This window comes from Streptomyces sp. NPDC054872 (genome assembly GCF_053610705.1).
Genome location: NZ_JBSGYY010000026.1, coordinates 1 through 114,856, shown reverse-complemented (window position 1 = coordinate 114,856; position 114,856 = coordinate 1). Strand labels below are relative to the sequence as shown.

Here is a 114,856-nt window from a genome sequence, read left to right as displayed (position 1 = left end):
CTCAAGATCACTGGAAGTAGCTGGCGCCCTTCAGGTCGCCGCCGCGGTAGTCGCCGCCGGCCTGGCCGACCTTCTGGCCGATCTCGACCAGAGCCCGGTGAATGGCCTCGGCGTTGTTGTCCCACTCCTTCTGCTTCAGGACGTACGCCTCGTGGGCCATGCCCTCCCAGCCTTCGGCCACCTTCGTTACCGCCCGCTTGATGTCCGCGAGGTCGGCCTCCAACTGCTTGGCCTGAATGCCGAGTTCGGTCGTGATGGCGTCGAGACCGCCGTATTTGACCGCGAGCTCGTCCAAGTGAACGTTTGCCATGCCTGCCCCGTTTCTCAGTAGTTGTGGGGAACGTCTTCCCCGCTGGGATCAGTGCTTCAGTAGCTGCTGATGGCTGAGTGCTTGCCGCCGTGTTGCACGTCAATACTGTTCATCGTCGACCGGACCTGGTCCTCAAGCCCATCGGCGATTTTCTCGTTGTCGTTGATGCCTTCCAGGAAATCCACCAAGATCCTCCCGATGGCCTGCATGCGATCGTTGAGCTCAGTCTGCTTCTTGTCGAATGCGTGAGCTCCGACGCCTCGCCAGTTGACCTCCATCGTGTCGAGGGTGCCCTGGAGACGCTTGAGCTGCTGCTGAACCGATTCGTACTTGCCCACGATCTCTTTCTTCAGCAGCGCCACTTGCTGGTTGTTCAACTTCTGGCCTTCAGCCACGGCTGGGCTCCCTTCCTGAACATTTGTTGGTATGCGTCGAGTGATGCCGCGCCGCGCTCAGGTTCTGCGGCGGGCACGCATCGTCATGAATGCGATGCCACCGATCATCACGACGGCAGCAGAACCAAGGATCAACCACAGCCGACTATTGCCTTCAGCGGACTGCGATCTTGAAGCCGCCGCTGCGGCTTCACCACCCGTGGATCCCTTCGAGGGCTTCGACGAGGCTTTCTCGGAAGGAGAGGGCGAAGCCTCCTTGCCTGACCCGACACCGGGAGTCTTCTGGTTGGTGAGAGGGTCAACATCCGCAGGGCCAGGGTCCCCCTTCCCCTCCAGCAGGTTGGGAGCCGGCCGAATCAGGCCATAACCGAGGTACATGCTCGGGTCGCTCTTCGGCCAGTCGCGGCCTGCGGTGTCGATGAGGACGCGGAGGACTTGGTTTGCCGTCCAGTTGGGGTGCTTGGACCAGATCAGGGCGGCGGAGGCGGAGGCGATGGCTGTGGCCGCGCTGGTGCCGCCTTCGCCATCGCAGTACGAACGAAATGTCTCATCGCACCACTGAGGGAGGCCCCGACCTGGCGCCGCCAGGTCCACGTAGTCACCACGTTCAGAGAATCTGGCGACCTTTCCTGACTCATCAGCGGCGGAGACTCCGGTGACAGATGGAAACGCGGCGGGGTACCCGATGAAGTCCTTCTTCTCTCCATCGTTGCCGACGGCCGCGAACAGCAACTTGCCCTTCGAGGCGGCATACTTCACCGCCTCCTTCTCATCTGGGTACGCAAAGTCAGAACCGAAGGACATGCTGATGATCCGGGCATCGCTGTCGGCAGCGGCCCGAATTGCTTCGGCGCTACGGCTTCCCTTCTTCTCGAACTTGCCACCCAGGCCGGTTCGAAAAGACACGACCTCGGCACCGGGGGCCAAACCCTTGATCCCCCCGCCTCGTCCGGATCCCACGATGAGCTCCGCCATCGTGGTGCCATGTCCGTCGTAGTCATCTGTCGAGCCACCAGGCATTCCTGCCACGTCCTTGCCCGGATGAACGCGGCCCTTGAGCGAAGGTGTCTCCGTGACGCCCGTGTCGACAACTGCGACCTTGATGCCCTCGCCGGTGCTGACATCCCAAAGTTCATCAGCGCCCATGGCCTCCAAGTGCCACAGCTTCGACTGGGTATCGTCCGCCGTCGCACTCGGAGCAAGCCCCACGGGCATGAGAGCAAGCACAACAAATGCGGAGGCCCCGGTGGCGAAGCGTCTCCCTGCACCGCCCGGAAACGGCGCAACCCACCCGCCGCGCCGACTGGCTTCTGACCTCATTCCCTGCACGTCCTTGCTCGCGATCAGTCGATCACCGGCGGCACGTGCCGCCGGTCGCCTGGCAAATGTGCTTGCTCGTCCTCGACCAGATAGTCGGGCCGCTGCACGCCCTCGTCCTCGTCGCCATCCGGGCGTCGTGATGTGCCCACCGGACCACGTACCAGCCCTGAGCCCCCTGCGGTGAATCCGTTCCTGCGGGCTGCGGCGGTAGACGTGCGTTCCTTGGGAGCACCGACCACACCATCGGGACTACGGATGGCCCGGCGAGCCGTCTGCCCGTTACCAGCCGTGCCATGAGGCGCCGCTCCAATGACTCCGCGTTGGCCTCCGGCTCCATTCGTTGGCCTGGAACCACCGGAGCCCTCAGCTCCGATGACCGGGCCGCGCGGCAGCCTGGAACCCGACGGACCCTGGACCGGGCCAGGAGCGGGCCGCCCACCGACGACGCCGTTGCCGCGCCCACCACCGGTGCCCGGGAGGGTAGGGCGCGCGCCCGGCGTGGTGGGACGCGGTGTTCCTCCAGTGACCGCACGTCCCACTGGCGGTTGACCGGTGGCCGTTGGACCACTGGCGGTTCTCCCCGGTGCCGTCGGACCTGTTCGCCCCATCGGGTTCGAGAGACCAGGGCCCGCAGTTGGTCGCGCTGGGCCTGTCGTGCTTGTTCGACCTTGGGCCGGTAGCGAGGTTTTCGAGCCTGCTCCAGGAACTGGCGTGCGGCCAACAGGGCCACTGGTCGCAGGGATGCGGGGGCCAATTCCAAGGGGAGGGACAGGCTCTCCAACACCGCCCGTTGGACTTGGTGCCGGAGGTGATGGAGAGGGTGCTGGGCTCGCGGTCTGCGGCGGCAGAGTACCGATACCGTCAATCTCCGTACCAACAGGCCGATTCGCCGAAGCGACAGACTCCGGCGGGGCGATCGGGCCGGACTCGTCAACGCGGGGCAGCGTGGATTCGACCGGACGGGGGTCACCCCCCGTCGCGGCGTCGGTAGAGCGGTCAGGCGTCGCCTGAGCGCCACCGGCGGTCATGGAGGATGTGGCCGCACCCCGCTCCACGCCGGGGAGGGATGCCGCCTTCCCCTTCGGCACCCCCACGTCCGGCATAGCCGAAAACGTAGGCGGCTCCTGCCCTGCCATCGAGTGCTGCGACACCTGGTAGAACGACGACAACCGATTCATCTGGTTGATCGCCTCTTGGCGGTCATTCTCCGCCTTGGCCGCGGCGTCGTACTCCGCATTGCCGTCCACCCGCTTGGGGGTGGGGATGTCCTCGACCATCTTCGGGTCGGCCCGCTGGTCCCGGGGCGGCATGGAGCTTCGGACGGATGCCAGCCCGGCACCCGCGGAAGCGATTTGAACGCTGGCAGTGTCAGCGAACTCGGAGAGCCTATGCGTGTCCTTGACGAGGTTCTTGCCCCACTTGCGGAACGCCTCCCCCGACTCGCCTTCCCAGTCGACGCGATCGATGTGCTCGCCGAGCTCTTTGGCGGCCGCGGCGATCGCGTTGCGGGCCTTCTTGAGGGCCTCGCCCGCGCTCTCCAGGTCTGCGGGGTTCGCTTGTTCGACCAAGTCGATCATGTCGTTGAGGCGGTGGCCTTCGAAGCTCATCAGCGCCACCCGGAGTCAGAGCCGGCGTCGCCATTGCTACGGGGCGAATCAGGCATGCCGTCCTTTTCGCGCTGAGCGGCAGCCTCGTCACGGTCAACCCTGGTCTGGATCGCCCAGAAACGCTGCCTCAGGTCCTCGTCAAGGTTGTCGAAGCCGACGTCCGCGCCATGCACCGCAATACCCATGGCGTCGATCTGGTCACCAAGCATCTTGGAGAGCGAGGTCAACCGCTCGTGAACCTGGTCGTACTGCGAGTACAGCCCATCGGCCGCGGGAAACGCGCTCCCCCCACCGCTAAAGGACCCCCGGGAGAGCTTGTACCCTCCAACCTTGCTCGAACCGCCCGCCGAACCCTCGAACTCCGTGAGCAGCGTGTTGACGCGCCGACGAAAGGTCTTCAGCGCCTCCAGCCCGCGCTTGAGGTCGGCGCCGGATGACGGCGCGGCGCCCCCGCGCCCATCTGTAGCAAGCACGATGCCTACCCTCCCCGTTACCTGCCTGCCCCGACCGTCACGATCGCGGTGGCTAGGTGGTCACTTATCGCGCCCGCGTCACTCTAGTCACACTAATCGTGACTGCCAACTGAACTGTGCGTTAGGGAAGCTGGAAATCAGCCAACCAGAGCGCCCACCGCGCCGGCCAAACTCTGCCACGAGCCCCACCTCGTCTCAGCGAGGGCCATCTACCAGCCAACAGGGGTGCCCGCCTCCGCTCCAGCATCATCGGGCCAGCCATCTGACCACCGCTGCGCCAACAAGATGGATCCCGACGCAGGCACACGTGCAAACCCTTCTCATCCCGCAAACCTGGCAGTAGGACTCGGCACCGGGGATCTGGACTCCGTCGCCCTACCAACCAACGGGAGGAACCTCATGCCTGGGGGCGAGTGGCAACGGTGCGGGCCGAGGCAAACGATCAACACCCCACGAGAACTCAGCTGAATGAACGCCTTCCATCAGGAACACAGATGGGGCGAAGAATGCGATCTGGCAGTACGCAACGATGAGTTGGGGAAGGTCGGCCCCAAGGCATTCATGCTCACGACCTGAGTCGTGGGGTGCGCGACGGACGAGGCTGTCTTGTCATTGGGGGAGGTATGCGACGTCTCAATACGTCGACACAGCGGCCTCAACCTACCCTTGCGTCAACGCGCGATGGTCCGCCCTGGTGTAATTGCGCAGGCACGACAACCCCACCCAGATCTCCGCCCAATTCAACGCTTCGGTCGCCACAGCCCACGCCGACACCTTGAAGGCAGTGTTGCTGCTCGCCTCCCCGGACCGCAGCGGGGCCGAGAACGGCTCCCCACTCCAGCCGCTGCTGTGGTCGACGAAGCCCATCAACGTCCCGACCTCCTGGCGGCCTTGGGACCGTGCGAAGCGGATCGCCGTCAGGGCCTTCGGCCCGGCTGACGAGGGACAGGGCCGCCGATGTTGCGTGATCCAGCCCGGTCTTGCGGACGATCTCCACTAGCAGGACACCACCTGCTTACAAGACCACCGACCGACCGTCACCCCCGACGCAGATACTGGTCAGAGGCACTATTCGTCTCACCGAACGCCTTTTGGACACCGGGTTTCACGAAAGCGCGAGGCTCAAGAGCCCGACCAGGACGCGATTCCCAATCTGAATGAACCCACAACAAGCGAACACATTACAGCCAATGGGAGCGATATCGCGCAAATGCCCCAAGACTTGACGAGATGCATGTCATCCAGTCCGGGAGAGACTAAAAGCGCAGCGCCTGATAATCTTGCTCGTCGAACTACATCAGGGAGACGCATGTACGCCATTACTAGGATCGCGGCACTCGCAGCAATCGGCGCCCTAACACTTACGGCCTGTAGCGTCACAACCAAGTCATCTTCCGACTCGGTGGGAACCGAAGAACTGGAAAAGCAGGTCGCGAATTCTCTGACAGAGCAGGTTGGACAGGCGCCGAAAACCGTCGACTGTCCCAACAAGCTGGAGGCGAAAGAGGGGGCAAATACCAGGTGTACGCTTACGGCCCCCGATGGTACCAAGTACGGGCTCACGGTCACTGCCGACCGCAAGTCCAGTGAAGAGGCAGTTCAAATCGATATCAAGGTTGACCAGAAGCCAAAGTAGTTGAGCCCTCCAACAAAGGCCGGCTCGAGCTGTTAACGAATGACACGCGTTACGAGTCGATTCCTTCGCGGGACCTTCACAGAGAACCAGTCACGAACGCTATCGTGATTCCGACCACCATGGTGAGCGCAATGGCTGCACCCAAGATGAGAGACGCTCGGGCCGAGTACACGGAAGAAGGCATCAATTCCTCCCAGCCCGATTCCTCTGCGACATCCCTGATCAGACGGTGGCCATCGGCCGAGAAGAAGGAGTAGTGAGCCGAGCCATCCAGAGCTCGGTGAGAGATACGGGTCACTTTTCGGCCCGCAACTGTCTCACTCATCAGCAGCCGCCCGTCGAGCGATCGGCGCTCAGTACGAACGACATCGTTGATCGTAAATGTCATGGTTTCCGAATTCAACGCGACATCGTACGTCCATAGCTGCGTAGAGTGACTCCCTCGCCGACGTGGCACGCGAACTTCGACACTCAGCTCAAACCCCTGCTCCGTCCGGATCAACTGGTACTCCGTACCTGCGATGACGGCCTCGACCCGGGCGTACAACTCTGCTGCTTCTCCTGTGTCGTTACCGCTGTTCACGATGTAGCCCTCCCTTACTTCGATCCGCTGTCAGGACGGACGGTACTCACAAAGTCTTGGAAGTCACCCAAGACACTGTCGATCTGGTTCGCGGTGGCGGTCAGGGCCAGCCGGATCACCGCCCGCTTGCCGGCGTCATGGACGTCGAGCATAACCAGGTAGACCTGAATCTGTATAAGATCGCGGCGTACGCCGCCTGTGACGGTCGAGAAACGAATGGTTTGTGTCAGAGCGGGAGCTTCGCCGGAGCCGACTTCCTTGCGATGAAGGACGACCAGCGACCCATCAAGTTCGCGCATCCGGAGTACCGACTCCTCAGCGATCTCGGTCAGAGTCGCCTCATCCGGCCGATACTCACCGTCGATGGTGATGTTGGCCGCGAACCCGTTCTCCGGCTCCGGGTGCACCGCGGCGAAGGCCACTCCGGGAGTATCGACCTGGTCCAGATTTGCTGGACTCCAGGCCTCCGGTAGCCGGAATTCGAGGGGCACCGGCAGCGTCGCAGGTATCACTGGTCTCTCCATAGTCACGTCACAGAACGGCTTTTCAGAAGATGCTGGCTACGCCATCCTTGATGGCGCCGCCAGCATCGCCCAGTGCGCCTCCCACCTCACCCAATGCGTCTCCAGCATCCTTCACGGTGTCGACCACCTTGGCCGGATCAACAGTGATCTCAACGCCTGCACCCCCGCCAAGGGCGGCAGCGAGGCCCGCGTTAGCGCCAATATGCAGCTTGCCGTCGTCACCCTTCTCCCAGCCAGCAAAAGCCTCCGCGCCCACGCCCTCCCATGTCTCGAGCGTACCGCCAATACCAATACCGCCAATTTCCACACCAGCAGCGCCAGACTGTTTCGTTCCTGCAAATGCCTCCGCGCCAAGGCCGGTCTTCTCCAGACCAAGTGCCACCTTGGCCTTTGCCTCAGCGCCAGCGAAATAGTTTCCTCTTGCGTATGCGCCCGAGTGATTTCCCTCGACACGCCCCTCGACCATTCCCCGTACACCTGCGGAAGCTCCCCCGTCCGCGGATATTCCCGTCTCGGTGATCCCGTAAGTACCCATGGCTCTGGCATCTGCAGTAAGGTCAGCGACTCCAGATAGTTTGAAATTTCCATTGGTCACCTCGCCCTGCCCGTTCAGGTGGGCGAGCTGGACCCACGCTTTGGCCATTCCCTCCTTTCCGTACCCGACACCAGTGGCAGTGGCATCGGCATCCGGGCCAGTTACCTCACCCTTGCGATCCGCCCTCCAGCCGTTGCTCTGAGTGGCAGTTTCCTCGCGACCTCCCGCCTTCCTCAAATCACCGACGGCACTTGCGTTGAATCCATTTCGACCACCGCCGTCAGGTGAAGTATCCGTCACTGCACGGTCAAGCGCCCGCCGGATGCTTTGGTCGGACTCGTCAACGGCCTTCACCGCTTTGGCTATCTCATCGGTCCACCCCTGGGCACGCTCCCGGGCCTGGGCCTCCAACCGGGCGCGATCTGGATCATGTATGAAGGATTCCCACTGCTCAGAGGTGAGTTTGTCGAAGCCGACGTAGGTGGCCTTGCCAGATCCATCGACTTTGTAGTCCTTCGCCTCAGCATCCGCGACGAGATCCTTGAGCACCTTCTGCAGCCGGGTCAGCTCCGTGTGCGCGTCCTTCAGCAGGCTGGCAATGGCCTGCGCCTCCTTCTTGGCGGCCGCGTATTCGAAGGACGTGACCTTGGCGGCATCTTGCTGCACACCGAAGGCTTCCCCCTGCCATTTGCCGTTCGCCAAGGCACGCGGCACATGCTTCTTGTACTCACCCTTCAACTCGCCGAAGCGGTCGCCCATCTTGTGCCAAGCTCCGGCAACGACCGAGAGGGGTGAGAGGTCAGCCTCGATCACGTCCTCGTACTTCAGTGGCACGATCAGTCCCCCGGTTACATGCTGTCGAGCGGGCTAGGAGGCCGCTGCGGGTCCACGTCAATTGAGTTCAACTGCCCCCAGGTGGCTGAGTCCTGGCTATGGAGTACTGAGGAGGTGCCTCGCAACGCCTTCAGTTCCTTGTTCAGTCGATCCGTCAGCCGACTCACCTGTCCTTGCCAGGCCACTATCGCCTCTGACAAGCCGGCCTCGACAGCCCAGTTCGACAGCCCCTTCAGGCCGGTGTCTGGTTTCATCACGCTCACCCCCGGCTGCGGCAGCGGCATCAACAGGGGCGGACTCACTTGGCCGCCGCCCTCCGCCATACGCCCAGCTGCCTGGGTTTGCCCCAAGAGGTAGTCGTTCAGGAGCGTCACGGCCCGTTGCTTGTCGCTCGCGGAGCTGGCCAGGATGCCGGGGCCTCCTGCACCATCTTCCCCGGCCAGGTCCATTTGTGGATTCATGTCTTGAGAACTCACGCTCAGTCCCCCGTTCCCATACGGCACCCAGGGTGTACTCGGGTATCTGACATATACACTAGCCTCGATCTTTCGTGACGGCTCGCTCGTTCAACGGGGAGGCCGTTTCCACTTGTTGGGGGCTTCTGGTCGTGGGCCCGGCTGTCCGTCGCCTGGGCGCCGGATTCCACGTCTCCGGCGGTGCGGTTCGGGTTCGTCGGGGTGACTGAATTGGCTGACCAGCCGGGTTCGTGAGGGCATCGAGCCGACGGAACGCACCGGTGACGCCATCGCTCCAGGACGAGTGACGGGCGGATCCCAGGTGCCCGCTGCGGTGGAGAACCGGCGAAGTCGCAGCCTCTGTGGTTTTCAGGGCCGGACCGTCGCGGTCAGCGCGAACATCGGCATTAAGGCAAGCAGGCATGTCCTCCTGCCAGCCTTTGAGCAGTCGCCACTGATCTCGGCGGCTCAGGGCACCGTCGCAGATCTGCCTGCTCGGCTCGACGGCAGCCGCCCAGACCGAGTTGGGCTCCTTCAGATGTGGTCGGCGGCAATGTTGCCGCCCGCGGTGGACGCCGCACTTCTCATAGCCGGGGATAGTAAATCGGCACCCACCATGTCCATAGCGGCCGGGCTCCGTGACCACATCCGCCTCTCCCACGAACCAGCGTCGCGGCTTACCTGGCTCCCACATCCCTCCGCCTCCGCCCATCCCGCACAGCCACCCCCGCCCCACCAAGCCCCGCCACCACAACCCCCGCCCCCACAGCCACGTACGTGGCGATGCGGGCCGTTCGTTCTTCCGTTGTTTCGCCGAGGTGGAGGTCAGCGGGAGTTGGGGCCTTCGCGCGAGTGATGCCCTCCTCGGCGCTCGGGGTCTCGATCGGGTGGTCGTCCTCCGTCAGGGCTCGGACCGGGTCCACCACTCCCCAGCCGACCAGGCGGTCGTGACCTGCCACCGAGCGTTCTGCTGTTTGCTTGATCTGGGCCGTGATCTGGCGGGGTGTCCAGTCCTTGTGCTTGGACTTGATCAGGGCCGCCACTCCAGCGACGTACGGAGCCGAGAAGCTTGTGCCGTTGTCCGAGCAGTGGCCGCCGCCCGGGACCGTCGAGATCATGTCCACGCCGGGGGCCGCAACGCCCACGGCCTCGCTCGACTGGGAGAACGCGGCCCGTTCGTTGTTGCGGTCCGATGCCGCTACCGCCAATACGCCCTCGTAGGAGGCCGGGTAGGTCGGTTTGACGTTGCCGCCCAGGCCGTCGTTGCCGGCCGACGCCACGATCACCTTCCCGCTCGCGAGTGCCCTGTCCACGGCCTGCTTCAGGATCGGGGCCGGCTCCACGGCGTTGGCCGTGTCCTGGGAGATGTTGATGACGTCCGCCCTCGCGGCGACCGCGTAGTCGATCGCCTGGGCGAGAGTCTCTGTGTCGCCGTGGCCCTCCGCGTCGTTCTGCTGGAAGGGGATCACCGTGGCGTCGGGGGCCAGGCCCACGAAACCGGTGCCCTTGGCCGGGCGGGCCGCGATGATGCCCGCCACGCGCGTGCCGTGACCGACGGTGTCCGTAGTGCCCTTCTCGTTGCCGCGCTCGATCTTGTCGCCGTTCTCGTCCTTGAGGTTCCTGGGGAGCAGGTTGCGGCCCTTTGAGACGTCCACCGCGTTCTTGAGCTGCGGGTTCTTGACGTCCACCCCCGTGTCGATCACCGCCACCCGTACGCCCTTTCCGGTGGACTGACGCCACAACTCGTCCAGGAGAACCCGCTGCAGCGCCCAGGGGCGGCCCGCGTACTTCTTGCCCCCGAAAGTGCACTGGTCGCCGGCCGCGGCCGCAGCGGGTGCCGCGAGCACCGTTGTCGTCGCGAGCATCGTCAGAGTCGCCGCCGTGGCCGCGGCGACGTGCGGCCAGCGCTGTGCGTACGTCATCGTCAGATCCCCTGCCGCCTAGGAGCCCTGCGGCTGGCGTGCCGCCGAGGTCGAGAGGCGCGGGCCCGTCGGGAGGAACGTGGACCAGGTGGCCGGCACCGGGGTCGCGTCCACGTTCGCGTAGCCGAGCCGGGTCTGGGCCTGCTGCGCCTCTTGTTGCTGTTGCTTGCGCTGCTTGGCCGACGTGCCGATGCCCGCGTCGTCCGTGGCGCTGTCGCTGTTGGACTGCATCGCGTAGCGCAGGCCCGTGTCCGTGGCCAGGAAGACACCGCCCGCCTTGGTCTCCGAGCCGGTGAACTGCCGGTAGAGGAGCCCCGATCCGGCCGATACGTAGGCGCTGGACGAGCCCGTGGGCAGCGTGGCCGGGAAGTCCGTCCCCGCCCATGTGCTGAGCGTGGTGTCTCCGTCGCCGTCCACCTTGCGAAGGACGTTGCAGACGGTGTTGCGGCTCCCTGCGTTTTCGGAGGCTTCATTGGCGGTCACCGGAGCCCGGCTCGGCCATGTGAACTCCGAACCGAACGTCTTGAGGTCCGGGGAGAAGGCGCCGGTGCTCAGGTTGCGGGCCTGCCCGGCCTGACCTACGTCGACCAGGTCAGGGCTGCCGAGGAGTAGTTGCGCGGTGAAGTCGGAGACCGGGGCGATGCGTCCGGGCTCCACCACGTAGTGCTGCGTCCCCGCGCCCTCGGATGCCTTGAGGACCATGCCGACCCGGTTCGCCCGCTGGTCCTGGAGGCCCTTCACGTTGGCAGCGGCCCCAGGAACGCCCTCCACCTTCGGGAACGCGATCGGGTCTCCGTAGTGCAGCGTCTTGAGCCACTCGCTGGAGACCCGCTGTGGTTCACGGCCCTTGTCCACAATGACGCGCAGCAGGGCATTCAGTTCGCCCTTCTCCGCGATCCGGTACGCCCTGCCCCGGGCGTCCACCACGTAGCGGACCTTGTCGGGCCCGACGACGTACAGCAGCTCACCACCGCGCAGCCGTTCGCTGCCCTCGGTTTTGTTCTGCTCGCGCTCCGCCAGGATGAACGCGGCCTTCTGGATGGCTCTGCCACCCTCGCCCGGGCGCTCGCACACCGCCCAGCGCTTGGCGGAGCCGGCCTCGGATTCCGAGGGCAGGCGGTCGGGGGCGTACGGGATGCCGATGGTGGCGCCGTGGGGGATGTTGCCCTTGTCGAGGACCGACTCGTCGACGTTGATGACGTCACCCTTGTCGGCGTCGAGGAGGAGCTTCGCCGACGCCATGTTCAGCACCGGGTGCAGTTGGCGCTTGCCGTCCGTCTCCAGGACCACGTATCGCGTCGTGGACTTGCTCGCGATGATCACGTGTTCCTTGGGCTTGTCCCAGCCTGGCTTGGCCGCCGGTTTGAACATGCCCCAGGCACCGAAGACGGCCAGGACGATCACTCCGACGATGATGCCGGGGACCACGCCACGCAGCGGGCGAGGTGCGCCTTCCTCCGAACCCGATGGTGACGGCTGGATGAAGGACGCCAGCGTGCGGCGCTTCGCGAACGTGTAGGCGTTGAGTTCGTCCCGCCGTGATGCCATGAGTGCCTGCTTCTCCCCCGTGCGGCGCCGGGGGCATGCCACCCCCACCCTCCGTTGTCAGACCCGGCCCCTACTATGCCTGTTGAGTAATCACACGTGTGAGGTGGGTAAGGTTCGCGAGCACTCCCGAGGGTTCGTGTCCCGCGATCACCAGGGTGACTCGGGAGAATTCACGGGGGGTTGGACTGATGGCTGCCGCAGCGCGGACCGGGGCTCGGGGACCGTCGAGGTCCGGAAGTCAACGGCAGGCAGCGCCCGATGATGGCGGCGCGTCGTCGCCCCGGGGGCCCGTCACCTTTCATCTCCGGGCGCGCTCGGCACAGTTCGGCTCGTTTCGCCTGCAACGGCTGGTGCTTATCGAGGTGGCCGCAGCCCTCCTGCTGGCCGCCTGGGTGATCGACCCGCTGGTCGTCGTGCCGACCGCTGTCGTCGCGGCCGTCCTGGTGCTGCTCGCGGTCGTACGCCGTCGTGGCCGGGCGTGGCACGAATGGTTCGGCACCGCGCGGGCCTTGCGCGCACGGAAGCGCCGGGCGGCGCATGCCCCGATACCGCCGGGCACGGAACCGGCGTTCGCCCCTGCCGTCGAGTGTGATCCCGCCCTGCGTACGTATGTGTACGGAGACCGGGACAGGCGGCAGGTCGGGATGGTCGGGGACGGGACGTTCGTGACCGCCGTGCTTCAAGTCGAGTCGGAAGCCACCGCGTTGCGGGCCGAGCGTGGACGCCACCCGCTGCCTGTGGGGCTCGTCCGCGACGCCCTGGAGGTGGACGGAATCCGGCTCGAGTCGGCGCAGATCGTGCAGCACACCCAGCCGGCTCCCGCGTTGCATCTTCCCCAGCAGTCTGTGGCCGTCAGCAACTACGCCCCGCTGCAGGCCCAGACCGGAGCACCGGCCGTACGGATCACATGGATCGCCCTGAAGCTCGATCCTGAGCTCTGCCCCGAGGCGGTGGCGGCGCGCGGGGGCGGTTTCGTGGGGGCCCAGAAGTGCGTGATGCGTTCCGTGGATCAGCTGGCCAGTCGACTCACGGGAGCCGGATTCCGTGCGACGGCGCTCACCGAGGAGCAGTTGGCCGCCGCCATAGCCACCTCGGCGGGCGCCAATCCGCTGGTCACCGCGGAGGCCGGGCGGACCGAGCTGCCGGAGCGCAGGACGGAGGAGTCCGCACGCGCCTGGCGCTGCGACAACCGCCGTCACACGACCTACTGGGTGCGGCGCTGGCCGCAGTTGGGGAGCGCGGGCGGTCCGTCCCTGCCTCAGCTCGTCGCGCTGCTCACCGCCGTCCCGACGCTCGCCACGACGTTCAGCCTCACGCTGCGCCGCGGTGAACGGCAGGAAGTGTCGCTGTGCGGGCATGTGCGGGTGACCGGTCGCAGTGACGCCGAGCTGGACACCGCTCGGCGCGCGCTGGAGCAGGGAGCCCGGCAGGCCGGCGCAGGGCTGGTCCGGCTCGATCGCGAGCAGCTGCCCGGGATGCTCGCCACACTGCCGCTCGGGGGGACCCGCTGATGACCGTCACCGATCCGACCACTCCGGCCGCGCCGCCCGTTGGGGGCGAGGGATTCCGCACGGCATTGCGCAGCGGGTTCGGGTTGCTCGGGCCGCGGCACCGTCGCCACACCCTCTCCGCCGAGCAAGTGGACGCGCTGGCGTTGCCCATCGGCGACGACGGCGTCGTGATCGGCGTGGACGCACAGGGCCAGCCCTCGGTGCTCGGCGTCAACCGGCCCACTCCGTACGACGTGCTGCTCATCGGAGGGTTGTGGACAGCTCAGGTCATCGCGTTGCGGGCAGCCGCGACGGGGGCGCGGGTGGCCGTGGAAACCGGCCGGCCAGCAGCTTGGGCGCAGCTCGTGGAGGCCCTCGGTGTCGGGCCGAGCGGTATGTCGGTGCATGAAGTGGGGCGCGTTCCCCCGCAGGGTGCGTCGGCGGGAAGTCCGGTTCTCGTGGTGCGCGACTGCGGGATGCGGCCGCCGCGGGGGCGGGTGGTCTCCGGGCCATGGCAGTCGGTGTTGACGCTGCTGCCCTATCTGAGCCCGGTCGCGCCTCGACTGATCCGACAGGCTCGGCTCGTGGGTGTGCAGCGGGTTTCGCCGGATGAGGCGGTTCAGATAGGCCGGTCCGTGGGGCTGCCGCGCGGTGAGGTGGAGGCGTTGCCGACGCTTGCTGATGGGGTGACGTTGTGGTGTGCCGATCGTGACCGGCAGTACGTGATGACGCAGGCTACGGACGCCGAGACCGGATTGTTGGGTACCGCGCGGAGGATGGATTGAGCGGGCGGTGGGTGTCCGTTGACCGAGCGAATTAGCCAACATTTGGCGCTTGTTGGTTGATTTGTCCTTCGGTGTTTCGGATACGGGGATCGCTCCTGTGGGGAGCGTGAGGGGGAGGACAGGATTCGTGGGGTGGGCTGCCCTGCCGTGCTGGTGCTTTTGGTGATTAGGCTGGTACTGGACGCGTCGCCAGAACCCGGGAGTGGGTCGTGCGCGTCCACCACGGGGAGAGCCATGGCGGATCGGACGACAGAAACGGTCGCCCTCCCACCACGGCACGAGGGTGTTCGACCACATCAGGAGGCATTGTGAACAGCGATCGGGACGAGATCCGCGGGGGCTGGGACACACCCGTCGATGATCAGTCCGACGCGGAGTCCGCTGCCGAGACGACGGGCGAGTTCACCATCGACTACGCCCCTCCTGCCTGGTATACGCAGAATGCGTCCGGCAGTGCGGGGGAGACTCCTTCGGCTTCGCCCGCGTCGCCCGCGTCGGCTTCGGCCTCCTCGGCTGCCGCCGAGCCCGTGTCTCCGCCTTCCGTTGAGCCGGCGACTCCTCCCGTGACTCCTGAGCCTCCCGCTCCGCAGGCTCCTCCCCTCGGGCCGCCTGCCGGTGTGCCGAAGCTGCCGGTGGGTGGGGGCTTCCAGCCTCGGGCCGACTGGGTTGCGCCTGTTGCTCCTCCGGCTCCCGCTCCGGCCCCTGTTCCGGCTCCGGATTCCTCTGCGGATTCCGAGGGCGGGGTGCCTTCGGGGGGTGCCGCTGACTGGAGTGGTGCTGTTGCTGGTGTTGCCTCCTCCGTCCACGTGACCGGTGTCGTCCCCAAGCCTGAGGTGACGCCGGAGCCTGAGGCTGCGCCTGAATCTGAGCCCGAGGCTGAGGCTGCGCCTGAATCTGAGGCTGAGACTGGGGATGCGTCTGCTTCTGGGACGCCGTCCGAAGTGAAGGCTGCTTTCTCGCCTCCCTCCGTGGTGGAGCCTCTTGCCGACAGCAGTGGCGATCTTGAGAGTGGCGCCACCATGCGGTTCTCCTCTGCCGCCCTGAAGCGGGAAATGCGGGAGATCGAGGAGCGCGCCGCCGCCTCGGAGGCTCCCCGGGATGATGTCGGCGCCGAGGGTGATGGCGAGGACGTTGACCTTGACGTTGCCGTTGAGCCTTCCGATTCTGAGGCCGAGCCCAGCGAGGACGAGTCTTCTCTGCTGGCTTCGGCTGGGCTTTCTCCCGAGGGCGTAGACGGGGGCGTGGACGCTTCGGACGCGGGTGTTTTTGGCTCGGATGATGACGTTGACGGCTCCGACGATGTTGACGGCGCCGGTATCGGTGGCGGTGTCGGTGCCTCTGGTGAGGTCCGTGACGCCGTTCCGCAGGATGCCGTTCCTGAGGACTCCGTCGCTGCCGCGCCCGCCGATGAAGTGCAGGACTCTCCGCCGCCCTCCTGGACTCCGCCGCCCGCGCCGAACGGTGGGCTTCCGCCGCTGCCGCCCGCCTTCCAGCCGGCCGCGCCTACCTCTGCGCCGCAATGGCCCGAGCCTTCCCAGGCAGTGACGCCTCCCGCAGAGCCGGAGCCGGCCGCCGAGGCCGTGCAGCCTCAGCCTCAACCGCCGGTGCCGCAGCAGGTCGCGCCCGCTCCCGCGCCTGCTCCCGAGCAGCCGCAGGCTCCGCAGCCTTCGCCCCCGGCGTGGCCCTCGCCCACCGGGCCCGTGGCTCCCTCGCCGGTCGCCGATGCGCCGGCTCCGCCGCACAGTGGGTACGGGTTCCCGCAGGCCGGTGCGCCTGCTCCTACCCCCGCCCCGGCTCCTGCCCCGGCTCCCGCGCCCGCTCCCGTGACGCCTGCTCCGGCTCCCGAAGCGGCTGCTCCGCCCGCCGGATACGGGTTCCCGCAAACCGGGGCTCCGGCACCCGCCCCCGTTACGCCTACACCCGCTCCCGAAGCGGCCGCTCCCCCCGCCGGATACGGCTTCCCGCACACCGTTGCCCCGGCTCCCGCCCCCGTTGCGCCCTCGCAGCAAGGCAGTTACGGGTTCCCCCAGCAGGGGGGCGCTCCCATGCCGCCGAGTGGCCATGGGTTCCCTCAGCAGGGGGCGCCCGCTCCGGGTAATCCCAACTCCCCGGCGCCGCACGGTAGTTATGGGTTCCCGCAGCCGCCCGCGCCTCAGGCCCAGCAGCAGGCCCCGCAGCCGCTTCCGCCCGCCGTTGCGCAGCAGCAGCCGCCGCAGGCCGTGCCGCAGCAGCCTGCTCCCGTACAGCCGCAGCCTCACCAGCAGCAGCCTCCGCAAGCGCTTCCGCCCCAGCAGCAGCCCCCGGCTCAGCCGCAGCCGCACCCGCAGGCCCAGCCCCCGGTCCAGCAGCAGCCGCAGCCCCCCGTCGATCCCCGTACCGGCGCCGCCTGGCCACAGCCCGTGCAGCATGATCAGCGGGAGCGGACCAATCCCGGGGCGCCCCTCGGGTACACCGCCGCCGTCGAGCTTTCCTCCGATCGGCTGCTGCGCAACACCAAGCCCAAGGCCAAGAGCAGTCGGCCCGCTGCCGGTGGGTCCCGGTTCAAGATTGGCGGCAAGAAGGAAGAGGCCGAGCGGCAGCGGAAGTTGGAGCTGATCCGGACTCCGGTTCTCTCCTGCTATCGCATTGCCGTCATCAGCCTCAAGGGCGGGGTGGGCAAGACCACCACCACCACCGCGCTCGGCTCGACGCTTGCCACCGAGCGGCAGGACAAGATCCTTGCCATCGACGCCAACCCTGACGCCGGTACGCTCGGGCGCCGCGTGCGCCGCGAGACCGGGGCCACCATCCGTGACCTCGTGCAGGCGATCCCGTACCTCAACTCGTACATGGACATCCGGCGCTTCACCTCGCAGGCCGCCTCAGGCCTCGAGATCATCGCCAATGACGTCGACCCGGCCGTCTCGACCACGTTCAACGACGAGGACTACCGGCGCGCCATCGATGTGCTCGGGAAGCAGTACCCGATCATTCTGACCGACTCGGGTACGGGGCTGCTCTACAGCGCCATGCGAGGGGTCCTCGATCTCGCCGATCAGCTGATCATCATTTCCACGCCGTCCGTGGACGGCGCCAGCAGTGCGTCCACGACGTTGGACTGGCTGTCCGCGCACGGGTACGCCGACCTTGTCTCGCGTTCCATCACCGTCATCTCGGGTGTGCGCGAGACCGGGAAGATGATCAAGGTGGACGACATCGTGTCGCACTTCGAGACGCGGTGCCGTGGAGTTGTCGTCATTCCGTTCGACGAGCATCTCGCCGCCGGTGCCGAGGTCGACCTCGACATGATGCGGCCGAAGGTGCGGGAGGCGTACTTCAATCTCTCCGCGATGGTCGCGGAGGACTTCGTGCGGGCTCAGCAGCAGCAGGGGCTCTGGACTTCGGACGGCAACCCGCCTCCGGTCGTGGCTCCGCCCCTGCCCGGCCAGGGGGCCTATCCCGGCCAGCAGGCGCCTGCACCTGGGCAGCAGCCTTACCCCGGTCAGGCGCCGTATCCGGGCCAGGGACAGGGACCCGTCCCCGGGCAGGCCCCGCAGCAGCCGTACGTTCCCCAGCAGCCGCCGCAGCAACAACCTCCGCAGCAACAGCAGCCTCAGCCGGGTGGTCAGCCGTATCCGCAGCAGCCGGGAGCCCCGCAGGGCTGGCAGAACGCGGCCCCTCCGCAGGGTCCTGCACCCGCCGCTCCTGCCGCTCCTACCGCCCCCGCGCCTGGGCAGCCCTTCCAGGCCCCTCACGGGCAGCCGCAGGGTGAGCAGGCGCCGCCGCCCGTTCAGCCCGGGCAGCCGTTCCAGCCGGGGGCGCCCTATCAGCCGCCGCAGCCTCCGGCGCCGGAAGCGCCGCAGCAGTAGCCTCCGCCTCCGTCGATTTCAACTGGGCCCGCACCGATCCCTGGTGCGGGCCCAGTCCCGTTTCCCGGCGCCCCGCAGCCTCCCTGACGAACAGACTTTCCTGCCCATCCACCCGTTTACCCCGCAGCGTTGGCCAAGCAACGAAAGAGCACTGGAGTACCCCCCACCCCAGAACTCCCCCACCTGCCCCTCCCCCCACCGTCACCCCCCGACCAGCCACGCGTCACAGGTCTTGACCAATGCGGATGAAATCCGGGTCAACTCGTTATTTCCGCAGGCCACATGGGGTTCACCTGCCGTTGACTGACGCAGACTGGCGCTGGTAGACACACACATCAACCAGCTGGCGTTCCTTGATCAACTAGCCATCTCTGCGCGAGCGATGACGCGAGGTCACCGACCCATGGATACACAAGATCAGCACGGCAGAACACGGTCTCACCCCACCACCAAGGCGCCCCCGCAGGCACCTCCGAAGGCCCCCGCACGCCTCCGCCTCCTCCTGGCGGCCGGAGCCGGAGCCCTCGCCCTGACCGCGGGTCTTGCCTCTCCCCTCAACCCGGCGCCCCAACAGGCCGAGGCCAAGGCGGACGGCAAGGAGACCCTGACCGTCGCGGTGGCCCAGAGCGTCGACTCGCTCAGTCCCTTCCTCGCCCAGCGGCTGCTGAGCACCAGCATCCACCGCCTGACGTACGAGTACCTGACGAACTACGACGCCAAGGACAACCACGCGATCCCGGGCTTCGCCACCAAGTGGGAGCCGTCCGCGGACAAGCTGACCTGGACGTACACCATCCGGGACGACTCCAAGTGGTCGGACGGCAAGAAGGCCACCGCCGAGGACGCGGCCTGGACGTTCAACAAGCTGATGTCGAAGGAAGGCACCGCCACCGCCAACTCCGGCTTCGTCGCCAACTTCAAGAAGGTGACCGCCCCCAGCCCCACCCAGCTCGTCATCGAGCTCAAGAAGCCGCAGGCCACCATGGCGGCCCTCGACGTGCCGATCGTCCCGAAACACGTCTGGGAGAAGGTCGGTGACGTCTCCAAGTTCAACAACGACAAGTCCTTCCCCATCGTGGGCAACGGGCCTTTCGAACTCACGGACTACAAGACCGACCAGTACGTGAAGCTGAAGGCCAACAAGGACTTCTGGCGCGGCGCGCCCAAGTTCGACGAGCTGGTCTTCAAGACGTACAAGGATCAGGACGCGGCCGTCGCGGCGCTCAAGAAGGGCGAGGTCTCCTTCGTGGCCGGCCAGCCCGCGCTGACGCCCGCTCAGGCCGCCGAGCTCAAGGGCACCGAGAACGTCAAGGTGAACGAAGGCCCCGGTCGGCGCTTCTTCGCGATCGCCACCAACCCCGGCGCCAAGACCCGCGACGGCAAGAAGTTCGGTGACGGCCATCCGGCGCTCCTGGACAAGAAGGTGCGCCAGGCGCTCTTCCTCTCCGTGGACCGTGAGGCGCTGGTCGACAAGGTCTTCCAGGGGCAGGCCGTCGAGGGCGAGGGCTACATTCCGCCTCGCTTCTCCGAGTACGCCTGGGAGCCCTCGGCCGACCAGAAGCTGTCGTACGACCCCAAGAAGGCGGCCCAACTCCTCGATGACGCGGGCTACAAGAAGAACGGCGACGGCAAGCGCGTCGGCAAGGACGGCAAGCCCCTCGACTTCCGCATCCTGTGTCACGCCACCGACCCGAACGACAAGGCCGTCGGGAAGTATCTGAAGGAGTGGTGGGGAGATCTCGGGATCGGGCTCAAGGTCAATTGTCTTGATGACGTGTCCGTGCCCTGGTACGCGGGTGAGTACGATCTCGCGTTCGACGGCTGGTCGGTCAACCCGGACCCGGACTTCGTCCTCGGCATCCACTCCTGCGCCGCGCTCCCGGTGAAGGCCAAGGAGAGCGCCGCGACCGACAACTTCATCTGCGACAAGAAGTACGACGACCTCTACGACAAGCAGCTGGCGGAGTACGACCCGGCCAAGCGCGCGGAGACCGTCAAGGAGATGCAGTCCTGGCTCTACGACTCCGGGTACATGAACATCCTGGCGTACCCGAACGCCGTCGAGGCCTACCGCACCGACCAGATCAAGTCCATCACCACCATGCCGACGGCCGCGGGCAACATCTACGGTCAGGACGGTTACTGGTCCTGGTGGTCAGCGGTGCCCGCGGATGGGAAGAGTTCCTCCAAGGATGGAAGCTCGACCGGTGTCATCATCGGTATCGCCGCCGCCGCGGTGGTGCTCGTCGGCGGTGGAGTCCTGTTCGCCCTGCGCCGCCGTTCGACCGCAGAGGACCGCGAGTAACGCATGACCGCTGACAGCAATCCCGCACTGCTCGACACCGAGGGCGCCGCGGTGACCGACGATCCGGCTTTCGCCGGGCCGTCGGCCCGCGGGCCCCGGGCCCGCAACACCCGCGCCTATCTCCAGTACGTGGCGGGCAAGCTGGGCGGCGCAGCCGTCTCGCTGTTCGCCGTCCTCGTCACCAGCTTCTTCCTCTTCCGGCTCATCCCGGGCGACCCGGTGAAGCAGATGACGGGCGGAAAGCGCGTGTCGTCCGAACAGCTGGACGCGATGCGCAAGGAGTTCGGCCTCGACCAGCCGGTCATGACGCAGTTCTTCGACTACTGCGGCAACGCGCTGACCGGCGACTTCGGCACCTCCTACCAGTTCCACACCCCGGTGATGGACAAGATCACCGAAGCGCTGCCCGCGACGCTCCTGCTCACCGGCACCGCGTTCGTGCTCTACACCCTCATCGGCATCTGGCTCGGCACCCGGACGGCCTGGCGCAACGGCGGGCTCGGGGACCGGGTCCACACCGGTCTGGCGCTCACCCTCTACTCCGTGCCGTCCTTCTGGCTCGGACTTCTGCTCATCATCACGTTCTCCGTCGGCGCCGGTCCGATCCCCGGGCTCTTCCCGACCGGCGGACTCGAATCGGGCGGCGAGACGGGCATCGCGTACGTACTCGACGTCGCGCACCACATGGTGCTCCCCGTCATCACCCTGGTGGCGGTCGGGTACGCGCAGACGCTCCTCGTGATGCGGTCGTCCCTCCTCGACGAGATGGGCAGCGACTATCTGACCACCGCGCGCGCCAAGGGACTGCGGGACGATCTCGTACGCCGTCGTCATGCCGTCCCGAACGCGATGCTGCCCACCGTCACGCTGATGTTCGTGAACCTCGGCACGGTGGTGGCGGGCGCGATCCTCGTCGAGACCGTCTTCTCCTGGCCGGGGCTCGGCGGCCTCTTCTACGCCGCGCTCAGCGTGCCCGACCTGCCCCTCGTGCAGGGTCTGTTCTTCGTGTTCGCCGCCGCGGTGATCCTGATGAACACCCTGGCCGACGTGATCTATCCGCTGCTCGACCCGAGGGTGGGCCGATGACGACCGAAGCAACAGAGACCGAGAAGCCCGAGGTCCCGGTCGCGAAGAGCCCCCGGGCGCTCGCCTGGACCCGCAGGCGGCACTCCGTCGCCCGCTTCTGGCGCGAGTACCGCACGCACCGGGCCGGGCTCTTCGGCTTCGCCGCGCTCGTCGTCATCGCACTCATCGCCGTCTTCGCGCCCCTCCTGGTCGGCTCGGACGCGCAGAGCGTGACCGACGCTCCGGGCAAGCCGATGGAGTCGCCGAGCGGCGAATTCCCCCTCGGCACCGACCAGTTCGGGCGCGATCTGCTCGGCCTGCTCGTGTGGGGCGCGCGGATCTCGCTCACCGTCGGGCTGCTGGCCGCCGTGCTCTCGGTGGCCATCGGCACGGTCGTGGGGATCACCGCGGGGCACTTCAAGGGCTGGTACTCCACCGTCATCATGCGGATCACCGACTGGTTCCTGGTGATGCCGACGCTGGTGCTCGCCATCGCGCTGGCCTCGGTGATGTCCAAGTCCATCTGGACGATCATTCTGGCGATCGGCGTGACCACCTGGCCGACGACGGCGCGGCTCGTCCGCGCCCAGACCCTGGCCGTGGAGTCACGCCCGTACATCGAACGCGCGCAGGCGCTCGGCGGCGGCCACGGCCACGTCATGGGCCGGCACGTCCTGCCCAACGTCATGCCGCTGGTGCTCGCGCAGACCACCCTCGTCATCTCCAGCGCCATCCTGACCGAGGCCACGCTCGCCTTCCTGGGCCTCGGTGACCCGACCGTCGTCTCCTGGGGCGGGCTGCTCCAGGACGCGCGCGAGGCGGGTGCGGTCAGCGCGGGCGACTGGTGGTACCTGGCTCCGCCCGGACTCGCCATCGCCGTCGTGGCACTCGCGTTCACGCTCTGCGGACGCGCCGTGGAGTCCGTGCTCAACCCCAGGCTGGGGGTCTCTCGTTGAACAGCGCGAACAAGGTGACGGAGACCAAGGTGACGACGGAACAGCGCCTGCTCGACGTAAGAAATCTCGAAGTGACGTACGCGTCCGGCGCGGCCGCCGTGCGCGGCGTGAACCTCTCGGTCGACGCGGGCCAGAAGCTCGGTGTCGCGGGCGAGTCCGGGTGCGGCAAGTCGACGCTGGCGCTCGCGCTCCTTCGGCTGCTGCCCGCGGGCACGAAGGTGACCGGTGAGGTCCTGCTCGACGGCGAGGACGTCCTCACCATGAAGTGGGGCCAGGTCCGCGCGGTGCGCTGGGCGGGCGCGTCGATCGTCTTCCAGGGCGCGATGCACTCGCTCAACGCGGTGCACCGCATCGGCGACCAGATCGCCGAGCCGATCCTGCTGCACAAGAAGGCGACGCAGGCCGGGGCGAGGAAGAAGGCCGGGGAGCTGCTCGAACAGGTGGGTCTGCCGGCCGCCCGCGCGGAGGCGTATCCGCACGAACTTTCGGGCGGGCAGCGGCAGCGCGTGATGATCGCGATGGCGCTGGCCTGCGATCCGCGCCTGATCATCGCCGATGAGCCGACGACGGCCCTGGACGTGATGATCCAGGCTCAGATCCTGCGTCTGATCGAACAGTTGGTGGCGGAGCAGGACCTGGGCCTGATCATGATCAGCCATGACCTGGCGGTGCTCTCCGACACCTGCGACCGGCTGGCGGTGATGTACGCGGGCCGCGTCGTCGAGGAGGGCCCGGCCTCCGAGGTCTACGAGAACGCGCAGCACCCGTACGGCAAGGCCCTCTCGGCGGCCTTCCCACGCATCGGCGACACGGCGTCCCGCTTCGCGCCGCGCGGGCTGCCCGGCGATCCGCCGGACCCGTCCCTGCTCCCCACGGGCTGCACGTTCCACCCGCGCTGCCCCGTCGCCCTCGACACCTGCACCACGGAGGACCAGGCGCTGCGGGACGCGGGCCCCCGGCACCGCGCGGCGTGCGTGCACGCGGGCGCGCAGCTTCCGGCGCAGCCGACATCCCCGCCGGCGACGGCGGAGCGTACGCCGTGAGCCCCGACAGATCACGCACCGAGGAGCAGCGCCGCATGACCACCGACGACACCCTGCTGTCCGCTGATCCGCTGCTTTCGGCGGGCGACCTGCACATCACGTTCCCCGGCCGCCGTGGCGCGCCGCCCGCGCGCGCGGTGGACGGCGTCGACCTCGACATCAAGCCGGGCGAGATCGTGGCCCTGGTCGGCGAGTCGGGCTGCGGCAAGACGACGCTGGCCCGTTCGCTGCTCGGCCTGGTGGCGCCCACGTCCGGCAGGGTCACCTTCGGCGGCAAGCCGCTCGACTACTCGGGCCGCGCGCTGAAGGCGTACCGCAAGCGCGTCCAACTCGTGCTCCAGGACCCGAGCGGCTCCCTGAATCCCCGCCACACGGTGTACGAGGCCGTGGCGGAGGGCCTGCGCATCCACGGGTACGGCGGCGACGAGCAGGCGACGGTCGCCGACGCCCTCTCGCGGGCCGGGCTGCGGCCGCCCGAGCGGTTCTTCCTGCGCTATCCGCATGAGCTGTCTGGCGGCCAGCGGCAGCGCGTCGTCATCGCGGGCGCGCTGGTCCTGGAGCCCGAGCTGATCGTCGCGGACGAGCCGGTCGCCTCGCTCGACGCGTCCGTACGGGGCGAGATCCTCGCTCTGCTGCTGCGTCTGCGTGAGGAGCTGGGGCTCTCCGCCCTGGTGGTGACCCACGACCTGGGTCTGGCGTGGAACATCGCCGACCGTGTCGCGGTGATGTACCTGGGGCGGATCGTCGAGACGGGGACGGTGGAGGAGGTCCTGACCTCTCCTCAGCATCCGTACACCCAGGCGCTGTTGTCGGTCCTCCCGGAGGCCCCGGGTGACCCGGTGGTCCTCACCGGTGAGCCGCCGGACCCGTCGCGCATTCCGGGCGGCTGCCGTTTCCACGCGCGGTGCCAGGTGCTCGCCTCGGGCGAGGCGGAGAGGGCGGGCGTGGCGGACCGCTGCCGTACGGAGGATCTCCCGGTGCTCGCGGGCGGCGGCGAGACGCAGGTGGCGTGCCACTGGGCGGCGGTCAACGTCGGCGCGTCCGAGGTCTGAGCGAGGTGTGCGGCCGAACGGGCTGCGGAACGGGCGGTGAGAGCGAGCGCCCGTGGTGACGGAACGTTACCTCTTCCACGTACGGGTGATGCGGTGCCTACCGGGTGCGAGGGGTGGGGAGTCACAGAGAGGTCCGAGTCAGATACGGACCGTAGTCAACTCCACCGCAGTGAAGGAGCTTTCCATGCGCCGTACAGCCGCCGTCATCCTCGGGGCCGTCGCTCTGCTGGGGGCCGTCGCCGTGCCCGCCAGTGCCATCCCGGACCCCGTGGGGACCGTCGACTGCGTGACACAGGCGGCCGGTGACGTCACCTCGCTGGTCGACCCGGCCAGCCCCGGCCTGCCCTCCGAGGTGCCGGGCGCGGCGTGCCTCGCACCGTAGCCGGGCCCCATGGCCGGGGCCTGAGGGGATGGGCGACCTGGTGACCTGAACGTCCGTGCCTCGTCACGTACTTGCGCGGCCGCCCGGGACCCGCGCAAGTACGGCACGACCACGGACAGACAGATCAAAGAGTCAGTCCCACCTGCATCCGTCGGCCCCACCTGTTTCCGTCAGTCCCACCTGTATCCGTCCCCGAAGTTGAGGACGTGTTCGAGCACGTCCTCCAGCGGGTCGTCGATCTGCCCGGTGTTGATCAGCGCGACCCTGGGGGCGTTGTGCGAGTCCTTGTGCGTCTCGTCCGCGTGGGCCGCGCCGGAGCCCAGGACGGACGGCACTGCCGCCATCGCCGCGACCAGCAACCACCGGGACGTCTTCTGCACCCAACTGCTGTTCACAGCAGCCTCCTTGGCCCGTGCGTATGCGGGCCGCCGGTCGCGTCCCACTCACCGTGGCTAACCCCGGAACGGCCAGGAAGTCACCGACGATCATACGAACGGGTCGTCGGACGCCGCGGCCTGTCCTTCGCCCGAGTGGGCTAACTCGGCCTGAGCTCGGCCTGGACTCGGGCCCGGACGACCGCTCCCCGACCGCTCTCCGACCTCCGGAAAACCCCTGAAAGAAGGCAGAGATCGCATGCGTCGTCACCGCGTTTGGACCGTCACCCTGCTCGCCGCCCTCGCCTTGTCCGTCACCGTGATCGCCACCCCGGTCTCGGCGGCGGAGCACGCACCGGTGAACCCCCCACCGCTGCCGCACATCGAGTCGCTGGTCACCGAAGGGGTCACCGTGGAAGGGCCGTTGGTCAACAGCGTGGCCCTCCCCCACCTCCTGTAGGCGCGAAGGGCGGGGCGGGGCACGAGGGGCAGGGCGGAAGACCTACTCGGCGGACTCGATCAGCTCGCGCGACTTCTTCACGTCATCCGCGATGGCGACGAGCAGCGAGTCGATCGAGTCGAACTTCGCCTGCCCGCGCACGAAGGCGAGGAAGTCCACGGCCACGTGCAGCCCGTACAGATCGAGGCCGACGCGGTCGATCGCGTACGCCTCGACGGTCCGCTCCGTCCCGTCGAACTGCGGGTTCGTCCCGACGGAGATCGCCGCGGGCATCGCCTCGCCCTGGGCGTGCAGCCACCCGGCGTAGACGCCGTCGGCGGGGATGGCGGTGTGCGGCAGGGTCTCCACGTTGGCGGTGGGGAAGCCCAGTTCACGCCCGCGCTGCGCGCCCCGGACGACGACGCCCTCGACGCGGTGCGGGCGGCCGAGGATCTCCGCCGCGCCGCGCACGTCACCCTCGGCGACCAGGCGCCGGGTGAGGGTGGAGGAGAAGGGCTCGCCACCCCCGGCCTCACCGCTCACGAACAGGTCGATGACATCGACCTCGTAGTCGTACGTGGCGCCGAGCTCGGTCAGGAAGGCGACATTGCCCGCGGCCTTGTGGCCGAAGCGGAAGTTGGGGCCCTCGACGACCAGGCGCGCGTGCAACTTGTCGACCAGGACCTTCACGACGAAGTCGGCGGGCGACAGCTTCGAGAACTCCGAGGTGAACGGCAGGATCAGGAGCGCGTCCACGCCGAGCTCCGCCATGAGTTCGGCGCGCCGGTGGTGCGGGGCGAGCAGCGGCGGGTGGCTGCCGGGGCGCACGACCTCGGAGGGGTGCGGGTCGAAGGTGACGACCACGGCGGGCACGCCGAGGGCACGGGCGCGCTCCACCGCGCGGCCGATGATCAGCTGGTGCCCGCGGTGTACGCCGTCGTAGGAACCGATGGTGACGACGCTGCGCCCCCAGTCCTGGGGGATGTCCTCCAAGCCACGCCAGCGCTGCACTGTCTTTGCTCCTCGCGAACCTGTGTATGTGTGTGTACGTCCCATTGCCGATTGCGCAGGTCTAAGACTGCCATGCCCGCGCCATCCGGATCGCATCGGAGGGGGTGGTGGGGGTCACGCCGGGTCACGCCGGGACACGCACTCCGGCGAGGTTCTCGATCATGCGGCGGGAGCTGGGACCGACGAGGGCCGACCAGTCCTGCGGGGCTTCGCAGATCCACCGGGCGACCTGGGTGGAGAAGCCCGGCACGGAACGCGCCAGCTCGACCAGGCGCCGGTCGAAGCAGGTTGCTCCTTCCGGCGTGCGGACGAGTAGTCCGCCGGTGCGGTGCACCAGCTCGCGGACCTTCTCCTTGTCGTCGCCGACCGCCACCGCGCAGAGCACCGCGTCCAGGACCTCGGGCTCCCGCTCCTGGCTGAGCAGCACCTCGAGGAGTTCGGTGCGCAGGGCGTGCGATGCGTCGGTTCCGGGGGCGGCGACGGCGGTGGCGAGCGCGGCTCGTACCGCCGGCGGGCGGTTGCTCAGGAGCTCCGTCACCAGTGGGAGCAGGACGGCACGGACGCCGGTCCCCTGCTCCAGCCGCAGGTCGAGGTAGGCGGCCACGTGGCCCGCGAGGTCGGGGCGCAGCTCGAGCACGTCGCGTACGAGATCGGCCACCCGGCGGGCGAGTCCGGGCGCCGTCACGTCGGCCAGGGCCCGCAGTACGTCTCCCGGGGCCGGGCCCGGGCCGTACAGCCGGGTACGGAAGGCGGCGAGCACCTGCTCCGGGTGGGTGTCGAGGGCGGCGACGAGCGCGCTCGCGGGCAGCTGCGGGTCACCCCCGGTGAACCGCTTCAGGGCGGGCCACAGGTGGCGGGCGCGGGTCTGCGGGTCGCGTACGAGGAGGGCGAGGGCGGCGCCGTGCAGGGAGTCGTCGGCGGTGCGGGCGAGCAGGGCGAGGGCCGCGTACCGCAGGAGCCTGCGATCGGCGTCCGTGCGAGCGTGCGGGGCGGCGCGCAGGCCGTAGGCGACGGCGGCGACCTGGCGGGCGGGGCGCGTGTCGTGGACCCAGCGGTCGACGGCCCGGCAGATGGCCGACGGTTCCTCCTCCGCGAGGGCGGCGAGCAGTTCGTCGGCGCGGGGGTGGGCGCAGTCGACCAGGATCTCCGTGAGGTCGTCGATGGCGCGGTGGCGGTGGGTGTGGAGCAGGGCCTGCGCGGCAGACGCGACGGTGGCGTGCGGGGTGGCTTCGAGGGGACGCTCGTCGGTGAACCAGCGGGTCAGTCGTGGCTGCACTTCCGCGGGCGCCGTGGCCAGGAGCTCGGCCACCGCGTCGAGGCTGCGGGTCTGCGGGGTGCCGGGCGGGGGGTCGTGGATCACCGCGTCCCGCAGCAGGTCGAAGCGGTCGCCTTCGGTGAGGGGCAGGCCGAGCCAGAACTCCGCGGGGTACGTGCCCTGCCGGGCGAGGTCTTTGAGGAGCGTGAGGTAGGGCTTCGCGTCGGCCACCCGGGAGAGGGTCTCCTCCAGGAGTCGCCTGGCCCACCACAGAGCATCCTCCTCGCCCCTGGCCTCCGCCCCAGCCGCCCTGTCCCCCGACAGCCGACCCCTGGCGTCCGCCTCGACCGCCCTGTCCCCCGACAGCAGACCCTCAGCCTCCGCCCCGCCCCCACACTCGCCGGGCGCCCAACCCTTCGCCTGTGCCCCTCCTCCACACTCCCCCGACACCCGCCCCTCGGCCACCGCCCCGGCCACGCTCTCCCCCGGCGCCCAACCCTCAGCCTCCGCGCCCCCACACTCCCCCGGAGCCCAGCCCTTTGCCTCCGCCCCACCTCCACCCTCCCCCGACAGCCGACACCTGATCTCCGCCCCAGCCCTGCCCCCCGACACCCGCCCCTCAGCCACCACCCCGGCCACGCTCTCCCCCAGCGCCCGCCCCTTAACCTCCGCGCCCCCACACCCCCCGGTCGCCCGGCCCTGCGCCGCCTCGCCACATGTCTCCGGCCCACCCAGCCGATCACACCGCAGTTCCCCCGTACCCCGCGTACCCTCCTGGCCCCCCGCACCCCCCGTGCCCCGCGCACCCTCCGCGCCCACCGGACCCCCCGATGCGGCAGCCCCGGGAGCGGCAGCCCCCGAAGCGGCAACCCCCGCCAACTCCCCCAACCGCGCCGCCAGTTCCCCCGCCCCCCGCTGCCGTCCCAACAGCAGCAGCGCCTGTACCACCGGGCCGATGCGGTGTCGCGGTACCGGCAGGGACGGGGGCGTCGGGCCGTTTCTGTGGACCAGGGACCACAGTGCTCCGTCCACGTCCAGGTGCATTCCCTGGATCCAGTCCGCGAGCTCCTCGTGGGCGAAGCGGTAGCCGTCGCCGGCGGGGACGAGCAGCCCCTCCGTGAGGACTGCGGAGGCCCACCCCGTGCCCCACGGGAACACCTCCTCGAACGACGCCCGGTCCAGCTCCCCCTGCCCCGGCCCCAGGCACCGCCGTGCGGCCTCGTGCACCTGCCCGGACACCTTCGCCGCCAGGCGCCGTACCGCCGCGCCCCGCAGCCCGTTCGCCGCCGCGAGACGCACCGCGACACGCAGGCACAGCACGTCCAGATAGGCCTCGAAGATCGCGTCCCGGTCGGGGCGGCCCGGTGGCGGCTCCTCCGGCAGGGCCGCCCGCACGTCGGCGAGCAGCCGCAGGGCGAGGGGGTGGCGCGCGTCGGCCGCGGCGAGCGCTCCGTCCGGGATGCCGTACCGCGCACGGGCGATCCGCGCCTGCCGCTCCGGCAGGTCCCCCAGGTGCACGCGTCCCGGCAGGAGCTCGTCGGGAAAGTGCTCCCCCGCCTGTTCCCAGTACTCCGCGCGGCAGCCCACCACGAGCCGCGCACCCGTCTCCCGCAGCCATGCGGCCGTCCCCTCGCTCCACTGTGCGAGGCGGTGCGCGAGGGCCGGCGGCATCTCCTCGGGGCCGTCGAGCAACAGCAGCAGCGCCCGGCCCTCGTCCCGGACGAGCCGCGCGACCCGCCCCGCGGAGATGTCCCCGAGCCCGTCGTCCGCGTCGGCGGGCGAGTCCTCCGCCGCGTTCGAGGCTTCCAGGATCCGGCCCGCCCGTTGGAGCGCCCGCTCCACCGCGTCGCCCACGCCGGTGTCCGTGCCCTGCAGATCGGCGCCGCGCAGCCACAGCGTGGGAGCCGGTTCGGCGCCTCGCGCACGGCTCGCTGCGAGGGCGGCGAGTTCCGTCGTGCGGCCCGTGCCGGGGTCGCCGACCAGGCCGAGCACCTGCGCGGGACCCGCCGCGAAACGGGCCAACTCCTGTGTCGTGTCGGGGCGTTCCACCGGTTCGAGGAGGGCGGGGCGCGGCCCGTCGGAGCCCAGCGACGTCGCCGCCAGGTGCAGCGCGCCCGCGAGGTTCAGGTCGCAGCCGTACGCGGGAACGGTCGCGGCGTTGCGCGCAAGGAGTTCGGCGAGCGGACCGCCCGGGTCGGCGGCGGCCGCCTCCCGCAGCGGCACGGCGAACCCCGCGGCGCGATGCTCGCCGTGCAGCGCGGTGCCGAGGACTGCGAGCACGGCACCGGAGGATGCGTCGACGACCGGGCCACCGGCCGCCCCACCGCCGAGCCGCAGCGCGTCCGCGCCGTCCGTGCCGATCGCCAGCCCCATCGCGGCGTCGAGGAGGTGGAAGCGGTCCGTCGCCGTGTAGGTCACGGAGGCCGGCCCCAGGACCCGCGCCTCGCGCAGGCCGCGCGCGACGATACGCACATAGGCGCCCACGGGAACGGTCTCGCGGACCGTGACGGGCAGGGGCCGCAGATCGAGCCCCTCGGTGCGGACGAGGGCCAGATCGGCCTCGGGGAGTGCCACCACGGCATCGGCGGCCACCACGCAGACGCGTTCCCCCGCCGCGTGCAGCACGAGCCGCGCGAGACCGTCGACGGCCTCGTGGCTGGTGATCACCGTGCCGTGGTCGTCGGCGGCGAAGCCCATCCCCCGCGGGCGCCCGGCCAGGTCGCAGATGCGCACGAGGGCACCGTCCAGCACCGTCGGGTCGCCCTGTCCCGCCATGCCCGAACCTCCCGCGACGCCCCGTCCCTGTCGACGGTAGGTCGGCGTTGATCAGCGGGACAGAACGCGTCGCGAACGCGCCCCCTTCCGCTCCCTCGGTTCACTCCGAGCGCCTGCCCAAAGGGGTGAATCCGGGGTGCGCGGTGGATACACCTTGAGTGGGGGGATTCGTCGTGGAGCGGCGCGCGGCCATGCGCACAGCTGTCCGCCGCTCCACGAAGGAGATCCCTCGTACGGGAGACGCGGCCTTTCGAAAGGTGCGGCCGCACGGGAGACGCGGCTCAGGCGAAGACGGCCAGGCTCTTGGCCTTGCCCTTCAGCTCCTCGGCCAGGACCAGGAACCGGCCCTCCGGATCGAAGACCGCGACGGCGCCGACCCCGGCGTACTCCCCCGGCATCTCGATCCGTACGCCGTTGAGCAGCAGCTTCGCCCGCCGCTCGTCCACGTCCCAGCGGGGGAACGCGGCAGCGGCCGCTTCGGCCACCGGCATCACCGTCAGCTCCTCCTGGAGCTGGTCGATGGTCTTGGCCGCGTCCAGCTTGTACGGTCCGACGCGGGTACGCCGCAGTGCCGTCAGATGGCCGCCGACCCCGAGGTCCGCGCCCAGGTCACGGGCGAGGGCCCGGATGTAGGTCCCCGAGGAGCAGACGACGGAGACGACCAGGTCGAGGACGGGGGTGCCGTCCTCGGCGACGGCGTCCCTGACGTCGTACACGGTGAACGCGGAGATCTTCACCGGCCGGGCGGGGATCTCGAAGTCCTCGCCCTCGCGTGCTCGCGCGTACGACCGCTTACCGTCGATCTTGATGGCGCTGACCTTCGACGGCACCTGCATGATGTCGCCGGAGAGCTTGGCGATGCCCGCGTCGATGGCGTCCCGCTTGATCGTCGAGGCGTCGGCCGACGAGGTGATCTCTCCCTCGGCGTCGTCCGTGACGGTGTTCTGGCCGAGCCGGATCGTGCCGAGGTACTCCTTCTCCGTCAGCGCGAGATGGCCGAGGAGCTTGGTCGCCCGCTCGACCCCGAGGACGAGAACGCCCGTCGCCATGGGGTCGAGGGTGCCCGCGTGGCCGACGCGGCGGGTCTTGGCGATCCCGCGCATCTTGGCGACCACGTCATGCGAAGTGAAGCCGGACGGCTTGTCGACGATGACAAGGCCGTCCGGCGTCTTGTTGCTGGTGCTGCTCATGCGCGGGCGTCGCCGTCCGTTTCGTCGTCGGACTCGTCCTCGGGCTTGCGGTACGGGTCGGCCCCGCCGGCGAACTCGGCGCCCGCGGACACCTCGCGCACCTTCTCGTCCGACATCCGGGCCCGGTCGAGGAGGTCCTCGATGGCCCGTGCGTTGTCCGGCAGCGCGTCCGCCACGAAGGCGAGGCTGGGGGTGAACTTCACGCCCGCTGCCTGGCCGACCGCGGAACGGAGGACGCCCTTGGCGCTCTCCAGACCGGCGGCGGCCGCGGCGCGGTCCTCGTCGTCCCCGTAGACCGTGTAGAAGACGGTCGCCTCCCGCAGGTCACCCGTGACCCGGGTGTCCGTGATGGTCACATGCGTACCGAGCCGCGGGTCCTTGATCCCGCGCTGCAGCTTCTGGGCAACCACCTCTCGGATGAGGTCTGCCAGCCTTTTCGCCCGCGCGTTGTCGGCCACTGCTCCGTCTCCTTCTTCGCCTTGCTGTGCAATCAGTCTTCGTCGCCGTGGAGCCTGCGTCGAACGGAGAGCAGCTCCACCTCCGGACGGGCGGCGACCAGGCGCTCGCACCGGTCCAGTACGTCGGTGAGGTGCCCCGTCTCCCCGGAGACCAGCGCCAGGCCGATCTCGGCCCTGCGATGGAGGTCCTGGTTCCCCGTCTCCGCCGCGCTCACCGCGTACTTGCGGATGAGTTCGGCGACGATCGGGCGGACGACGGAGCGTTTCTCCTTCAGCGAGCGAACGTCGCCGAGGAGCAGATCGAAGGACAGTGTCCCCACATACATGTGTGTCCGGATGTCCCGCCGGTTCGGGGTCGTGCCCCGCCAACCACTTGGCAGGGACACAAGAACCGTACACGGAACGGCCGGGGCCGATCGACGGGATTTACCTCCCCTCGACCGGCCCCGGTTCGAGCTGTCGTGATCAGCCTCGCGGCTTCTCGCGCATCTCGTACGTCGCGATGACGTCGTCGATCTTGATGTCGTTGAAGTTGCCGAGGTTGATACCGCCCTCGAACCCTTCGCGGATCTCGGTGACATCGTCCTTGAAGCGGCGCAGACCGGAGATGTTGAGGCTCTCCGCGATGACCTTGCCGTCGCGGATGAGGCGCGCCTTGGTGTTGCGCTTGACCTCGCCCGACCGGACAAGAACACCGGCGATGTTGCCCAGCTTGGACGAGCGGAAGATCTCGCGGATCTCCGCCGTGCCGAGCTCGACCTCTTCGTACTCCGGCTTGAGCATGCCCTTGAGGGCCGCTTCGATCTCTTCGATCGCCTGGTAGATGACCGAGTAGTACCGGACGTCCACGCCTTCGCGATCGGCCATCTGGGCGGCACGACCGGCCGCACGGACGTTGAAGCCGATCACGATCGCGTCGGAGCCGGTCGCCAGGTCGATGTCCGACTCGGTGACCGCACCCACGCCGCGGTGCAGGACGCGGATGTCGACCTCTTCGCCGACGTCGAGCTGGAGCAGCGAGGACTCGAGAGCCTCCACCGAACCGGACGCGTCGCCCTTGATGATGAGGTTGAGTTCCTGCACCAGACCGGCCTTGAGGGCCTCGTCCAGGTTCTCCAGGGAGAACCGAACACCCTTGCGGGCGAAGCGGACGTTGCGCTCACGGGCGGCACGCTTCTCGGCGATCTGACGGGCCGTACGGTCCTCGTCGACGACCAGGAAGTTGTCGCCGGCGCCCGGGACGTTGGTGAGACCGAGGACGAGGACCGGAGTCGAGGGACCCGCCTCCGTCACGTTCTCGCCCTTGTCGTCGAGCATCGCGCGGACTCGGCCGTACGCGTCGCCGACCACCATCGTGTCACCGACGCGGAGGGTACCGCGCTGGACCAGGACGGTCGCGACGGCGCCGCGGCCCTTGTCCAGGTGGGACTCGATCGCAATACCCTGCGCGTCCTGCTCCGGGTTGGCCCGCAGGTCGAGCGAGGCGTCCGCGGTCAGGACCACGGCCTCCAGGAGGGACTCGATGTTCAGTCCCTGCTTGGCGGAGATGTCGACGAACATCGTGTCGCCGCCGTACTCCTCGGCCACCAGACCGAACTCGGTGAGCTGACCGCGCACCTTGGTCGGGTCGGCACCCTCGACGTCGATCTTGTTGACCGCGACCACGATCGGCACGTCGGCCGCCTTGGCGTGGTTCAGCGCCTCGATCGTCTGCGGCATCACACCGTCGTTCGCCGCGACCACGAGGATCGCGATGTCGGTGGACTTCGCACCACGGGCACGCATGGCGGTGAACGCCTCGTGACCGGGGGTGTCGATGAAGGTGATGCGGCGGTCTTCGCCGTTGACCTCGGCGCCGACCTGGTAGGCACCGATGTGCTGCGTGATGCCGCCGGCCTCGCCCGCGATGACGTTCGTCTTGCGGATGGCGTCGAGCAGTCGGGTCTTACCGTGGTCGACGTGACCCATGACGGTGACGACGGGCGGACGCGCCATGAGCGCTTCCTCGCCGCCCTCGTCCTCGCCGAACTCGATGTCGAAGGACTCGAGCAGCTCGCGGTCCTCCTCCTCGGGGCTGACGATCTCGAGGACGAAGTTCATCTCGTCCGCGAGGAGCTTCAGCGTCTCGTCCGGCACGGACTGCGTGGCCGTGACCATCTCGCCGAGGTTCATCATCACGCCGACGAGCGACGCCGGGTTGGCGTTGATCTTCTCGGCGAAGTCGGTCAGCGAGGCACCACGGGACAGGCGGACCGCCTGGCCGTTGCCGCGCGGCAGCATGACGCCGCCGACCGACGGGGCCTGCATCGACTCGTACTCCTGGCGCCTCTGCCGCTTCGACTTGCGACCACGACGGGCGGGCCCGCCGGGACGGCCGAAGGCACCCTGCGTGCCACCACGGGCACCGGGACCGCCGGGACGGCCACCGAAGCCGGGACGACCGCCGCCGCCACCGGGACGACCGGCGAAACCGCCGCCACCGCCACCGGGACCGCCGGGACGACCGGCGAAGCCGCCGCCACCGCCACCGGGACGACCGGCGAAGCCGCCGCCGCCACCGGGACGACCGCCGCCGCCACCACCGGGACGACCGCCACCGCCGGGACCACGGCCACCGCCGGGGCCACCACCGGGACGCGGGCCCGCAGCGGGACGCTGCGGCATCATGCCGGGGTTCGGACGGTTACCACCGGCGCCGGGCGCACCGCCGCCGGGACGCGGAGCGCCACCCTGCGGACGAGGCATGCCACCGGGGCTGGGGCGAGCGCCGCCCTGACCCTGCGGACGAGGAGCACCCTGGCCGCCCTGGCCCTGCGGGCGCGGGGCGCCGCCGGGACCGCCGGGGCCACCCTGGCCGCCGGGACGCGGGGCACCGCCCGGACGGGGCGCCTGCGGGCGCGCCATGCCGGTGGAGCCACCAGAGGTGAAGGGGTTGTTGCCGGGACGCGGTCCGGCCGGACGGCCACCGGGACGCGGGGCGCCACCCTGGCCGCCGGGACGCGCAGCGCCACCCTGACGGTCGTTGCGGTCGCCACGACCGCCCTGACCCTGACCCTGACCACCCTGGCCGGGGGCCGGACGGCCCGCGGGCTTCGGGGCACCCGGGCGAGCGCCCGGACGGGGGCCTGCCGGCGCCGAGGAGGCGGCCGGAGCAGCCGGAGCGGCCGGAGCGGCCGGCGGAGCGGTGAACTCCGGGGCGGCCGGAGCCGGGCTGACCGGCGCGGCGGGCGCGGCCGGGGCAGCCGGAGCTGCCGGCGCCGGCTTGGGCGTCGGCGGCTTCGGACCCGGGCGCGGGCCGGGAGCGGCCGGGGAGGCCGCGGGCTTGTCGGCCGCGGCGGCGGGCTTGGCCGCCGGCGGCTTGGGCGCGGCCGGACCCGGACGGGCGGCCTGCGCGGGAGAGGGGGACGCCGAGCCCGAGGGGGCCGGCGGCTTGGGGGCGGCCTGCTTGCGCGGCGCCCCGGGCTTGGCGGCGGACTTGCCGTTGCCGCCACCCGTGTTCAATGCGTCAGTCAGTTTGCGTACAACGGGCGCCTCGATCGTCGAGGACGCCGAACGTACGAATTCACCGAGCTCTTGGAGCTTGGCCATGACGACCTTGCTCTCTACGCCGAACTCCTTGGCGAGCTCGTATACCCGGACCTTAGCCACTTCGCTCCTTTTAGGTCCGGGTTACGCCGGACCGTCGCTACTTCATGGGCGTACTCATCGCGTGCTCATCGAGTGCTCATCGCAATCTCGACCTACTTCCAACTCGCGGAATACCAGGGCCGCGCGGGGTTCCGCGCGACCTTCCTTACGGTGTTGCCTGCTGGGCAACTGTCTCGACGGCTCGGCGCAAGTCCGCCGTGTCGAGCGGGCCCGGGGCCCGGAAGGCCCTCGGGAACGCCCTGCGTCGGACCGCCAGGTCGAGACAGACCGGAACGGGGTGGATATACGCACCCCGGCCGGGCAGCGTACCGCTTGGATCGGGGGCGCAAGCGCCCTCTTTCGCCACGATGCGCAGCAGATCGCTCTTGGCCGCTCGCTCCCGGCACCCCACACAGGTGCGTTCAGGGCATGCGCGGGCTTGCGTCCGGCCAGACACGATTAAGTCTACCTCCCCGTACCGACCTCACCCCTTTGGGGCAAAAATCGAACGGTTGTTGTCTTGATCAATACGCGATCAGCGCGCGATCAGCGCCCCGATCAGGCCTCCGGGGAGTCCTGCGGCTGCTCGGTGTCCGGGCGGATGTCGATGCGCCAGCCCGTGAGCCGCGCGGCGAGGCGGGCGTTCTGCCCTTCCTTGCCGATGGCGAGGGACAGCTGGTAGTCGGGCACCGTGACCCGGGCGGAACGGGCCGCCATGTCGACGATCTCCACCTTGCTGACCCGCGCCGGGGAGAGCGCGTGGGCGACCATCTCGCCCGGGTCGTCCGACCAGTCGACGATGTCGATCTTCTCGCCGTTGAGCTCGGCCATGACGTTGCGCACGCGCTGGCCCATGGGACCGATGCAGGCGCCCTTGGCGTTGAGGCCCTGACGGGTCGAGCGCACCGCGATCTTGGTCCGGTGTCCCGCCTCACGGGCGATGGCCGAGATCTCGACCGACCCGTCGGCGATCTCCGGGACCTCGAGCGCGAAGAGCTTCTTGACGAGGTTCGGGTGCGTACGGGACAGCGTGACCGAGGGGCCACGGACGCCCTTCGCCACCCGGACGACGTACGAACGAAGGCGCAGGCCGTGGGCGTACTCCTCGCCCGGTACCTGCTCCTGCACCGGCAGGATGGCCTCGAGCTTGCCGATGTCGACGAGCACGTTCTTCGGGTCGCGGCCCTGCTGGACGACGCCCGTGACGATGTCGCCCTCGCGGCCCGCGTACTCGCCGAGGGTCGCGTCGTCCTCGGCGTCGCGCAGGCGCTGCAGGATGACCTGCTTGGCGGTCGTCGCGGCGATGCGGCCGAAGTCGGACGGGGTGTCGTCGAACTCCTTGGCCTCCTGGCCCTCTTCGAGGTCAGCCGGGTCCTCGGTCGCCCACACCGTCACATGGCCGCTCTCGCGGTCCAGCTTCACGCGTGCGCGACGGAAGCTGCCGTCGGTGCGGTGGTAGGCGATGAGGAGGGCCGACTCGATCGCCTCGACCAGCAGGTCGAAGGAGATCTCCTTCTCGCGGACCAGACCCCGCAGGGCACTCATGTCGATGTCCACGGCTACGCCTCCTCTTCCTTCTTGTCCTTGCGGTTGAACTCGACCTCGACGCGCGCCTTGGCGATCTCGTCGAAGGTGAGCCTGCGGGCGGTGGGCTTGCGCCCCTTCACACCCGGTACTTCAAGATCCATGCCGTCGTCGTCCACGTCGAGGATGCGGGCGATCAGATCGTCGCCGCCCTCCGTCAGCTGGAACTTCACCAGGCGGCCGACGGCGCGCAGATAGTGGCGGTGCTCCGTCAGCGGGCGCTCGGCGCCCGGGGAGCCGACTTCGAGGGTGTATTCCCCGTCGCCCATCGCGTCGCTCTCGTCGAGCTTCTCCGAGAGTTCGCGGCTGATCTCCGCGATCTGGTCCAGATCCACGCCGTCGTCGGAGTCGACGACCACCCGCAGCACCCGCTTGCGTCCGACCGAGGCCACTTCGATCTCTTCGAGATCCAGTTCCTTCGAGCTGACGAGCGGTTCCAGCAGTTCTCGCAGCCTCTCGCTCTGGGTGGTGCTCATCCGGGTGACTCCTCGGCCGCGTGTGCTGTTGTGGGTTCGTCGCGTGTCAGGTCAAAGGGTATCCGGTCCCGGGGGGTGTTGCCGCCCGCTCTCCGCCCGGCATCGAGCCGCTCACGCGTACGAGGGCAGGCCGCAGGTACGGTGATCACCGGGCTCGCGCCCGGCTCGCCCACTGTCTGACTGCTCGCCCACCTTCTGACTGCCTGCCTTTCTGGCCTTCCTGCCGAGGACGTCTGCTGTGCCGTCGTATCCCACCCCCTCGCACGCCCGCTCGGGGCCGCGCCGGAGGAGCCTGCTGACCGGGGCCGCAGGAGCGGCCGGGGCCGTGCTGCTCTCCGGCTGCTCGGACTCCGCGTCCACGGACGCGGACGAGCGTCCTTCCACCGCCGCGCGGCTGCGCGCGCGTGCCGCCCGGGACAGCGGTGAGCTGCTGGGACGGTACGACGCCGTCCTCGCCGCGCATCCCTCGCTGTCCGGCCGCCTCGATCCGCTGCGGGCGGAGGTGAAGCGGCACGAGAAGGCATTCGCCGAAGGGTCCGCGGCGCCGAGCCCCGCCGCCGCGCCGGGTTCCGCCTCCCCCTCCGCGGCGCCCTCCCGCAAGCCCTCCGTCCCCAAGGACGAGAAGGACGCGGTGCGCGAGCTGGCCAAGGCCGAGCGGGAGCTGGCGAAGCGGCGCGGGAGCGACCTGCTCGACGCACCGGCGGAGCTGGCCAGGCTGCTCGCCTCGGTGGCGGCGGCGGGCGCCGCGCACGCGTATCTGCTGACGGAGGGCGACAAGTGAGCGATTCCAAGGACGAGTTGCGGGCGGTGCAGGCCGCACTCGGTGCCGAGCACGCCGCCGTGTACGGCTTCGGGGTCGTCGGCGGCCGGATCGGCGAGGACCGCAGGGACGAGGCGCGCACGGCGTACGACGCGCACCGCGCCCGGCGCGACGAGCTGCAGCGCGCCGTGCGCGACCTGGGCGGCGAACCCGAGCCCTCGGCGGCCGCCTACGCGCTGCCGTTCGCGGTGCCGGACTCCGCGGCCGCCGTGCGGCTCGCGACGGAGCTGGAGGAGCGCGTCGCGGGGGTCTACTCGGATCTCGTACGGGCCGCCACCGGCGCCCGGCGGGGGCACGCGGCCGAAGCGCTGCGGGAGGCGGCGGTCCGTGCGGCGCGGTGGCGCGGCGGGAGCGTAACCTTCCCTGGTCTCGCCGAGCGGGCCGCCGCTCCTGGCTCCTCGGCACCCAAGGTCTGACCCGCTCAGGAAGGGAACACCTCGCGTATGGCTCTCGAACCGCCCCAGCGTCTGGTCACCGCACTCGGTGAGACGGCGCAGGACGGCGACGACTGGCTGGCGAAGCTGCCCGAGGCAGCCGAACAGGCCGTCTCCCTACGCGAGTTGACCGTCGAGCGGGTCCACGTGCCCGGCGGGCGCAGCAGTCTCGTCGTCATGGTGCGCCAGGCCGACGAGACGCCCGCCGTGCTGAAGCTGATCCCGCCGAGGTCGCGCCCCGAGAGCGAGCGGGCCGCGCTCGCGCACTGGAACGGACTCGGAGCCGTACGGCTCCTTGACCCCTCCGCCGCGGACGGAGCCCTCCTGCTCGAACGGCTGCACCGTGACGTGTCGGTCCGCTCGCTGCCCGAGGCCAAGGCCCTGCTCGAAGCGGCGGGCACGCTGCGGCGGCTGTGGGTGGAGCCGCCCACGGATCACCGCTTCGAGACGGTCGCCGAGCGGACGGGACGGCAGGCGGACGCGATGCGGGCCGCTGCCGATGGGGAGGTCGCGCCACTGGTGGACGCGGCGCTCGCCGCCCGGGACGAGCTGCTCGCCGGGGACGCGGAGGTGCGGCTGCTGCACGGGACGTTCCGGCAGAGCAAGGTTCTGCAGGGCGACCGTGTGCCGTGGCTGGCCGTCGGGCCCGACCCGGTGGTCGGGGAGCCCGCCTTCGACCTGGCGCGCCTCGTACGCGACCGCGTCGAGGACCTGATCGCCTCGCCCTCGGGGTCCTCGATCACCCGCCGCCGGGTGAAGAAGCTGGCCGAGTCGCTGGACGTGGATCAGGAGCGGCTGCGGGGGTGGACCTTGTTCCGGGCCGTGGAGTCGGGCGTACGGGCACGGCGGGTGGGGCGGGAGCAGGACGCGGAGCTGTTGTTGGAGTTCGCGGGGTGGTTGTAGGGGGCGGGCCCTGCGGGGCTTTACCAAACGCCGGAGAGGCTGAGTGGTTTCAGCCTCTCCGGCGTTTGAGGAGCGGGGTCCGGGGCGGAGCCCCAGTTTCGGGAAGGGGCGGGATGGGGAAAGCCCCGCAGGCCCCCGCCCCCGCCCGACTCAGGCCGTCAGACGCGCGATCGCCTCAGCCACCGTCAGCTCCTCGCGCTCCCCGGTACGCCGGTCCTTCAGCTCGACGACGCCCTCGGCCGAGCGGCGCCCTGCCACCAGGATGGTCGGCACACCGATCAGCTCCGCGTCCGTGAACTTCACGCCGGGCGAGACGCCCGCCCTGTCGTCGACCAGGACCCGCACGCCCGCGGCGTTCAGCTGCTCGGAGACGTCGAGCGCGAGCTCCGTCTGGAGCGCCTTGCCCGCGGCCACCACGTGCACGTCGGCCGGGGCGATCTCGCGGGGCCAGCACAGGCCCTTGTCGTCCGCCGTCTGCTCGGCGAGCGCCGCCACCGCGCGGGAGACGCCGATGCCGTACGAGCCCATGGTCACGCGGACCGGCTTGCCCTGCTGGCCGAGCACGTCCAGCTGGAAGGCGTCGGCGAACTTGCGGCCCAGCTGGAAGATGTGGCCGATCTCGATGGCGCGGTCCAGCTTCAGGCCGGTGCCGCACTTGGGGCAGGGGTCGCCCTCCTCGACGACCACGACGTCCAGGTAGTCGTCGACCTCGAAGTCACGGCCCGCGACGACGTTCTTCGCGTGCGTGTTGATCTTGTTGGCGCCGGTGATCCAGGCCGTGCCGGCCGCCACCCGCGGGTCGGCGATGTAGCGGACCTTCTCCAGGCCCTGCGGACCGACGTAGCCGCGTACGAGATCGTCGCGGCCCTCGAAGTCCTCCGCCGTCACCAGTTCCACGACGGCGGGCGACAGGTGCTCGCCGAGCTTGCCGAGGTCGACCTCACGGTCGCCGGGGACGCCCACGGCAACGATCTCGCCGTCGACCTTGACCAGGAGGTTCTTCAGGGTCGCGGAGGCGGGCACACCGAGGTGGGCGGCGAGCGTCTCGATGGTCGGGGTGTCGGGGGTGTCGAGGTCCTCGACGGGGCCGTGCGCCGAACCGTCCACCGCCGTGGCGACGAAGGAAACGGCCTCCGTGTTGGCCGCGTAGTCGCACGCGGGGCAGTCCACGAACGTGTCCTCACCGGCCGGCGCGGGCGCCAGGAACTCCTCGGAGGCCGAGCCGCCCATCGCGCCGGAGACGGCGGAGACGATGCGGTGGTCGAGGCCGAGACGCTCGAAGATCTTGATGTACGCGGCACGGTGCAGGGCGTACGACTCGGCGAGGCCCTCGTCCGTCGTGTCGAAGGAGTACGAGTCCTTCATCTGGAACTCGCGGCCGCGGAGCACGCCCGCGCGGGGGCGGGCCTCGTCGCGGTACTTCGTCTGGATCTGGTAGAGCACGACCGGCAGGTCCTTGTAGGACGAGCACTGGTCCTTGACGATCTGGGTGAAGATCTCCTCGTGCGTGGGACCGAGGAGGTAGTCCGCGCCCTTGCGGTCCTTGAGGCGGAAGAGCAGGTCGCCGTACTCGTCGTAGCGCCCCGTCGCGTCGTACGACTCCTTGGGCAGGAGCGCGGGCAGGAGGACTTCCTGGGCGCCGATGGCGTCCATCTCCTCGCGGACGACGTGGGTGATGTTGTCCAGGACCTTCTTGCCCAGCGGCAGCCAGGACCAGATGCCGGCGGCGGTGCGGCGGACGTATCCGGCCCGGACGAGCAGCTTGTGGTTGAGCGTCTCTGCGTCCGCCGGGTCGTCGCGCAGTGTCTTGATCATCAATCGGGACATGCGCTGGACCTGGGCCATGGTGAACTCCTGCGAAAGGTGGTCCCCCCTGCTCGAGCTAAGCCGAGAGCTTGGGGAAGGGTGATGTCAGGAGGTTAGCCGGGGCCCCGGCGCGTGCGGAAATCGGTTCCGTGCCGCTACGCGCCCGGCCGCCTCAGGGGCAGGGGCGCTCCCATGACCGCGTACGGCTTCTGGGCGCTGGGGAACTGGACGTTGCGGGCCAGGTCGGCGTACCCGAGGGAGCGGTAGAGGCCCCGCGCGGGGCTCTCGACGTCGATCGCCGAGAGGATCGAACGGGGCTGGTCGACGTCGTCCGTGATGGTAGTGATGAGCGTGCGACCGACCCCGCGGTTCTGGTAGCCGGGCTGCACATGGAGTTCGGTGATCACGAAGGAGTCGTCGAGCCAGTCCTCCATGCCGCGCACGCGCAGATACGGCTCGACGACCGTGGACCACCAGTGACCGCGGTCGTTGGGCATGCCGTAGACGAAGGCGACGAGCCGGCCCTCGGGGGTGGTGGCGCCGAGCGCGCGGGCGCCGGGATAGGTGATGTGCCGCAGCACGATCTGCCGCCGCACGGTCACCTCGTCGTCGCTGAGCCCGAAGGCGTGGGCCTGCACCCGCAGCGCTTCGTCCACGTGCGTGGCGAGGTCCAGCGGCCCGATCACGACGTCGTCAGTCATGCGCCGAACTTTAGCTCGCGGACGGGGGTGCGTGAGGAGTGCGGGGTGAGGCGCGGGGAGCTAGAACAGAACGCTCATGAACGCCCCGACCTCCTGGAAACCCACCCGCCGGTACGCCGCCCTTGCCGGGGTGTTGAAGTCGTTGACGTAGAGGCTGACGACGGGGGCGATGTCCGCGAGGGCGTAGCGCAGGACGGCCGCCATGCCCGGTGCCGCGTAGCCCTGGCCCCGGTACTCGGGGGCCACCCAGACACCCTGCACCTGGCAGGCCAGTGCGGTGGCCGCGCCGATCTCCGCCTTGAAGATGACCTTGCCGTCGCGGTCGAGGCGCGCGAACGAGCGCCCCCCGCCGACGAGTTCGGCGACCCGCGCCTGGTAGAGCAGTCCGCCGTCGCCGGCGAGCGGCGAGATGCCGACCTCCTCGGTGAACATCGCCACGCACGCGGGCATGATCGTCTCCATCTCGTCCTTGCGGACGCGACGGACGTAGGGGTCGGGGGTGATGTCCTGCGGGAGCCGGTCGGTGACCATCAGCGGCTGCTGGGCGCGGACCTCGCGGGCGGGGCCCCAGGAGGGTTCGAGCAGCCGCCACAGCTGGGCGGTGGGCTCGGCGGGGCCGACGATGGAGGAGCAGCGGCGGCCTGCCCTGCGGGCGCGGTCCGCGAAGGCGCGGACGGCTCGCGGGGTCGCGCAGATCGGGACGAGGTTGGCGCCCGCGTAGCAGAGGGACTCCAGCATTCCGTCCTGGTACCAGCCCCACATCTCGCCGCCGAGCCGCCACGGGTCGAGGCCCGCGACGCGCACCCGCGAGGTCACGAAGGCATTGGCCACCGGCTCGCGGTCCAGCACGGCGAGCGCGGCGTCCAGGTCACTCGGTTCGAGGACCCTGGTGGTGGTCTGCGTCAACAACGGGGCGTCTCCATCACTCCCTGCGGGCAACGACAACCGGTCGAACACCCTGCTAGCGTCGCCGCGCGCCCCCCGGGCGCCGGTCAGGGCTCGACCGTCGCGTCACTACGAGTAGCCCCTCGGGGCGAAGTCACACGGTCTGCTGATCTCCGTACTTTAACCGGAGATGCTCGGCGGCACCGCACGCATGGGACCGGGCGCCACCTCCGGAGGTGGCGCCCGGTCCCATGCGTCATGTCAGCGTCAGCCCGCTACCGCGACCGTGGGCTCCCCGGAGGGGATCCCGTCCTTCTCCATCTGCTCGGCGATCTTCATGGCCTCTTCGATGAGGGTCTCCACGATCTTCGACTCGGGGACGGTCTTGATGACCTCGCCCTTGACGAAGATCTGCCCCTTGCCGTTGCCGGACGCGACGCCGAGGTCGGCCTCGCGGGCCTCGCCGGGGCCGTTCACGACACAGCCCATGACGGCGACGCGGAGGGGGACCTCCATGCCGTCCAGGCCGGCGGTGACCTCTTCGGCCAGCTTGTAGACGTCGACCTGGGCGCGACCGCAGGACGGGCAGGAGACGATCTCCAGGCGGCGCGGCTTGAGGTTGAGGGACTCCAGGATCTGGATGCCGACCTTGATCTCCTCCACCGGCGGGGCCGAGAGCGAGACGCGGATGGTGTCGCCGATGCCCTCGGAGAGCAGCGCGCCGAAGGCGACCGCCGACTTGATCGTGCCCTGGAAGGCGGGGCCGGCCTCGGTCACGCCGAGGTGCAGGGGGTAGTCGCAGGCCGCGGCGAGCTGGCGGTAGGCGTTGACCATGACCACCGGGTCGTTGTGCTTGACCGAGATCTTGATGTCCCGGAAGCCGTGCTCCTCGAAGAGCGACGCCTCCCACAGGGCCGACTCGACCAGGGCCTCCGGGGTCGCCTTGCCGTACTTCTTGAGGAGACGCGCGTCCAGGGAACCGGCGTTCACGCCGATGCGGATCGGCGTGCCCGCGTCGTTCGCGGCCCGCGCGATCTCCTTGACCTTGTCGTCGAACTGCTTGATGTTGCCCGGGTTCACGCGGACAGCGGCGCAGCCGGCGTCGATCGCCGCGAACACGTACTTCGGCTGGAAGTGGATGTCCGCGATCACCGGGATCTGCGACTTGCGTGCGATCGTCGCAAGGGCGTCCGCGTCGTCCTGCGTCGGACACGCCACCCGCACGATCTGGCAGCCGGAAGCGGTGAGTTCGGCGATCTGCTGCAGCGTCGCACCGATGTCGGACGTACGCGTCGTCGTCATCGACTGCACCGACACGGGCGCGTCCCCGCCGACGGCGACCGTACCGACCTGGATCTTACGGCTGACCCTGCGGTCGGCGAGCTTGGTCGGTACGGACGGGATTCCGAGAGAAACGGCAGTCATCTGGCGTGCATCCCCAAGGTGTGGATCAAGGTCCCGAGTTCGGCGGGCTCCAGACTTCGAGATTACGGCACCCCACAGGGCCCGAGCACATCCCGTCCCCAAATCCACCCAATGGTGGGCGACCGGACACATAGAGTGTCCGGCCGCCACGAACGTCTTTACCGGGCGTCCCGGGGGCGCTCCCCGGAACGGTGCGGCATCAGGAGATTCTCACCGGGTTAACGACGTCCGCGATCAGCACGAGGATCGTGAAGCAGATGAAGATCCCGGCCACCACGTAGGCGACGGGCATCAGCTTCGCGACGTCGAAGGGACCCGGGTCGGGCCGCTTCAGGAGCTTGGCCGCCTTGCGGCGGACCGACTCCCACAGAGCCCCGGCGATGTGACCGCCGTCCAGCGGCAGCAGCGGCAGCATGTTGAACAGGAACAGCGAGAGGTTGAAGCCCGCGACCAGGAACAGCATCATCGCGATCTGGTTCTCCGGCGGGATGTCGAGGGTGAAGACCTCGCCGCCCACGCGTGCCGCGCCGACCACGCCCATCGGGGAGTCCTGCTTGCGGTCACCGTCACCGAAGGCCGCGTCCCACAGGTCGGGGATCTTGGACGGCAGCGCGATGAGCGACTCGACGCCGTTCTCCATCATGTCGCCCATGCGGCTCACGGAGTCGCCGAAGCCCTGCTGCACGATGCCGGTGGCGGGGGTGAAGCCGAGGAAGCCCGCGGAGACGTACTTGCCCTCCACATAGCCGCCCTCACCGTCGGTCTTGCTGACCTGGTTCTTGATGAGATTCGCGTGCAGGTCGACCTGCTTGCCGTCGCGCTCGACCGTGATGGTGGCCGGGCCGATCGTCTCGCGGATCTTGCCCTGGAGCGCGGACCAGTCGTCGACCGGCTGTCCCTGGAAGCCGACGATCTTGTCGCCGAGCTTCAGGCCCGCGGCCTTGGCGGGCGCGACCGTGTCGCCCTTCTCGCACTTCGTGCGGTTCTCGCTCTGCTGGATGACGCAGTCGGACACCTTGCCGACCGTCGTCGTCTGCGTGCTGATGCCGAAGGTCATCATCACGCCGAGGAAGATCGCCACGGCCAGGATCAGGTTCATGAACGGGCCCGCGAACATCACGATCACGCGCTTCCACGGCTTGCGCGTGTAGAAGAGCCGCGTCTCGTCGCCGGGCTTGAGCTCCTCGAAGGCGGCCGAGCGCGCGTCCTCGATCATGCCGCGCCAGGGGGAGGTGGACCGCGCCTCGAGGCGTCCGTCCGGTCCCGGCGGGAACATGCCGATCATGCGGATGTAGCCGCCGAGGGGGATGGCCTTGATGCCGTACTCGGTGTCGCCCTTCTTGCGCGAGAAGATCGTCGGGCCGAAACCGACCATGTACTGCGGCACGCGGATGCCGAACAGCTTGGCGGTCGACAGGTGGCCCAGCTCGTGCCAGGCGATCGAGAACAGCAGCCCGACCGCGAAGACGACTATGCCGAGGATCATCATCAAGGTCGTCATGCGCGCGCCTCCGCGGTCGCTTTCGCCGTCAGTTCACGGGCCCGGGCGCGCGCCCAGGTCTCCGCTTCGAGGACGTCCGCGACGGTCAGGGAAGTTCCCGCGGACGGTGTGCCGTGTTCGGCGACGACCCTCGTGACGGTCTCCATGATCCCGTTGAAGGGCAGGGCACCGTTCAAGAACGCGTCCACGCACTCCTCGTTGGCGGCATTGAACACCGCCGGGGCCGTGCCCGCGAGCTTCCCCACCTGCCGGGCGAGCCCGACCGACGGAAACGCGTCGTTGTCGAGGGGGAAGAACTCCCAGCTGGAGGCCTTGGTCCAGTCGAACGCGGGCGCGGCGTCCGGCACGCGCTCGGGCCAGCCGATGCCGATGGCGATCGGGCCGCGCATGTCGGGCGGCGTGGCCTGGGCCAGCGTCGATCCGTCGGTGAACTCGACCATGGAGTGCACGTAGGACTGCGGGTGGACGACGACCTCGATGCGCTCGAAGGGGATGTCGTAGAGGAGGTGTGCCTCGATGACCTCCAAACCCTTGTTGACGAGCGTCGCGGAGTTGACGGTGATGACCGGGCCCATGGCCCAGGTGGGGTGCGCGAGCGCGTCCTCCGGCCGCACGTCCGCCAGGTCGGCCTTCGTACGTCCCCGGAACGGGCCCCCGGAGGCCGTGACGACCAGCTTGCGCACATCGGCGCGGGTGCCCGCGGCGAGCGCCTGGAAGAGCGCCGCGTGCTCGGAGTCGACGGGGATGATCTGCCCCGGCTTGGCGAGCGCCTTCACCAGGGGCCCGCCGACGATCAGCGACTCCTTGTTGGCGAGCGCGAGGGTGCGGCCCGCTTCGAGCGCGGCGAGCGTGGGCGCGAGCCCGATGGACCCGGTGATGCCGTTCAGGACGGTGTGGCACGGCGACGCGGCGACCTGCGTGGCCGCGTCGGGTCCGGCGAGGATCTCGGGCAGCGGCTCGCTGCCGTACTGCCCCTTGAGCGCCTCGCGCAGCGCCGGTACGACGTCCTCGCGGGCCACGGCCACGGTCCGCACCCGCAGCTGCCTGGCCTGCTCGGCGAGCAGTCCGACGCGGCCGCCGGCGGCGGAGAGCGCGGTGACGCGGAAGCGGCCGGGGTTGCGCAGGACGAGATCGATGGCCTGGGTGCCGATCGACCCGGTGGAGCCGAGGATGACGATGTCCCGAGGACCGTCCGTCACGACGGGGTCGAAGACGAGATGCGGATCGGCGAGGGGGGCTGGGCTGTCGCTCATCCCCCCATTCTTGCCTGGGTGGCGGCGTGAGGAGACACTGCGCCCCGATCCGGTGGGCCCCAATCGTGTTCCGGGGCGTTCCCGCAGGGGGGAACGCCCCGGAAAGGGGGTCAGCGGATCGGCCGGTGGACGTTCTCCCGTTGGGTGGGACCCGGCGTCGCGTCCGCGATCCACGGGCCTTCGCCGCTGGGGTCGACGACGCCCGCCTCCAGCCAGGTGTACATGCCGTTCAGGACGCCCTTGACCACCTTGCGGTCGACGTCGTCCGTGTTGGTCCACAGGCGGTCGAACAGCTCGTCGACACGGATGCGGGACTGGCGGCAGAACGTGTCGGCCAGCTGGTAGGCCTCGCGGCCGTGGTCCTCCGTCGTCCGCAGCAGCTCGGCGCGTACGCACGCCGCGCTCATCGCGAAGAGTTCGGCGCCGATGTCGACCACCCGGCCCAGGAACCCCTGCTTGGTCTCCATCTTTCCCTGCCAGCGCGACATCGCGTAGAAGGTCGAGCGGGCCAGCTTGCGGGCGTTGCGCTCCACGTAGCGCAGGTGCGCGGAGAGATCCGCGTGGCCGCTGGGGTGGAACTCGGCGTACGAGCTCGGGAGTTGTCCCGGCCCTGCGACCAGTTTCGGCAGCCAGCGGGCGTAGAAGCCGCCTGCCTTCGCGCCGGCCTTCGCCTTGTCGGTCAGGGACTTGTCCGGGTCGATCAGGTCGCCCGCCACCTTCAGGTGCGCGTCCACCGCCTCGCGGGCGATGAGCAGGTGCATGATCTCCGTCGAGCCCTCGAAGATGCGGTTGATGCGCAGGTCGCGCAGGACCTGTTCCGCCGGGACCGCGCGTTCGCCGCGGGCGGCGAGGGACTCGGCGGTCTCGAAGCCGCGGCCGCCGCGGATCTGCACCAGCTCGTCCGCCATCAGACAGCCCATCTCGGAGCCGTACAGCTTGGCGAGCGCCGCCTCGATGCGGATGTCGTTGCGGTCCTCGTCGGCCATCTGCGATGAGAGGTCGAGTACGGCCTCCAGGGCGAAGGTCGTCGCCGCGATGAAGGAGATCTTCGCGCCGACCGCCTCGTGCAGCGCGACCGGCTTGCCCCACTGCTCGCGCGCGCCCGACCACTCACGGGCGATCTTCAGGCACCACTTGCCCGCGCCGACGCACATCGCGGGCAGCGAGAGCCGTCCGGTGTTGAGGGTCGTCAGGGCGATCTTCAGGCCCGCGCCCTCCGGGCCGATGCGGTGCGCGGCCGGGACGCGGACCTGGTGGAAGCGGGTGACGCCGTTCTCCAGGCCGCGCAGGCCCATGAAGGCGTTGCGGTTCTCGACCGTGATGCCCTCGGCCGCCGCTTCCACCACGAAGGCCGTGATGCCGCCCTTGTGGCCGTCGGACTTCGGGACGCGCGCCATGACGACCAGGAGGTCGGCGACGACGCCGTTCGTGGTCCACAGCTTCACGCCGTCCAGGACGTACGAGTCGCCGTCCGGCACCGCCGCCATCGCCATCCGGGCCGGGTCGGAGCCGACGTCGGGCTCGGTCAGGAGGAACGCGCTGATGTCCGTGCGGGCGCAGCGCGGCAGGAACTCGTCCTTCTGCTCCTGGGTGCCGAACTGCTTGAGCGGTTGCGGTACGCCGATCGACTGGTGCGCGGAGAGGAGCGCGCCGATCGACGGGCTCGCGGAGCCGACGAGGGCCAGGGCCTTGTTGTAGTAGACCTGCGTGAGGCCGAGCCCGCCGTACTTCGTGTCGATCTTCATGCCGAGCGCGCCGAGCTCCTTGAGCCCGTTGATCACCTCGTCGGGGATCTTCGCCTCGCGCTCGATGCGGGCCGAGTCGATCTTCGTCTCGCAGAAGTCGTGGAGTTTGGCGAGGAACTCCTCGCCGCGCCGGGCGTCCTCGTCGGCGGGCATCGGATGGGGGTGGATCAGGTCGAGCCGGAAGCGGCCGAGGAAGAGTTCCTTGGCGAAGCTGGGCTTGCGCCAGTCCTGTTCGCGGGCGGCCTCGGCGACCTGCCTGGCCTCGCGTTCGCTGACGGACGCCCCGGGAAGGGGTGTGGGTTGTGCGGGCATTGAGGAGCTCACCTCGCCGCGGAGTGGGGCCGATCGGCTCCGATTGACCCGATCTTGACCCGGTCGGTTACTGACTGGTGCTACTCGATCGTATGGATCGTATGTACCCGATTCGTCCCGCGCCCACCAGTCCTCGCGCAGCGTTCGGCGCATCGCGCCCTCGCACACGAGAACGGCCGGAGCCCCCGCACAGTGGGCTCCGGCCGTCCGGTTCGTGGACTGGTTGCGGACTGAGTTACAGGGCGAGGCCCGTCATCACCATGACCCGCTCGTACGTGTAGTCGTCCATCGCGAAGCGGACGCCCTCGCGGCCCACGCCGGACTGCTTGACGCCGCCGTACGGCATCTGGTCGGCGCGGTAGGAGGGGGCGTCGCCGATGACCACGCCGCCGACCTCCAGGTCGCGGTGCGCGCGGAAGGCGGTCTGCAGGTCGTGCGTGAAGACGCCCGCCTGGAGGCCGTACTTGGAGTCGTTGACGGCGGCGAACGCCTCCGCCTCGCCGTCCACCTTCTTGATCGTGAGGACCGGTCCGAAGACCTCCTCGACGGCGATGGTGGCATCGGCGGGTACGTCGGCGAGCACGGTCGGCGCGTACGACGCGCCGTCCCGCTTGCCGCCGGCGAGCAGTTGCGCGCCCGCCTGGACGGCCTCGTCGACCCAGGACTCGACGCGCTTGGCGGCGTCCTCGTTGACGAGCGGGCCGACGTCGGTCTTCGGGTCGGACGGGTCGCCGGTGACCTGGGCCTCGATGGCCGCGAGGACGCGCGGCACGAGCCGGTCGTACACGGAGGCGTCGGCGATGACGCGCTGCACCGAGATGCAGGACTGGCCGCCCTGGTAGTTGGAGAAGGTCGCGATGCGCGAGGCCGCCCAGTCGAGGTCCTCGTCGGAGGAGAAGTCGGCGAGGACGACGGCGGCGCCGTTCCCGCCGAGCTCCAGGGTGCAGTGCTTGCGCGGCACCGAGTCCAGGATCGCGTAGCCGACCTTCTCGGAGCCGGTGAAGGAGATGACGGGGAGGCGCTCGTCCTGGACGAGGGCGGGCATCTTCTCGTTCGCGACCGGCAGGACCGACCAGGACCCGGCGGGCAGGTCGGTCTCGGCGAGCAGCTCGCCGATGAGGAGACCGGAGAGCGGGGTGGCGGGCGCCGGCTTGAGGATGATCGGCGTGCCGGACGCGATGGCCGGGGCGATCTTGTGGGCGCAGAGGTTCAGCGGGAAGTTGAACGGCGCGATGCCCAGGACGACACCCTTGGGGAAGCGGCGGGTGAAGGCGAGACGCCCCTGGCCACCGGCGTCGGTGTCGAGGCGCTGGGCCTCGCCGCCGTTGAACCTGCGGGCTTCCTCGGAGGCGAACCGGAAGACGGAGACGGCACGGCCGACCTCGCCGCGGGCCCACTTGATGGGCTTGCCGTTCTCGGCGGAGATGAGCTGGGCGATCTCTTCCGTCCGCTCGACGAGCCTGCGGCTCACGTGGTCGAGGGCGGCGGCCCGCACGTGCGCCGGGGTCGCGGCGAACTCGTCGCGCACGGCGTAGGCGGCGGCGACGGCCTCCTCGACCTGGGCGTCGGTCGGGACGGCCGCCTTGCCGACGATCCGCCCGTCCCAGGGCGAGGTGACGTCGAGAGTGGTCTCACCGGTGGTCTGGCGACCGGCGAGCCAGAAGGCGTGGATGGAAGTCATGTCGATTCCCGGCCCTTCCGCGAAGGTGTGTCTTGGGGGGTACGTTCCCCACCGTAGGGGCGGCGGGGGCGGCGGTCGTTTGTCCGACGCGGAGTACTGCCCCATGGGGGCGCGCCTCTTTGGCAGGGGCGCATTTCGTACGTGTCTCCTGCGAACCCCGCGATTACTCCGTACCGCTCGATGTCGCCTTCAGCGAGAGCCACAGCTCCATCCGGACGTCCGGGTCGTCCAGGGAGCGGCCGAGAATCTCCTCGACCCTGCGCATGCGGTAGCGCAGGGTGTGGCGGTGGACGCCCAGGTCGGCCGCAGCCGCGTCCCACTGGCCGTGGCGCGAGAGCCAGGCGCGCAGGGAGGCGATCAGGTCGCCCCGGCCGGTGGCGTCGTGTTCGTACAGGGCGCGCAGCAGTCCGTCGGCGAACGCGCGCACCGCGTCGTCGGCGAGCAGCGGCAGGACCGAGCCCGCGGCGAGGTCCTCGTGTTCGACCATCGCGCGGCCCCGGCGCCGGGCGATGGACAGCGCCTGGTCGGCCTGCTTGTACGCGGTGGCCGCCGCGATCGGGCCCGCGGGCGCGGAGAGGCCGAGGAGGAGAGTCGCCCCGTCGCCCGCACCGCCCTCCGGCGCCTCGGAGCGTCCCGCCTCCAGGGTCCGCGCGTACGCGACGCAGGCCGCGGCACCCGCGCCGCCGTCCACGACGAGCAGCACGAGCCGCTCGCCGTAGGGGACGACCAGGAGGGCCTCGCCGGCGCGGGCCGCGGCCGATTCGACGGCATCGGTGAGCTGGGCGAAGGGGTCGCCGTCCGCCGGGGCCGACGCGGGCACTTCCGCGACCACCAGACGGAACGGCGCGTCGAGCAGGCTGCCGTACAACTCGCCCGCCACCGTACGGGCGTGGTCCGGCTCCCCGGCGAGCAGCATCCGGAGCACCGCGGAGCCGACGCGGGCCTCGGCGGCCTGCAGCGAGCGGTTGCGTTCCGTGGTGAGGGTGAGCAGCGCTATGGCGGAGTGCAGTGCGTACCGCTCGGCGGTGCCGAGGGTGGACGCCGTGCCGACGGCGAGCGCGGCGCGGGGCCTGCGTCCCGTGCCGATCGAGTGCAGCTCCACCCGGTCCTCGGCCCCCGCGACGACCGCGCTCGCGGGGGCCGCCCGATCGCGAAGACGCTCCACGTCGGTGGTGAGTCTGGCGGCCCGGCGGGAGGCCCACTCGGGGGCCGTGGCGACGACGGCGCCCGACGCGTCGTACAGCGCGGCCCAGCCGTCCACCTGTCCGGCGAGCGCGCCGAGCAGCCCCTCGGGGCCGTCGCTCAGCGCCTGCTTGGTCAGCTCGCGCTGGGCGGCGAAGCCCGCCGTCACCGCGCGGTACTGGTCGGCGGCGATGGCCGCGGAGACGGCCTTGCTGATGGCGAGGAAGGGGGTGCGCCGGGGCACCTCCAGAAGCGGAAGCCCTTCGTCCGCGGCTGCCGCGACCAAGGCCTCCGGGATGTCCTTGTAATGCACACCGACCGCGAACCCGAGCCCGACGACGCCTGCCGCCGCGAGCCGCTTCACATAGCGGCTCATGGCCTCCGGGTCCTCCGCGTCCAGCTTGAGCGCGGTGATCAGGAGGAGCTCGCCGCCCTCCATGTAGGGCACGGGGTCGGTGAGCTCGCTGGCGTGTGCCCAGCGCACGGGCGCGTCCAGATGTTCCTCACCCGCGCGCACGGTGAGCTTGAGCGCGGAGTGGTGGACGAGGGAGGCGAGCGTGGGCGGCATGGGACCTTCAGGTCTGGTCAGTAGGGTCAGGGCACATCAAGGCTGATACCTGGCGGCGGCGGTGAGGCACGCGTTCCGGTCGGCCATCGGATCCCGGACGAGATGTGGATCTTTTGGCCGGTACGTATGAACGACCTGTGCCGATTCTGCCTCACCGTACGGTACGTACGGGACCGAATACCCCGTACGCACACCCCTACCTCTCCCTGGGCCTGCTCCCCGGCGGCTAACCCCGGAGGTCCACCAGCAACGGCGGCGCGTGCTCGCCCCGTACGTCGGTCAGGGAGAGCACCGCGTGGCCCGGAGGCAGGGCGTGGGCCAGTTCGGACGCGGACCAGCGTTCGCGCTCGACCTTGCGCACGGTGACGGCGTCGGTCGTGACCGCCTTGCCGGTGACGAGCTTGCGCAGCGAGTGCAGCGCCCGTGTCATCGGCTGATCGGCGAAGACGGTGTGCTGTGCCACTTCCTTGGTCTCGATCCACTCGGTGCCCCAGGCCTCGGTGAACCGGCGTCCGTCCCAGGTCGTCACGCCGGAGAAGGCCATGCGGCAGCCGACCGCCGCGTAGAGCGGCCCCTGCAGCGGCTCCGGCACCTCGCCGATCGTGCGCAGTCCGAGCACGACGCCCGCGTTCAGCGACCGCAGGCGCTGGATGGCACGCACGCTCTCGGGGGTGAGGGTGCGCGCGGCGTCGTCGAGGATCAGGCAGACGAAGTGCGGCCGCCGGGCACGGCCGCGCGCGACGTACGAGAACTGGGCGAGCAGCAGCCTAGCCAGGAGCCTCGACGCCTCCTCGTGCCCGTGTTCGGGCAGGTCCACCCTGACCCGGAGCGGGTGGTGGGCGACGGCGCGCATCGAGAAGGGGTGCCCCTCGCCGCTGGGGTCGAAGAAGTCGGCGAAGGCGGGCCGGTCGAGCAGGGCGAGCCGGTCGGCCAGGGCGGGGCCCGGGTCGTTGGGTGAGCCGGACTGGCGGATACGGGCGTCGAGTTCGCGGCGCATGGCGGTGTGCTCGTCCGCGGCGAGTCCGGCCTGGAGGGCGGCGAGCGCGGCAGGGTCCCCTTCGAGCAGTTCGCGCAGGACGGGGACGGAGGGAAAGCGACCGTGGAGGAGGCGGTAGGGACCGAGGAGTTGGGCGAGGCTGGTGGCGGCGCGTCGCGTGTCCACGGCGTCCAGGTCACCGACCAGGCCTTCGGCGAGGAAGGCGGCAGCCTCGTCCGGGTCGGCGCAGTCCGCGTACAGGTCGATGTCGTGCACGGACGCGGGGTCGCCCGGCCTGATCACGACGTCGTACGCGTCGTCCGGCCCGAGCGCCGTGCCCGCGGCGCACACGGCGACGACCGCGCACTGCCCGGTGAGGGCACCCAGGGCGAGCGATTCCGCCACCGGGCGCATGAGCCGTCCGGTCTTGCCCGCGCCGGACGGGCCCACAGCGAGCAGTGAGGTGCCGAGCACGGCGGGGTCGAGCGCGGCACCGGCGTCGCGCACGGCGTGCGGGTTGCGCTCGTCCTTCGCGAAGCGGCCGATCCTGACCTGGCCCACGAGCAGGTCGTGGACGGCGCTGCGGGCGGGCAGGTCGCGCTGGCCGGAGGGGTGGGTCCAGGAGGCGGAGCCGTTCCGGGCGACCGTGTCCACGAAGGTGGCGAGCGCGCCCGGGTCGGGGGCGGCCGTGCGCCAGGCGTGGGCCACGCGGGCGCAGTCGACGTCGTTCATGCGTCCGCTGACCAGCTCGGCGGAGAGCAGGTCGGCGGCCTTGTCGTGTCCCGCCGCGCGCAGTTCGGGCCAGTGGCCGCGCGCGGGGGCCTCGGCCGGGGGCGGCGGGGTGGTGGCGGGCCGGCGCGTCGCCGTGGCCCTGCCGTCGCGGATCGCCTGCCACCATCCGCCGATCCGGGCGAAGGGCCACAGCACCGCGAGGGTGATCAGCACGTACAGGACGTCGGTGAGGACCTGCGAGGTGAAGATCTCGTATCCGCCCGCGACGAGCGCGACCAGGGAGAAGACGGGGTCGGCCACGGGCAGCGGGCGCGCGTCGAGCCCGAGGGAGCTCGGCCAGACGAAGATCAGGACGCCGACCGCCGCGACGGAGGCGAGCACGGCACGGGAGGGTTGCGGGCGCCGCACCACGAAGTGCCGGATGGCGTCGGGCCAGGCACCGAGCCGCCCCACCATGTAGACCACCGCGCCGAAGACCAGACCGTCGTAGACGATCCTGGCGTCATGGGCCTGCCACTCCTTGGGCTGCGCGCTGCCGGCCCACCACCAGTCGCCCGGCGTGAAGAGCTTCAGCGGGGCCCACTGATAGGGGATGCTGCCCTGCCGCCACAGCGACCAGAACAGCAGGCCGAGTACGGCGGAGATCGTCATGCCGACGATCAGCCGCCGGTTGACGCCCTCGGTCTCGGCCTCGGGCGCGGGCGCCCGGTAGGCGTAGCGCCAGACGCCGGGGATCACCTCGGGGCGCGGCGCGGCGAGCCAGTCGGCGACCGATGAGGCGCTGCCGGAGCCGGGTGCCCGCCGGGGCATCGGCGGCGCTGCGGGCACGGACGGCCCTGCCGGACGCGGCACCGGTGTGGCGTGCGTACCGCGAGCGTCGTGCGTGCCTTCGGAGTCCATGGCCCTTGCCCCCTGACCTGCCGGTCTGTCGGTTCAGCCGTCAATCTAGTGCCCGTGCGGGGGCAGTTCACCGGATACGCGCCCGGGACCTGTGCCGACACCGCGGCGCAACCGGTCCACGGGAGGGGGACGAAAGCCGCACCCCCGCCCACCCTCCGCTATGTCCACCACGGACAAGCGCCACGCCGAACAACTCCCCCGTGGAGCATGCCCGCCTCCACCCTCCGCCCCTAACCTGCGAAAGAAAGCAGCAACGAAAGCAAGCAGACAAGCACCGAGCGTCCGCCTCGCCCCACCCCCAGGAGCACCCCATGACCGCACTTCCGCAGGAGCGCCGCGTCGTCACCGCCATTCCCGGGCCGAAGTCCCAGGAGCTGCAGGCCCGCCGTACCGCCACGGTCGCCGGCGGCGTGGGTTCCGTGCTGCCTGTCTTCGCGGCGCGCGCGGGTGGCGGCATCATCGAGGACGTCGACGGCAACCGCTTCATCGACTTCGGCTCCGGCATCGCCGTGACGTCCGTCGGTGCCAGCGCCGAGGCCGTCGTACGCCGTGCGACCGCGCAGCTCGCCGACTTCACCCACACCTGTTTCATGGTCACCCCGTACGAGGGGTACGTGGCCGTCGCCGAGCAGCTCGCGGAGCTGACGCCGGGTGACCACGAGAAGAAGTCCGCGCTCTTCAACTCCGGCGCCGAGGCCGTCGAGAACGCCGTCAAGATCGCCCGCGCGCACACCAAGCGCCAGGCCGTCGTCGTCTTCGACCACGGCTACCACGGTCGGACCAACCTCACGATGGCCCTGACCAGCAAGAACATGCCGTACAAGAACGGCTTCGGGCCGTTCGCGCCCGAGGTCTACCGCGTCCCGGTGGCCTACGGCTACCGCTGGCCGACGGGCGAGGAGAACGCCGGACCCGAGGCCGCCAAGCAGGCCATCGACCAGATCAGCAAGCAGGTCGGCGCGGAGAACGTCGCCGCGATCATCATCGAGCCGGTGCTCGGCGAGGGCGGCTTCATCGAGCCCGCGAAGGGCTTCCTGCCCGCGATCGTGAAGTTCGCCAACGACAACGGCATCGTCTTCGTGGCGGACGAGATCCAGTCCGGCTTCTGCCGCACGGGCCAGTGGTTCGCGTGCGAGGACGAGGGCATCGTCCCGGACCTGATCACGACGGCGAAGGGCATCGCGGGCGGTCTGCCGCTCGCCGCCGTCACCGGTCGCGCCGAGATCATGGACGCCGCGCACTCCGGCGGCCTCGGCGGCACCTACGGCGGCAACCCGGTGGCCTGCGCCGGTGCGCTCGGCGCCATCGAGACGATGAAGGAGCTCGACCTCAACGGCAAGGCGAAGGCCATCGAGGCCACGATGAAGGCGCGCCTGAACGCCATCGCGGAGAAGTACGACATCGTCGGCGACGTCCGCGGCCGTGGCGCGATGATCGCCATCGAGCTGGTCAAGGACCGCGCCACCAAGGAGCCCAACCCCGAGGCCACCGCGGCGCTCGCCAAGGCCTGCCACGCGGAGGGCCTGCTCGTCCTCACCTGCGGCACGTACGGCAACGTCCTGCGCTTCCTGCCGCCGCTGGTCATCGGCGAGGACCTCCTGAACGAGGGCCTGGACATCATCGAGGCCGCCTTCTCGGGCGTCTGAGACCTGTACGGCGCATGGCGTCCGACGGAGCCGGGATCACCCCAAAGGGGGAAGATCCCGGCTCCGTATGTATCCGCACATGCCCTGACGTGTGGGTACGGCGTGCGGTGCGAGACCCGTGACCTGGGGTGACCGTCAGGGCATGTGAAGAACGTGTGCGGGACCCATGCCGGGTTGCCGTTCCGCCTGTCGGGCCGCCATCAGCTGACGTACGGTTTCTGCAGATGAGAGAAACACCCCGCCCACAGGAGACTGTGGGCGACACCGGGACGGAGCCTCCCCAGCCCCGTCTTGGTCGTGCCCTCGCGCACACACCCGGAGTCACTGGCTTCGGAACTCCTCACCGATCGGATGGCCGCCCGCCCCAAACCCCCCGGGGCGTGCGGCACACCGGTCAGGACGGCCGCCTCGGAACCACCCCCCCTGTTCCGGGGCGGCCGACCACTCTCCTCTTCTGCCTCTGCGCGCTGTTCTTCGCGCTCATCACCTGGCAAGTGATCGCCGACGGCCCCCTCCGCGACGCGGACGAGCGGCTCGGCCCCTGGATCACCGGAAGCCGCCTGCCGGACGGTGCCGCCGAATTCCTCGCCGATCTGGGCGGGGTCACCGTCGCCGTGCCGTTCCTCGCCGCCGCCATCGCCTACGCGGCCTGGCGGGGATTTCGGGCCGGTACGTTCCGCTGGTGGCTCGCCCCGGCCGCCACCGCCGTGGCCATGGCAGTGGTCCCGGTGCTCGTGATCCCGCTCAAGGAACTCATCGGCCGCACCGGTCCGCCCGGCATGGACGGCAGCGGCTACTACCCCTCGGGGCACACCGCCACCGCCATGGTCGCCTACGGCGGGGCGGCGCTGCTCCTGCTCCCGTATCTGCGCGGCACCTACGCACGCCGTGAACTGGTCATCGCCTGCGCTCTGTTGAACTTCGGGGTCGGGCTCGGTCTCGTGCGCCGCGGGTATCACTGGCCGCTGGACGTGGTGGCAAGCTGGTGTCTGTTCGGGATGGTGCTGCAGGGAGTGCTGCTGGTGGTCGCCCGCTACGGCCGCCGTCCCGCCGCTTCCGCAGCGGACGCGGATCAGCCGAAGTAGCCGTCGAAGACGAGGGCGGGCTCGGCGGACTACTCCTCCGGCTGCTCCCGAGGCGCCATTTGCGCCGCCGCCTCGTGCATCGCCAGTTCGAGAACCGCCGGGTCCGTGAGCGTGCCCGAACCGTCCGGCTGGACGAGCCACCGGACCCCGCCCGTCGAGCGCCCCGGGTAAGGGACCACGATCCACGTGCCGCGGCCCGCGCCGCGCACCCCCGTGCCCACCCAGCGTGCCACCGTGCCCGCCGGCACGAAGAACCCCATGCGGGAGTCGCCGAAGTCGGCGAGCACCGGGCCCGGGCGGTCGACGCAGCGGGTGAGGACGTCGAGCGTGGGATAGCCGAGCTCACCGGGGAGGATGAGCACGTCCCAGAGCCTGCCAGCGGGCAGGAGCGCGACCCCCAGGGGATTGCGCTCCCACTCCCAGCGGCATGCCTCCGGGTCCGGCGCCACCGACACCAGCCATTCGACCGCCGGCTTCGTTCCCGAGTCCGAGCCAGTCATGGCGGGACCTCCTCTTCCTGTGGGGCAGCTGTGCCTGTCACAGGAGAGAGGGAGATCCGGCCGGAGCATTACGCGGGTTCCGGGAACTTGTTGACGAAGAGTCGACAGGCGGTCGCCGAAGCCCGCCGCGCGTCAGCTGTCGAAGCCCAGGCCCAGCTTGTCCATCGTCTTCAGCCACAGATTGCGCCTGCCGCCGTTCTCGTCCGCGCGGGCCAGCGACCACTTGGTCAGGGCCACGCCCGTCCACGCGAACGGTTCGGGCGGGAACGGCAGCGGCTTCGTGCGCACCATCTCCAGGGACGTACGCTCCGTGCGCTCGCCGGAGAGCAGGTCCAGCATGACGTCGGCGCCGAAGCGGGTCGCCCCGACCCCGAGCCCGGTGTAGCCCGCCGCGTACGCGACACGCCCCGCGTGGGCCGTCCCGAAGAACGCCGAGAAGCGCGAGCACGTGTCGATGGCGCCGCCCCACGCGTGCGTGAACCGGACCCCCTCCAGCTGCGGGAAGCAGGTGAAGAAGTGGCCCGCCAGCTTCGCGTACGTCTCGGGACGGTGGTCGTGCTCGGCGCGCAGCTTTCCGCCGAACGGATAGATGGCGTCGTAACCGCCCCACAGGATGCGGTTGTCGGCGGAGAGCCGGAAGTAGTGGAACTGGTTGGCGCTGTCGCCCAGACCCTGTCGGTTCTTCCAGCCGATGGCCGCCAGCTGCTCCTCGGTCAGCGGCTCCGTCATCAGCGCGTAGTCGTAGACCGGGACGGTGTAGGCACGCACGCGCTTGACCAGCGAAGGGAAGATGTTCGTGGCGAGCGCGACCTGCCGGGCGCGGATGCGGCCGTACGGGGTGCGTACGGCCATCCCGGCGCCGGACGAGACGAGTTGCAGCGCGGGCGTGTGCTCGTAGACGCGTACGCCCTTCTCCAGACAGGCGCGCTTGAGGCCCCAGGCGAGCTTCGCCGGGTTGAGCATGGCGACGCCCTCGCGGTCCCAGAGGCCGCCGAGGAAGGTCGGCGAGTCGACGTGGGCGCGCACGCCGTCCGCGTCGAGCAGCTCGGAGCCGCCCGCCAGGCCGTGCTCCGCCATCTCCTCGTACATCTCGTGCAGTTCGGTGAGCTGGTGCGGCTGGGTCGCCACGTCGATCTCGCCGGTGCGCTCGAAGTCGCAGTCGATGGCGTAGCGCTTGACGGCTGCCTCGATCTCGTCGAGGTTGCGTGCGCCGAGCTCCTCCAGCTTCGCGATCTCGCCCGGCCAGCGGGAGAGGCCGTTGGAGATGCCGTGCGTGAGGGACGCGGCGCAGAAGCCGCCGTTGCGGCCGGACGCGGCCCAGCCCGCCTCCCGGCCCTCGACCAGGACCACGTCGCGGTCCGGGTCGCGTTCCTTGGCGATCAGCGCGGTCCACAGGCCGCTGTAGCCGCCGCCGACGACGAGCAGATCGCACTGCTCGTCGGCGGTGAGGGCCGGTTCGGCACGTGGCTTGCCGGGGTCGTCCAGCCAGTACGAGACCGGCTGGGCGTCGGAAAGGGATGTGGTCCAGCGGGTCATGGCGCTTGGGGCCATGATTTCCAACTCCTTCAGAATGCGAACTCTTACTTGGCTTGCCTGTTGCGGCGCTTTCCGACGATCATGCCGCCGAGCACGAGCAGTACCGCGACGAGGAACATCGCCGTACCGATGACATTGATCTGGACGGGCGTACCGCGCTGTGCCGATCCCCAGACGAACATGGGGAAGGTCACCGTCGAGCCCGCGTTGAAATTCGTGATGATGAAGTCGTCGAAGGAGAGCGCGAAGGCGAGCAGCGCGCCCGCCGCGATGCCCGGTGCGGCGATCGGCAGCGTGACCCGGACGAAGGTCTGCACGGGGCCGGCGTAGAGGTCCTGTGCGGCCTGCTCAAGGCGCGGGTCCATGGACATCACGCGCGCCTTGACGGCGGTCACCACGAAGCTGAGGCAGAACATGATGTGGGCGATGAGAATCGTCCAGAAGCCCAGCTGGGCGCCCATGTTGAGGAAGAGCGTGAGCAGCGAGGCGGCCATGACGACCTCGGGCATCGCCATCGGCAGGAAGATCAGCGAGCTGACCGCGCCGCGCGCCCGGAAGCGGTAGCGGACGAGCGCGAAGGCGATCATCGTGCCGAGCACGGTCGCGCCGATCGTCGCCCAGGCGGCGATCTGCAGGCTCAGGCTGAGCGAGCCGCACATGTCGGCGACACCGCAGGGGTCCTTCCACGCGTCGAGCGAGAATTCCTGCCAGGCGTAATTGAAGCGCCCCTTCGGCTTGTTGAAGGAGAACACCGTCACGACGACGTTCGGCAGCAGCAGATACGCGAGCGTCAGCAGACCCGCGATGACGACGAATTTGCCGCGGAGCCAGCGGAAGAAGGCAGCCATCAGACGAGATCCTCCGTCCCGGACTTGCGGATGTAGAAAGTGACCATGACGAGGATCGCGGCCATGAGGATGAAGGACAGGGCCGCGGCGGTCGGGTAATCCAGGATGCGCAGGAATTGCGTCTGGATGACGTTTCCGACCATGCGGGTGTCGGTGGAGCCGAGCAGGTCCGCGTTGACGTAGTCGCCCGCCGCGGGGATGAAGGTGAGCAGCGTTCCGGAGACGACACCCGGCATGGAGAGCGGGAAGGTCACCTTGCGGAAGGTCGTGGACGGCTTCGCGTAGAGGTCGCCGGCGGCTTCGTGCAGCCGGCCGTCGATGCGCTCCAGGGAGGTGTAGAGCGGCAGGATCATGAACGGCAGGAAGTTGTACGTGAGTCCGCAGATCACCGCGAGCGGTGTGGCCAGGACCCGGTCGCCTTCCGTGACGCCGAGCCAGCTGGTGACGTCCAGGACGTGCAGCGAGTTCAGGGCGCCCACGAGGGGGCCGCCGTCCGCGAGGATCGTCTTCCACGCCAGCGTACGGATGAGGAAGCTGGTGAAGAACGGCGCGATGACCAGGACCAGGATGAGGTTGCGCCAGCGGCCCGCGCGGAACGCGATGAGGTACGCCAGCGGATAGCCGAGGAGCAGACACAGGATCGTGGCGGCGCCCGCGTACATCACCGAGCGCAGGAACTGCGGCCAGTAGTCGCTCAGGGCTTCCCAGTAGGTGGCGAAGTGCCAGGTGACCTTGAAGCCGTCTTCCAGGGAGCCGGTCTGGACGGACGTCGACGCCTGGTAGACCAGCGGCAGCGCGAAGAAGACGACGAGCCAGAGGATGCCGGGCAACAGCAGCCAGTAGGGGACGAGCCTCCCCCGCTTGCGGATCTTGCGTGGCGCCTCGTCCGGCTCTTTCATCGGCGGCGCGTCGGTGAGGGTGGTCGTCATGCGGAGGCGTCCTCCTCGACCTTCTCGACGCCCGCTTCGATGTCCTGGGCGGCGTCCAGGCCGAAGGTGTGCGCGGGATTCCAGTGCAGGACGACGTCGACGCCGGGGACCAGGCGGGTGTCGCGCTCGATGTTCTGGGCGTACACCTCGAACTCGTGGCAGATCGGACTGTTGACGACGTACTGCGTCGAGACGCCGATGAAGCTGCTGTCGGCGATGCGGCCCGTGATGCGGTTGCGGCCCTCCGGGATCTGCCCCGCGTCGTCGGCGTGCGTGAGGGAGATCTTCTCGGGGCGTACGCCGAGGATGACCTTGCCGCCGGTGGCGGTCGGTGCCGTACATCGCGCGGCGGGCAGCGTGAGCTTGCCGTCGCCCGCCTTGAGGGTCAGGTCGTCGCCGCTGCGTCCGGCGATCTCGGCCTCTATGAAGTTGGACGTGCCGAGGAAGTTGGCGACGAAGGTGGTGCGGGGGTTCTCGTAGAGGTCGGCGGGGGCGCCGAGTTGTTCGACCTGGCCCGCGTTCATCACCGCGACCTGGTCGGCCATCGTCATGGCCTCCTCCTGGTCGTGGGTGACGTGGATGAAGGTGATGCCCACCTCGGTCTGGATGCGCTTGAGTTCGAGCTGCATCTGGCGGCGCAGCTTGAGGTCGAGGGCGCCGAGCGGCTCGTCGAGAAGGAGCACCTTGGGGTGGTTGATCAGGGCGCGGGCGACGGCGACGCGCTGCTGCTGGCCGCCGGAGAGCTGGTGCGGCTTCTTGCGGGCCTGCTCGCCGAGCTGGACGAGGTCGAGCATGTCGCCGACCTTGCCCTTCACGGACTTGATGCCGCGGCGGCGCAGGCCGAAGGCGACGTTCTCGAAGATGTCGAGGTGCGGGAAGAGCGCGTACGACTGGAAGACCGTGTTGACGGGCCGCTTGTACGGCGGCAGCGCCGTGACGTCCTGCTCGCCCAGGTGCACGGCGCCCGTGCTGGGCTCCTCAAGTCCCGCGATCATGCGGAGCGTGGTGGTCTTGCCACAGCCGGACGCGCCGAGCAGCGCGAAGAAGGAGCCCTGCGGCACGGTGAGGTCAAGGGGGCGTACGGCCGTGAAGGAGCCATACGTCTTGCTGATCCCGGTAAGGCGGACGTCGCCGCCGTGTTCTGTAGCAGTCGTCATGGTGCGTCCAGGGGGTCGAGGGGAGAGTCGAGGGACTGCGGGGGGCTACGAGGGACTGCGGGGAGCGCGGGAGCGTCAGGCGCCGGTGAGCTTGGCGAACTTCTCCTCGTACGCCGTCTCTTCCTTCGGCGTCAGCGAGCGGAAGCCGTGCGACTTCGCGGCCATCTCCTTGTCCGGGAGGATCAGCGGGTTGTTCGCGGCGTCCTTGTCGAGCTTCGCGAGCTCGGGACGCACACCGTCCACGGGGCAGACGTAGTTGATGTACGCGGCGAGACGCGCGGCGGGCTCGGGCTCGTAGTAGTAGTCGATGAGCCGCTCGGCGTTGCTCTTGTGGCGCGCCTTGTTCGGGACGAGCAGGTTGTCCGTCGACGTGATGTAGCCCTGGTCAGGGATGTGGAAGTCGATGTCAGGGTTGTCGGCCTTCAGCTGTACGACGTCCCCGGCCCAGGCCAGACACGCGGCCAGGTCGCCCTTGTCGAGGTCCGAGGTGTAGTCGTTGCCCGTGAAGCGGCGGATCTGCTTCTTGTCGACGGCCTTCTGGAGGCGGGCGATGGCAGCGTCGAAGTCGTCGTCGGTGAACTTCGCCGGGTCCTTGCCCATGTCGATGAGCGTCATGCCGACGCTGTCGCGCATCTCGGAGAGGAAGCCGACGCGCCCCTTGAGCTTGGGGTTGTCCAGGAGCTGCGACACCGAGGTGATCTCTTCGCCGTCGGTCGCCTTCTTGTTGTACGCGATGACGGTGGAGATGCCGGTCCAGGGGTACGAGTAGGCCCGCCCGGGGTCCCAGTCCGGGTTGCGGAACTGGGCGGCCAGGTTGGTGTAGGCGTGCGGCAGGTTCGCGGGGTCCAGTTTCTGGACCCACCCGAAGCGGATGAGCCTGGCGGCGAGCCAGTCGGTGACGCAGATGAGGTCGCGGCCGGTGTCCTGGCCCGCCGCGAGCTGCGGTTTGAGCTTCCCGAAGAACTCGACGTTGTCGTTGATGTCCTCGGTGTATTTGACCTTGATCCCGGTGCGCTTCGTGAACGCGTCCAGAGTGGGGCGGCGCTCGTCGTCGTCGACGTCCATGTACTCGGTCCAGTTGGAGAAGGTGACGCGCTTCTCCTTGTCCGAGTGGTCCTCGGACGAGACATCGCCCTGGCCCTTGCTCGCGGCCGGGATCCCGCAGGCGCTGAGCGCACCGAGACCGCCGACGGCGAACGCGCCGCTCGCGGAGGCGCGCAGCAGCGAACGGCGGGTGAGGGAGGCCCTGCCGTTCCTGAGGCTGCGGTGCATGGCGGCCAGTTGGGCCGGGGAGAGGGGGTCGGGCTCGTACTGCTCCATGCGCTTGGTTGCCCTTTCGGGAGGATGGGGCCGCTGGTCGGGCGGCCTATCGGCTATCGGTCCCCGAAAATCGTGCGGTGCCAGTCCTTGCGGACGACCGCGGTGTTGTCGAACATCACGTGCTTGATCTGCGTGTACTCATCGAAGGAGTAGGCGGACATGTCCTTGCCGTAGCCGGATGCCTTGTATCCGCCGTGCGGCATCTCGCTCAGGATCGGGATGTGGTCGTTGACCCACACGCAGCCCGCCTTGATCTCGCGGGTCGCGCGGTTGGCGCGGAACACGTCGCGGCTCCAGGCGGAGGCGGCGAGTCCGTAGGGGGTGTCGTTGGCGAGCCTGATCCCTTCGTCGTCGGAGTCGAACGGCAGCACCACGAGAACCGGCCCGAAGACCTCGGACTGCACGATCTCGCTGTCCTGGGCGGCGTCCGCGATGAGGGTGGGCCGGTAGAACGCCCCGGGGTGGTCGAGCGCCTCGCCGCCGGTGACCACGCGCGCGTAGGAGCGTGCCCGGTCGACGAAACCGGCGACGCGGTCGCGGTGGACGTGCGAGATGAGCGGCCCGAGGTCGGTGCTCGGGTCGAAGGGGTCGCCGAGCCGGACACTCTCCATGAGCTCGGCGACACCCTCTACGAAGGCGTCGTACAACGGGCGCTGTACGTACGCGCGCGTGGCGGCGGTGCAGTCCTGCCCGGTGTTGATGAGCGCGCCCGCGACCGCGCCGTGCACGGCGGCATCGAGGTCGGCGTCGTCGAAGACCACGAACGGGGCCTTGCCGCCGAGCTCCAGGTGCAGCCGCTTCACGGTGGAGGTGGCGATCTCGGCGACGCGCTTGCCGACGCCGGTGGACCCGGTGAAGGAGGTCATGGCGACGTCGGGGTGGCCCACGAGCCGCTCCCCCGCGTCCCGCCCGGCCCCGCTGACGATGTTGACGACACCGTCCGGGATGCCCGCCTGGGTTGCGGCTTGCGCGAAGAGGAGCGAGGTGAAGGGGGTGAGTTCGGCGGGCTTGAGGACGATCGTGTTGCCCGCCGCGATGGCCGGCAGGACCTTCCAGGCGGCCATCTGGAGGGGATAGTTCCAGGGCGCGATGGACCCGACGACACCGATGGGCTCACGCCGTACGTACGAGGTGTGGTCGCCGGAGTACTCGCCGGCCGACTGGCCCTGGAGGTGCCGGGCGGCGCCCGCGAAGAAGGCCGCGTTGTCGACCGTCCCCGGTACGTCGAACTCCCGGCTGAGCTTGATGGGCTTGCCGCACTGCAGCGACTCGGCCTGTGCGAACTCCTCGGCGCGCTCGGCCAGTACGCCCGCGAAGCGGTGCATGGCGTCGGAGCGCTCGCCGGGGGTCGCGCCGGCCCACTCGGGGAAGGCTCGCGCGGCCGCGCCGACGGCGGCGTCGACGTCCTTCTCGCCCGCGAGTTCGTACCGGTGGATCTCGTCGCCGGTGGCCGGGTCGACGACGGCGTGGGAGCGCCCTGAGGTGCCCTTGGTCAGCCGTCCCGCGATGTACTGCGCGCCTTCCGCGAAGTGGTCCTGCGCCTGGAAGTTGTGCATGACGCTCTCCTCCGCCGTCGCCCCCGTCCCAGGGGGTCGGCGTAGCTCCAGATCGATTTGAGTGCCGATCCTGACAGAGCAGTGGTACTCCAACAAGTGATTCCGTTGTTGCCTTTTGGTTACGCGACGGAATCTGTCGACCAGGTGTCGAGTCGTCCTGGAAAACCCAGGACGGAATGTCAGTGGTGCGTGCCAGACTCGCGTGTATGACGAAGATCGACTCGGTGAACACGCTGGTCGCGTCGGTTCGGGCGGGCGGGAGTGTGAAGTATCTGCACTTCTGGGGTCACCGGCCCAGGCGGGACGGGACGCTCGGGTCGAGCTGCCTGAGCCAGTGGTGGCTGTCGCCGTTCACCGTGGACGGCGTGGCGTACGGGACGGCCGAGCACTGGATGATGGCCGCCAAGGCCCGCCTCTTCTCCGACGCGGAGGCCGAGGCCGCGGTCCTGGCCGCGCGTACGCCCGCCGAGGCGAAGAACGCGGGGCGCCTGGTACGGGGCTTCGATGAGGCGACATGGGAGCGCGAGCGGTTCGGCATCGTGGTCGAGGGCAGCGTGCACAAGTTCGCGTCCACGCCCGCGCTCTCCTCCTACCTGCTGGGCACGGGGTCGCGGGTGCTTGTCGAGGCGAGCCCGATGGACCGCATCTGGGGCATAGGCCTGGCGGCCGACGACGAGCGCGCCCAGGACCCGGAGAAGTGGCTCGGCCCGAACCTGCTGGGCTTCGCACTGATGGAGGCCCGGGAACGGCTTCGGTAGGGCCGCGGGGAGCTCAGGCGGACGGACGGCCACGAGAAATCCGCCGAGAAGCGGCGGCTCACGGCTCGAGAGCCACGGACGCCGAGGAAACGGCGGCTCACGGCTTGAAGGCCGCGGACGCCGAGTAGCTGCCGCCCTCCGAACCTGCCCCGTCCTCCTCGAACACGTCGTCCGGCACCAGGATCAACACGACCAGCAGGCCCACGCCAAGGACGATGCCCGCGGCCCCGCAGATGATCCCGGCCAGCGCCTGCCCGGCGTTCGTCGCCTCGCCGCGCCGCGCCCTGCCACGACCGATCGCGCCGAAGATGATCGCCAGGATGCCGAGCACGATCGCCAGGGGCCACAGGCAGAAGACGGCTGCCGAGACGATGCCCAGGACCAGCCCGGCCACGCCCATCCCGTTGGAGGGCGCCATCGGCATCGCGGGCCAGCCGTATCCGGGAGGGCCCTGCCCCTGGAGGCCGGGGTAGCCGGGATATCCGGGGTAGCCCTGCGGCCCCGGCCCGTGAGCCCCGCCGCCCTGCGGCCCCGGCCCGGGAAACCCGGGGTAGCCGTAGGGCACCTGCCCCGGCCCCTCGGGCCCGACCGGAGGCGGCGGCACCGGCTCGCCCTGGCCCGGCGCACCCCCCGGAGACGGAGCGGGATCAGGGGACCGAGGCCCGGCCGGCGCAGCCCACGGGTCCCGCTTCTCCAGCGGCACCCGCCCCGGCTCATCCTCGGGCGGAGCCCAGGGGTCCCGCCCCTCCGACCCGCCCGGCCCTGCCGACCCCTCGGACATCCCGCGTCACCTCTTTCGTACGTTCCGTCATGCTACGGCCACCGCCTGGGCCGCGGGCCCGCCACTTACGATGATTCCTGACCCACCCGATCAGCCGATCAATTCCGTTCCTGGGGAGGAAACCGTGACCGATCCGCGCAGCACCAGTGAGCCACGCGACCCGCATGCCTTCATCGCCGGACTGCCCAAGGCGGAACTGCATGTGCACCATGTCGGCTCGGCGTCTCCCCGCATCGTCTCGGCCCTCTCCGCCCGGCACCCCGATTCCAAGGTGCCCACGGACATCGAGGCGCTCGCCGACTTCTTCACGTTCACGGACTTCGCCCACTTCGTCCAGGTGTACCTGTCGGTCGTGGACCTGGTCCGCACCCCGGACGACGTACGCCTGCTCACGTACGAGGTCGCCCGTGACATGGCCCGGCAGAACATCCGCTACGCCGAGCTGACCGTCACCCCCTACAGCTCCGTGCGGCGCGGCATCGACGACCGCGCCTTCATGGATGCCATAGAGGACGCCCGCAAGTCGGCCGAGGCAGACCTCGGTGTCGTACTGCGCTGGTGCTTCGACATTCCCGGTGAGGCGGGGCTGGAATCCGCCGAGGAGACCGTCAGGCTCGCGACCACCGACAAGCTGCGTCCCGAGGGCCTGGTCTCGTTCGGGCTCGGCGGGCCCGAGATCGGCGTACCGCGGCCGCAGTTCAAGCCATACTTCGACCGTGCCATCGCCGCCGGCCTGCACTCCGTCCCGCACGCGGGCGAGACCACCGGGCCCGGCACCATCTGGGACGCCCTCACCGACCTGCGCGCCGAGCGCATCGGCCACGGCACCAGCGCCGCCCAGGACCCGAAGCTCCTGGCCCACCTCGCCGAGCACCGCATCCCGCTCGAGGTCTGCCCCACGTCGAACATCGCGACGCGCGCCGTCGCCACCCTCGACGAGCACCCGATCAAGCAGTTCGTCGCCGGCGGTGTCCCGGTCACCATCAACTCCGACGACCCGCCGATGTTCAGCACCGACCTCAACAACGAGTACGCGATCGCCGCACGTCTTCTCGACCTCGACGAGCGGGGCATCGCGGACCTGGCGAAGAACGCCGTCGAGGCGTCGTTCCTCGATCCGGCGGGCAAGGCGAAGCTCGTCGCGGAGATCGACACGTACACGCGGACCTGGCTCGCCCCCTGACGCGGCACCACAATGGGCCCATGCGCACCGTGACAGCCGTGGCCCACCGAGGCGATCCCTACCGCTTCCGCGAGAACACCCTCCCGTCCCTGCGTTCCGCGCTCGACCGGGGCGCGGACGCGGTGGAGATCGACGTCCGTCTCAGCCGAGACGGCGTACCCGTCCTGCTGCACGACGCGACACTCAAACGCCTGTGGGACCTTGACCGGCCCTTGTCCGTGCTCTCCGCGGACGAGGTGCGCGGCCTCACGGAGGACGGCGTACCCACTCTTGAGGAGGCCGTGGCGGCGACCGAGGGCCGTCGGCTCATGGTGGATCTGCCGGGCGCCACACCCGAGTCGGTGCGCGCGGTCGTCGGGGCCGTCGCCGACTGCGGGGCGTCGGAGCGCGTGTACTACTGCGCGGGCGCCCGGACGATGCTCGCGGTGCGCGCGGCGGACCCCGCCGCCGAGATCGCCCTGACCTGGACGAGCCTGGCCCCGCCGCGCCACGCCGTGCTCGAAGCGATCAAGCCGCGCTGGCTCAACTACCGCTTCTCGCTGCTCCGGCGCGAGCTGGTCACGCAGGTGCAGCGGCAGGGGCTGCTCGTCTCCGCCTGGACGCCGGACACGAGGCGTTCCATGCGCCGGCTCATCGACATCGGCGTCGACGCGATCACGACCAATCGCGTGGACACGCTGCACGCCCTGCGCGCTCGGGGCATGCGGCCCGACGGCGCGCTCTCGTAGCCGAACGGTTTCCTCAACTAGCTTGTGGTCCATGGGGAACAGCGACGACGACAAGCGCGAGGAGCCGCTCTTCGTGTACGAACGCGACGAACGGGGCTATCGCGGCCATCGCCTCAATCCACGGCACCCCGTGGGACTCATGCTGACCATCGCGCTCCTGGTCGGCGTCGTCCTCGTCATCCTGCTCATGGCGAAGTGACGGCGGCGGCGACGGCCGCGGCCCGTGGGGCACCCGCGGCATACGCGAGCGGTGGCGCGATGGCCTGCGCGTCCGCCCCTTCCCCCACCCACAGCCCGATGAGCAGCGCCGCCGTCGCCTCCAGCAGTCCGGCCCGCTCCAGGCCGCCCGCGGCGAACGGCGCGCACCCGGCGTCCTTCACCAGGTCCCGTACGACATCCAGGGCGCCCTCGTCGTCCCCGCAGAGCGGGACCGCCAGCGTCCTGCCGTCGAAGACCGGCGGGTCCATCCGCCACACGTCCTCGTGGCAGAGGTTGAACGCCTTGACCACACGCGCTCCGGGCGCGGCGTCGGCGAGCCGTCGTGCGGCCGACGGGCCGCCCTCGGTGAGCAGGACGAATCCTGGGCCGACCGGGTTGGAGCAGTCGATCAACACCCGCTCGCGGAGCGCCGCTTCGAGTTCGCCCGCGATGGACGCCCCCGCCGCGTACGGCACGGCGAGCAGCACCGCGTCCCCGAACTCGGCCGCCGCACGCGGTGTTCCGTGCCCCGCCGCGCCCATGCGCGCGGCGAGTGCCGCGGCGCGGCCCTCGTCCCGCCCGCCGATCAGCACTTCGTGCCCCGCGCGCACCCACTGTGTGCCGAGCGCGTCCGCCATGGCGCCCGTGCCGATGATGCCTATGCGCATGCCTGTCTCCCTCTCGTCCCGTGCCTCGTCCCGTGCCCCGGTTCATCGGGGTACGGCACGACAGTAGGAAAGGGCTCGGGCACCATTCGGTACGTGAGAGACGACGACCTGCTCGCCGACTGCCGCGCCCGGCTCGCCTTCGACCTGCTCGCCAACACCTGGAACGCGGTGACGCTCTGGGCCCTGCGGCACGGCCCGCGCCGCCCGCGTGAACTGCGCGGCCTGATCAGCGGCATCAGCCCCAAGATCCTCACCGAGACGCTGCGGCGCCTGGAGTACAACGGCCTGGTCTCGCGCCAGTCGTACGCCGAGTCCCCGCCCCGCGTCGAGTACGAACTCACGTCCCTGGGGCGTACTCTGCTCGACCCGATCGAGGCCTTCGGGGCTTGGGCCTTCGATCACGGCGACGAGGTGATGGCGGCGCAGGAGCGCGCCGACCTTCCCGCCGCCGACGCCATCCCGCCGCCGACGCCCCCTAGGGGATGACCCGCCAACACCCCTGATTTGTACGGGCGTTGTCCCCTCGGGATTCACCGGGCCCTCGCCCTCCCCAGTGAGGATCCGTCCTGCCCGCGGGCTCACCAGGATGGACGGCACACCTTCCGGCACCGCAGCCTCCTGGAGTCACACCATGCACTTCCGCGCCCGTACCGCTCTCGCCGCCGCCCTCGTCATCGGCCTCACCGGCGCCGCCACCGCCCCCGCCCTGGCCCAGGCGCACACCCCGCCCGCTGCGGTCTCCCCTCAGGGGCCCGCGCCGGACGGCAAGGCCCTGCGTGCCGCGATCAAGGGCCTCCCGAACGCCGACGCGACCGCCGCCCTGGTCCGGGTCGGCGGCACGGACGGGGCGTGGCGCGGAAGTTCCGGCGTACACGATCTCGTCACGGGGAGGAAGGCCGACCCGCACGGGCGTTTCCGCGCCGGATCGACGACCAAGATCGTGACCGCGGCGGTGGCGCTGCAACTGGCGGCCGAGGGTGAACTCGACCTCGACAAGCCGGTGCAGCACTACCTGCCGGACCTTTTCCCGGAGGAGCAGGACCCGAAGAAGAGGTTCCTGCCCATCCCGGTGCGCAGCCTCCTCGACTACACCAGCGGCCTGCAATCAGGCGATGGCTTCGACGACGAATACGCCCACCGCTTTGACACGCTGGACTACCGGAAGGTCGTCGCGTCGGCCATCTCCAAGGGGCCTCAGCACAACCCCGGCGACGAGCAGCACTACCGCAACATCGGCTACACCGTGCTCGGCATGCTCATCGAGCGGGTCACCGGGGACTCGTACGCCCAGCAGGCCGCGCAGCGGATCTTCAAGCCGCTCCACATGCGCGACACGTACTTCCCCGGGACCGACCTCCGCATCCGCGGTCCGCACAACCGCGGCTATCAGAGCGTGAAGCAGCCGGACGGCTCCACCCGACTCGTCGACATCACCGAGTGGAATCAGTACGACCGTTTCGCGGCGGGCGACATGATCTCCTCCACCGCCGACCTGGAGGTCTTCACGCAGGCCCTGTTCGACGGCAAGGTCGTTCCCAAGCCGCAGTTGAAGGAGATGCTCACCCTGCCGAAGCTGGCGCCCGGCGTCCCCGAAGCCCAGTTCGGCGCGGGGCTCCAGCGGATGGAGCTGGACGACGACACGGTGGTCTGGCTCAAGACCGGTTCCCGCTACGGCTACACGAACATGATCGCCTCCACCGAGAACGGCACACGGACCCTCGCCTACTCGGTGAACGCGACCGACGCCAAGGGCAAGGACATGAACCCGATCGCCGAGCGGATCGCCCTGACCGCCATGAAGCGGGGCTGAGACGGGGCCGTGCCTACGCGACGCCCGTCATGCTCGCGAACACCGTCACGTTGTTGGGGTAGTAGTTGCGGTCCGCGTCGAACTCGCCGCCGCAGGTGATCAGGCGCAGCCCCGCGTGGTCGATGTTCTTGTACACCTCAAGGGTCGGGAACTCCTTCTTCGGGAACTCCTCGACACGGTCCACCGTGAAGGTGGCCGTCTTCCCGTCCGCGCGCGTCACCTCGACGGTGTCCCCGGCCTTCATCGTCTTCAGCTTCTTGAAGACGGCGTCCGCTCCGTCCCAGGTCACGTGACCCGCTATCACCGCCGGGCCCTTGGAGCCGGGGGTGGGGCCCGGTTCGTACCAGCCCGCAAGGCCGGGGTCCTTCGGTGTCGTCATCGTCCCGTCACCGCCCTGCCCGAGCGTCTCCAGGGCGCTGGACACTCCCAGGGAGGGGATGGCGACGCGTTGCGGGGCCGACCGGCCCAGGGGCTCGGGGGCGTCCTCGCCCGGCCCTGCCGACGGCGTGGAGCCGTCACCCGCCGTCCCGTCCCCCACCGCACCATCCTCCCCCGCGCTCTGGCGGGGCGGGGCGGGCGCGGCGGCGGTGCCTTCCGGAACCCCGCACGCGGTGAGCACCAGAGCCGCCGCGACGGCGGCGATCGCGGCTGCGGAGGCACGCCGGAGCCCGGTCCACGCCCGCCAGGCCGAGCGGCTCACGCGGCGTCCCCGGTCTTCGCGACAGCGACCGCGGCCGGGGCCGGGGTCATCATGCGCCGCCGGGCGAGAACCAGCGTGCCCACGGCGGCCACCGCCGCGGCCCCGGCGGCGCCGGTCACGACGCCGGTGGACGTACGGTCCTGCGTGCCTCCGCCGGTCTCGACCCCGCCGACGGGAACGGACCCGACGGCCGCCCCCTTGACCACACCGCAGTTGGTGGGAGCGGTGGCCTCCTGGGGGAGCTTGGGGTCGAGTTCGCTCTTGCCGGCGCCCTCGAAGTCGTACTTGCCGTTGTCATTGCGGTCGACGCCGTGCTGCACGATGTGCAGGTCCTTGATCTTGTCGACCACGTCCTGCCCCACGGTGATGGTCCGCTTGTAGGAGACCTTGCCCTGCGCGTCGGCCACCGGCATCCGGTCCACGGCGAGGCCGCTGCCCGCGTCGGTGTCCCCCGACTCGGTCAGGGAGATGTTGATGTCGCCGTAGTGGACGGTGGCCTCGGTGTTGTTCAGGATGCCGTCGCCGTTGGTGTCGTCGCCGTCGTCAGGGCACTGGAAGTCGTGCCCGTCGGTGGACCCGTGCAGATGCTGCGCCGACGGCTGTCCCGGCACCAGGCCCTCGGACTTGATCCACACGGTGAGGGCGTTGCCGCGCAGGCTCAGGAGGGCTGTCCCCGTGGAGCCGGAGTCGTTCAGCGGGGCCAGGTCGATCTGGTAGGCCGGAGGGTCCGCCGCGAACACCGGAGACGAGACGACCACGGTGAGGAGGGCGGCGGGCAGAGCGGCGAGCCCCACGAGAAGGCCGGTTCGCTTGATCATCAAGTTCGTCCTTTTCCGCGGCACCCGGACGGGAGGGCCGCAAGTCGTACGGATCTCCGGGCGATGCCCGAGCGATCCACCGACCGCCACCGGACATCAACTCCCGTTCACTGCACAGCAGTTGCCAATGACACGCACGCGGAGACAGCGAGCTTCCTCGATACCGGCCATGCAGTTACCTATGAAACGCAACGGGAGTGGCGGGTGTTCAATGTGAGGACGCCGACACGGCTGACATGACGAGAGGCGGGGATGGTGTCCGGGTGGGACTGGGACGGCGACGAGAGCCTCCTGCGCTTCGACGACCCCGCCGAGTGGGACGCCGCACACGAACGCGGCGAGGGCTCCTTGGGCTCCGCCGTGATCGGGCTGGCCTTCAACTGCTCCCTGGCCGACGCCTCGCCCCGCATCATCAAGGCCATGCGGCTGCCGGACCACGGTCAGCGGGGATTCGCCTACACCGCGGCCGGTGTCGCGGCCCGGGTCAACGGCGGGCTCACCCCGGAGTTGTTCGCCGCGCTCCGCGCGGAGGGTCATCGTGGCTTCGCCGAGAGCGCCGTCGACGACACCCTCGACTACGTGCCGTTCCGCGAGCTGCCGCTGTGGTTCAAGTGGCGGACCGTCGCGTCCAAGGTGCAGGACAAGCTGACGGTCTGGCGGATGCGGTCCGAGGACGCGGCCGGTGCCGTCCGGAAGGCCCTGCGCCGACGCCGGCCCTGAGCAAGGCGCAAACGCCCCGCTACAACCCCGCGATCGCGTTCCACCGCTTCGCGAATTCCGTACGCTCCTGCGACGTGATGTCACGGGCGATCGCGAGGCGCCCCCGCATCGCGTCGTCCGGGAAGATCAGCGGGTCCTCGGCCAGCGAGGCCAGCTCCTTGTCCTTGGACGAGGCGAGGATGTCGCGGGCCGCGGGGACCGGGCAGACGTAGTTGACCCAGGCGGCCAGCTCCGCGGCCACCTCCGGGTCGTAGTAGTAGTCGATGAGCCGTTCCGCGTTCCGCTTGTGGCGGGCCAGGTTCGGGATCATCAGGGACTCCGCCCAGAGTTCCGCGCCCTCCTCGGGGACGAGGAACTCGATGTCCGGGTCGTCCGCCTGGAGCTGGATGACGTCACCGCTATAGGCCTGGCAGGCCAGGACGTCGCCGCTGGAGAGGTCCTTGATGTAGTCGTTGCCGGTGAAGCGGCGGACGTGCTTCGAGGCCACCAGCTTCTCCACCCGGTCGCACACGCGGTGGAAGTCGTCGGCCTTCCACTTGGTGATGTCGACCCCGTCGCCCTGCATGAGCAGCGCGAACGCCTCGTCGAGACCGGAGAGCAGCGTGACCTTGCCCTTGAGGTCGTCGGCCCACAGGTCGGACACGTGCTTGATCTCCCGGCCCAGTGCGCGCTTGTTGTACGCGATGCCGGTGATGCCCGACTGCCAGGGCACGGTGTGCTTGCGCCCGGGGTCGAAGTGCGGTGAACGCAGCAGCGGGTCCAGGTACTTGGTGACGTTCGGCTGCCGCGCGCGGTCCATCTCCTGGACCCAGCCGAGCCGCACGAAGCGCGCGCACATCCAGTCGCTGATGACGATGAGGTCGCGGCCGGTCTCCTGGTGGTTCATCAGGGACGGGCTGATCTTGCCGAAGAACTCGTCGTTGTCGTTGATCTCCTCCGTGTAGCGGACGTCGATGCCGGTCCGCTTCTCGAAGGCGTCCAGCGACGGCCGCTTCGTCGAGTCATCGTCGTCGGTGTCGATGTAGAGCGGCCAGTTGGCGAAGGTCAGCGTCTTGTCCCGCCGGGAGCGATCCCCCGCGGCACGCTCGCCGGGCCCTATGTACGCGGCGGGAACGCCGCAGCCCGCGAGCGTGCTGACGGCCGCCCCGCCGCCGAGGGCACGCAGCAGGGACCGGCGGGAGACTGAGGAGGCACTGGGGTTCGCTCGCACCCCGGCAGCATGCGCCCGCGTGTCACGTACGGGCAATGGACGCTGCGTCGAGCCGAGCGGCCGGGAAGCGACACCCTGTCCATCGCGTGATCGGCGGCGTGATCACACCGGCGCCAGCCACCCCGCCAGGCCCCCCGCGGTGATCCGCTCCAGCGGCGAGGCGTCGACCGGCCCCGGGTAGAGGCGGTACGCGGTGCCGGACGCGACCCCGGACGCCTCCTCCAACTCCCCGTGCAGCAGCGCCAGCAGGGCACGGCGGCCCGCCAGTTCGGGGCCCGCCTCCGCGCGCAGCTCGTCCGGCTCCCAGCCGTCGCGAACCCGCAGCGCGAAGTCGGCGCGCGGCTCGTCCTCGCCGCGGCGGTAGCCCCACAGGACGTGGCCGCGGCCGCGCACGTACACCGGTCCGTCGGTGCGGGCCGCGGCCGTCCAGCAGGCGAGGTCCCACAGGGTGGCCCGGCCGCCCGTCTTGAAGGTGTCGAGCAGGTCATTGCCCATGCGGCCGAGCTGCTTGCGGTAGCGCCACACATCGTGGCTGCCCCCGCCCGTGCCGAGGGTGACATCGGCCCACCAGGCGCGGCGCGACCGCAGGTCGACGATCATTGGCACGCGCAGCGCCGCGGCACCCGCGAGGTCGAAGCGCTGGCGGACGGTGCGCGGGTCGTAGACCGCACGCCCGGTGCCCTCCACCGCCATGAACCCCGCGAAGGCGTCCGGGAGTTCGTCGAAGGGGACGTTGTTGTACGAGAGGACCGCGGGCACCACGAAGCGCACCCCCACGTCGGCCAGCCGCGGCAGGTCCAGGTCCAGGTACTCGGTGGCGCCGTGCGGGGCGGGCGCCGACGTCAGGTCGCCGGAGTGCCGGGCGGCGCCGCCCGCGTACGTCAGGTGCGTGTAGTCGCACAGGCCGACGAAGCGCCACAGGTCGTCGTAGAGCGCGACAGACAGGTCGAGGTCGACGCGCACGCCCTTGGGCTGCAGCCAGTGCAGGAAGAGCCGCACGGTCTCGCCGTCCGCGGGCATGGGCAGCGAGCTGCCGCGCGGCACCGCGACCAGCGAGGCGGCCGAGGCGCGCTCGGCGAACGGCACGGGCAGGTCGGCGAGCGAGGCGTCCAGGACGGCCACCTCGTACTGCTCACCCCGCGAGTCGCCCCGCGAGCCCGCGGCGAGCCTGCGCACCGCCTCCGCCTCGATCAGCTCACCGGCGCGCCCCGCCACCCGGGACGGCAGCGGCGGCCGGTCATCGTCGACCGCGTAGGCCTGGGTGACGCGGCCGCGCGGGAAGAAGACGCGGCGGCGCCCCGGCTCGGCACGGACCTTCATGCGGCCGTACGCGCCGAGCAGCGGCCCGGGAGCGCTGTGCGGCAGCGCGCCCGCGAGCGCCTCGGCCAGCACGTCCGGCAGGGTCTGAGCACCCGACCGGGCGAGCAACAGGTCCAGGCGGCGCAGGAGTTCACCGGGGCGCCGACGCAGCAGTCCGGCCGCGGCCGTGGTGTCCCAGCGGCCGAGCGCCTCCTCGACGCGCCCCTGCCAGGTGGAGATCCGCAGCCGGTCGCCCTCGATGCGGACGTCCTCGTGGCGTGCGGCCTCGCCGAGCAGCACCTCGGCGAGCGCGTCGTCGCCGATCCGGGTTCCGCGCAGGACAGCGAAAGCGAGCGCCACGCGCGCGTGCCGGTGCGCCTGCTCGAAGGGGTGCAGGATCTCGCCGACGTGCTTCCAGGCGCGCGGATGGCGAGCCATGTCCTCGGCGAGGCGGCGGAGGTCGAACCCGTCGAGCAGGGCGAGGAGTTCACGGCGTACGGGACGCGGCAGCCCACGCAGCCGCGGCGGTTCGAGCAGGTCGGGGTCGCCACCGGACCGTACGACGAGGATGCGCAGCACATCGGTGGCGGTGTCGGCGTGCCGCATGACCAGCGGGCGCACCTCCGGCACGTCGAGCAGCGGAGCGAGGGCGAGCGCCTTGCTCTCCCGCAGCGGGATCTCGGCCGGGAGCCAGTCGGCGGCGCCGGCCGGGTCCAGGTGCCCGAGCAGCAGGACCAGGTCGTCGTGGTCCTGCGGGCTCAGGGGCGTTCGGCGGGCGAGCAGGGCCGCGAGTTCGGCGGAGGCGTCACCCGGAGCCGCCAGGGTCAGCGCGCGCAGGATCTCGCCGCCGTCACCGCCGAGGTGGGCGCCGGTGTCGAGCCAGGGGTCGGTGGGCCCGTCCGTCTCGTAGCGGTTCTCGCAGATGGGGCAGGCGTACCAGACGCAGCACAGGTCGCAGCAGCCCGTGTCCAGTTCCTTGCGGTGGCAGTCGTCGCACAGCAGATGCGCGCACGGCTTGAGCGCACGGACGCGGGCCTTGGTGCCCGCGCAGTTCATGCAGGGCTGATGGGGCTGGGCGGCGAGGTGCTCGACGATGAGGGAGGTGTAGCGGTCGTACGCGGGCTGGTACGGGATCTCGTCGGGGAAGCGCCGGAACAGCGGGGCGTGGCGGCGGTCGGAGCCCATCAGCGCGTCGACGTCGGCGAACAGCTTCATGCCGGTCGCGGCGAGGTCGGGGACGGCGAGCGCGGTCAGCGCACGGCGCAGCGGGGCGGTCAACAGGTGCCCGCGGTCAGCCAGTTCGGCTTCGAGGACGACCACGGCGGCCTCGGTCTCGGCGGTCCGTCCGGCGCCGGACGGTACGGCCACGCTCTGCCGGCGGCGCAGCAGCAGCCCGGCGAGGTCGTCGGACGTCGTCATCATCAGGTTCCACCCCCATGGATACGCGAAAGCGGGGGCGGGGAGTGGGTGCGCTACGGATCTTTTGCAGAGATGAGAAAGAAGGAAGCACACCACGGAGCCGCCCCCGCGTTCCTGACGGTACGCGGGGGCGGATCAGGCGTCACACGATTAAACGCCTAGGGCCCCGTAGGGGCGCGGGGAACTGCGCGACCGGCCCCCACGGCCCGCGGAGGCCAACGGCGAGCGACGAGGCAGACGGATCTGCCGGGCCGGTTCACGCTGAGCCCGAGGCGCTTAACCCTCGATCGACGTCATCACGTGCTTGATGCGCGTGTAGTCGTCGAAGCCGTACGCCGAGAGGTCCTTGCCGTAGCCGGACTTCTTGAAGCCGCCGTGCGGCATCTCCGCGACCAGCGGGATGTGCGTGTTGATCCAGACGCAGCCGAAGTCGAGAACCTTGGACATGCGCATGGCGCGCGCGTGGTTCTGCGTCCAGACCGAGGAGGCCAGGGCGTAGTCCACGCCGTTCGCGTACGAGACCGCCTGCTCCTCGTCCGTGAAGGACTGGACGGTGATGACCGGGCCGAAGACCTCGTTCTGGATGATCTCGTCGTCCTGCTTGAGGCCGGAGACGACGGTCGGGGCGTAGAAGAAGCCCTTCTCGCCGACCCGCTGACCGCCCGCCTCGACCTTGGCGTGCGCCGGGAGGCGGTCGATGAAGCCGGAGACCTGCTTCAGCTGGTTGGCGTTGTTGAGCGGGCCGAAGAGCACGTCCTCGTCGTCCGGCTGGCCGGTCTTCGTGTCGGCCGCGGCCTTGGCGAGCGCGGTCACGAACTCGTCGTGGATGGACTCGTGGACGAGCACACGCGTGGCGGCCGTACAGTCCTGGCCCGCGTTGAAGAAGCCCGCCACCGAGATGTCCTCGACGGCCTTGGCGAGGTCGGCGTCCTCGAAGACGACGACCGGCGCCTTGCCGCCGAGCTCCAGGTGGACCCGCTTGAGGTCCTTGGACGCGGACTCGGCGACCTGCATGCCGGCGCGCACGGAGCCGGTGATGGAGGCCATCGCCGGGGTGTGGTGCTCGACCATCGCGCGGCCGGTGTCACGGTCGCCGCAGACGACGTTGAAGACGCCCTTGGGGACGATCGAGCCGATGATCTCGGCCATCAGGACGGTCGACGCGGGGGTCGTGTCCGAGGGCTTGAGGACGACGGTGTTGCCCGCGGCGAGCGCCGGGGCGAACTTCCATACGCCCATCATCATCGGGTAGTTCCAGGGCGCGACCTGCGCGCAGACGCCGATCGGCTCGCGGCGGATGATGGAGGTCAGACCCTCCATGTACTCGCCGGCCGCGCGGCCTTCGAGCATCCGGGCCGCGCCCGCGAAGAAGCGGATCTGGTCGACCATGGGCGGGATTTCCTCGGACCGCGTGAGGCCGGTCGGCTTGCCCGTGTTCTCGACCTCGGCCGCGATGAGCTCCTCGGCGCGCTCCTCGAAGGCGTCGGCGATCTTCAGCAGGGCCTTCTGGCGCTCGGCGGGCGTCAGGTCACGCCAGGCGGGGAACGCGGCGGCGGCCGCCTCCATCGCGGCGTCGACGTCGGCCTGCCCCGACAGGGGCGCGGTGGCGTAGGACTCGCCGGTGGCGGGGTTCACCACCTCGGTGGTCCGGCCGTCGGCGGCGTCCCGGAATTCGCCGTTGATGTAGTTACGCAGACGGCGCAGCTCGGTGGTCACTTCCGGCCCTCCAGTCAGATGTCCAGTGGATGAGACACCCACCCTAGTCGGTGTACCGACGCTTTCAACATACCCGGAGCCCTAGAACTGCGAAATCCGTGACGATTGAAGCTTCAGACAACGAATTTCATCGATCTGACCTTGCGGAACTGTCGACTCCTGTGCACCATGGGGTCGTGGCCAGTCGCAGCGCAGATTCCAGCAGTTCCCGACCAGGGAACGGTTCTTCGTCCATCGACGCCGTCTCCCTGGCGATCATCGAACAGCTTCAGGAGGACGGACGCCGTCCGTACGCCGCCATCGGCAAGGCCGTGGGCCTGTCCGAAGCGGCCGTGCGCCAACGCGTCCAGAAGCTGCTCGACCAGGGCGTGATGCAGATCGTCGCCGTCACGGACCCGCTCACCGTGGGATTCCGACGCCAGGCGATGGTCGGCATCAATGTCGAGGGCGACCTGGATCCCGTCGCGGAGGCGCTGACGGCCATGGCCGAGTGTGAGTACGTGGTGATGACCGCGGGCTCCTTCGACCTGATGGTGGAGGTCGTCTGCGAGGACGACGACCACCTTCTCGAAGTGATCAACAAGCGCATCCGCGCCCTCCCCGGCGTGCGCTCCACCGAGAGCTTCGTCTATCTGAAGCTCAAGAAGCAGACCTATATGTGGGGAACCCGATAGCCGTGAGCAAGGACCTCAGCCAAACCGCGTACGACCACTTGTGGATGCACTTCACCCGCATGTCGGACTACGAGAACGCACCCGTGCCCACCATCGTGCGTGGCGAGGGCACCTACATCTACGACGACAAGGGCAAGAAGTACCTGGACGGCCTCTCCGGGCTGTTCGTGGTCAACGCGGGCCACGGTCGTCACGAGCTCGCCGAGACCGCCTACAAGCAGGCGCAGGAGCTGGCCTTCTTCCCGGTGTGGAGCTACGCCCACCCTAAGGCCGTCGAGCTGGCGGAACGTTTGGCCAACCACGCGCCCGGCGACCTCAACAAGGTCTTCTTCACCACCGGTGGCGGCGAGGCCGTCGAGACCGCGTGGAAGCTGGCGAAGCAGTACCACAAGCTCACCGGCAACCACACGAAGTACAAGGTCATCTCGCGTGCGGTCGCCTACCACGGCACCCCGCAGGGCGCCCTGTCCATCACCGGCCTGCCCGCGCTCAAGGCCCCCTTCGAACCGCTGGTCCCCGGCGCGCACAAGGTGCCGAACACGAACATCTACCGCGCCCCGATCCACGGCGACGATCCGGAGGCCTTCGGCCGCTGGGCCGCCGACCAGATCGAGCAGGAGATCCTCTTCGAGGGCCCCGAGACCGTCGCGGCCGTGTTCCTGGAGCCGGTGCAGAACGCGGGCGGCTGCTTCCCGCCCCCGCCCGGGTACTTCCAGCGCGTACGCGAGATCTGCGACAAGTACGACGTGCTGCTCGTCTCGGACGAGGTCATCTGCGCCTTCGGCCGCCTCGGCACGATGTTCGCCTGTGACAAGTTCGGCTACGTCCCGGACATGATCACCTGCGCCAAGGGCATGACCTCGGGCTACTCCCCGATCGGCGCCTGCATCATCTCGGACAAGCTGGCCGAGCCGTTCTACAAGGGTGACAACACCTTCCTGCACGGCTACACCTTCGGCGGCCACCCGGTCTCGGCCGCGGTCGGCATCGCCAACCTCGACATCTTCGAGAAGGAGGGTCTCAACCAGCACGTCCTCGACAACGAGGACGCGTTCTACCAGACCCTGCGCAAGCTGCACGACCTGCCGATCGTCGGCGACGTCCGCGGCAACGGCTTCTTCTACGGCATCGAGCTCGTGAAGGACAAGGACACCAAGGAGACGTTCAACGACGAGGAGACCGAGCGCGTCCTGTACGGCTTCCTCTCCAAGGCGCTGTACGAGAACGGTCTGTACTGCCGCGCCGACGACCGTGGTGACCCGGTCGTCCAGCTCGCCCCGCCACTGATCTCCACCCAGGAGACCTTCGACGAGATCGAGGGCATCCTGCGCCACGTCCTCACGGAGGCGTGGACGAAGCTCTGATCCCTGGGGTCCACAGGGACCCATAGTGTGATCGAGTGATCAACACCGGCCCGGGGGCGCCCGTTCGAGTGAGAACGGACGCCCCCGGGCCGCGTCGTTTCCAGGCAGCACGGCCTGGATCCCTAGCGTGCCCAGTGACCGATCGGCCCCGCCTTCGTTCCCCCGTACGGGGGAGGCAAACTGATCTGAACCGAGGTGTACGTGATGGTGGCCCCGCCGGACAACGACGTGCTGTGGGCACGCGCCCTGCACGTCACACACAACGGCTCACCCGCACTCACCGGCGTATCGCTGGGCGTGCGCGAGGGCGAGATCCTCGCCGTCACCGGCCCGCGCGGCAGCGGCAAGACGACTCTTCTGCGCTGCCTCTCCGGCCAGCTCCTGCCCCAGCAGGGCGAGGTCTGGTTCAACAGCACGCCGGTCCACACGATGGGCCCGGTCATCCGCGAACGCCTGCGCCGCGACCGCTTCGGCTGGATCGACCCGGAGCCGCACCTCGTCCCCGAGCTCACGGCCCGGGAGAACGTCGCGCTGCCGCTGATGCTGCGCGGCGCGTCGCACCGGGCCTCCAAGACCACGGCCCAGGAGTGGCTCGACCGCCTCGACATCGGTGACTGCGCCCGCAAACGGCCGCACGCGCTGATCCAGGCCCAGCGCCAGCGCATCGCCATCGCCCGCTCCCTGGTCACCATGCCGTCCGTGATCTTCGCCGACGAGCCGACGGCGCCGCTGCACCGCGCCGACCGCGCCCACGTCCTGCGCACGCTGACGACCGCGGCCCGCTCGCACGGCATCACGGTCGTCCTCGCCACGCATGACGCGGAGGTCGCCGCCCTCGCCGACCGTACGGTCACGCTGCTGGACGGGCGGCGGGTGAACACACTGCACCTGCCGGGGGCGGGTGATCTGTCGACGGGGGCCGAGGCCGGCGGCGCGGAGGCCCCGGCTGCCGCGGAGGCCGAGACAGCCGGGGACGGCGGGGATGGTGGGGACGGCGGGGGTGGTGGAGAGGACGGGGACGGCGCGGGTGGCGCGAGTGGCGCCGGTGCCGCGGTCTCCGAGTCCGCCGAGGGCGAGTCCGACGAAGCGGAAGGCCGGGCCGCGTGCTCGCTCTCCGTCTAGCCCGCGGGGCCCATCCCCTGGTCCAGCTGCGCAGGCTGCTCGTCGCCGCCGCCTCGGCCGGCACCGGCTTCCTGCTGCTCTGCACCCTGGGGTACGCGATGGGCCACCCGGACGCGTCCGGCGGGGCCGTGCTGCGCCTCGCCTGGTGCGTCGCGCCGATCGCCGCCACCGTGTACTTCGCCGTCACCGTCGCGCGCACCGACCCGGCGACCAAGCCGCGCTCCGGGCTCTCCGCGGTGGGGCTCGGTCCGGCCAGGCTCACGGTGCTCGCCGCGATCTCCACGGCCGTGGCGTGCACGCTCGGCTCGATGGTCGCGCTCCTGTTCTTCCTGCACCTGCGCGGCGATCTGACGGGCCTGCCGTTCGACGGCGCCGCGTCCGAACTGCTCGCCGCCGGGCAGCCGTTGCCGCTCGCCGCCGCGCTCACCCTGCTCGCCCTTGTGCCGCTCACCGCGTCCGCCGCGAGCGCTGCCGTCCTGCGGCCCCGGACGGCCAAGCGCCGCGACGAGCCGGGCGCCGAGCGGCAGGAACCCGTGGACCCGGACGCACCCGCCGCCCCGCCGAGCGGGCTGCCGTGGGGCATCGCGCTCCTCGCGGCGGGCCTGGCCGTCGAGGCGTACGCGAGCCGCGCCCCCGGCACCTCGAACCTGACACTGCCGGGCGGCCTGACCGGCAGCCCCGCGGGTGTGCTCGCCGGGTGGGCCCTCACGGCGGTCGGCCTCGCCCTCGCGGGGCCCGGCCTCACGTATCTGTGCGGGCGGATCCTGCAGGCGGCAAGGCCCGGGGCGATGCGGCTCCTGGCCGGGCGCGGGCTGCAGGAGGAGTCCCGGCGTATCGGGCGGCCGCTCGGGGTGCTCTGCGTGGTGGGCTCCGCGGCGTACGCGGCGCTCACGCTCTACTCCGGTGCCCGGCCGGACATCGGTCCGCTGACCGCGCTGGGCTCGCTGCTCGTCGCCGGCTGCGCGGTCCTCACTCTGGCCACGGCCGCCGTCGAGGCCAAGCACGCCCGCTCCGACACCACATCGGCGCTGCTCCAGCTCGGGGCGCCGGCCTCGATGCTGCGCGGCACCGCCGCGCTGCGGGCGGGCGCCCTCGCGGCCGTGTTCGGGCCGCTGACCTGGGTGGTCGCGCAGCTGGCGGCGCTGCCTCTCACTCGCTGAGGAGCCCTCGCCGGTCGCGCGGGAAAAAGTTCCGCGAGGGGCGATGAGTTCCGCGTCGAACGTGCGTCTACCTCTCCGTAAGCCACGGAGCGCACGCGCCACGCGGAACTCACGCGGAACCCACGCCGAACTCACCGCATCGGGAGACACCTCATGTACCAGCAGATGATCTTCGTGAACCTCGCCGTGAACGACGTCGACAGCTCGAAGAAGTTCTTCACGGAGCTCGGCTACACGATCAACCCCCAGTTCACGACGGACGACTGCGCCTGCGTCGTGATCAGCGACACGATCGTCGCCATGCTGCTGAGCAAGAAGCACTACCAGCAGTTCACGGAGAAGGAGATCGCCGACTCGCGGACGACGAGCGAGACGCTGATCTGTCTGAGCGCCGAGAGCCGCGAGAAGGTCGACGAGCTGGTCGACAAGGCCGTCGCGGCGGGTGGCACCGCGGGCAAGACGCAGGACTTCGGCATGATGTACGGCCGCGCCTTCGACGACCTGGACGGTCACACCTGGGAAATCATGTGGATGGACGCGTCCGAGGTCCAGGGCTGAGGTCCAGGGTTGGGGCCCAGGGCTGAGGTCCAGGGCTGAGGTCCAGGGTTGAGGTCCAGGGTTGAGGTCCCCCGCAAGGGCGGCCTGCTTAGCATGGGCGGATGCAGCCGACCCCCGAGCCCGCGTCCGTATCCGTATCCGCCTCCTCCTTCGGCCGCGGGCCGGCACCCCGCCTCCCCGGCGGCGACCGCGAGATCGAGTCGCTCGCGGAGTTCGACGAGATCGCCGCGGGCGGCTCGCTCGCCGGGTGCCGCGTCCAGGCCATAGACCTGCTGTCGCGTACGTCCGTGCTGCGGGCCTGCGACGCCACGGGAGCGGTGTTCCTCGGGTGCGCGATGGAGCAGAGCGCGGTGGACGCGATGCGGACCGCCGGGGCGCTGGTGTTCCCGCCCGTCCCGGGCCTGCCGTTCGACCCGTACCGCGGTCTTCTCTACACGCCGGACGAGCTCTTCGCGGGACTCTCCGAGGGTGGGTACGAGGCGACTCCTGACGCCGGTGCGTACGCGTGGTTCCAGGAGACCAAGGCGGACGGCGACGTCTTCTCCTCGATGCTCCGGGCGATCCACGACGACTCGATCTCGGACGCCCTCGACGAACTGCTCGTCAGCGCGCGGGTGGTGGGCGTGATGGGCGGTCACGCGATGGCCCGTGGCACGGAGGCGTACGAGGGCGCGGCACGGCTCGGCCGCTCGCTCGCCCGCGCCGGGTTCACGGTCGCCACCGGGGGCGGACCCGGCGCCATGGAGGCGGCGAACCTGGGTGCGTACGCGTCCGTCTTCCGCGACGAGATGCTGGACGAGGCGCTCGAACTCCTCGCCAAGGCCCCGTCCTTCACCCCGTCCGTCACCGAGTGGGCGCGGGCAGCCTTCGACGTCCGCGAGCGGTGGCCGTCCGGTGGCGCGTCGGTGGGCATCCCCACGTGGTTCTACGGCCACGAGCCGCCGAACGCCTTCGCCACCCACCTGGCCAAGTACTTCGCCAACGCCACCCGCGAGGACGGCCTCCTGGCCCGCTCGAACGCAGGCGTGATCTTCCTGCCGGGGGCGGCCGGCACGCTACAGGAAATCTTCGACGCGGCCACGCCCAACTACTACGAATCCCGCGGCGAGCCCACCCCCATGATCCTGGTGAACCGCACCCACTGGACGACGGACCTCCCGGCCTGGCCGCTGCTGCAGGCACTGGCCCGCGGCCGCTCGATGGAACCGAGGATCGCCCTGGTGGACAGGGTGGAGGAGGCCCCGGCAGCACTGGCATCACTGACGAGAGAGGGCTGAGCCACCACTGCGAGAGCCCGATGGGGCACGCGAGCGGCGGACTACCCGGACCACCCGGGCTCACCCTCCGCCCACCCGGCGACACCTCCGGCCGACCGGGCGATCACCCGGCCCGTCCGGCGCTTGAGGACGAACTCGGCGGAGCCGGTGACGTCGGCAACCGAGGCCGAGGCCCCGCGCCCGAGGCCCCCGCGCCGAGCGGGTTATCGGGAAGGGGCGGGGTTGGGGAAAATCACCCGAACGACGCCCGCTCCAGCCAGAAGTCCATCAACTCCCGTTCCCCCAGAACCTCCACGCCACCAGCGTCCAAAGACCGCCGCCGATAGAACGCGAGCAGCACCTCAGTCAGAGGCCCCCGCAGAGCCACCGTCGCCTTCTCATGCCCACGCCGCCAGCTGAAGCCCTCCGCCCCGAACTCGATGAGCCACTCGGCATCCAGCTCCGGCACCGCGTCCGTCGCGTGCAGATGAATGCTGCGGCCCCCACCGAGCACCTCGGCACGCAACTCACCCGCCGAATCGTCCACCTGAGTCCGCTGCACGAACTGCACGATCTCCAGCCACTCGTCGATCGCGTCGGCGGCGACATCCGCCGCAACCACATACGGCACGCCCGCGGCAACAGCCGCGTCGGCCCGGTGAACAGCCACCTCATGCGTCATGCGCCGCGCCCAGAACCCGGCGTGGTGCTGATCGGACCAGGACCACACCGCGGTGTCGGCGTCCACGCCGTCCCACGCCGCCGCGACGAGCTCGGCGGTCTCCGCCAGCCACGCGTCGAGAGCCGCGGGGTCATCCCCCTCCGGCCCGAGGGCCCCGGGGACATCCTCCAACGCGATCTCTTCCGTGGCCCGGGTGGCCACCATCCGCGCGGCCCATCGCACGGCGCCACCCACATGCCGGGCGAGGTACCCCAGCGTCCACTCCGGACACGTCGGCACGGTGGCCGACAGATCCGCCCCGGCCAGCGTCTCCCTCAACAGGCCAAGCTGAACGGCGACTTCGGCGCGATGGCGGTCGTACTCCAACGTGGTCATGGGCCAGACCCTAGGCATCCCCCGGCGCCACGCACACCTCATTAACGCCCGCCGCCATCACCGCACGGCCGTCGACGCCCACCGCCACGGGCCCGCCCGGACACCTCAGCCCAGAACCACGACATCCCCCACGTCGAACGCGACCCCCACCGTCTCCCCCACCCCAGGCGCGTCCCGCAACGCACAGGCGGCCTCAAGGCGTGGCCCGGTCCGAGGCTCCAGGTGGACGGCGACATGCGTACCCCGGAACGTACGCGCCGTCACCGTGCACGGCAGCCCCTCGTCGACGGGCACCAACCGCACCCCGGCCGGCCGGACCAGCAACCGGCACCGCCCGTCCTGCGCACCCTCGGAGTTCTCCGGCACCGGAACCTTGCCCCAGGCGGTGTCGGCCACCTCACCGGCCACCGTCGCGTCGACGACGTTGTCGAAGCCAAGGAACCGCGCCACGAACTCGTCCGCGGGACGCCGCCAGACGTCAAGTGGTGTGCCGGACTGGGCGATCCGACCGTCCCGCATCACCACGACCCGGTCCCCGAGCGCGAACGCCTCACCCTGATCATGCGTGACCGCGAGGACTGTCGTACCCAACTCGTCGAACAGCTCACGGAGTTCGACGACGAGGCGCTCCCGCAGCGAACGGTCGAGCTGCCCGAGCGGTTCGTCGAGCATCAGCAGCCGCGGCCTCGGCGCGAGCGCCCGCGCGAGAGCGACCCGCTGCTGCTCGCCGCCCGAGAGCGAGGCGACGGCCCGCCGCTGCGCCCCCGGCAGCCCCACGAGTTCGAGCAACTCGGCCACGCGGTTCGCCTGTTCGCCCCGTGAAGCCCCGTGCATCCGCAACCCGAAGGCGACGTTGCCGGCCACGTCGCGCTGCGGGAACAGCTGGTGGTCCTGGAACATCAGGCCGACCCCACGCTTGTGCGCGGGCACACCCCGCTGGTCACGGCCATCGAGCAGGACCTGTCCGCCGTCGAGCTCCTGGAGCCCGGCGACCGCGCGCAGCAGCGTCGATTTGCCGCTGCCGCTCGGCCCGAGCACGCAGACGATCTCGTGCTCGTCGACCGCGAGACCGACCCCGTCGAGCACGGCCCGCCCCCCGAACCGCACGGTCGCGTCCGCCAGCGTCAGCAACACGGCACCCGCACCCGCACCCGCACCTGGAGCCGCTTCTGCACCCACACCCACACCCACACCCACACCCACACCCATCAGAACTCCCCAGTCGTCCGGTCGGTACGGAGCCGTTCGAGCAGCAGCAGCGACACCGCGCACACCACCATCAAGATCGTCGAAAGGGCCATCGCCTGCCCGTAGTTGAGCTCCCCGGCCCGCCCCAGGAGCCGCGCCACGGCGACCGGAAGCGTCGGGTTGTCCGGCCGCGCGATGAACACGGTCGCGCCGAACTCCCCCAGGGACACCGCGAAGGCGAACCCGGCGGCGATCAGCAGGGCCCGCCGCACCATCGGCAGGTCGACCTCCCGCCACGCCCGCAGCGGCGAGGCCCCGAGCACGGCGGCCGCCTCACGCAGCCGTCCGTCCACCGCGCGCAGGACGGGAAGCATGGTGCGTACGACGAAGGGCACGCCCACCAGGGCCTGCGCGAGCGGCACCAGGATCCACGTCGACCGCAGGTCCAGCGGCGGTTCGTCCAGCGTGATCAGGAACCCGAAGCCGACCGTCACCGCGGAGACCCCGAGCGGCAGCATCAGGAGCGCGTCGAAGCCGCGCACCAGGCGCCCGGCCTTGCGGGTGAGCGCCGCCGCCGCGAGGCCGCCGATCACCAGGGCGATGGCGGTGGCGGCGAGCGCGTACTGGAGCGAGTTCCAGACGGCCTCGATCGGCGGGACGAGGAACGCCCCGCCCTCCGCCGACGTCAGCTCCCTGAAGTAGGCGAAGCCATGGCCGCCCGGCACGCTCAGCGACCGCTCGATCAGCACCCCGAGCGGCAGCAGGATCAGCACGGCGACCGTCAGCATGACCCCGCCGAGCAGGGCCCACTGGCCCGCGCCGCGCGGCCGCCGGGCCACGGCGGCGGCGTCGACCAACCGCAACGCGGTCTCGCGGCGGCGCACGGTCCACGCGTGCACGGCGAGGATCAGGCCGACCGCCGCGAACTGCACGATCGTCAGGACGGCGGCCGTCGACAGGTCGAGGAGCTGGGCGGTCTGCCGGTAGATCTCGACCTCGAGCGTCGAGTACGCGGGTCCGCCGAGGATCTGCACGACCCCGAAGGAGGTGAAGGTGAAGAGGAAGACCATGAGGGACGCCGCGGCGACGGCCGGGCCGAGCGCGGGCAGCGTCACCGTCCGCCAGGCGGTCCACCGCGAGGCGCCGAGCATCCGCGCGGCCTCCTCCTGGCGGGGGTCGAGCTGCGACCAGAGCCCGCCCACGGTCCGTACGACGACGGCGTAGTTGAAGAAGACGTGCGCGAGCAGAATGGCCCACACGGTCGTGTCGAGCCGTACGCCCCACATCTCGTCGAGCAGCCCGCCGCGGCCGAGCAGCGCGAGGAACGCCGTCCCGACGACGACCGTCGGCAGCACGAACGGCACCGTGACGGCCGCCCGCAGAATCTGCTTGCCCCTGAACTCGAAGCGCGCGAAGACATACGCGCCGGGGAGCGCGATCAGCAGCGTGAGCGCGGTCGAGGCGAGCGCCTGCCAGGTGGTGAACCACAGCACGTGCCGGACGTCGGACTGCCCGATGACGTCCGCGATCCGCCCGAACTGCCACTGACCGCCCACCTTCATGCCGCGCGCGACGATGGCGGCGACCGGATAGGCGAAGAAGACCGCGAAGAAGGCGACGGGCACGGCCATCAGACCGAGCCGCGCCGCGCTCCCGCGCGCGAGCCCCTTACGAGACGTGGTTACTTCAGTACGAGCGAGGTCCACGACTTGACCCACTGCTCACGGTTGTCGGCGATCTTCTTCGGGTCCATGGCCTGCGGGTCGTCGACCTTCACCCCGTGCTTCACGAACAGCTCGGGCAGCTCGACGTTCTCCCGCACCGGGTTCACGAACATGTTCAGCGGCATGTCGGCCTGGAACTTCTCCCCGATCAGGAAGTCGAGGAGCGCCTTGCCGCCCTTCTCGTTCTTGGCGTTGCCGAGCAGCCCCGCGTACTCGACCTGCCGGAAGCAGGTGCCCTTCGCGACGCCGGTCGGCGCTTCCTTGGGCTGCGGCTTGGCGTAGAGCACCTCGACGGGCGGCGATGAGGCGTAGGAGACGACGAGCGGACGGTCGCCCTTGGCCTTCTTCCCGCCGGCGGACCCGGAGAACTCCTCGTTGTAGGCCTGCTCCCAGCCGTCGACGACCTTGACGCCGTTGGCCTTGAGCTTCTTCCAGTAGCCCTGCCATCCGTCGTCGCCGTACTGGGCGGCGGTGCCGAGCAGGAATCCGAGGCCGGGCGACGAGGTCGCGGCGTTCTCGGTGACCAGCAGGTTCTTGTAGGCGGGCTTGGTCAGGTCCGCGAAGGACTTCGGCGGCGCCAGCTTCTTGTCGGCGAAGTACTTCTTGTCGTAGTTGACGCAGATGTCGCCGCTGTCGACGGGCGTGACGCGGTGCTTGTCCTGGTCGACACGGAACTGCGAGCCGATCTGGTCCGAGCCCTTGGCCTCGTACGACTGGAAGAGGCCGTTGTCGAGCGCGCGCGAGAGCAGGGTGTTGTCGACGCCGAAGAAGACGTCTCCCTGCGGGTTGTCCTTCGACAGGATCGCCTTGTTCACGGCGGCGCCCGCGTCCCCGTCCTTGAGGACGTCGACCTTGTAGCCGGAGCTCTTCTCGAACGCCTTCAGGACGTCCTTGGACACGTTGAAGGAGTCATGACTGACCAGCGTGACGCTCTTGGAGTCGGCGCTCTCGTCGCCGCTGCCGGACGAGCTGCCGCACGCGGAGAGCGCGACGAGGCCGACGGCAACCGCGGCCGCGGTGACGGTGATCTTCTTGGTGGTGCTCACCGAGTTCAACTGAGTTCATTCCTCCTGGAGTGACCAGGAAGAGACGCGGCCCTGCCCGCGGACCGAAGGGTCTGCGGGCAGGGCGCAACAGCTTGAGTGATGACCGAACTTCCTACCCGGAATGACCCGGGCAAGGTTCAGAGGGTCTGCGGCCAACCTGTCCTTGGCTGCCGCACTCTCAGCGCTGTGGCGCTCCCCTGTCGGAATATGAAGATGTCTTCCGGCCAGACTAACGCTCGGCCGCGGCGAGCTGACCGCACGCCCCGTCGATCTCCTGGCCACGGGTGTCACGAACCGTGACAGGTACCCCATGAGCGGCGATGGCGTCCACGAAGGCCTTCTCGTCCTCCGGCCGCGATGCCGTCCACTTCGATCCCGGGGTCGGGTTCAGCGGGATCAGGTTCACGTGGACGGGCTTGTTCTTGAGCAGCCGTCCGAGCCGGTCACCGCGCCAGGCGTGGTCGTTGATGTCCCGGATCAGCGCGTACTCGATGGAGAGGCGGCGCCCCGACTTGGCGGCGTACTCCCACCCTGCCTCGAGCACCTCGCGCACGTTCCACCGCGTGTTGACGGGTACGAGGGTGTCGCGGAGCTCGTCGTCGGGCGCGTGCAGCGAGATGGCGAGGCGGCACTTGAAGCCCTCGTCGGCGAACCGGTGGATGGCGGGAACCAGACCGACGGTCGACACGGTGATGCCGCGCTGCGACAGCCCCACGCCGTCCGGCTCGGGATCCGTCAGCCTGCGGATGGCACCGGTCACGCGGTTGTAGTTGGCGAGCGGCTCGCCCATCCCCATGAAGACGATGTTGGAGAGCCGCGCGGGCCCGCCGGGGATCTCCCCGTCCCGCAAGGCGCGCATCCCGTCCACGATCTGGTGGACGATCTCCGCGGTCGACAGATTCCGGTCGAGGCCGGCCTGTCCCGTCGCACAGAACGGGCAGTTCATCCCGCATCCGGCCTGCGACGAGATGCACATCGTCACGCGGTCCGGGTAGCGCATGAGCACGGACTCGACGAGCGTCCCGTCGAAGAGGCGCCACAGCGTCTTGCGGGTGGTGTCGTCATCACAGCTGATGTGCCGCACCACGGACATCAGCTCGGGAAGCAGCGCCTCCTGCAGCTTTCCGCGCGCACCGGCGGGGATGTCGGTCCACTGCTCCGGGTCGTGCGCGTACCGCGCGAAGTAGTGCTGCGAGAGCTGCTTGGCGCGAAACGGTTTCTCGCCGACGGCGGCAACGGCTTCCTTGCGCTCGGCAGGCGTGAGGTCAGCGAGATGCCGCGGCGGCTTCTTGGCCCCACGGGGCGCGACAAAGGTGAGTTCTCCGGGTACAGGCATGGTGGTTCCAGTGTCGCAGACGCCGGGTGCCCGGCCAGGTCACCGCGTACGGGCGGGGGCCGTTACTGGTCGTCATTGGTCGCTGTGGGCCTCCCTTGGACGGCCCACAGACGGCCCAGCGATCCGGAGGCTGAGCTGCGACGACTACTACAAAGGGTTCGGCTCGGGCCCCTTCCCACGGCCCCGTGCCGAGGTTCCCCGGCGGCGCGCCACCGAAGTCCGCCAAGGACGGCTGAGTGCACCCCGATCACCCATCCCGCCTGAGGAGGGGGAGCAAAGTCACTACCCCACACCGGTTAGCCCCGGTGCGTGAAAGTGCGGCCTGACTAACAGGTCGCACTCGACCACTACGACACAGTTCCGCACGCAAGTGGCCGCGATCGGCCCTTGGTAGCCGGATCCCTCAAAAAGCCAACCTGAGCTGCGAACCGGCGTACCATTACAGCGAGGAAGGGGGAATTGTGCAAGAAGATGCAGCCAGCGATATCCCGCCGCAAGATTCTGCAGATCCGTTTTCGGAGGTCAGCGAAGCCTACGGACTTCGCTACCTTCGTTTCGCGCTCGCCCTACCAGAGAACTGGGATATTGGCGACTCGCTCTCAGCGGAGCAGTCCGATGCAGTGATTATTTTGCATAACTGGCTCAAGTATTTCCCGCACATGGATCCACTGAACCGGTGGATCAATTTGGCAAGCTTCGTCTCTCGCCGAATCATTCGTAAAGACGTCTCGAATACGTCAGCTATTAGGCAGATGTGCGGAGGCACCTTGGACGTCCCTCGATGCGAGGGGGACGAAGTTCACACGACGCTAATTGATTACGCCAGTGATATCTACCCGGCTTTCCTTGTCGCGCGCCCTGACTCCGAATGGTTTACGAGTGGCGCATTTCATAATCCGGATGACCAAAAAGGTGCATCTCTGTTCCACAAGGCCGTACTGAAGGACACTAAACTACGGTATTTGTTTCCAGAGAGCCTAGAGATAGATCCAGAGGCCCTGGATCATTCCTCCTTGCATAATATAGATTCCCTCATCTACTTCGAACTGGGCCAAGGGGGAACCTATCAGCTTGCCCTCTTCGCTCACCACATACTTAATTCGGCCTATATGCGCTGTGTGGTAAATGGCGACGATAGTTTTAAATCGTATATTGCAGCAGTGGGGCAGAATTTGACTGACGCTCGGGCGCTTGCTTCGGGAAGAGCGGTCAAAATTCCAGTCGCAATAGGGTTCTCGAACATCTCAATCTCGGACGTCGATAGCGTCCAACTCCCAGGGGGGCGCCTACGCCGCGTAGCCCCTGCGGACAAATCCTTCCTTCCGCCGCAGGTATCCGTAGACACATTGCTGGTGCTCGACGTACCGATGAAGATCGTTGCCAAGGTTAAGCATCCCCGAGAATCGGGCGATGATAGCGACGCGGTGTGGGATCGAGTTACTCCAGCTTTCAGAAAGTGGCAAGATTCCCTGCAGTGGAACGTCGACTGCCACCGGTTGGCGCTAAAGCTAGCTGACACAGACACGCATCGGTCAGGCGCCATTCAGGTTCTGCAGGCTGCGGTCAACCCGCTAAATGGTTCTCCTACTCTTTCATGGAGCGATGGCCGAGTCCAGACTTCGGCGACGAAGATAGAGCTAGATGCTTCAAAGGTTGATGACGTCAGCGGATGGGTGAGTAGCGTGATTGACCGCCACCCTAGGTCCCTGAGAGTGGCGATGCGTCGCATCCTCTCAGCGGCAAGCTCACGTACCGATCCGGTAGATTCGCTGGTAGATGCCGTGCTGGCATGGGAAAATATGTTCAGCGATTCACCGGAGACTTCACTTCGCGTCTGCGGGTCTCTTTCCCTGCTCTTGGAACCGGTTGATAGATCCAAGAGGAAGGTACTGGTCAAAGAACTGACGGAAATCTACGGCACTCGTAGTTCCATCCTTCACGGAAGCGCTAAAGAGCCTGCCCTGGAAACGGTTGTCAAGCATGGAGATAGAGCGCTTGAAGTTGCCGTTGAGGCAATGCGGCGACTTTACCTTAACCCAACACTTCTGGAATTGCCGACTGCGAGCGCACGGGGCAAGGAGGTCCTTTTGGGTTTTGTAGAAATTAATTAGCTGACCAAAATAATCTGGAAATTATGCGCGTTAAGGTCGGCGGAGCGGTTTCGAGTCAACGTACCCCGCTAGAGTCATAGGCGCAGACGCACTCACTCACGTAACGCCCGGACAGACTTTGCATGCTGTGGCGTGGGACCGCGCTCTTCGTACGGCTTGCTGGCCAGCAGCGCTGATTCAACCGGCACCCCGCGCTCTTTGCAGCAAGGCCCGCGCCAGCTCGATGTTCTCGCCCGTGTTCCCTGACCGCGGCTCGACGGGGATGGCTTCGGCCGGCCAGGCCCATACCGACGCCAGAGACACGGGGTTGTGCAGAGCGCCTTCCCGGTGCGAAGGATCACTACTATGGTGGTGGCATGAGTGTATTCACCGTGCGCATACCCGATGACCTGGATGCTGAGGTCCGGAAGGCAGCTGCTGAGGCTGGGCTGTCTTTGAACGCCTACATGGTCCGGACGTTGCGAGATCAGACCCTGCGTGAAGCGCTCGCCGCTGTGGACAGCGAGGGCGTTCTCCTTGTCGACATCGGCGACGACGACCCGGCGGGGGACATCCGTTGAAGCGCGGAACTGTCTGGGAGGTCCCGGTGGGCGACAGCACGCGTACCGCAGTCGTGCTCTCCATCGACGAGGTGAACACGAAGTTCCAGGCCGCCGTCTGCCTGCTCCTGCACCCCGCCGGCGCCTACCCCGACACCCTCGTATCCGTGCCGATCGCCGACCCCGTACGAGCGGTCGCAGTCCCGGTAAACGTCACCCAGTACGCAGCTCGGCGCTTCGAGAACGCCAAGCTGCTGGGAGAGGTGGGCCAAGAGACCATGGCTCGCATCGAGCAAGCAGTGCGCTCCGTTCTGGGGCTGTGAGGGCCCAGCGGGAGCCAGTGGTCAGCAGCTCGTGGCCGCGAAAGCTCACTGCTCGGGTTGCAGGCCGTGTTCGAGATACGCCACGGCGCCTTCGTCGCGCGCAACCGCAGCCGCTTGGATGCGGCGTGCGAGGCGGGGAATGGTGAGGCCGTCTACCGCGGCGACAGGATGGAACTCGTACGCCTTGATCTCCGACTCCTGCAACCTGATCTGTGCTCGGACCTGGTCGGGGAGAATGCCGCCGTCGAAGAGGTACAGCACCTTGTCGCCCTCGGAAGGGCTCGGTGCCCAGTCGACGACCAGCAAGCGCCCAATCTCGGGTGCGATGCCGAGTTCCTCCCGAACCTCGCGGACACACGCCTGTAGCGGCGATTCACCCGCGTCGATGTATCCACCTGGGATATCCCGGTAATCCTTGTACGTCGGCTCAAGGAGCATGACGCGGCCCTGGGCATCAAAGAAGAGCGCGCCCGAGGCCATCCGCGGGCGCGCCATCTTCGCTTCGTGTTCGTTCTCGGTCTCGCTCACGTGACCGAGCCTAACCAGCTCACACCACTCGAAGCCTCTCGGCCAGGTCGGCCACCGGGCGAGTCGGCCGTCCGCGCGTTCCACGGACCCAGCCGAGCACGATCTCCCGGCTCATGTAGTGGTGCCGAACCTGTTCCGGTGCCAGTTGCTCGGCGTCCAGGACCACACTGAGCGCGTCATCGATGCGATTCCAGGCCGTGAGCGCCCGCGCCACCTCAAGGCTGTGCCGCACCCTGCGCTCGACAGGAAGTCCGCTCGTATCGACCTGCGGCCCCAGCTCCGCTGCAACCTGGAAGTCTCCCAGCTCACCGGCAGTGGCGACTTTGTGGATCGCAACGTTGGTGGGCCCGAAAGCCGTCCACATGTGGTTTCCGTCGGATCCGAGCCGCGACGCCATCGCCTCTGCCTCACGCAGGAAGACTTGCGTCGTCGCACGGTCCTCCGCTCTAGCCGCGGCTATTGAACCTGTCAGGAAGAGGGTTCCGTAGACGGACAAGTACGCGGGGGTCGCCTCCCCCAGTCCAGCTTCAAGGAATCCGGCTGCGTCGCTCACGAGCTGCACCGCAGTCTCAAAGCGTCCGGTGGACAGCAGGCAGTGCGTTACCGACCGGAAGAGCGATCCGATGATGACGTTGTTCCCGCTCTGCTGTGCGGCGGCGAGCCCGCGATCCGCCGCCATCCAAGCAAGCTCGCTCTCCCCCAACTTGCCCAGTACCATCGCTGCGCCTTGGTACGTCAACGCGAGCAGCGCGTTGGCCTCCTCCCGTTCCTCCCCCGCGTACGTACGCACTGCGAGCAGGGCATCCGAGAGGATCAGCGGTAGCTGTCGGGTCGCGAACCCGTACTGGGAGCCTTGATAGGCATCCCACACCTCACTCACGTCGGACCGCAAAGCCGTCAGAGCGGGGGGCTCGCCATCCGCCGACGCCCCGAGGAGCGGGGTCAACTGCCGGTAGTCCATGAGCGCTTCGCGCAGGGCAGGGACCGTGCGCCGCCCGCTGTCTGTCGACCACTCCAACAGGGTCGGCTCGCCGATGAGGTCACCGATGGACACATCCAGCGCGTGAGCCAGTGCACGGATTACAGAGAGTCGGTCCAGCTCGATACGGTTGTTCTCCGCTTTGCCGAGCCAATCCGCGGTGCGGCCGACCAGTCCGGCCAACACTTCTTGGGACATGCCGCGTCGGTGGCGGTACCACGCAACCCGCTCGCCGATCGTCAGTTGCTGCGTCATTCCTCGCATGACTTCAGCCTCACCTCGGTTCGCAGATGGACCCCGGAAGGATTTTCCGGGTTCGGGTCATGAGCGGCCCATAGCGTCGTGGTTGTCGGGAGCCAGACATCCGAAACGACGACGAAGGGGTACGGCTATGCCTCTGGCGGCAGATGAGCAGCACCACTTGATGATGGCTTCCGAGGAGCGCCCCGCGAAAGTGCCTGCCGACGCAGAGAAGGCAGGTCTACCGCCCGTCCAACTACGCGGAGTCCGTCCGCTCTTCTTCGAGCTTCGCTACACGCTCGGAAAGCGTGGCGAGTTGAGAGGTCACAGCGCTCAACTGGTCCTGCAACTCACGAAACCCTCGGGCCCGATCCTGCGCGCTCGCGTCGTCAGTGGTTTCCGCAACGAAGGTGCCGCTGCCAGGACGGGAGTCCGTCAAACCCTCGCTCTTCAGCACGTCGTAGGCACTTTGAACGGTCGCAAGAGCCACCTTCAGATGCTTGGCGAGCTTTCGGCCGGGCGGGAGAGGAGCCAGCGGCTCCAACTCGCCGGCCGCGATCCGGGATCGGTAGTACGCCGCGATGTCCTTCGCCGTCGGTGCGCTGCCGCTGCCCCACTCCATCCAGTCCATCTCTAGAGGATATCCGATCTAGGTCAATCCAACTTTTTCCACAGAACCTCTTGCGCACAAAACTGACCTAGGCCAATCTGAACGTGCACCAACTCGGCGCACCCCCTTCGTGGCGGGCCGAGTCGACGCACAGGAAAAACCCGTTTGACCTGCATAAACGTCCGCCGGATTCGCTTGCACGCGGTTCGAGCGGCAGGGGAGACGTAGAAGTCCGTCGTCTTCACGGAACGATCGGTGTCATCGGCTAAGCCGTTGGTCTGACCTTCGGGCGTAAGACCCAGGGACCGGATCGGCGGGGACCCCGGTGATTGGGCTGCACCCGGTCCATGACATCCAGGGAGATCGACTCAGCGAGTGACGACTGAGCGACGCGGTGACCGCGCGCCGTCCAAAGGAGGCGGAGCAAGGCGCATACGGGAGCCGCGAGACGACAGTGACGGGCTTGCCCGTCACTCGTCATGCGGGCAGGGCGCCGGCCAAGTACCTGCGGCCTGCCCGTTTGATGAGGTCGAGCATCTTTCCTTCTACGGCGCGCGCCCCCGAAGCGGCTACTTCGGGGGCGCTGTTTGGGCCGTTCCCCACCCGTATCTGATCTCAGAGGAGTCACGACCCATGAAGTGCATCGTTGCTGGTCATGCCGCTGTTACGGCAAAGGAGTTCGCAGAGCTGGCGTTGGGCCTCGCCGAACGTGCGGCGGGATTCGACACGGAGCTGTTCACCGGCATTGCCGGGGAGCGTGAGGAGGACCGCACGGCGCGCCTGGCGGTGGCCCACGACGTGCTCATCGAGTTGCGTCAGGTCGACCCGGTTGCCGCGGCCTACGCCCGCGAGCTGCTGAAGGCAAGCGACCTGCCGACCCGGGCGCCGCGGCGACGGCGGGCCCGCAAGTCTGCGGCGCGGCGTCCGGCCGTGTGCGGCGGGCGGGAGCTGGCGGTGGCGGCATGAGCACCCTGTTAGGCGCCCTTGCAGCCGCCGCCCCGCTGGCTACCGGATGGGCCGTGCATGTCCGGTGGCTCGGCATGCGCTTGCACGTCGCACGCCGTGACCCGCTCACCGGGCTGCGCACCCGCGACGCCTTCACCCACCGCGCGACGGCCCTGCTCAAGGACCCCCGCGCGGTCGTCGTCCTGGCCGACGTAGATCGCTTCAAGCAGATCAACGACACCTACGGCCACGCCGCCGGTGACGCCTTGCTGAAGGCCACCGCCGACCGGCTGGCGCACCACGTGGGCCGCAAGGGGGTGGCCGGGCGCCTCGGGGGCGATGAGTTCGCCGCCGTCCTGATCGACGAGAACGGCGCCGCCGCTGATCTGCTCGCCCTGCTGCACGGCATCCTCGCCCGCCCCGTCGATGGCCAGAGTCCGGACGTGCACACCACCGTCTCACTCGGCTGGGTCCGCGCCGCCGACTTCCCCCGCGATGACCTCTCCGGTCTGCTGCGGCGGGCCGATGAGTCGATGTACGCGGCCAAGCAGGCCCGATCTGGGCTCAAGCGGGCCGGGCTCGGTCGCCTGTTCGCCACAGTCGCCGGGCGCCGCTCCGGCCGCCACGGGGCCCGCATGACGGCGCCGGTGATGGGGGTGGCGGCGTGAACACAGAACCCGTGATGGAGGACCTGACGGGTCGGCTGCGCACCCTGCGCCTGCTGGCCCTGGACTTCCCCGATCTGCCCGCCCCGACCGTGCACGTCTCTCCCCTGTACTCGGCACGGCTGGAACTGTCCCTGCACGACGACTTGGGGTTCTTCGAGTCCTGGCGGGCCGCGCTGGGCATCGCCCGTGATGCCGTGGACTTCCGCACCCAGAGCGACGGCACCACGTGGGTGCTGGAGGCCTACACCCAGTTCGCGGGATCCACGGTGCGGCTCATCGCTTACGGCGAGGCCCGCGTCCCCGAGCTTCCACGGGTCGCGGGCGGGGCGGGTCAGTGATGGCCAAGCCGACCGACGACCTCTACGTGCGCTACATGCGCGCCTACGAGCAGGCCGTCCAGCACGCCTACAACTGCGCGGCCTGCCAGGCCGACCAAGACTGTCCGAAGGGAGCGGCGCTGTATGAGCGCTTCGCCCGACTCCAGGACGCCTACCGCGCACGCCAGTCCAAGAAGCGACCGTGACCCAGGAGTGACTGTGACTCTCAAAACCACCGCCCTCGCACAGATCGGGGGCATCAATCCGTTCGCCGTCGTCGAGAAGCTGCTGACGCTGGCGGCCCTGGCCGTCGTCGCCGTGACCGTGGGCGGGCAACTCGCCCCGATCCTCGGCCTGGGCGGCACCCTTGGAACGGTTGCGGCGTGGTTCATCGCGCTGGTCTTTGACGCGTTGTGGATTGGCGCGCTGAAGATGAGCGAGCAGGCCATCCGCCAACGCAGCACCCTGGGCATGGCCGTGATGCTGTCGGTGGCCGGCCTTTCGATGGCCGGTTCGGTGGCGATCCTGCTGCTGATGGGCCACGCCCGCGTCTTCGCTCTTGTCCCGGTGGCCGCCGCCGTGTTCATGGGCCTGCGCATCTTCGCCGATCACATGCTCGCCGACGATGCGACCTCCCGCCTCATCGAGGAGCAGTCCGCAGCGGCCCGCAACACCCTGGCTCTGACCTATGCCGACGCCCGCCACCTGAAGGCAGGCGCCGAGAACGAGGTCGTCATCGAGACGGCCGAGACCCTCGCGGAAGCCCACCGCCAGGCGGTGAAGGCCAAGGCCCTCACCGGCATGCAAGAGAAGATCAACAAGGCGCGGGCGGAAGCCGAGAAGAAGCTGAAGGAGTCCGAGACCAAGCACGGCACCGCGGCCGAGGCTTTCGAGGCCCGCTCGCTGCACGTCCTCACTCCGTCCTCGGAAACCCCCCTCGGAATCGAAGCCCGCGCGTCTGGCAATTCCGAGGGGGCCTCTGAATTGCCCGTGACTGCGAGCCCGATGACACCCGGGCCTGCCCCGCGAGTGACGGAGTCCTCGGAATCCTCGGAACCCTCTGACCTGCACGAACACCCCGGCTGGTCCGACGCTGCGCAGGTGCCTGTGGAGGATTCCGAGGGCCCCTCGGATCTTTCCGAGGGGCCGGGCCGAAAGCCGGGCCTGAGTGATGAGGAGCTCTACCTCACCGGGCGCCGGATCTTCACCGAGCTGGCGCCTCCGAAGTCGCTCAACGGGTTCATCAACGCGATGAAGGCCCAGGGCGCCAAGGCCAGTTACGAGCGCATGGCCAAGACCTACGAGCAACTCCAGGCGGAGTTCGCCGAACAGGTCGCGTAGTCCGGCACACCGCAATGGAGCCCGGCCCCGATTGAAAGGGGGCCGGGCTTCGTCGCGACTGCCGGAAGACAGTCGACTGCACCACCCCCTTCCCGGGCCATCGGTTGGCCGGCGGCTGGCGGGCTGGCGGACATCCGTCCGCAGGTCCCGCAGGTCCCCCGCGCAGATCCGCATCACGCCCAGGGAGCTTCGTCCTGCCCACCCCCTATCGAGAGATGAGGACGTATGGCCGCCGAAGCGGTCGAGGAGAAGGAAGCCACACAAACGACGAAACCGGTACGGGCCGCGGCGAAGAAGCCGATGTCCGAAGAGGTGAAATGGCTGATCGGCGGGATCGCTGTCACCGGGCCCGCCTCCGGGCTGGTCTACCGGGACGCGATCGAGTCCTGGGTGTACGACAACCGCATTTGGCTGATCGGCATTGCCGCGCTGCTGATCGGCTCGTGCGTGCTGGCCATGACCCGGGCCTACCGGCGTGCCCGAGGACCTCGGAAACGCAAACGCCCCCAGGTGGTAGCCGCGTTCGCTACCGAAGGGTTGGCAGGCCCCGCGCCGCAAGCCCCGTTGGGTGCCGTTGAGGTCCCTGCCGAGGGGGTCGTGTTGCCCCCAGAGCAGGGTGCGGGGGGAGCGCCACCGGCAGTGCCGGGTGAGGTGCCAGCACCACCGGCAGTGCCGGGTGAGGTGCCAGCGGCCTTCCAGAACGATGAAGCCCCCAAGTTGGTGGCCGCGCTGAAGCTCGACTACGCGGCGGGCAAGGCACGCACGCTCAGCCGGGGGCGCGTCGACCTGGGGGAAGAGTGGGTCATCGAGCTGCCGCAGGGTGGCGTGTACGGGGATGTGGCCGGTAAGTCGGAACGGGTCATTTCCTGGCTGGATGTGGATCCGACCCGGGTCACCCTGCGCCCACGGCCCAACTCCCGGCACGTGGTCATCACGGTCCTGGATCAGCCGGTCTACAGCCGCGTTCCGGCCCTTCCCGATCCGGTGGAAGCTGCTCGCCGGGGTGTCCTGTCGGTCGGGTACGACATGTATGGCCACCTGGTGGAAATCAACTCCCCCATCGGCGAGACGCACATTCTGATCGCCGGATCTTCTGGGGGCGGAAAGACCGAAGAGATCAAGTGGCTCGTCTATTTCGCTCTGGTCAACGGCTGGGACATCGTCCTGGTGGACGCCAAGGGTGACGGCGATCTCGCGTACGCGGAAAAGGCGTGCTTGATCTACGAAGAGGTTCCCGATCACGACCGGATGGTGGAAATCATCGCGTTCGTGGAGAAGCGGCACGCGGAGCGCGCGGCGGAGAACAGTGCATCGGTCCGGGCCGGAAACGGGAAGGCGAAACACCGGCCGCTGCTGTTCATCATCGATGAGGTCAGCACCTACACCGATGAGGCCGATTCGAGGAAGGAAGCAACCGCGTTCGAGGCGAAGATGAAGACGGCCTCCCGCAAGTTCCGTTCGTCGAAGATCCTCGTCGTGTTGTCGACGCAGAATCCGAAGTCCGAAGTCATCAACACGTCGATCCGTGCGAATCACCGTGTTCGCTTGGCTTTCGGCTGTGCGGAGACCCCGCAGTCGGATGTGATTCTCGGCTCGGGTACGGCAAGAAGCGGCCATGACGCATCGAAACTCCCCGCCATTGACGGGGCGGCGATCCTCCAGGTCAAGGACAAGAACCGCGAGATGCGCGGATTCTTCGTCACCGACGATGACCTGAACGAGGCCATCGACGCCCGGGTCGAGGAATTCGAGGAAGCCGAGCCCGAACACATGCGGCTCATCCGTGAGGCGTATGCGGGGGAGGCGTTTCTTTCCACCGTCGAATTCGCTTCCCGGCTTCGCGAGCTGGGGGTGGAGATTGACGGTGAGGGTGACGACACAGCCACGGGCAAGGCCGTCGCGGCGTGGCTGTCCAGGGTCCTCGGGCGCAGCGTCCCGACGGCCCAGGAGGACCGGGTCAGGGGTCGCTACCTGGCCGCCGTCCTCGCCCGGTAACCACCGTGCACGGCACCGTGCCACGTCCGTGCCGGCGCTGTGCAGAGTCGCTGATTCACCGTGCACAGCACGGTGCCCGCACGGTCTCTACACAGTGCCTCACACGGTCTCTTGCCTGCGAAAACACAGTGAAGGAGCTGAAGTTCATGAAAGGGTCCGCGATCGGCCTGGTGGTGGTCGGCTCGGGTCTGTTGGCGGTGACCGCCACGAGCCTGACCGGCAACCCGGCCGTCAGCGGCAAGGCCACCTCGGTGGCCAACCGCACGGCGCCCGGATCGGTGCCCGCACGCTACGAGCGGCTCTTCAACGCCTGGGGCAATGAGTGCGACGCCATTACCCCCAGCATTCTGGCCGCACAACTCAAACAAGAATCCGGGTTCAACCCCAAGGCCAAATCACCGGTCGGGGCAATGGGCATCGCACAGTTCATGCCCGGAACCTGGCAGAACTCCGGGTTCGACGGAAACGGCGACGGCAAGAAAGACGTATGGGACCCGGAAGACGCCATCCCATCCGCCGCCAAGTACATGTGCTCCGTCTCCCGCGACGTGAAAAACATCCCCGGGGATAAAACACGGCTGGCTCTTGCCGGATACAACGCCGGTCCCGGAGCGGTGCAAAAGTACCGGGGCATACCGCCCTACAAGGAGACGGAAAACTACGTCGCCACCATCATGGCATCGGCCGCGAAAATGGGTCAGGCCGTCGGCGGACAGTCCAGCGTCGCAGTGGAAGCGGTCAATTACGCGTCCGCTCAGATCGGCAAGGACTACGTATGGGGCGGCAACGGTGATGCGGACGGCGGTTTCGACTGCTCCGGCCTCACCAAAGCCGCCTACTCCCAGGCCGGTGTAAACCTTCCCAGGGTCGCCAGCGCCCAGTACACGCACCTGGACAACGACGGGTCGCTCGTCGAAAAGACCGATCTGAGGATCGGGGACCTCGTCTTCTTCAGCCAGAAGAAGAGGGCAGGCAAGGCCACGCCCGCAGATATCGACCACGTCGGCATCTACATCGGCCGGGGTTATTTCCTGAACGCGCCCCGCACCGGGGCGAAAGTCCGTATCGAAAAGATCTGGTGGGACACCTACATGGGTGCGGGCCGGGTCTACCCCAAATCCACGACATCCAAGGAGGTGTGATGGCGGACGGACAGTGCATCGCCACCACCCAGGCCATGTATTCCGTGGCCGCATCCGCCGAAAGCCTGGAAACGACGGTCGCCATTTTGACGGGGCTGTCCGTGTTCCTGGTCCTGATGTGCGTCGCGATGGCAAGCGTCGCCTACCGGCTGCACGCGGCGGCTAAGCGCCCGAGCACCCAGCACGACACCTTCCCCCTCGCCACCTCTGAGAAGGAGTTCTGAGCATGGACAAGTACACCGGAACGATCGTCGTCGCGGGCCCTGGCGATGGCTGCATCACCAAGTCCGACGGCAAGAAGGACTGCTCGGAGGGTGCCAAGCAGGTCGTCAAGACGGTCAACGACACCGGCCCGGACCTGGCGCCCGTCTCCGGGTTCCTGCCGCTCTACGGCGTGATCATGGGCGTGCTGATCGGCGCGGTCATCCTGGCGATTGCGGCCGGGGCGGTCATCTCGGCCGGCCGCGGCGGCATCCAGGCCGGATTCAAGAAGGACGGCTCGGCACTGAAGAAGACCGCCATCACCGTGGGCGGCCTGATCGTCCTGCTGCTCGGCGTGCTGGCCATCGGCCCGTCCATCGCCACCGCGCTGGGAGGCTGAGCCGTGGCCGATGATCCCTGCGAGCGCATCAAGGGCCCCGCCCACAAGTACTGCGAGAAAGGCCAAGGCGGCGGCGAGGACGGCGGCGAGTCGGACCCCGACGCGCTGACACCGGAAATGCCCGGATCGATGGACCCGCTCGGCGCCGCCGCCGACTGGCTGTCCGACCAAGCAGCCGCCCTCTACCGGCTGATGGACAAGTCGATGATGGCGGCCGCCGACCCGCTCGGCGGCCTCAAAGATGGCGCGCTGGCCAAGGTCTACAACCCGGTGGCGGGCATTGCCGTGCTGATCGGGGCGATCGTTCTGGTGGGCGGGCTGATCTTCTGGATCGCCCGCCCCTCGGGGCCCGCCTTCAAGAAGGCGGGCTCGGCCGGGGCACGGTTCTTTGCCCTGCTGTTCCTGGTGACCGTGATTCCGATGGCGGTGGGACTGCTCGCGTTCGCGTTCGGTCAGTTCTCCGCGCTCATCTATGCCGACCTGGCCGACCATCCCTTCAAGGGCATGGAAAAGTCGCTGCTGGGCGCCAACGGCAACCCCTACGGGCGTCTCGCACAGGCCTTCGTGGTGCTGCTGGCGGTCGGGCCGCTGTGGCTGCTGTGCGTCATCTCGCCCATCGCCGTGCTCGCCGCGGTGGTCTTCCTGCCGCTGTCAGCGGCGCTGGGGGTGGGCAAGGGCTGGCTGCAGTCGCGCAGCGGCAAGACGCTGCTGCATCTGGTCGCGGCGGTGTTCCTGGCACGGGTGCCGATCTCCATCGTGCTGATGTTCCGCAGGGTGCTGCCCAAGAGCGCTTTGACCGATCTGCTGCTCACCGCGAGCACGACGATCGTGTGCCTGTACATCCTGCTGAGCCTGCCGGAGATGGCCAAGCACGTCGCCGCGGCCGTCACGCGGGCCCCCAAGCTCAAGACACAGAGCGAGGGCCGTACCGCGGTCACCAAGCTGCCCGCTGACGCAGAACGCCAGGCCCACGCCAAGCGCCTGGCCCGCGCCCAAACCCTGCGCGGCCACAAGAGGAAGGCACCCGGGCAGGCGGCGGGCGTGCACGAGGCTGGCCGCCGCCGCTACCCCGGCCACGGCAAGGGAGTTCGGGCCGCACTGAAGACGCCCGCACACCCGGCGCAGACCCCACTGCCTGCCGCCTCCGGCACGGCCCGCAAGTCCCCCCAACGACAGGAGAGGATTGGTCATGTCCGCGTCCCGGACGTATCTGCTCGACCCGCTGTACGAGACCGAGACGCTCAAGCTCCCCCCTTCCCGTACTGATCTCGCGGTCATCGGGGCCGGGGTCGCGCTGAGTGTCACCCACGGCGTCGCCGTCCCGGGCATCCTGGGCACCTTGACGTGCATCGTCCCGGCCGCCCTGGCTGGGGCGCTGTCCCTGGTCAAGACAGGCGGATCGACCGTCGTGGAGCGCGTGGCCCGCCGTGGCGGGCACGCGCTGAGGAAACGCGCCCTGGACAAGGCCGTCAGGCAGTACGAGAGCGAGCAGGCCCCCTCCGCATCGGATGCGGAGGGGGCCCTGCCCCACCACGACACGTTCACCAGGATCAACGACCTGACCTGGCACGAACGCGACGGCTACGCCTTCCCCCAGGGTTCGGGCAGGTTGCTGGCGGCGTTTGAGTGGGTCACCGACGGCGCCGCCCTGAAGGACGGCGCCCACCGCGACCGCGCCCACGACGCGCTCGCCGCGTTCCTGGAATGGGTCGCGGCCACCGGCCACGGCTCGTGCGTGCGCATCGTGCACGCGGTGAGCCCCTACGCGGGCGAGCAGGACATCCGGGCCGAGAAGGACGGCGACTTGGCGGACTCCTACCGGCAGTTGATGGAGCTGGTGAACGGGGCGTGTGACGTGCACACCACCGTCATCCTGCTGTCCGTGCCTGCCCGCGGCACGGATGTCGAGGAGGAGACGGCCTGGGCACAAGCCGCCTGCGAGCAGGCGCAAGTGTGCGGCATCGAGGCGGGCCCCATGTGGGACCGCCCCGCGTGGGACACCGCGCTGGCCACCGTCCGAGGTGAGGACCTGTACGAGATCCACGAGGATCATTTCCGCTCCGGTGACTACGTCACGGCAACCGCCGAGGTCGCCGACTTCCGGCGGGGTGAGCGGGCGGCGGAGTTCTGGCGGCCGATGATCACCACGCTGCCCCGCGTCACCCGCACGACCGTGGTCGAGTACCTGCCGCTGGACCGTCGCAAGGCCGAGAAGCGGCTGGAGACCGGCGAGATGCTGCGCACGGCGACCGCCCGCGACGAGAAGGACGTACGGCGGGAGAAGACCTCCACCCGCACCGGCAAGCGGGCCGCCGAACTTCACGAGGAAGACATCTCCGACGGCGCCGCCTACGTCAAGGTCGCCGCCCGCATCATGCTCCAGGCCCGCGACCAGACCGAACTGAAGGAGTTTCGCCGGGACCTGGAGCAGAACGCGGTATCGGCCGGCGCCCATCTGACGTGGATGGACAAGGAACACGAGACCGGTTGGCACTCGGCGCTGCCGCTTCCGGGAGGAGAGATCACATGCTGACCACCACCACCCGCCAGGCCGCAGGCCTCTTCCCTGGCTACGCCTGCAAGCCCATCACCGACGGCGCCCTGATCGGCTCCTCCCTGCTGGACGGCTCGCCCTTCCGCCTGACCCCAGTCGACTGCGACCAGGAGGTCTTGCCCTCGACTGGCATGGCCTTGTTGGGGACGCTGGGCAACGGCAAGTCCACCAACACCAAGGTCATGGCGCTGCGCGACATGGCCCGGCCCGGGCGCCGCTATGCCGTCCTGGACGCCAAGGGCGAAGACGGTGTGGGCGAGTGGGACGCGGTCGCCGCCGCACTCCAGATCACGCCGGTCCGCTTCGGCGAAGGCGTGTGCATGAACCCCCTCGATCCGCGGATTCCGCCGCTGCACCGCGTGCAGCTGGTGGCCGTGCTAGCCGAACTCGGCGGACACCGGCCGCTGTCACCCGGCGCGAGGATGGCGCTCGATGCGGCCATGGAGTCGCCCGCCGCCCGAACGCTTTCGGGACTGATGGGCGCGGTCACCTCGCTACAGGCCGATGCGATCCCCGGACGCTTCGACCAACGCCAGCTGCTCGCCTTCGGGCAAGAAGTGGTGCAGGCGCTCTCGCCGTTCATCCGCTCGGCCACCCGCGGGATGCTCGATGGGGAAACGTCGGTGTCGCTGGACGAGAAGCTGACCGTGTTCGACTTCTCCGGCATCGACCGCACCTCGATGGCGCTGCCCGCGCTGATGTCGGTGGTGGGGGTGTTCCTGGAATCGGTGTGGCTCGCCCAGGGCGGGGCCGATCACGGCATTCACTCGACGCTCATCGTCGAAGAGGCCTGGCAGATCCTCAAACACCCCGCCACGGCCGAGCTGTTGCAGCGGATGATGAAGTACTCGCGCCGCGAAGGCCTCTCGGTCACCTCGGTCGCGCACAGCGCCAAGGACGCCAAGTCCGAAGAGGCCAAAGACCTCCTGCGCCTGGCCTCCACCCGCGTCCTGCACCAGATGGACGAGGACGAAGCCGAGCAGTGCCGCGGCCTGTTCTCCCTGCCCGACTGGGCCGTACGACAAATCCCGCTGCTAGGGCGGGGCCAGGCCATCTGGCAGACCGGACGGCACGTCAACCTCGTCCAAACCCTGGTCACCGACTACGAGCGGCAACTCTGCTTCACCTCCCGACGTCGCGACGCAGCCCAGGGCAAAACGTCTCCACTCGCCCCCGCCGCAAGTCGTGAATGGGGCTGGGAGATGCCGCCGAACGTCATCGACCACGCCGCCTGACCCCTTCCCCCACCTGCCCCACCACGCCCCGCCTCTTCCCGGCGGGGCGTCGCTGTTTCCGCGAAAGGGAGCCAATGCGCTGCGCGTACTGCAACGAAGACAAGCCGGACGTGACGATCCGCCGCGACCCCTTCGCCTGGGAGGTCAACGACAAGGACGTGCAAGAGCCGATGTGCGACGGCTGCGAGCAGATCGCGGCCGACGACGCATGAGCCCCCAGGCCGCAGCCCGCCATCACGGCACCAACCCGCGTTCGTGAATCTCTCCGGTCGCTCTGCCTGGTCCTCGCCTGCCCCGCTGGGGCGAGGACGGGACAGCCCGACCGGCAAAACCCCGCCCATCCCTTCCGTCACCTCTCGCGGACCGTCGACAAGGAGCAGACGTTTTGGCGAAGCCACCCACCGTCATCGGTGTCCTGACCACGACCGCCCCGCCCTCCTGGTGGAGGTCCCACCGGCACCAGGTCCTGCTGATCCTCGGCCTCATCGTCGGCTTCCACCTCGCCACCCACGACAACGACAGCGACGCAGCCCCCAAGAACACGCCCCGGCCGGCGCACACCGCGCCCGCCCCGCAGACGCTCCACCCCACCACGATCCACCTCCCCTAAACCGGCTAGGAGGCCCACTGATGGTCCGCACCGAGCACGACGCGACCGCCGACACCGACGACGAACCGGATGAGGAGCCCTGCGGGGAGGGGATGTGCCAGTGCTACTGCGTTGGCCGGTGGCATCCCTGCGGCTGCGAGTGCCCCCACCCCGACGACTGCGACTGCGACTTCTGCGACCTGCGCGAGCAGTACTAGCGACACCAAGAGCGGCCCCGGACTTTGGCGAGACGAGGGCCGCTCTTGTCCACCCGATCCCTACAGACCTGTGGAGGCATCCAGCATGACCCTTTCCGCGCCGCCCCGGCGAGTCCACCTCAGGCCAGAGCCAACCGGGCCGCTGGCCACCGCGCTCACGCTTGCGTCCCGGGGCGTACCCGTGCTGCCACTGCGCGTGGGCAAGGCCCCCTTCAACAACTGCCCGACCTGCGCCAAGAACGCGTGCGGCGGTCGCCCGAACATGAAACAGGCCGGGCCCTGCACCTGCCCGCGCCCCTGCCACGCCTGGGCAGCAGCGACCAGCAACCCCGACACTCTCCGGTCCACCGCGTGGGCCAGCGCCTGGCGGCAGGCCACCGCGGTCGCCTACCACCCCGCCGGCGTCCGCCTCACCGTCGTCGACCTCGACCACGCCGACGCCGTCACCTGGGCTCACGCTCACCTGCCGCCCACACGCACCGTGCCCACCACACGCGGCCAGCACTGGATCTACCAGGGCACCGTGCCCTCCACAAACGGCGTACGACCCGGAATCGACATCAAGTCCCGCATGGCCTACGCCCGCTGGCTCGGCCCCGGCACCGGCCGCCTCATCGCCCTGCCGGACGAAGTCCGCGCTCTCACCGCCAAACCCGCGCCCGTCCGCCCCGCCCCCGTGGCCGCCCCCGCCCCGGGCGGGGGCGGGGCATGCCCGCACCGCACTCCGGCCTACCTGGCCCGCGGCCTCGCCATGGCCGAGGAACGCATCACCGAGGCCACCAGCGGCGTGCACGCCACCGTCTACAGCACGTTCCTGGCCGTGCTCTCCACGCACGGCCGGTGCGGCTGCCTGACCGACGCCCACGTCGCCCGGCTGTTCGCCGCCGCGCAGGCCAAGGGCGAAAGGCCCCGGCACTGCACGGATGCGTGGACCAACGCCCGCGCGCAGTTGGGACTGTGAGCGTGTCCGACGACGAGAAGGACCCGGCCCGCAAGGTCATCACCGACTACGCGCAGTCCCACTTCCGGTACTTCCGCACGGTCGAGGGCACCGTGTACGCCCAGCGCACCGGCCACCCCGTGGCCCGCCCCATCCGCTCCCAGGGCACGACCGGGAGTCACCGCCAAGAACTCATGGTCGGCCTTTTCCGTGACGGGGTCGGCGTCTTCAACGGAACCGCCCTCAAGGAGGCGTTGGACTTGATCGAAGCACTCGCACTGACCGAACAGGTACAGCCCACCCATATCCGCGTCGCCCCCGGCTTCGACGGCGCTACCTGGCTCGACCTGGGCCGCGATGACGGGCAGTCGGTCCGCATCCACCCCACCGGCTGGGACATCGCCGTCCCCGCGCCGGAAGAGGTCTGCTGGCGGCGCACCCAGCTCACCGGCGAACTCCCCCTTCCCGCCAAGGACACGAACGGCAAGGGCCTGGATCTGCTGCTGCGGCTGTGCAACTTCGCCGACGCCCAGACCGAATGCCTGGCCCTCTCCTGGCTCATCGGATGCCTGGAGCCGTCCGTCCCTGTCCCGGCGCCGTTCCTGACCGGTCCGCAGGGCGCGGGCAAGTCGACCGCCGGGCGGATGCTCATCCGCATCATCGAGGGAATGAGCAGCGACCTGCGGCGCCCCCCGAAGGACGAAGAGAACATGATCACGGCCGTGGCCGCCGGATGGATCACCGCCCTGGACAACCTCTCGCACCTGGCTCCGGACCTGTCCGACCTGATGTGCTGCGTCATCACCGGAGCCGAGAGCATCAAGCGCGCGCTGTTCACCGACGGCGACGTCGTGCGCTCCCGCTACCGCCGCCCGGTACTGCTCACCGGTATCGACGTCGGCATCATCCGCCCCGACCTCGCCGAACGCCTCCTGACCCTGCGCCTGGAGCGCCCCCGGGTGCGGCGCACGGAGGCGGAACTGTGGGCGGAGTACGCCGAGATCCTGCCCGCCGTCCTCGGCTCGCTGCTCGACCTGACTGTCAAGGTCCGCGCGGCCGAAGCGGAAACCCCCACCGACCTGCGCATGGCCGACTTCGCGCACCTGTGCGCGCAGCTCGACGCGGCCATGAGCTTCGGGACCCTGGCCGCCTACCGGGCCAGCCTGGACGACCTGAACGACGACGTCATCGAAGGTGACCTGCTGGCGCAGACCGTCCTGCAGCACGCCGCCCAACTCGCCCCCGGCGAAGAAGTACGGATGACGTCGGCCGAGTGGCTGCACTGCCTCACCACCCTCTACAGCGGCGACGAATGCCGCCCCCTGCCCAAGGGCTGGCCCACCACAGGCAAGGTGCTCTCCGACCGACTGCGGCGCATCCAACCCACCCTCGCCGCCCGCGGCGTCCTGGTCGAGTGGGGCCGCACCAGCGCCGCCCGCTACATCGAACTCAGCCGCCAGACCCCGACCCCGCCGCACCAACAGCAGAACGCGTTCTGACCGCCCGTACAGGCGAACAAACAAGAGGAGCACGCCCCGCCCGGGGTGCTCCTCTTGCTGTTCGGCGGCGCCAGCCGCCCTGCACAGGTCGCGCCGCGAAGCGGCCCGTTCTTCACGTCCTGAGTGGCGACGTACGACCACAGAAACCACCCCTTCTTTTTCCTAAGTAGGAAAGATCTGCGTCATTGCGTCACCAAGGCCCTTCAGACGGCCGCTGACCAGCACAGACAACGGTGACGCAGACGGCGAATCCTGCGTCACCCCGCGTCACCCGCGTCACCCCATGACGAGAGCCCATGTCACAGGTGACGCAAGGCCCGTCCTGCTGCGTCACCGAAACCCACTGGTCAGAAGCGTGATTGACGCAGGTGACGCCATGACGCAGAAATCCGCGCCTCGGACAGGCGCGCGCTCCTGAGCAGCCTCCAATCCAAGAGCAACGTGACTCGACTTAGAGGACCCCGTGAGCCGAACCCGTTCCGCTCAACCCGACCCCCGCGAAACGCTCCGGGCCGGACTCCCAGACCGCTACCTCACGCCCGACGACATCGCCGAACTCTTCGAAGTGCCCCTGGAGACCGTCTACCAGTGGCGCAAGAAGCGCACCGGCCCGCCCGGCTTCCGTGTCGGCAAGTACGTCCGCTACGACCCTGCCGCCGTACGTGACTGGACCAAGGAGCGTATGGCCGCCGACAAGGCCGCCTGACCGACACCCACCCGAGCACGTCCAACCACCCGCAGGGCGGGGCCACATGGCCCCGCCCTGCTCCGCTCTGCGAGAGGATCGCCGCCCCATGGCAGGCCACATCCAAGACCGCTGGTACAAGACGGAAAAGGGGGCCGACGACAAGACCCGGCGTGTGAAGACCGAGCGCCACGGCAACGGCATGCGTTACCGAGCCCGCTACGTCGGGCCCGACGGCACCGAGAAGTCCCAGAGCTTCCGCGACGGACAGAAGCGCCGCGCGGAAGAGTGGCTGGCCAACATCGAAGCTGACATGTCGCGCGGTATCTACACGGACCCCGCCGCCGCCCGAATCACCTTCAAGCAGTACGCCGAACGCTGGATTGCCGCACAGTCCACGGACGTGTCGTCGCGGACGACCACGGAGACACGGATTCGGCTCCACGCCATCCCGTACATCGGATCACGGCCGCTGTCGTCGTTCCGACCGAGTCACATTCGTACCTGGGTACGTCAGTTGGAAGATTCTGGGCTCGCGTCGTCGTACCGACGCGGCATCTTCGCGAACGTGTCCGCGGTCCTCACCGCTGCCGTTGACGATGGGCTCATCCCCCGGAACCCCTGCCGAGCCAGTTCGGTGACAGCCCCGAAGCCGAGCGGAGAACGCATCATCCCGTGGACCGCAGAGCAGGTGTTCGCGGTCCGCGAGGCTCTGCCGGCGCGCTACCAAACCATGGTGGATCTCGGTGCGGGGTGCGGTCTGCGCCAGGGCGAGATCTTCGGCCTGCCTGTCGACGCCGTGGGGTTCCTTACAGGCTGGCTGCACGTAGGGCTGCAGATCAAGGTCGTAAAGGGGCGGGCGTTCTTCGGGCAGCCCAAGAACAACAAGGTGCGTGATGTACCGCTCCCCAATTCAGTCGCTCAGGCACTCAACCAGCACATGCAGGGGCATCCGCCCGTGAACGTCACGCTCCCGTGGATGCGACCCGACGGCCCGCCCGTCACCAAGCGGCTCATCTTCTCGGGACCGCAGGGCAACCACGTCTACCGGAGCAACTTCAACGTCAGCCCCTGGAAACCCGCGCTCCTCGCGGCCGGACTCATCGCCGAGCCAGACGACGGCGGGCCGCTGCCGTCCGCACGCGAGCACGGGATGCACGCGCTACGGCACTTCTACGCGTCAGTGCTTCTGGACGCGGGCGAGAACATCAAGGCCCTGAGCAAGTACCTCGGGCACGAGGACCCGGGGTTCACGCTGAGGGTCTACACGCACCTGATGCCGAGCAGCGAGAGCCGCACGCGAAAGGCCGTGGACGCCCTCTTCGACACCGCCAGCAAGAGCGATGACGACCCAGGTACGGCCCGGGCCGCCTGATCCGACCGCAACTCAGCGGGAAACGTGCAGATGAACCTGGGTTTGCCTGCCGTTCCCCGATGAGTTCGCCAGAAGAAGCATCAAGGCGGTCGGTCGACACACAGGACACTTCGATCACGGGGTGGACCGTGCGCATATATGCGTACCTCCTGCCGTCCAGCGCAGAGCGGACACGGCTAGCAGTCGACACCATGTCCAGGAGCTCGGGGCGCAAATCCTCGATTACACGCGTTTGGCGAATGGCTGATGCCCCGAGACCGGGGCATCAGCC

General features: G+C 69.3%; 103 protein-coding genes and 2 pseudogenes. 51 read left to right on the top strand and 54 right to left on the bottom strand.

The window, feature by feature from the left end:
* Window positions 1–7: 7 nt before the first annotated feature.
* The 6 genes and pseudogenes from ACWGIH_RS28290 to ACWGIH_RS28265 form a co-directional block, all read right to left on the bottom strand.
* Window positions 8–310, bottom strand: coding sequence for a WXG100 family type VII secretion target (locus ACWGIH_RS28290; protein WP_453451166.1), 303 nt, complete (start codon window positions 308–310; stop codon window positions 8–10).
* 56 nt (window positions 311–366) lie between these two features.
* Window positions 367–705, bottom strand: a complete 339-nt coding sequence (locus ACWGIH_RS28285; RefSeq protein WP_453451167.1) for a WXG100 family type VII secretion target — start codon at window positions 703–705, stop codon at window positions 367–369.
* Window positions 706–762: 57 nt separating this feature from the next.
* Complete coding sequence (locus ACWGIH_RS28280) at window positions 763–1,920, bottom strand: S8 family serine peptidase (RefSeq protein WP_453451169.1); 1,158 nt, start codon at window positions 1,918–1,920, stop codon at window positions 763–765.
* Between the two features lie 128 nt (window positions 1,921–2,048).
* Window positions 2,049–2,174, bottom strand: coding sequence for a hypothetical protein (locus tag ACWGIH_RS28275; RefSeq protein WP_453451170.1), 126 nt, complete (start codon window positions 2,172–2,174; stop codon window positions 2,049–2,051).
* Window positions 2,175–3,631: 1,457 nt separating this feature from the next.
* On the bottom strand, window positions 3,632–4,105 hold the full coding sequence (locus ACWGIH_RS28270; protein ID WP_453451171.1) for a hypothetical protein: 474 nt from the start codon (window positions 4,103–4,105) through the stop codon (window positions 3,632–3,634).
* A 780-nt stretch (window positions 4,106–4,885) separates the two neighbouring features.
* Window positions 4,886–5,177: pseudogene (locus ACWGIH_RS28265) on the bottom strand (hypothetical protein); the annotation flags it as partial.
* A gap of 237 nt (window positions 5,178–5,414) precedes the next feature.
* Between ACWGIH_RS28265 and ACWGIH_RS28260 the strand changes: the two are divergent.
* Window positions 5,415–5,741, top strand: a complete 327-nt coding sequence (locus tag ACWGIH_RS28260; RefSeq protein WP_453451172.1) for a DUF4333 domain-containing protein — start codon at window positions 5,415–5,417, stop codon at window positions 5,739–5,741.
* A gap of 76 nt (window positions 5,742–5,817) precedes the next feature.
* Here ACWGIH_RS28260 and ACWGIH_RS28255 read toward each other — a convergent pair whose 3' ends face one another.
* The 6 genes from ACWGIH_RS28255 to eccB all read right to left on the bottom strand — a co-directional run bounded on the left by ACWGIH_RS28255 (window position 5,818) and on the right by eccB (window position 12,142).
* Window positions 5,818–6,324, bottom strand: coding sequence for a hypothetical protein (locus ACWGIH_RS28255; RefSeq protein WP_453451173.1), 507 nt, complete (start codon window positions 6,322–6,324; stop codon window positions 5,818–5,820).
* A gap of 14 nt (window positions 6,325–6,338) precedes the next feature.
* A complete protein-coding gene (locus ACWGIH_RS28250; protein ID WP_453451174.1) occupies window positions 6,339–6,746 on the bottom strand; it encodes a hypothetical protein in 408 nt (135 codons plus the stop codon).
* Window positions 6,747–6,870: 124 nt separating this feature from the next.
* Complete coding sequence (locus ACWGIH_RS28245; RefSeq protein WP_453451175.1) at window positions 6,871–8,217, bottom strand: hypothetical protein; 1,347 nt, start codon at window positions 8,215–8,217, stop codon at window positions 6,871–6,873.
* A 14-nt stretch (window positions 8,218–8,231) separates the two neighbouring features.
* Window positions 8,232–8,693, bottom strand: a complete 462-nt coding sequence (locus ACWGIH_RS28240; protein ID WP_453451176.1) for a hypothetical protein — start codon at window positions 8,691–8,693, stop codon at window positions 8,232–8,234.
* Window positions 8,694–9,349: 656 nt separating this feature from the next.
* Complete coding sequence (mycP, locus tag ACWGIH_RS28235; protein WP_453451202.1) at window positions 9,350–10,537, bottom strand: type VII secretion-associated serine protease mycosin; 1,188 nt, start codon at window positions 10,535–10,537, stop codon at window positions 9,350–9,352.
* Between the two features lie 75 nt (window positions 10,538–10,612).
* Window positions 10,613–12,142, bottom strand: coding sequence for a type VII secretion protein EccB (eccB, locus tag ACWGIH_RS28230; protein ID WP_453451177.1), 1,530 nt, complete (start codon window positions 12,140–12,142; stop codon window positions 10,613–10,615).
* 188 nt (window positions 12,143–12,330) lie between these two features.
* Between eccB and eccE the strand changes: the two genes are divergently transcribed.
* The 9 genes from eccE to ACWGIH_RS28185 all read left to right on the top strand — a co-directional run bounded on the left by eccE (window position 12,331) and on the right by ACWGIH_RS28185 (window position 25,068).
* Entirely contained in the window at window positions 12,331–13,653 is a 1,323-nt protein-coding gene (eccE, locus tag ACWGIH_RS28225; protein WP_453451178.1) for a type VII secretion protein EccE, read from the top strand.
* A complete protein-coding gene (locus ACWGIH_RS28220) occupies window positions 13,653–14,417 on the top strand; it encodes a hypothetical protein (protein ID WP_453451179.1) in 765 nt (254 codons plus the stop codon). Before eccE ends, ACWGIH_RS28220 begins: the two co-directional genes overlap by 1 nt.
* Before the next feature lie 308 nt (window positions 14,418–14,725).
* Window positions 14,726–18,265 carry an SCO5717 family growth-regulating ATPase gene (locus ACWGIH_RS28215; protein ID WP_453451180.1) on the top strand — a complete coding sequence of 1,180 codons (3,540 nt, stop codon included), beginning with the start codon at window positions 14,726–14,728 and terminating at the stop codon, window positions 18,263–18,265.
* 403 nt (window positions 18,266–18,668) lie between these two features.
* Window positions 18,669–20,570 (top strand): ABC transporter substrate-binding protein, encoded by a 1,902-nt coding sequence (locus ACWGIH_RS28210; RefSeq protein WP_453451181.1) that lies wholly within the window; start codon window positions 18,669–18,671, stop codon window positions 20,568–20,570.
* 3 nt (window positions 20,571–20,573) lie between these two features.
* Window positions 20,574–21,656 carry an ABC transporter permease gene (locus tag ACWGIH_RS28205; RefSeq protein ID WP_453451182.1) on the top strand — a complete coding sequence of 361 codons (1,083 nt, stop codon included), beginning with the start codon at window positions 20,574–20,576 and terminating at the stop codon, window positions 21,654–21,656.
* On the top strand, window positions 21,653–22,591 hold the full coding sequence (locus tag ACWGIH_RS28200) for an ABC transporter permease (RefSeq protein ID WP_453451183.1): 939 nt from the start codon (window positions 21,653–21,655) through the stop codon (window positions 22,589–22,591). The genes ACWGIH_RS28205 and ACWGIH_RS28200 overlap by 4 nt, the downstream gene beginning before the upstream one ends.
* A complete protein-coding gene (locus tag ACWGIH_RS28195) occupies window positions 22,588–23,634 on the top strand; it encodes an ABC transporter ATP-binding protein (protein ID WP_453451184.1) in 1,047 nt (348 codons plus the stop codon). The genes ACWGIH_RS28200 and ACWGIH_RS28195 overlap by 4 nt, the downstream gene beginning before the upstream one ends.
* A 35-nt stretch (window positions 23,635–23,669) precedes the next feature.
* Window positions 23,670–24,686 carry an ABC transporter ATP-binding protein gene (locus ACWGIH_RS28190; RefSeq protein ID WP_453451185.1) on the top strand — a complete coding sequence of 339 codons (1,017 nt, stop codon included), beginning with the start codon at window positions 23,670–23,672 and terminating at the stop codon, window positions 24,684–24,686.
* Between the two features lie 184 nt (window positions 24,687–24,870).
* Window positions 24,871–25,068 (top strand): hypothetical protein, encoded by a 198-nt coding sequence (locus tag ACWGIH_RS28185; protein WP_453451186.1) that lies wholly within the window; start codon window positions 24,871–24,873, stop codon window positions 25,066–25,068.
* A 170-nt stretch (window positions 25,069–25,238) separates the two neighbouring features.
* On the opposite strand, the gene ACWGIH_RS28180 is transcribed toward ACWGIH_RS28185, so the two are convergent.
* Complete coding sequence (locus ACWGIH_RS28180) at window positions 25,239–25,463, bottom strand: hypothetical protein (RefSeq protein ID WP_453451203.1); 225 nt, start codon at window positions 25,461–25,463, stop codon at window positions 25,239–25,241.
* Window positions 25,464–25,701: 238 nt separating this feature from the next.
* On the opposite strand from ACWGIH_RS28180, the gene ACWGIH_RS28175 reads away from it, so the two are divergent.
* Window positions 25,702–25,902, top strand: coding sequence for a hypothetical protein (locus tag ACWGIH_RS28175; protein ID WP_453451187.1), 201 nt, complete (start codon window positions 25,702–25,704; stop codon window positions 25,900–25,902).
* A 42-nt stretch (window positions 25,903–25,944) separates the two neighbouring features.
* Here the strand turns inward: ACWGIH_RS28175 and ACWGIH_RS28170 are convergent, their stop codons facing one another.
* The 9 genes from ACWGIH_RS28170 to rimP all read right to left on the bottom strand — a co-directional run bounded on the left by ACWGIH_RS28170 (window position 25,945) and on the right by rimP (window position 38,257).
* Window positions 25,945–26,892 (bottom strand): bifunctional riboflavin kinase/FAD synthetase, encoded by a 948-nt coding sequence (locus ACWGIH_RS28170; protein WP_453451188.1) that lies wholly within the window; start codon window positions 26,890–26,892, stop codon window positions 25,945–25,947.
* 124 nt (window positions 26,893–27,016) lie between these two features.
* Window positions 27,017–30,922, bottom strand: coding sequence for a serine protease (locus ACWGIH_RS28165; RefSeq protein ID WP_453451189.1), 3,906 nt, complete (start codon window positions 30,920–30,922; stop codon window positions 27,017–27,019).
* A 281-nt stretch (window positions 30,923–31,203) separates the two neighbouring features.
* Window positions 31,204–32,112, bottom strand: a complete 909-nt coding sequence (truB, locus tag ACWGIH_RS28160) for a tRNA pseudouridine(55) synthase TruB (RefSeq protein ID WP_453451190.1) — start codon at window positions 32,110–32,112, stop codon at window positions 31,204–31,206.
* Window positions 32,109–32,570, bottom strand: a complete 462-nt coding sequence (rbfA, locus tag ACWGIH_RS28155; protein WP_453451191.1) for a 30S ribosome-binding factor RbfA — start codon at window positions 32,568–32,570, stop codon at window positions 32,109–32,111. The genes truB and rbfA overlap by 4 nt, the downstream gene beginning before the upstream one ends.
* 32 nt (window positions 32,571–32,602) lie before the next feature.
* Window positions 32,603–32,896 carry a DUF503 domain-containing protein gene (locus tag ACWGIH_RS28150; protein ID WP_249587396.1) on the bottom strand — a complete coding sequence of 98 codons (294 nt, stop codon included), beginning with the start codon at window positions 32,894–32,896 and terminating at the stop codon, window positions 32,603–32,605.
* A 139-nt stretch (window positions 32,897–33,035) separates the two neighbouring features.
* Window positions 33,036–36,218, bottom strand: coding sequence for a translation initiation factor IF-2 (gene infB, locus ACWGIH_RS28145; RefSeq protein WP_453451193.1), 3,183 nt, complete (start codon window positions 36,216–36,218; stop codon window positions 33,036–33,038).
* Window positions 36,219–36,363: 145 nt separating this feature from the next.
* Window positions 36,364–36,654: a YlxR family protein gene (locus tag ACWGIH_RS28140; protein ID WP_160507520.1), complete on the bottom strand. Its 291-nt coding sequence runs from the start codon at window positions 36,652–36,654 to the stop codon at window positions 36,364–36,366.
* Between the two features lie 101 nt (window positions 36,655–36,755).
* Window positions 36,756–37,754 carry a transcription termination factor NusA gene (nusA, locus tag ACWGIH_RS28135; protein WP_453451194.1) on the bottom strand — a complete coding sequence of 333 codons (999 nt, stop codon included), beginning with the start codon at window positions 37,752–37,754 and terminating at the stop codon, window positions 36,756–36,758.
* Between the two features lie 2 nt (window positions 37,755–37,756).
* Window positions 37,757–38,257 (bottom strand): ribosome maturation factor RimP, encoded by a 501-nt coding sequence (gene rimP, locus ACWGIH_RS28130; RefSeq protein WP_453451195.1) that lies wholly within the window; start codon window positions 38,255–38,257, stop codon window positions 37,757–37,759.
* A gap of 238 nt (window positions 38,258–38,495) precedes the next feature.
* Between rimP and ACWGIH_RS28125 the strand changes: the two genes are divergently transcribed.
* Genes ACWGIH_RS28125 through ACWGIH_RS28115 form a run of 3 tightly spaced genes read left to right on the top strand, consistent with a single transcriptional unit; the run spans window position 38,496 to window position 40,414 of the window.
* Window positions 38,496–39,038, top strand: a complete 543-nt coding sequence (locus ACWGIH_RS28125; protein ID WP_453451196.1) for a hypothetical protein — start codon at window positions 38,496–38,498, stop codon at window positions 39,036–39,038.
* Entirely contained in the window at window positions 39,035–39,493 is a 459-nt protein-coding gene (locus tag ACWGIH_RS28120) for a ferritin-like domain-containing protein (RefSeq protein WP_453451197.1), read from the top strand. The genes ACWGIH_RS28125 and ACWGIH_RS28120 overlap by 4 nt, the downstream gene beginning before the upstream one ends.
* Before the next feature lie 27 nt (window positions 39,494–39,520).
* Complete coding sequence (locus ACWGIH_RS28115; RefSeq protein ID WP_453451198.1) at window positions 39,521–40,414, top strand: aminoglycoside phosphotransferase family protein; 894 nt, start codon at window positions 39,521–39,523, stop codon at window positions 40,412–40,414.
* Between the two features lie 150 nt (window positions 40,415–40,564).
* Here ACWGIH_RS28115 and ACWGIH_RS28110 read toward each other — a convergent pair whose 3' ends face one another.
* The 10 genes from ACWGIH_RS28110 to ACWGIH_RS28065 all read right to left on the bottom strand — a co-directional run bounded on the left by ACWGIH_RS28110 (window position 40,565) and on the right by ACWGIH_RS28065 (window position 56,081).
* A complete protein-coding gene (locus tag ACWGIH_RS28110; RefSeq protein ID WP_453451199.1) occupies window positions 40,565–42,259 on the bottom strand; it encodes a proline--tRNA ligase in 1,695 nt (564 codons plus the stop codon).
* Between the two features lie 116 nt (window positions 42,260–42,375).
* A complete protein-coding gene (locus tag ACWGIH_RS28105) occupies window positions 42,376–42,921 on the bottom strand; it encodes a GNAT family N-acetyltransferase (RefSeq protein ID WP_453451200.1) in 546 nt (181 codons plus the stop codon).
* A gap of 60 nt (window positions 42,922–42,981) precedes the next feature.
* Entirely contained in the window at window positions 42,982–43,830 is an 849-nt protein-coding gene (locus ACWGIH_RS28100; protein ID WP_453451201.1) for a GNAT family N-acetyltransferase, read from the bottom strand.
* 243 nt (window positions 43,831–44,073) lie between these two features.
* On the bottom strand, window positions 44,074–45,231 hold the full coding sequence (gene ispG / locus ACWGIH_RS28095) for a flavodoxin-dependent (E)-4-hydroxy-3-methylbut-2-enyl-diphosphate synthase (protein WP_190084813.1): 1,158 nt from the start codon (window positions 45,229–45,231) through the stop codon (window positions 44,074–44,076).
* 199 nt (window positions 45,232–45,430) lie between these two features.
* On the bottom strand, window positions 45,431–46,732 hold the full coding sequence (locus ACWGIH_RS28090; protein ID WP_453443494.1) for a M50 family metallopeptidase: 1,302 nt from the start codon (window positions 46,730–46,732) through the stop codon (window positions 45,431–45,433).
* Window positions 46,729–47,985 (bottom strand): 1-deoxy-D-xylulose-5-phosphate reductoisomerase, encoded by a 1,257-nt coding sequence (gene dxr / locus ACWGIH_RS28085; RefSeq protein ID WP_453443496.1) that lies wholly within the window; start codon window positions 47,983–47,985, stop codon window positions 46,729–46,731. Before dxr ends, ACWGIH_RS28090 begins: the two co-directional genes overlap by 4 nt.
* A gap of 110 nt (window positions 47,986–48,095) precedes the next feature.
* Window positions 48,096–50,042: an acyl-CoA dehydrogenase family protein gene (locus ACWGIH_RS28080; RefSeq protein WP_453443497.1), complete on the bottom strand. Its 1,947-nt coding sequence runs from the start codon at window positions 50,040–50,042 to the stop codon at window positions 48,096–48,098.
* 235 nt (window positions 50,043–50,277) lie between these two features.
* Window positions 50,278–51,723 carry an aldehyde dehydrogenase family protein gene (locus ACWGIH_RS28075; protein WP_453443498.1) on the bottom strand — a complete coding sequence of 482 codons (1,446 nt, stop codon included), beginning with the start codon at window positions 51,721–51,723 and terminating at the stop codon, window positions 50,278–50,280.
* A gap of 163 nt (window positions 51,724–51,886) precedes the next feature.
* Entirely contained in the window at window positions 51,887–53,473 is a 1,587-nt protein-coding gene (locus tag ACWGIH_RS28070) for a PucR family transcriptional regulator (RefSeq protein WP_453443499.1), read from the bottom strand.
* A 226-nt stretch (window positions 53,474–53,699) separates the two neighbouring features.
* Entirely contained in the window at window positions 53,700–56,081 is a 2,382-nt protein-coding gene (locus ACWGIH_RS28065; protein ID WP_453443501.1) for an ATP/GTP-binding protein, read from the bottom strand.
* A gap of 311 nt (window positions 56,082–56,392) precedes the next feature.
* Between ACWGIH_RS28065 and gabT the strand changes: the two genes are divergently transcribed.
* Window positions 56,393–57,727: a 4-aminobutyrate--2-oxoglutarate transaminase gene (gene gabT, locus ACWGIH_RS28060; RefSeq protein WP_453443503.1), complete on the top strand. Its 1,335-nt coding sequence runs from the start codon at window positions 56,393–56,395 to the stop codon at window positions 57,725–57,727.
* Between the two features lie 380 nt (window positions 57,728–58,107).
* A complete protein-coding gene (locus tag ACWGIH_RS28055; protein ID WP_453443505.1) occupies window positions 58,108–58,812 on the top strand; it encodes a phosphatase PAP2 family protein in 705 nt (234 codons plus the stop codon).
* 29 nt (window positions 58,813–58,841) lie between these two features.
* Here ACWGIH_RS28055 and ACWGIH_RS28050 read toward each other — a convergent pair whose 3' ends face one another.
* The 7 genes from ACWGIH_RS28050 to ACWGIH_RS28020 all read right to left on the bottom strand — a co-directional run bounded on the left by ACWGIH_RS28050 (window position 58,842) and on the right by ACWGIH_RS28020 (window position 66,658).
* Window positions 58,842–59,312 carry a hypothetical protein gene (locus tag ACWGIH_RS28050; RefSeq protein ID WP_453443506.1) on the bottom strand — a complete coding sequence of 157 codons (471 nt, stop codon included), beginning with the start codon at window positions 59,310–59,312 and terminating at the stop codon, window positions 58,842–58,844.
* A gap of 132 nt (window positions 59,313–59,444) precedes the next feature.
* Window positions 59,445–60,863 carry an NAD(P)/FAD-dependent oxidoreductase gene (locus ACWGIH_RS28045; protein WP_453443508.1) on the bottom strand — a complete coding sequence of 473 codons (1,419 nt, stop codon included), beginning with the start codon at window positions 60,861–60,863 and terminating at the stop codon, window positions 59,445–59,447.
* Window positions 60,864–60,892: 29 nt separating this feature from the next.
* Entirely contained in the window at window positions 60,893–61,696 is an 804-nt protein-coding gene (locus ACWGIH_RS28040) for an ABC transporter permease (RefSeq protein ID WP_453443510.1), read from the bottom strand.
* The gene (locus tag ACWGIH_RS28035; RefSeq protein ID WP_453443512.1) at window positions 61,696–62,625 is read right to left on the bottom strand and encodes an ABC transporter permease; all 930 of its coding nucleotides are present in this window, start codon (window positions 62,623–62,625) and stop codon (window positions 61,696–61,698) included. The genes ACWGIH_RS28040 and ACWGIH_RS28035 overlap by 1 nt, the downstream gene beginning before the upstream one ends.
* Window positions 62,622–63,782, bottom strand: coding sequence for an ABC transporter ATP-binding protein (locus ACWGIH_RS28030; protein WP_453443513.1), 1,161 nt, complete (start codon window positions 63,780–63,782; stop codon window positions 62,622–62,624). The genes ACWGIH_RS28035 and ACWGIH_RS28030 overlap by 4 nt, the downstream gene beginning before the upstream one ends.
* A 75-nt stretch (window positions 63,783–63,857) precedes the next feature.
* On the bottom strand, window positions 63,858–65,102 hold the full coding sequence (locus ACWGIH_RS28025; RefSeq protein WP_453443515.1) for an ABC transporter substrate-binding protein: 1,245 nt from the start codon (window positions 65,100–65,102) through the stop codon (window positions 63,858–63,860).
* Between the two features lie 53 nt (window positions 65,103–65,155).
* Entirely contained in the window at window positions 65,156–66,658 is a 1,503-nt protein-coding gene (locus ACWGIH_RS28020; protein WP_453443517.1) for a gamma-aminobutyraldehyde dehydrogenase, read from the bottom strand.
* A gap of 176 nt (window positions 66,659–66,834) precedes the next feature.
* Here ACWGIH_RS28020 and ACWGIH_RS28015 point away from each other — a divergent pair, with 176 nt between their 5' ends.
* The gene (locus ACWGIH_RS28015) at window positions 66,835–67,416 is read left to right on the top strand and encodes an NADAR family protein (protein WP_453443519.1); all 582 of its coding nucleotides are present in this window, start codon (window positions 66,835–66,837) and stop codon (window positions 67,414–67,416) included.
* 97 nt (window positions 67,417–67,513) lie between these two features.
* Here the strand turns inward: ACWGIH_RS28015 and ACWGIH_RS28010 are convergent, their stop codons facing one another.
* Window positions 67,514–68,020 (bottom strand): DUF4190 domain-containing protein, encoded by a 507-nt coding sequence (locus ACWGIH_RS28010; protein WP_453443521.1) that lies wholly within the window; start codon window positions 68,018–68,020, stop codon window positions 67,514–67,516.
* A gap of 247 nt (window positions 68,021–68,267) precedes the next feature.
* Here ACWGIH_RS28010 and ACWGIH_RS28005 point away from each other — a divergent pair, with 247 nt between their 5' ends.
* From ACWGIH_RS28005 to ACWGIH_RS27995, 3 genes are read left to right on the top strand one after another with little or no spacing between them, the layout of a single operon-like run.
* Window positions 68,268–69,380: an adenosine deaminase gene (locus ACWGIH_RS28005; RefSeq protein ID WP_453443522.1), complete on the top strand. Its 1,113-nt coding sequence runs from the start codon at window positions 68,268–68,270 to the stop codon at window positions 69,378–69,380.
* Window positions 69,381–69,400: 20 nt separating this feature from the next.
* On the top strand, window positions 69,401–70,108 hold the full coding sequence (locus ACWGIH_RS28000; protein WP_453443524.1) for a glycerophosphodiester phosphodiesterase: 708 nt from the start codon (window positions 69,401–69,403) through the stop codon (window positions 70,106–70,108).
* A gap of 31 nt (window positions 70,109–70,139) precedes the next feature.
* A complete protein-coding gene (locus ACWGIH_RS27995; protein ID WP_453443526.1) occupies window positions 70,140–70,307 on the top strand; it encodes a hypothetical protein in 168 nt (55 codons plus the stop codon).
* On the opposite strand, the gene ACWGIH_RS27990 is transcribed toward ACWGIH_RS27995, so the two are convergent.
* Window positions 70,294–70,974, bottom strand: a complete 681-nt coding sequence (locus ACWGIH_RS27990; RefSeq protein WP_453443528.1) for an NADPH-dependent F420 reductase — start codon at window positions 70,972–70,974, stop codon at window positions 70,294–70,296. The genes ACWGIH_RS27995 and ACWGIH_RS27990 overlap by 14 nt on opposite strands.
* 93 nt (window positions 70,975–71,067) lie before the next feature.
* Between ACWGIH_RS27990 and ACWGIH_RS27985 the strand changes: the two genes are divergently transcribed.
* Both ACWGIH_RS27985 and ACWGIH_RS27980 read left to right on the top strand, forming a co-directional pair.
* Complete coding sequence (locus tag ACWGIH_RS27985; protein ID WP_453443529.1) at window positions 71,068–71,460, top strand: winged helix-turn-helix transcriptional regulator; 393 nt, start codon at window positions 71,068–71,070, stop codon at window positions 71,458–71,460.
* A 145-nt stretch (window positions 71,461–71,605) separates the two neighbouring features.
* Window positions 71,606–72,784 carry a serine hydrolase domain-containing protein gene (locus tag ACWGIH_RS27980; RefSeq protein WP_453443531.1) on the top strand — a complete coding sequence of 393 codons (1,179 nt, stop codon included), beginning with the start codon at window positions 71,606–71,608 and terminating at the stop codon, window positions 72,782–72,784.
* Between the two features lie 13 nt (window positions 72,785–72,797).
* On the opposite strand, the gene ACWGIH_RS27975 is transcribed toward ACWGIH_RS27980, so the two are convergent.
* Window positions 72,798–73,484 (bottom strand): class F sortase, encoded by a 687-nt coding sequence (locus tag ACWGIH_RS27975; protein WP_453443532.1) that lies wholly within the window; start codon window positions 73,482–73,484, stop codon window positions 72,798–72,800.
* A complete protein-coding gene (locus ACWGIH_RS27970) occupies window positions 73,481–74,305 on the bottom strand; it encodes a hypothetical protein (RefSeq protein ID WP_453443534.1) in 825 nt (274 codons plus the stop codon). The genes ACWGIH_RS27975 and ACWGIH_RS27970 overlap by 4 nt, the downstream gene beginning before the upstream one ends.
* A gap of 249 nt (window positions 74,306–74,554) precedes the next feature.
* Between ACWGIH_RS27970 and ACWGIH_RS27965 the strand changes: the two genes are divergently transcribed.
* Window positions 74,555–75,022 (top strand): hypothetical protein, encoded by a 468-nt coding sequence (locus ACWGIH_RS27965; RefSeq protein ID WP_453443536.1) that lies wholly within the window; start codon window positions 74,555–74,557, stop codon window positions 75,020–75,022.
* Between the two features lie 19 nt (window positions 75,023–75,041).
* Here the strand turns inward: ACWGIH_RS27965 and ACWGIH_RS27960 are convergent, their stop codons facing one another.
* From ACWGIH_RS27960 to ACWGIH_RS27950, 3 genes are all read right to left on the bottom strand, one after another.
* Window positions 75,042–76,232 (bottom strand): ABC transporter substrate-binding protein, encoded by a 1,191-nt coding sequence (locus ACWGIH_RS27960; protein ID WP_453443538.1) that lies wholly within the window; start codon window positions 76,230–76,232, stop codon window positions 75,042–75,044.
* Between the two features lie 102 nt (window positions 76,233–76,334).
* Entirely contained in the window at window positions 76,335–78,953 is a 2,619-nt protein-coding gene (locus ACWGIH_RS27955) for an MXAN_6230/SCO0854 family RING domain-containing protein (RefSeq protein ID WP_453443540.1), read from the bottom strand.
* Window positions 78,954–79,226: 273 nt separating this feature from the next.
* Window positions 79,227–80,666 carry a gamma-aminobutyraldehyde dehydrogenase gene (locus tag ACWGIH_RS27950; RefSeq protein ID WP_453443542.1) on the bottom strand — a complete coding sequence of 480 codons (1,440 nt, stop codon included), beginning with the start codon at window positions 80,664–80,666 and terminating at the stop codon, window positions 79,227–79,229.
* Between the two features lie 161 nt (window positions 80,667–80,827).
* On the opposite strand from ACWGIH_RS27950, the gene ACWGIH_RS27945 reads away from it, so the two are divergent.
* From ACWGIH_RS27945 to ACWGIH_RS27920, 6 genes and pseudogenes are all read left to right on the top strand, one after another.
* On the top strand, window positions 80,828–81,340 hold the full coding sequence (locus tag ACWGIH_RS27945; protein WP_383324209.1) for an Lrp/AsnC family transcriptional regulator: 513 nt from the start codon (window positions 80,828–80,830) through the stop codon (window positions 81,338–81,340).
* The gene (locus tag ACWGIH_RS27940) at window positions 81,325–82,704 is read left to right on the top strand and encodes an aspartate aminotransferase family protein (protein ID WP_453443544.1); all 1,380 of its coding nucleotides are present in this window, start codon (window positions 81,325–81,327) and stop codon (window positions 82,702–82,704) included. Before ACWGIH_RS27945 ends, ACWGIH_RS27940 begins: the two co-directional genes overlap by 16 nt.
* 204 nt (window positions 82,705–82,908) lie before the next feature.
* A pseudogene (locus tag ACWGIH_RS27935) lies at window positions 82,909–83,640 on the top strand (ABC transporter ATP-binding protein); the annotation flags it as partial.
* Window positions 83,641–83,807: 167 nt separating this feature from the next.
* Window positions 83,808–84,986, top strand: a complete 1,179-nt coding sequence (locus ACWGIH_RS27930) for a hypothetical protein (protein ID WP_453443545.1) — start codon at window positions 83,808–83,810, stop codon at window positions 84,984–84,986.
* Window positions 84,987–85,139: 153 nt separating this feature from the next.
* Window positions 85,140–85,544, top strand: coding sequence for a VOC family protein (locus ACWGIH_RS27925; RefSeq protein WP_453443547.1), 405 nt, complete (start codon window positions 85,140–85,142; stop codon window positions 85,542–85,544).
* Between the two features lie 101 nt (window positions 85,545–85,645).
* Entirely contained in the window at window positions 85,646–86,821 is a 1,176-nt protein-coding gene (locus ACWGIH_RS27920; RefSeq protein ID WP_453443549.1) for an LOG family protein, read from the top strand.
* A 232-nt stretch (window positions 86,822–87,053) separates the two neighbouring features.
* Here ACWGIH_RS27920 and ACWGIH_RS27915 read toward each other — a convergent pair whose 3' ends face one another.
* The 5 genes from ACWGIH_RS27915 to rlmN all read right to left on the bottom strand — a co-directional run bounded on the left by ACWGIH_RS27915 (window position 87,054) and on the right by rlmN (window position 93,151).
* Entirely contained in the window at window positions 87,054–87,857 is an 804-nt protein-coding gene (locus tag ACWGIH_RS27915; protein WP_453443551.1) for a maleylpyruvate isomerase family mycothiol-dependent enzyme, read from the bottom strand.
* A 105-nt stretch (window positions 87,858–87,962) separates the two neighbouring features.
* Window positions 87,963–88,991: an ABC transporter ATP-binding protein gene (locus ACWGIH_RS27910; protein WP_453443552.1), complete on the bottom strand. Its 1,029-nt coding sequence runs from the start codon at window positions 88,989–88,991 to the stop codon at window positions 87,963–87,965.
* Between the two features lie 74 nt (window positions 88,992–89,065).
* A complete protein-coding gene (locus ACWGIH_RS27905; protein WP_453443554.1) occupies window positions 89,066–90,676 on the bottom strand; it encodes an ABC transporter permease in 1,611 nt (536 codons plus the stop codon).
* Window positions 90,677–90,726: 50 nt separating this feature from the next.
* Entirely contained in the window at window positions 90,727–91,815 is a 1,089-nt protein-coding gene (locus ACWGIH_RS27900; protein ID WP_453443556.1) for a thiamine ABC transporter substrate-binding protein, read from the bottom strand.
* A 229-nt stretch (window positions 91,816–92,044) separates the two neighbouring features.
* Window positions 92,045–93,151 (bottom strand): 23S rRNA (adenine(2503)-C(2))-methyltransferase RlmN, encoded by a 1,107-nt coding sequence (rlmN, locus tag ACWGIH_RS27895; protein WP_451216551.1) that lies wholly within the window; start codon window positions 93,149–93,151, stop codon window positions 92,045–92,047.
* A 461-nt stretch (window positions 93,152–93,612) separates the two neighbouring features.
* Here rlmN and ACWGIH_RS27890 point away from each other — a divergent pair, with 461 nt between their 5' ends.
* From ACWGIH_RS27890 to ACWGIH_RS27880, 3 genes are all read left to right on the top strand, one after another.
* Window positions 93,613–95,262 (top strand): hypothetical protein, encoded by a 1,650-nt coding sequence (locus ACWGIH_RS27890; RefSeq protein ID WP_453443557.1) that lies wholly within the window; start codon window positions 93,613–93,615, stop codon window positions 95,260–95,262.
* A 242-nt stretch (window positions 95,263–95,504) separates the two neighbouring features.
* The gene (locus tag ACWGIH_RS27885) at window positions 95,505–95,822 is read left to right on the top strand and encodes a toxin-antitoxin system HicB family antitoxin (RefSeq protein ID WP_453510494.1); all 318 of its coding nucleotides are present in this window, start codon (window positions 95,505–95,507) and stop codon (window positions 95,820–95,822) included.
* Between the two features lie 26 nt (window positions 95,823–95,848).
* Entirely contained in the window at window positions 95,849–96,124 is a 276-nt protein-coding gene (locus ACWGIH_RS27880; RefSeq protein WP_453443559.1) for a hypothetical protein, read from the top strand.
* 45 nt (window positions 96,125–96,169) lie between these two features.
* Here ACWGIH_RS27880 and ACWGIH_RS27875 read toward each other — a convergent pair whose 3' ends face one another.
* From ACWGIH_RS27875 to ACWGIH_RS27865, 3 genes are all read right to left on the bottom strand, one after another.
* The gene (locus ACWGIH_RS27875; RefSeq protein WP_453443730.1) at window positions 96,170–96,619 is read right to left on the bottom strand and encodes an NUDIX domain-containing protein; all 450 of its coding nucleotides are present in this window, start codon (window positions 96,617–96,619) and stop codon (window positions 96,170–96,172) included.
* Between the two features lie 52 nt (window positions 96,620–96,671).
* Window positions 96,672–97,886, bottom strand: a complete 1,215-nt coding sequence (locus tag ACWGIH_RS27870) for a helix-turn-helix domain-containing protein (RefSeq protein WP_453443561.1) — start codon at window positions 97,884–97,886, stop codon at window positions 96,672–96,674.
* A 241-nt stretch (window positions 97,887–98,127) separates the two neighbouring features.
* Complete coding sequence (locus ACWGIH_RS27865; protein WP_361465262.1) at window positions 98,128–98,502, bottom strand: winged helix-turn-helix domain-containing protein; 375 nt, start codon at window positions 98,500–98,502, stop codon at window positions 98,128–98,130.
* A 612-nt stretch (window positions 98,503–99,114) separates the two neighbouring features.
* Here ACWGIH_RS27865 and ACWGIH_RS27860 point away from each other — a divergent pair.
* The 19 genes from ACWGIH_RS27860 (at window position 99,115) to ACWGIH_RS27770 (ending at window position 114,585) form a co-directional block, all read left to right on the top strand.
* Window positions 99,115–99,447, top strand: coding sequence for a hypothetical protein (locus ACWGIH_RS27860; protein WP_453443563.1), 333 nt, complete (start codon window positions 99,115–99,117; stop codon window positions 99,445–99,447).
* Window positions 99,444–100,094 (top strand): GGDEF domain-containing protein, encoded by a 651-nt coding sequence (locus ACWGIH_RS27855; RefSeq protein WP_453443564.1) that lies wholly within the window; start codon window positions 99,444–99,446, stop codon window positions 100,092–100,094. The genes ACWGIH_RS27860 and ACWGIH_RS27855 overlap by 4 nt, the downstream gene beginning before the upstream one ends.
* Window positions 100,091–100,432, top strand: coding sequence for a hypothetical protein (locus tag ACWGIH_RS27850; protein WP_453443565.1), 342 nt, complete (start codon window positions 100,091–100,093; stop codon window positions 100,430–100,432). The genes ACWGIH_RS27855 and ACWGIH_RS27850 overlap by 4 nt, the downstream gene beginning before the upstream one ends.
* Window positions 100,432–100,617 carry a hypothetical protein gene (locus ACWGIH_RS27845; protein WP_453443567.1) on the top strand — a complete coding sequence of 62 codons (186 nt, stop codon included), beginning with the start codon at window positions 100,432–100,434 and terminating at the stop codon, window positions 100,615–100,617. The genes ACWGIH_RS27850 and ACWGIH_RS27845 overlap by 1 nt, the downstream gene beginning before the upstream one ends.
* A complete protein-coding gene (locus ACWGIH_RS27840) occupies window positions 100,556–101,752 on the top strand; it encodes a hypothetical protein (protein WP_453443568.1) in 1,197 nt (398 codons plus the stop codon). Before ACWGIH_RS27845 ends, ACWGIH_RS27840 begins: the two co-directional genes overlap by 62 nt.
* A gap of 225 nt (window positions 101,753–101,977) precedes the next feature.
* Window positions 101,978–103,747 (top strand): hypothetical protein, encoded by a 1,770-nt coding sequence (locus ACWGIH_RS27835; protein WP_453443569.1) that lies wholly within the window; start codon window positions 101,978–101,980, stop codon window positions 103,745–103,747.
* 128 nt (window positions 103,748–103,875) lie between these two features.
* Window positions 103,876–104,889, top strand: a complete 1,014-nt coding sequence (locus ACWGIH_RS27830; RefSeq protein WP_453443570.1) for a bifunctional lytic transglycosylase/C40 family peptidase — start codon at window positions 103,876–103,878, stop codon at window positions 104,887–104,889.
* Complete coding sequence (locus tag ACWGIH_RS27825) at window positions 104,889–105,113, top strand: hypothetical protein (protein ID WP_453443572.1); 225 nt, start codon at window positions 104,889–104,891, stop codon at window positions 105,111–105,113. Before ACWGIH_RS27830 ends, ACWGIH_RS27825 begins: the two co-directional genes overlap by 1 nt.
* A 2-nt stretch (window positions 105,114–105,115) precedes the next feature.
* The gene (locus tag ACWGIH_RS27820; RefSeq protein ID WP_451216516.1) at window positions 105,116–105,490 is read left to right on the top strand and encodes a hypothetical protein; all 375 of its coding nucleotides are present in this window, start codon (window positions 105,116–105,118) and stop codon (window positions 105,488–105,490) included.
* A gap of 3 nt (window positions 105,491–105,493) precedes the next feature.
* Entirely contained in the window at window positions 105,494–106,756 is a 1,263-nt protein-coding gene (locus ACWGIH_RS27815; protein WP_453443574.1) for a hypothetical protein, read from the top strand.
* The gene (locus ACWGIH_RS27810; protein ID WP_453443576.1) at window positions 106,680–108,023 is read left to right on the top strand and encodes a hypothetical protein; all 1,344 of its coding nucleotides are present in this window, start codon (window positions 106,680–106,682) and stop codon (window positions 108,021–108,023) included. Before ACWGIH_RS27815 ends, ACWGIH_RS27810 begins: the two co-directional genes overlap by 77 nt.
* Complete coding sequence (locus ACWGIH_RS27805) at window positions 108,017–109,279, top strand: hypothetical protein (protein ID WP_453443578.1); 1,263 nt, start codon at window positions 108,017–108,019, stop codon at window positions 109,277–109,279. The genes ACWGIH_RS27810 and ACWGIH_RS27805 overlap by 7 nt, the downstream gene beginning before the upstream one ends.
* Window positions 109,280–109,353: 74 nt before the next feature.
* On the top strand, window positions 109,354–109,491 hold the full coding sequence (locus tag ACWGIH_RS27800) for a hypothetical protein (protein ID WP_451216505.1): 138 nt from the start codon (window positions 109,354–109,356) through the stop codon (window positions 109,489–109,491).
* Window positions 109,492–109,664: 173 nt separating this feature from the next.
* Window positions 109,665–109,889 (top strand): hypothetical protein, encoded by a 225-nt coding sequence (locus ACWGIH_RS27795; protein WP_361465299.1) that lies wholly within the window; start codon window positions 109,665–109,667, stop codon window positions 109,887–109,889.
* Window positions 109,890–109,909: 20 nt separating this feature from the next.
* Window positions 109,910–110,086: a hypothetical protein gene (locus tag ACWGIH_RS27790; protein ID WP_451216502.1), complete on the top strand. Its 177-nt coding sequence runs from the start codon at window positions 109,910–109,912 to the stop codon at window positions 110,084–110,086.
* A gap of 85 nt (window positions 110,087–110,171) precedes the next feature.
* Window positions 110,172–111,047 carry a DNA primase gene (locus ACWGIH_RS27785; RefSeq protein WP_453443579.1) on the top strand — a complete coding sequence of 292 codons (876 nt, stop codon included), beginning with the start codon at window positions 110,172–110,174 and terminating at the stop codon, window positions 111,045–111,047.
* A 2-nt stretch (window positions 111,048–111,049) separates the two neighbouring features.
* Complete coding sequence (locus ACWGIH_RS27780) at window positions 111,050–112,525, top strand: ATP-binding protein (protein ID WP_453443580.1); 1,476 nt, start codon at window positions 111,050–111,052, stop codon at window positions 112,523–112,525.
* A gap of 463 nt (window positions 112,526–112,988) precedes the next feature.
* Entirely contained in the window at window positions 112,989–113,231 is a 243-nt protein-coding gene (locus tag ACWGIH_RS27775; RefSeq protein ID WP_453443581.1) for a helix-turn-helix transcriptional regulator, read from the top strand.
* Window positions 113,232–113,319: 88 nt separating this feature from the next.
* Window positions 113,320–114,585, top strand: coding sequence for a tyrosine-type recombinase/integrase (locus tag ACWGIH_RS27770; RefSeq protein ID WP_453443582.1), 1,266 nt, complete (start codon window positions 113,320–113,322; stop codon window positions 114,583–114,585).
* Window positions 114,586–114,856 lie beyond the last annotated feature (271 nt).

What these genes read in the sequence shown, in the direction of transcription:
- ACWGIH_RS28090 (WP_453443494.1), bottom strand. Translation starts at nt 46,732, where the DNA reads ATGACGACCTTGATGATGATCCTCGGCATAGTCGTCTTCGCGGTCGGG.
- ACWGIH_RS27905 (WP_453443554.1), bottom strand. Translation starts at nt 90,676, where the DNA reads ATGGCCGTGCCCGTCGCCTTCTTCGCGGTCTTCTTCGCCTATCCGGTC.
- ACWGIH_RS28110 (WP_453451199.1), bottom strand. Translation starts at nt 42,259, where the DNA reads ATGGCCCAGGTCCAGCGCATGTCCCGATTGATGATCAAGACACTGCGC.
- ACWGIH_RS28205 (WP_453451182.1), top strand. Translation starts at nt 20,574, where the DNA reads ATGACCGCTGACAGCAATCCCGCACTGCTCGACACCGAGGGCGCCGCG.
- ACWGIH_RS27865 (WP_361465262.1), bottom strand. Translation starts at nt 98,502, where the DNA reads ATGGACTGGATGGAGTGGGGCAGCGGCAGCGCACCGACGGCGAAGGAC.
- dxr (WP_453443496.1), bottom strand. Translation starts at nt 47,985, where the DNA reads ATGAGCGACAGCCCAGCCCCCCTCGCCGATCCGCATCTCGTCTTCGAC.
- truB (WP_453451190.1), bottom strand. Translation starts at nt 32,112, where the DNA reads ATGAGCAGCACCAGCAACAAGACGCCGGACGGCCTTGTCATCGTCGAC.
- ACWGIH_RS27825 (WP_453443572.1), top strand. Translation starts at nt 104,889, where the DNA reads ATGGCGGACGGACAGTGCATCGCCACCACCCAGGCCATGTATTCCGTG.
- ACWGIH_RS27840 (WP_453443568.1), top strand. Translation starts at nt 100,556, where the DNA reads ATGAGCGCTTCGCCCGACTCCAGGACGCCTACCGCGCACGCCAGTCCA.
- ACWGIH_RS28040 (WP_453443510.1), bottom strand. Translation starts at nt 61,696, where the DNA reads ATGGCTGCCTTCTTCCGCTGGCTCCGCGGCAAATTCGTCGTCATCGCG.
- ACWGIH_RS27790 (WP_451216502.1), top strand. Translation starts at nt 109,910, where the DNA reads ATGGTCCGCACCGAGCACGACGCGACCGCCGACACCGACGACGAACCG.
- ACWGIH_RS27965 (WP_453443536.1), top strand. Translation starts at nt 74,555, where the DNA reads ATGGTGTCCGGGTGGGACTGGGACGGCGACGAGAGCCTCCTGCGCTTC.
- ACWGIH_RS28190 (WP_453451185.1), top strand. Translation starts at nt 23,670, where the DNA reads ATGACCACCGACGACACCCTGCTGTCCGCTGATCCGCTGCTTTCGGCG.
- gabT (WP_453443503.1), top strand. Translation starts at nt 56,393, where the DNA reads ATGACCGCACTTCCGCAGGAGCGCCGCGTCGTCACCGCCATTCCCGGG.
- ACWGIH_RS28045 (WP_453443508.1), bottom strand. Translation starts at nt 60,863, where the DNA reads ATGGCCCCAAGCGCCATGACCCGCTGGACCACATCCCTTTCCGACGCC.
- ACWGIH_RS28260 (WP_453451172.1), top strand. Translation starts at nt 5,415, where the DNA reads ATGTACGCCATTACTAGGATCGCGGCACTCGCAGCAATCGGCGCCCTA.
- ACWGIH_RS27800 (WP_451216505.1), top strand. Translation starts at nt 109,354, where the DNA reads ATGCGCTGCGCGTACTGCAACGAAGACAAGCCGGACGTGACGATCCGC.
- ACWGIH_RS28175 (WP_453451187.1), top strand. Translation starts at nt 25,702, where the DNA reads ATGCGTCGTCACCGCGTTTGGACCGTCACCCTGCTCGCCGCCCTCGCC.
- ACWGIH_RS28210 (WP_453451181.1), top strand. Translation starts at nt 18,669, where the DNA reads ATGGATACACAAGATCAGCACGGCAGAACACGGTCTCACCCCACCACC.
- ispG (WP_190084813.1), bottom strand. Translation starts at nt 45,231, where the DNA reads ATGACTGCCGTTTCTCTCGGAATCCCGTCCGTACCGACCAAGCTCGCC.
- ACWGIH_RS28280 (WP_453451169.1), bottom strand. Translation starts at nt 1,920, where the DNA reads ATGCCCGTGGGGCTTGCTCCGAGTGCGACGGCGGACGATACCCAGTCG.
- ACWGIH_RS27920 (WP_453443549.1), top strand. Translation starts at nt 85,646, where the DNA reads ATGCAGCCGACCCCCGAGCCCGCGTCCGTATCCGTATCCGCCTCCTCC.
- ACWGIH_RS28115 (WP_453451198.1), top strand. Translation starts at nt 39,521, where the DNA reads ATGGCTCTCGAACCGCCCCAGCGTCTGGTCACCGCACTCGGTGAGACG.
- ACWGIH_RS27995 (WP_453443526.1), top strand. Translation starts at nt 70,140, where the DNA reads ATGGGGAACAGCGACGACGACAAGCGCGAGGAGCCGCTCTTCGTGTAC.
- ACWGIH_RS28000 (WP_453443524.1), top strand. Translation starts at nt 69,401, where the DNA reads ATGCGCACCGTGACAGCCGTGGCCCACCGAGGCGATCCCTACCGCTTC.
- ACWGIH_RS27805 (WP_453443578.1), top strand. Translation starts at nt 108,017, where the DNA reads ATGCTGACCACCACCACCCGCCAGGCCGCAGGCCTCTTCCCTGGCTAC.
- ACWGIH_RS27980 (WP_453443531.1), top strand. Translation starts at nt 71,606, where the DNA reads ATGCACTTCCGCGCCCGTACCGCTCTCGCCGCCGCCCTCGTCATCGGC.
- ACWGIH_RS27875 (WP_453443730.1), bottom strand. Translation starts at nt 96,619, where the DNA reads ATGGCGCGCCCGCGGATGGCCTCGGGCGCGCTCTTCTTTGATGCCCAG.
- ACWGIH_RS28165 (WP_453451189.1), bottom strand. Translation starts at nt 30,922, where the DNA reads ATGGCGGGACAGGGCGACCCGACGGTGCTGGACGGTGCCCTCGTGCGC.
- ACWGIH_RS28035 (WP_453443512.1), bottom strand. Translation starts at nt 62,625, where the DNA reads ATGACGACCACCCTCACCGACGCGCCGCCGATGAAAGAGCCGGACGAG.
- ACWGIH_RS27770 (WP_453443582.1), top strand. Translation starts at nt 113,320, where the DNA reads ATGGCAGGCCACATCCAAGACCGCTGGTACAAGACGGAAAAGGGGGCC.
- rlmN (WP_451216551.1), bottom strand. Translation starts at nt 93,151, where the DNA reads ATGCCTGTACCCGGAGAACTCACCTTTGTCGCGCCCCGTGGGGCCAAG.
- ACWGIH_RS27955 (WP_453443540.1), bottom strand. Translation starts at nt 78,953, where the DNA reads ATGATGACGACGTCCGACGACCTCGCCGGGCTGCTGCTGCGCCGCCGG.
- ACWGIH_RS27925 (WP_453443547.1), top strand. Translation starts at nt 85,140, where the DNA reads ATGTACCAGCAGATGATCTTCGTGAACCTCGCCGTGAACGACGTCGAC.
- ACWGIH_RS28025 (WP_453443515.1), bottom strand. Translation starts at nt 65,102, where the DNA reads ATGGAGCAGTACGAGCCCGACCCCCTCTCCCCGGCCCAACTGGCCGCC.
- eccB (WP_453451177.1), bottom strand. Translation starts at nt 12,142, where the DNA reads ATGGCATCACGGCGGGACGAACTCAACGCCTACACGTTCGCGAAGCGC.
- rimP (WP_453451195.1), bottom strand. Translation starts at nt 38,257, where the DNA reads ATGAGCACCACCCAGAGCGAGAGGCTGCGAGAACTGCTGGAACCGCTC.
- ACWGIH_RS27915 (WP_453443551.1), bottom strand. Translation starts at nt 87,857, where the DNA reads ATGACCACGTTGGAGTACGACCGCCATCGCGCCGAAGTCGCCGTTCAG.
- ACWGIH_RS28015 (WP_453443519.1), top strand. Translation starts at nt 66,835, where the DNA reads ATGTCAGTGGTGCGTGCCAGACTCGCGTGTATGACGAAGATCGACTCG.
- ACWGIH_RS27870 (WP_453443561.1), bottom strand. Translation starts at nt 97,886, where the DNA reads ATGACGCAGCAACTGACGATCGGCGAGCGGGTTGCGTGGTACCGCCAC.
- ACWGIH_RS28080 (WP_453443497.1), bottom strand. Translation starts at nt 50,042, where the DNA reads ATGCCCGCACAACCCACACCCCTTCCCGGGGCGTCCGTCAGCGAACGC.
- ACWGIH_RS28070 (WP_453443499.1), bottom strand. Translation starts at nt 53,473, where the DNA reads ATGCCGCCCACGCTCGCCTCCCTCGTCCACCACTCCGCGCTCAAGCTC.
- ACWGIH_RS28030 (WP_453443513.1), bottom strand. Translation starts at nt 63,782, where the DNA reads ATGACGACTGCTACAGAACACGGCGGCGACGTCCGCCTTACCGGGATC.
- ACWGIH_RS28150 (WP_249587396.1), bottom strand. Translation starts at nt 32,896, where the DNA reads ATGTATGTGGGGACACTGTCCTTCGATCTGCTCCTCGGCGACGTTCGC.
- eccE (WP_453451178.1), top strand. Translation starts at nt 12,331, where the DNA reads ATGGCTGCCGCAGCGCGGACCGGGGCTCGGGGACCGTCGAGGTCCGGA.
- ACWGIH_RS28290 (WP_453451166.1), bottom strand. Translation starts at nt 310, where the DNA reads ATGGCAAACGTTCACTTGGACGAGCTCGCGGTCAAATACGGCGGTCTC.
- ACWGIH_RS27820 (WP_451216516.1), top strand. Translation starts at nt 105,116, where the DNA reads ATGGACAAGTACACCGGAACGATCGTCGTCGCGGGCCCTGGCGATGGC.
- ACWGIH_RS28075 (WP_453443498.1), bottom strand. Translation starts at nt 51,723, where the DNA reads ATGACTTCCATCCACGCCTTCTGGCTCGCCGGTCGCCAGACCACCGGT.
- ACWGIH_RS28050 (WP_453443506.1), bottom strand. Translation starts at nt 59,312, where the DNA reads ATGACTGGCTCGGACTCGGGAACGAAGCCGGCGGTCGAATGGCTGGTG.
- ACWGIH_RS28220 (WP_453451179.1), top strand. Translation starts at nt 13,653, where the DNA reads ATGACCGTCACCGATCCGACCACTCCGGCCGCGCCGCCCGTTGGGGGC.
- ACWGIH_RS27990 (WP_453443528.1), bottom strand. Translation starts at nt 70,974, where the DNA reads ATGCGCATAGGCATCATCGGCACGGGCGCCATGGCGGACGCGCTCGGC.
- ACWGIH_RS27835 (WP_453443569.1), top strand. Translation starts at nt 101,978, where the DNA reads ATGGCCGCCGAAGCGGTCGAGGAGAAGGAAGCCACACAAACGACGAAA.
- ACWGIH_RS28185 (WP_453451186.1), top strand. Translation starts at nt 24,871, where the DNA reads ATGCGCCGTACAGCCGCCGTCATCCTCGGGGCCGTCGCTCTGCTGGGG.
- ACWGIH_RS27785 (WP_453443579.1), top strand. Translation starts at nt 110,172, where the DNA reads ATGACCCTTTCCGCGCCGCCCCGGCGAGTCCACCTCAGGCCAGAGCCA.
- ACWGIH_RS28020 (WP_453443517.1), bottom strand. Translation starts at nt 66,658, where the DNA reads ATGCACAACTTCCAGGCGCAGGACCACTTCGCGGAAGGCGCGCAGTAC.
- ACWGIH_RS27855 (WP_453443564.1), top strand. Translation starts at nt 99,444, where the DNA reads ATGAGCACCCTGTTAGGCGCCCTTGCAGCCGCCGCCCCGCTGGCTACC.
- ACWGIH_RS27845 (WP_453443567.1), top strand. Translation starts at nt 100,432, where the DNA reads ATGGCCAAGCCGACCGACGACCTCTACGTGCGCTACATGCGCGCCTAC.
- ACWGIH_RS28065 (WP_453443501.1), bottom strand. Translation starts at nt 56,081, where the DNA reads ATGGACTCCGAAGGCACGCACGACGCTCGCGGTACGCACGCCACACCG.
- ACWGIH_RS28200 (WP_453451183.1), top strand. Translation starts at nt 21,653, where the DNA reads ATGACGACCGAAGCAACAGAGACCGAGAAGCCCGAGGTCCCGGTCGCG.
- ACWGIH_RS27810 (WP_453443576.1), top strand. Translation starts at nt 106,680, where the DNA reads ATGTCCGCGTCCCGGACGTATCTGCTCGACCCGCTGTACGAGACCGAG.
- ACWGIH_RS28105 (WP_453451200.1), bottom strand. Translation starts at nt 42,921, where the DNA reads ATGACTGACGACGTCGTGATCGGGCCGCTGGACCTCGCCACGCACGTG.
- mycP (WP_453451202.1), bottom strand. Translation starts at nt 10,537, where the DNA reads ATGCTCGCGACGACAACGGTGCTCGCGGCACCCGCTGCGGCCGCGGCC.
- ACWGIH_RS27860 (WP_453443563.1), top strand. Translation starts at nt 99,115, where the DNA reads ATGAAGTGCATCGTTGCTGGTCATGCCGCTGTTACGGCAAAGGAGTTC.
- ACWGIH_RS28005 (WP_453443522.1), top strand. Translation starts at nt 68,268, where the DNA reads ATGATTCCTGACCCACCCGATCAGCCGATCAATTCCGTTCCTGGGGAG.